The following is a 115343-nucleotide window of genomic DNA, read 5'->3' as shown; positions in this document are numbered from 1 at the left end:
AGGAGGTCCTGGAGGACCTGGTCGACGCGAGCCTGGTGCAGCAGCCGCATCCCGGCCGGTACCGGCTGCACGATCTCGTACGGGCCCACGCCCGGCAGCTCGCCGAGGAGGTGCCCGAGGAGGCCGCGGCGGACCGGGACGCCGTCCTGCGGCTCTACACGGCCGCCGGGCGGCTCGCCGCCGACTGGGGTCCGGACGCGTTCCCCACCGGGCCCGAGGACGCCGGCGACGCTCCGTTCGCCGACTGGCGGGAGGCGTCCGCGTGGCTGGGCGCGACGGGCGGGGAGCTGGTCGACGTGGTGGCCTACGCGGTCGCCGCCGGGGAGTTCGACCACGCCTGCTGGATCGCCGAGGCGCTGGTCGACCACCTGCTCGGCCAGGGCAACCACCACGAGTGCCGGACCGCCCTGGAGCTCGCCCTGTCGTGTGCGGACCGGTCCTCCGACCTGCGGATGCCCGCCTCGCTGCGCAACTGCATGGGGTTCCTGGAGGTGCACAGGGGACGGTTCCGGCAGGCGCACTCCTGGTTCGCCGACGCGCTGCGCCACGGTTCCGGCCACGGCGACCCCCGGGACCGCGTCCGGGCCGTCGCCGGCATGGGGGTCACGGAGTGGACGCTGGGCCGCGTCGAGGAGGGCACCGCCCGGCTGGAGGAGGCGGTGGAGCGGGCGGCCGGGCTCGGCGACGACTGGCTGACCGGGATCGTGACCTGCAACCTGGGCGCGATCCACCACCGGCGGGGGCGGTACGAGGAGGCCCTGGCGCTCTACGCCACCGCCCTCGCGCTCGCCGAGAAGAGCGGCCGGCCCCGTCCGGTCGCCAGCAGTCTGTGCTTCGTCGCCGAGGCCCAGCTGGCCCTGGGCCGGACGGCGGAGGCCGTCGGGCTGCTGCGGCGGGCGGCCGACCTGGCCCGCGCGGCCGAGGACCCGCCGCTGCGGGCGGCGACGCTCTCCCGGCTCGCCGCCGCCGAGCACGCCCTGGGCCGGCTGGGCCCGGCCGTCGACGCCCACCACGAGGCCCTGTCCGCGCTGACCCGGCACACCAGCACGTGGCTGGAGATGCAGGTCCGCGTCCGGCTGGGCGGCACCTACGCGGCCGCGGGCCGGCACGCCGAGGCCCGCCGCGAGTTCGAGGCCGTCCTCGCCCTGCCCGGCGCCGAGAGCCACCCCCACGAGTACGGCCTGGCCCGCGACGGCCTGGCCGGCGACGTGGCCCCGGCCCCGGGGGAGAGTCCCTGACGGGCCCGGGCGCCGGAGAGGGCCGCGCCGGTCAGAGGGCCACGACCGTCGTCTCGGTCGCCTTGAGGCCGGTCCAGACCGGCACCCCGTCCGCCAGGCCGAGTTCGGCGGCGGCCTGCGGGGTGATCTCGGCGACGAGGTCGGGGGCCTCCGTGGAGGTGACCAGGACGCGCAGGCGGCTGCCGCTGGTGGTGATCTCGCGTACGGTGCCGGGCCAGACGTTGCGGGGGCTGCCGACCGGACGCTCGCGGTGCAGGGAGACCGCTTCGGGGGCGACGATCGCGAGGGCCGGGGTGCCGGGCGGCGGGGGTTCGGCGGCGATCAGGGTGCCGCCGCCGTCGAGTGCGAGGCCGTCGGGGGTGGCGGTGCCGGGCCAGGCGTTGCGGCCGAGCATGCGGGCGACCCAGGGGGACCTGGGGTGGCGGGTGACCTCGGCGGGGGTGTCGTCCTGGAGGGCGCGGCCGTCCTGGAGGACGAGGACGCGGTCGGCGAGGGAGACGGCCTCGACCGGGTCGTGGGTGACGATGAGGCAGACGCCGCCGAAGCCGGCGAGGTGGGTGCGCAGGGTGTGCCGGACGTGGGCCCGGGTGGTCTGGTCGAGGGCGGCGAGGGGTTCGTCGAGGACGAGGAGCCGGGGGCGGGCGGCGAGCGCCCGGGCGAGGGCGACGCGCTGGGCCTGGCCGCCGGAGAGCTGTGCCGGTTTGCGGTGGCCGAGGTGGCCGACGCCGAGGCGGTCGAGCCATGCCTGCGCCTCGCGGCGGGCCCCGGCGCGGGGGACGCCCTGGGCGCGCAGGCCGTAGGCGGTGTTGGCGAGGGCGGACAGGTGCGGGAAGAGCGCGCCGTCCTGCGGGACCCACGCGACGTGGCGGCGGTGCGGGGGCAGGGCGGTGACGTCCTCGTCGCCGAGCCGGAGGTCCGCGTGGGCGCGGGGGGTGAGGCCGAGGAGGGCGCGGAGCAGGGTGGTCTTGCCGGCGCCGTTGGGGCCGACGACGGCGATCGTGGTGGTCGGCTCCGCGTCGAGGGTGAGCTCGGTGAAGCCGGTGACGTCGGCGTGCAGGGCCCAACGGCCGGCGGACGGGGCGGCGGGCGGGGCGGCGGGCGGGGCGGCGTCGGCCGGTGGCTCCGCCGTCGCCGAGCCCGCCGTGGCCCGTTCCTTCGTGTCCGGTTCCTCCGTGGGGGCGGGGTGGCGCTTGCGGTCCTGCGGGGTGCCGGTCCAGCGTCCGCGCAGGGCGATGAGGACCGTCATCGCGATGGCGAGGAGCAGCAGGGAGACGGAGGTGGCGGCCTCGGGTTCCTCCTGGAGCAGGAGGTAGACCTGGAGCGGCAGGGTCTGGGTGGTGCCGGGCAGGTTCCCGGCGAAGGTGATCGTGGCGCCGAACTCGCCCAGCGCCCGCGCCCAGGTGAGGGCCGCGCCGGCGAGGATTCCGGGCGCCACCATCGGGAGCGTCACGGTGAGGAAGACGCGGACCGGTGAGGCACCGAGGGACGCCGCGGTCTCCTCGTACCGGGGCCGGAGCCCGCCGAGGGCGCCCTCCAGGCTGATCACCAGGAAGGGCATCGCGACGAAGGTGGCGGCGATCACCGCGCCGGAGGTGTGGAACGGCAGGGTGATGCCGAAGGTGCCCTCCAGCCACGGCCCGAGCAGTCCGCGCCGGCCGAAGGCCAGGAGCAGCGCGACGCCGCCGACGGTCGGCGGCAGCACCATCGGCAGCAGGACGAGCGAGCGGACGAGCGCCTTGCCGGGGAAGGAGACCCGTGCGAGGAGCCAGGCCAGGGGCACCCCGAGGAGCAGCGAGAGGCCGAGCGCCCAGAAGGAGACGAGGAGCGACAGCTTCAGCGCCTCGACGGTCCCCGGTGACGTCAGGTGGCCGGCGAGCTCGCCCCACTCGGTCCGTACGAGGATGCCGACCAGGGGCAGTGCCAGGAAGGCCACGGCCGCCAGCGCGGGCAGCGCGAGGGCGAGGGGCGGCCGGGGGGTCCCGGGACGTCTCCCTGAGACGCGTATGCCTGCTGGTTTCATCATCGGTCCCGGAGAGGTGGGGGCGTGGAGCGGAGGGGCTGTCCGCTCCCCCGGTGCGGGCAGCCCCTCCCGATCGTGGACGATCCCGTACGTTACGGCTTCTGGAAGCCGGCGTCCTGGAGGATCTTCTGTCCCTCGGGCGAGGAGAGCCAGGCGACGAACGCGGCGGCGGCCTCGGCGTTCTTCGAGTCCTTCAGCGTGGCGGCCGGGTACTTCGCGACGGCGTTCTGGTCGTCGGGGATCTCGACGGCGTCGACCTTGTCCTTCGCGCTCTCGGCGTCGGTCTTGTAGACGAGGCCGGCGTCGGCCTCGCCCAGCTCGACCTTGCCGAGCACGGCGCGCACGCTGGGCTCCTGGGAGACCGGCTTCACCGTGATCTCCTGCTTGTCGAGGATCTGCTTGCTGTACTTGCCGGCCGGGACCTCGGGGGCCGCGAGGACGACCTTGAGCTTGGTGTCGGCCAGGTCCTTCAGCTCGTCGACCTTGAAGGGGTTGCCCTCGCCGGTGGCGATGACGAGCCGGTTCCTCGCGATGATCGCGGGGGTGCCCGTGTCGGCCTTCACCTTGTCCATGCTCTTGGTGTCGGCGGTCACCAGGACGTCGGCGGGCGAGCCCTGGGAGACCTGGGCGACGAGCTCCTGCGAGCCGGCGAAGGAGAAGGTCAGCTTCGTGCCCGGGTGGGACTTCTCGTACGCCGCGCCGGCCGTCTTGAACACGTCGGTGAGGGACGCGGCGGCGAGCACGGTGAGGTTCGCCGCGGGGGCGCCGCTCGTGGAGCCGGAGGCCGGGGAGCCGCCGGTGTCCTTCTTCGCGCCGTCGTCGCCGCAGGCCGCGAGCGGGACGAGCAGGGCGGCGGTGAGCACGGCGGCGGCGGTGCGGCGTCCGGCGGGGGTGAGGGACATGGGGATCTGGACTCCTTGGGAACGAACGGAAGGTGCGTGGACGGGCCGGCCGCGCCGACGGCCGAGGTGTCGCGGTGTTGCATGAGGGATGGTCAGGCGCGGTCGATGTGCACGCCGGTCGGCTCCACGCGGGCGGTGGCCCGCGCGCCGACTTCCGGTCCCCGTTCCTCACTGACGCCCGGCGGCCGCGTGGCCCGCCCGGTGCTGTAGGGCTGCATATGCGACACGTTAGGCCTCTGTTGCTCTCATCTGCAACAAAGTGGTGGGACTCTCCATCGCGGATGAGAGGCAGGTCGTAGGAACCGACGAGGAGGGGCGCCCCGTGGTCTCACGTGCCGGACGGGAGGGGCGCGGCGAGCCGGGCGGAGCCGATCCAGATGCCGGTGACGGCACTGACGTAGCGGGCTCCGCAGCGGTCGGACGGGACGACGAGCTGAGGGCCGTCCCCGTCGAGGTCCCGGTCGTCCATCCGGGTCGCGAGGAGGACGGGGGCGTCGCCGAAGTCGGCGTCGATCTCCGCCCACGACAGGAGCGCGTGGTGGCCGTCGCCGCCGTCGACGGCGATCAGGAAGCGGGAGCGCTCCTTGCGGCGGGCGGGGTCGAAGCGGGGGCGTGCCGCGGTGGCGACCTCCCGGAGGAGGGGCCCGGAGAAGGTGTGGTGCTGGGGCCCCGCGGTGGCGCAGTCGAAGACGACCTCGACCCGGTGCTGCTCCCAGTCCCGGCGCAGGTCGGCGACGGTGAGCGTGGCGGGGCGGGCCACGTCCCCCCGGAGCGTGAAGGATCCGGCGGGCACGGACGCGGGCGCGGGTGTGCGCGTCGGTGCGGGTGCGGCGGCGGGTGTCGGGTGGGGCGCGGTGTTCGGTCGGCTCATCGTCGGTCCCCTCGCGGCGGTCGGTACGGCGGCTGCGCGCAGTGATACCCGACCGGTGGAGCGGAGAACCGTGTCTGCCACGTGAATCATCGTGTTCGGCCCGCACATGTGAGCTTCCTACGAGCCTTTCCCTCGTCCTTGCCCGGCTCATCGGACCGCGTTCCGCGTCCGGTCCCGCGCCTGCCGGTCGAGGGCGAGCCAAACGCGGTCGCGGGTCACCGGCAGTTCGGTGAAGCGGATGCCCGTGGCGTCGCGCAGGGCGTTGGCGAAGGCGGGGGCGACCGGGTTGAAGGGGCTCTCGCTCATCGACTTGGCGCCGAGGGGGCCGATGGCGTCGGTCGTCTCGGTGAAGTGGACCTCGGTGCGGGGCACGTCGGCGTACTGGGGAAGCCGGTAGCGGCGGAACGCGGCCGTGGTGACCTCGCCGCGCTCGTCGACGCGGACGGTCTCGAAGAGGGTGGCGCCGAGGGCCTGCGCGACCCCGCCCTCGACCTGGCCCCGGCACTGCATCGGGTTCATGACCTTGCCGGCGTCGGCCGCGTGGACGCTGCGCAGGATGCGGACCTCCCCGGAGTCCGGGTCGACGGCGATCCGGAACCACTGCGCGTTGAAGGCCACCGAGCGCGGCGAGCCGCCCCAGTGCCCGTCCGCCGCGAGCTCCTCCGCCGCCCCGAGCGCGTGCCCCGCCTCGTACAGCTCCTTGAGGGTGACTATGCGGCCGGCGCAGTCGACGGACTCGGCGCCCAGGACGCACAGGTGCCGGGCGGCCCCTGTATGACGGGCGGCGAGGGTGCGGAGGCGTTCGGCGAGGGAGGTGGCGGCGAGGAGGACGGCCTTGCCGGCGACGACGGTGCCGGCGGAGCCGAAGGCGCCGGTGTCGTGGCGGACGACGTCGGTGTCGGACTGGCGGACGGCGAGCCGGTCCTCGGTGGTGTTCAGGGCCCCGGCGGTGATCTGCTGGTGGACGGTGGTGGTGCCGTTGCCGAACTCGGCGGTGCCCACCGCGATGTCGTACGTGCCGTCCTCCAGCAGGGAGACCCGGGCGTCGGCGTAGTGCCCGCCGGGCGGGCCGGTCGCGATCATCGCCATGCCGGTCCCCTGCCCGACGAGCCAGCCCTCGGGTGCCTCCTCGGCGCTGCGGTCCCCGGCGAGGGCGTTCCGCACGACGGAGAGGCACTGGTCGAGGCCGTACGAGGCGATGTGGAGGTCCTCCTCCTCGCCGATCGGGCTGTGCATGCCCTCCCCCGGCCCGATGACGTTCTTCTCCCGGAGGACGAGCGGGTCCATGCCGAGGCGGCGGGCCAGCTCGTCCATGACGGACTCGACGGCGAAGGTGACCTGGCCGAGGCCGTAGCCGCGGAACGCGCCCGCCGGGACGACGTTGGTGTAGACGGAGTACGCGTCGACCTTCTTGTGCGGGGCCCGGTAGACGGCGAAGGACTCGCCGACGCTGTGGAACATGACGGCCGGGCCGTGGTTGCCGTACGCACCGGTGTTGGACACCACCCGCATCTGTACGGCGGTGAGGGTTCCGTCGGCGCGCGCCCCCGCCTTGATGCCGATGGTGAACGGGTGCCGGGTGGTCGCCCCGTAGAACTGCTCGGCCCGGGTGTACTCCAGCTTCACCGGTCGGCGCAGCGTGAGGGCGGCGAGGGTGACGACGTCCTCGGTCAGCATCTCCTGCTTGCCGCCGAAGCCGCCGCCGACCCGGCCCGCCACCACCCGCACCCCGTCCTCCGGCAGGCCGTAGAGCGCGCACAGGGCCCGCCGGGTCAGGAACGGGGTCTGGGTGGAGGAGCGGACGGTGAGCCGCTCGCCCGTGCCGTCCTCCTTCGGCTCGAAGTACGCGACGCAGCCGTGGGTCTCCAGGCTGGCGTGCTGCACCCGCTGGGTGCGGAAGGTCTCCTCGTACACGACGTCCGCCTCCGCGAAGCCGTCCTCGACGCAGCCGATCTCGCCGTGGACCTCGCCCGCGACGTTGTTCTCCACCCGGGCGATGCGCTCCCCCGGCCCCTTGCCCGCGTGGACGACGGGGGCGCCGGGGCGCATGGCCTCCTCCGGGTCGGTGACGTACGGCAGTTCCCCGTACGTGACCTCGATCCGGCGGCAGCCCTCCTCGGCGGCCCGCTCGCTGTCGGCGACGACGGCGGCGACCCGCTGGCCGACGTACCGGACGACGTCGTCCAGGACGCGGGTGTCGTCGGGGTCCTCGGTGGGATGCTCGTGGCGGGCGGAGGAGTAGAGCGTCTTCGGCGCGTCCTCGTGGGTGAGGACGGCGTGCACGCCGGGGACGCGCAGCGCGGCGGCGGTGTCGATCGCGACGATCCGGGCGTGCGGGTGCGGGGAGCGCAGCAGCTTCATGTGCAGCAGGCCGGGGACCTCGACGTCGAAGGTGTAGCGGGCGGTGCCGGTGACGACCCGCGGTCCGGCCGGCGCGGCGACGTTCTGTCCCACCGCCTTTCCCGCGCACGGGCGTTCGGTGTGCTTCACGCCCCGTACGGCGTCCTCGATCGCCCGGTAGCCGGTGCAGCGGCAGATGTTGCCCTTGAAGGCGCGGGGCAGGTCGTCGAGCTTGCCGTCGTCGTGCGGGGTGCCGCGCTCGGCCTCCAGGGCGGCGGTCGTCATGAGGAAGCCGGCCGTGCAGAAGCCGCACTGGTAGCCCTGCGCGTCCAGGAACCTCTGTTGGACGGGGTGGAGTCCGCCCTCCGGGGAGGCGAGCCCCTCCACGGTCGTCACCGCGCGCCCTTCGGCCCGTACGGCCGGGTAGAGGCAGCTGTGCACCGGTTCCCCGTCGACGTGGACGGTGCACGCGCCGCAGTCGCCCGCGTCGCACCCCTTCTTCACCCCGAACCGGCCCCGCTCGCGCAGATAGGTCCGCAGGCACTGGCCGGCGCGCGGCTCGTCGCCGAACGGCCTTCCGTCGACATGGACTTCGAAGCTCATCGGGCGTCCTCCTCCGGTGCGGTCAGCTCGCGGCGGACCTCCTCCGCGAGGCGCAGGCCCATGTGCCGTCGCCATTCGGGCAGTCCGTGGATGTCGTCGAACCAGTCCTCGTCCCGTACGGCGGTGTCGATCGCGGCCCGGAGCTCCTCGCGCGGGGGCGGGAGCGGGAACCAGAACCGGAACGGGCGGGTGGTGGCGGCGGTCACCGTCACCGCCAGCGAGCCGTCCACCGGGTCGAGCGCCCCGACGACCAGCGCCCCGGACCGGCCGAGCCCGTACAGCGAGGCCTGGCGGAAGGCCGTACGGCACCCCAGTGCCCGCCCCGGCAGCGTCACCGAGCGCAGCAGCTCGCCCTCCGCGAGGTCCTTCACGCCCGCGCCCCGGATGAATTCGGCCACCTTCACCTCGCGCGTGGAGCCGTCCTGGGCCAGCAGGAGGCAGCTGCCGTCGAGGGCGGCGGTGAGCGAGATCATCGGTCCGGCCGGGAGGCCGTTGCACAGGTTTCCGCCGACGGTGGCCATGTTCCAGACCTTGAACGAGGCGAGGAAGGCCCGGCAGCACTGCTCGAACAGCGGGGCCGCGGGCGCGTCCAGGAAACGCCGGCCGTAGCGGGACAGTCGGGTGATCGTGCAGGTCGCCGCGACCTCCAGCGAACCGTCCGGGTGGCGCGTGAGCGGCTCCCAGCCCATCCGGCTCAGATCGACCAGCCGCCGCAGGTGCGGCTGGGGCTCGGAGAACAGATAGGTCCCGCCTCCCAGCCAGGCGTCCCCCGGGCGCCAGGGCTCGCGCAGGCGCGCGTCCCTCACGTCCGTGACCGTGTTCAGATCCATCCCGTACCCGCCTTCCGACCGGTGTCCTCCGACCGCTTGCCTCAGGCCAGTGAAGCCCGGCGGGGGCGTGCGGCACGACTGGACGCGCACCCGGAAATCAACGCTCTCCCGGCCCCCGGCCCTGGACGATCGACCAGGAGCCGTTCCCGGCCCGCAGCCGGGCATCTACGATGCATCGACCCGCATTCGCCTCGTGAATGTGAGGGCGGGCCCGTCCCGCGACCGCGCAAGGAGCTCCGTTATGCACGTCGACCACCTCCTCCGACTCGACCGTCTGGACCTCTCCCTCGTCTGGGGCGACGAGGCGCTGCTCGGCCAGGAGATCGCCGGGGTGACCGCGACCGACCTGGAGGACCCGGAGCGCTTCCTCCAGCCGGGCGAGGTCGTGCTGAGCGGGCTCGTGTGGTGGAGCCGGGACGGCGCGCCGGCCAAGACGGACCGCTTCGTGTCGGCCCTGCGCCGCGCGGGGGCCGTCGCGCTGCTCGCGGGCGAGGAGACCCACGGGCACGTGCCGCGCGAACTCGTCGACGCCTGCCGGAGGCACCGCGTCGCCCTCGTCGCCGTGCCGCCGCACACCAGCTTCCGGGCCGTCACCGAAGCCGTCTACCTGCGCCAGTGGGGCGAGCTCAGCCGGCACCCCGCCGACGACCACCGCGCCCTGCCGGAGAACGTCCGCCTGGACCTCGACCGCGCCCTGGAGGGCGGCGCGACGACCGGCGAGCTGCTCGACCGGGCCTTCGCCCACCTCGGCACGCCCGCCTGCCACCTGCTCACCCCCGGCGGCCGGACCGTGGCCCGCACCTCCGCCGCCGCGGGCCTGCCCGCCCGGGAGGCGGCGGAGGCCCTGCGCGGCGGGCGGGGCACGACACTGCGGGTCGAGGCCGAGGGCACGGACTTCGACACCTGGTACCTGCACCTGCCGGAGGAGGGGCGGGTGCCCCCGCGGGTCCTCCAGGAGATATCCGAGCTCCTCGGCCGGCACCGGCGCCGCCGGGACCGGCACCGCGCGGCGCGCGGTGCCGCCTCCACCCGGCTCGTGGAGGCCGTCGGCGCCCTGCGCGTCGACACCGACCACCTGCGGAGCGCGCTGGCCTCCTGCGGCCTGGCGGACCGGGCCGCCTACACGGTGGTCGTCGCGGCCCTGGAGCCGGACGGGAACGCGGGCGCCGACGGCGTCGCCGCGCTCACCGAGGCGCTCGGCCACCTGCCGTCCGCCGCGTTCGCCGTCGCCCGGGGCGCCGGTGACGAGGCGACGGCCGTCCTCGCCCACGAGGGGGACGCGGCGGACGAGGTGGAGGAGGGGCTGCGCGAGGTGTGGCCGCTGATCCGGGACTGCCGGCCGGAGAGCGCCTGGCGGGTCGGCCTGAGCATGCCCGTCACCGCCCCCACGTCGCTGGACACCGCCCTCGCGCAGGCCCGTTACGCCCTCGCGGCGGCCCCCGCCCTGGCCCCGCCGGTCGCCGGGCTCCGGGATCTCGGCGGGCTGGCCCTGCTCCTCGCCGGCGTCCCCGCCGACGTACGGGAGGTCTACCGCACGACGGTCCTCGGCCCCCTCCTCGGCTCCGGGCGGAGGTCGGGCGCCATGCTCCTGGAGACCCTGGAGGCCTTCCTGGCGCACGACTGCTCCTGGACGAGGACCGCCGAGGCGCTCCACATCCACGTCAACACGGTCCACTACCGCGTCGAGCGCATCGAGGCCCTCACCGGCCGGGACCTGTCCCGGCTCGCCGACCGGGTGGACCTGCGCGCCGCGCTCCTCTGCCGCTGACCCGACGCCCGATGCCGATGCCGATGCCCGGACCCGGCACCCGGCACCCGGCACCCGGCCGGGACGATTCCGCGTGGGCGGGGCCGGGGCAGGTCAAGTCAAGTCGATGTGCACGCTGGTCGACTTCACCCGGGCGGTGACCGTGGCCCCGACGTCGAGCCCCAGCTCCTCGACGGCCTCGCGGGTCACCAGGGACACCAGCCGGTGCGGCCCCGACTGCACCTCCACCTGCGCGGCCACGTCGTCGACGCGCACGCCGGTCACGATCCCCACGAAGGAGTTCCGCACCGACGTCGGCACGTCGTCCTCCGGGACGGCGTGCAGCCCGGCCCCCCGCTCCCGGGCGAAGGCGGCCAGGGCCACGCCCTCGATCACCCGCCGGCCGGCCCCGTCGCGCTCCACGGCCAGTCTGCCCCCGTCCGCCCATCGGCGAACGGTCTCCGAACTCACTCCGAGCAGCTGCGCGGCCTGCCCAATGCTGTACGACGGCATCCCCGCACTCTAGGGGGTGTCTTGCGCGTCCCCGGTCCGCCGGACGGACGCGACCGGGGCGTCCCCCCGCGACCGGGGAGAACGACGTGCCGACGGGGTGCTCACGGCGCTCCGCCTCCCGTCGTGCGTCCGGTGTAACGCCCCGTGCGCGGGGGACGTGATCGTCCGGAAACCGGGGCTTCCTACGGTCGGTGGCTGTGGGAGGCCTCCCGTCCGGGAGGGGATGAGGAGGGGTGCCGATGGAGCCGGAGGGCGGGACTTCGCGGACGGTCTGCTCGTACTGCGGGGTCGGCTGCGGCATCGTGCTCGACGTCGCGCGCGACCCGGCGACCGGGCTGCGGCGGATCGTGAAGGCGTCCGGCGACAAGGCGCATCCGGCCAACTCCGGCCGCCTGTGCACGAAGGGGGCCACGAGCGCCGACATGATGGCGGCTCCGGGGCGGATCGGGAAGGCGCTGGTGCGGGCGGAGCGCGGGGGCGAGCCGGTCGAGACGGACGTCGACGCCGCCGTCGCCGGGGTCGCGGGACGGCTGCGCGCGATCCTGGACGAGCACGGGCCCGACGCGCTGTCCTTCTACGTCTCCGGACAGCTGTCCCTGGAGGCGCAGTACCTGGCGAACAAGCTGGCCAAGGGCTTCGTCCGCACCCACCAGATCGAGTCGAACTCGCGGCTGTGCATGGCGTCGGCCGGTTCCGGCTACAAGCTGTCGCTCGGCGCGGACGGGCCGCCCGGCTCGTACCGGGACTTCGACCACGCGGACGTGTTCCTCGTGATCGGCTCCAACATGGCGGACTGCCATCCGATCCTCTTCCTGCGGATGATGGACCGGGTGAAGTCGGCCGGGGCGAAGCTGATCGTCGTCGACCCGCGGCGCAACGCCACCGCCGACAAGGCGGACCTCTTCCTGCCGATCCGGCCGGGCACCGACCTCGCCCTGCTCAACGGGCTGCTGCACCTCCTCGTCGAGAACGGGCACGTCGACGGGGAGTTCGTCGCCGAGTTCACGGAGGGCTGGGAGGACATGCCCGCCTTCCTCGCCGACTACCCGCCCGCGAAGGTCGCCGGGATCACCGGCATCCCCGAGGCCGACATCCGGGAGGCCGCGCGGTGGATCGGCGAGGCCGGCGCTTGGACGAGCTGCTGGACCATGGGGCTCAACCAGTCGACGCACGGCACCTGGAACACCAACGCGCTCGTCAACCTGCACCTGGCCACCGGTGCCGTCTGCCGTCCGGGCGCCGGTCCCTTCTCCCTGACGGGTCAGCCCAACGCCATGGGCGGCCGGGAGATGGGCTACATGGGGCCGGGGCTGCCCGGCCAGCGGTCGGTGCTCGTGGACGCCGACCGCGCCTTCGTCGAGGAGCTGTGGAACCTCCCCGGGGGGACGCTGCGGGCCGAGGCGGGGCGCGGCACGGTGGAGATGTTCGAGCGGATGGCGGCCGGGGACATCAAGGCCTGCTGGATCATCTGCACCAACCCGGTCGCCTCGGTCGCCAACCGCAGGACCGTCATCGACGCCCTGGAGGCCGCCGAACTCGTCGTCACCCAGGACGTGTTCGCCGAGACCGAGACCAACGCGTACGCGGACGTGGTGCTGCCCGCCACGCTGTGGGCGGAGTCCGACGGCGTCATGGTCAACTCCGAGCGGAACCTCACCCTCGTCCGGGGCGTCGTCGACCCGCCCGGCCAGGCCCTCCCCGACTGGGAGCTCATCGCCCGCGTCGCCCGCGCGATGGGCTTCGCCGACGGCTTCACGTACGACTCGGCGGAGGAGGTGTTCGAGGAGCTGAAGCGGGCGTGGAACCCGCAGACCGGCTGGGACCTGCGCGGCGTGACGTACGAGAGGCTGCGCGCCGCCCCCGTCCAGTGGCCGGCCCCGACCGCCGACGGCCCCGACCGCAACCCGGTCCGGTACGTGAACGACGGCGTCAGCCAGACGCTCCTGGAGCGCGCGGACGGCACCCGGCCCCGGCTGGCCTTCCCGACGGCGAGCGGACGTGCCCGGTTCTTCGCGCGGCCCCACCTCCCGGCGGCCGAACTGCCCGACGACGCCTACCCGTTCGTCCTCAACACCGGTCGCCTCCAGCACCAGTGGCACACCCTGACCAAGACCGGCAAGGTGGCCAGGCTCGGGAAGCTGAACCCCGGTCCCTTCGTCGAGATCCACCCCGAGGACGCGGCGGCGCTGGGCGTGGCCGAGGGCGACGGCGTGGAGATCGCCTCGCGGCGCGGGCGCGCCGTCCTGCCCGCCGTGGTCACCGACCGGGTCCTGCCCGGGAACTGCTTCGCCCCGTTCCACTGGAACGACCTGTTCGGCGAGTACCTCGGCATCAACGCCGTCACCAACGACGCCGTCGACCCGATCTCCTTCCAGCCCGAGTTCAAGGTGTGCGCGGTGACCCTCGCGAAGACGGCCGCTCCCGTGCCCGCCGCCCGTGCGGAGCGGGAGCCGGGGACGGCGCCGGAACCGGGGACGGAGCCGGCCGCCGGAGCGGGGCCGGCGGCCGAGACGGGGCCGGCGGCCGAGACGGGGCCGGGGAGAGAGGTCCTGCCCGCGCTCGCCGCCCTGTTCGGCGTCGCGGACCTCGCCCCTCCCCCGTTCACCGAGCCGGAGCGCCACTACCTCGCGGGCCTCCTCTCCGGGCTCGCCGGAGCGCCCGCCGACGGCCGCGTGCCGGTCCTCCCGGCGTCCGCGCCCTTCGCGCCGGAGCGCGGCCGCTGGGTCGACGGGGTCCTGGCTGGAACGTTCTCGCGGACCGGCGCACCGGCGCCGCTCCCGCCCGGCGCGCCGGAGCGGGACGGGCCGCGGGCCGTCCCCCCGCGCCGTCTGCTGCTCCTGTGGGCCTCCCAGACCGGCACGGCCGAGGAGTTCGCCGCCGGCGCCGCCGGCCGGCTGGCCGAGGCCGGGCACGCCCCGGCCCTCCTCCCGATGGAGAGCGCCGACCTCGGCGGGATCGGCCCGGACGCGGACCTGCTGGTGGTGACCAGTACGTTCGGGGACGGCGACGCCCCGGACAACGGGACGGCCTTCTGGCGGACGCTGGCCTCCCCCGGCGCCCCCCGCCTCGACGGCGTCCGCTTCGCCGTCCTGGCCTTCGGCGACTCCGGCTACGCCGACTTCTGCGGCCACGGCCGGCGCGTCGACGAGCGCCTCGCCGAACTGGGCGCCACCCGCCTCCACCCCCGTACCGACTGCGAACCCGACCACGAGGAGAGCTCCGCGGCCTGGCTCGCGGCGCTCCTCCCGCTGCTCGCCGCCCCGGCCCCGGAGTCCGTTCCGGCCCCGGAGTCCGCCCCGGCCCCGGAGCCGGTCCTGGCGCCCGTCCCCGCCGGGCGGGGCCCCGCCTCCGGGGCGGCGCGGCCCGGAGAGTACACGAAGACCTCGCCGTTCCCCACGCTCCTCGTCGGCAACCGGCTCCTGAGCCTGCCCGGCTCGCAGAAGGAGGTGCGGCAGTTCGCCTTCGACACCCGCGACGGCGAGCTCGCGTACGAGGCGGGCGACGCGCTCGGGGTGTGGCCGGTGAACGGCGGCGGCCCGGTCGCCGAGTGGCTCGCGCTCACGGGGCTCGACCCCGACGAGCCGGTCGACGCCGGCGGCGCCGGGCCGCTCCCGCTGGCCGAGGCCCTGCGGACCCGGCTCGACGTCACGCGCGTCACCCCGGACCTGCTGAGGTTCGTGGCCGAGCGGTCCGGGAGCCACGACCTCAGGCGGCTCCTGCGCCCCGGCAACAAGGACGAGCTGGCGAAGTGGGGGTGGGGGCTCCAGCCGGCCGACGTGATCGGCGGCTTCCCCGTCCGTGCCTCCGCCGCCGAGTGGACCGGCGTGCTCAAGCGCCTCCAGCCGCGCCTGTACTCGATCTCCTCCAGCCCGCTGGCCCACCCGGGCGAGGTCCGGCTCACCGTCTCCGTCGTGCGCTACACCAACGACCGGGGCCGGGACCGCACCGGGGTGTGCTCCGCCTACCTCGCCGACCACGCCGACGACGGCCCCGTCCAGGTCTTCGTGCGGCGCTCCCCGCACTTCCGGCCGCCGTCCGACCCCGCCACACCGATGATCATGGTCGGTCCCGGGACGGGCGTGGCCCCCTTCGTCGGCTTCCTGGAGGACCGCCTGGCCCGGGGCCACACCGGCCGCAACTGGCTGTTCTTCGGCGAGCAGCGCGAGGCCACCGACTTCTACTACCACGAGGAGCTGGAGGCCCACCTCGCCTCCGGCCACCTGCACCGGCTCGACACCGCCTTCTCCCGCGACCGGCGCAACAAGGTCTACGTCCAGGACCGCATGCGCGAGCACGGCTCCGTCCTCTGGTCCTGGCTGCGGGACGGAGCCCACTTCCACGTCTGCGGCGACGCCGCCCGCATGGCCCGGGACGTCGACCGGACCCTGCGCGAACTCGTCGCCCGCCACGGCGGGATGGGCGACGAGGAGGCGGCCGCCTACGTCGAGCGGATGGCCGCGGACCGGCGGTACGTCCGCGACGTGTACTGACGCGGGGCGGGGATCAGCCCGCGGTGATCCGCAGGACGCCGGTCACCGTGCCCTGGAGGTAGGCGCCGTCCGGGGCGACGGTGCCGGCCATCTGGAGCGTGTCGTACAGGGATCCGACGCCGACCTGCTTGGAGCGGGTGACGCGGCCGGTCTCCGGGTCGATCTGGACGTAGCGGTAGGGGTCGAGGATTCCCGTTCCCCTGGTTCCGGGGATCAGCGGGTCGCGGACGACGGTGTGCAGGGTGTTCGTGGCGGTGGACAGCTTCGGGACGGCCGCCGAGCGCAGGGCGTTGTCCCAGACCGTGGCGCAGCCGGTGCCGTCGGGGCGGATGTCGACCCGGGTCAGGCCGCCGGCGAAGTCGGCCGAGGAGGGGACGGACGGGCCCGCGCCGTCCGGGAGAGCCGGGTACGGGTAGCCGTAGGTGCCGGCGACGAAGACGCTGTTGCCCGCGCCGACGGGCGAGTTCTCGCTGCCGGGGCCGCCGGAGGCCCGGAGGACGGGGACCGAGCAGATCTCCGCGCCGCCGTCGGTGCGGTACACCTTGAGGCGGACGGTGGTGTCGGCGTTGTCGACGATCGCGACGTAGTCGGTGCCGGTCTTCGGGCCGAGGAAGGTCGGGGTGGAACCGCTGCCCCAGCTCAGCAGGCCGGGCTTGCGGGCCTGGCCCCGGTCGTACGCCTGGCGCCAGGCGATCGCCGGCGTGCCGTCGGCGCCCGCGGTGAGCAGGTAGGTGGCGTGGGTGCTGGTGACGGCGGCGCCCTCGGGGGCGGTGGAGATGCTGTTGGCGACGCGCTCCCCGGCGGGCAGGCGCAGGGTGGAGACCTGTCCGGTCCGGTCGTCGGCGAGGCCGACCACGCCGTTGCCGGTGGCGAACCAGACGCGTCCCCGCCAGTCCGGCGAGAGGCCGGTGACCGCGTCGTCGGCGGGGACGGCGGAGGCGAGGGAGAGGCTCCGGTCGACGGAGAGGCGCCAGGCGCCGGAGGCGTCCTTGCGGTGGGCGACGCGCAGGAGGCTGCGGCTGCCGTCCACGACGACGAGCCGGTCCTCGTTGTCGAGGTAGGCGTAGACGCCGCCGAGGAGCGAGCCCTTGGTGAGTTGGAGGGTGGTGAGGGAGGAGCCGTCGGCCGGGTTCAGCAGGTGGACGGTCGGGACCTGGCCGAAGATCGGGGTGCACAGGACGACCGGGTAGCCGTCGGAGCCGACGAGGACGGTGGGGCAGGCGGAGGCGAGCGCCACCCGCTTCGAGGCCAGGTTCCCCGCGCCGGGGCCCGCCAGCGGGGTGGTGTCCGAGGAGCCGGTGTCCCCGTGCATGGTGGCGGTCCCGTCGGGGCCCGCGTACGGGTTGTGCGGCGGTACGGGGGTGGGGTCGGCCGCGGGCGCGGCTCCGGCGGGGACGGCGGTGGCCGCGAGGGCGAGGGCGGAGACCAGCGCGGCGACCAGGGGCCTGCGGCGGGCGCGGGGGCGCGCGGACGGGAGGGACATGAGGAGGACGGGATCCTTCCGGGACGGCGGTGGGAGGGAGGGGGCGCGCGTGCGTGCGGCCGCGCGGGAAGGCCCGTACGGGCGGGGTGGGGCGTACGGACGGGGCGCGGTGCGTACGGACGGGCGGTGCGTACGGGTGGTGCGGGGCGTACGGGTGATGCGGGGCGTACGGGTGGTGCGGGGCGTACGGGTGGTGCGGGGCGTACGGGTGGTGCGGGGCGTACGGGTGGTGCGGCGGGCACGGCCGAGTGGACCTCACCGGCCCCACCAGCCCCTCGGGCTCCTCGGTCGGGAGCTCCCGGGATCGCCGGGACGACAGGGTGGTGCGCGGTCGGGGTCGAGGTCCGGCGGACGGTGACGCGCGGGGAGCGACGGGCCACGGCCGGAAGGGGCGCCCCGGCGGCGGCCGGGATCGGTGCCACCGGCCGCGAAGAGCGGCGACCGGGGCCGGTGGAGGCGGCCGGGACCGTCACCGGCGGCCGTGGAGGACGGCGGCCGGGGTCAGCGCCCGCTACAGAGGGCGCCGGACGTGCGCGCGAGGTCGACGTGACGTCGTCGCGTGAGGGTCGTCCGGCGGCTCTTCATGTGCATGATCGAAGCAGGTGCCCGTCCGCGGGGTCAAGGCGCACCGGCCACCGTTCCACGGAGTGGGACGGCGCCATGGACGGCTCCAACGCCCTCCCCGTACAAGAGGGTTCGGGTGGGCTCACCGCCTGCCGCCGGAACCCCGCCGGTGCCGTCCGAGCCGCCGCTCCCGGGGGTCGAAGAGGTTCACCGCGAGGGCAGCCGTGACGAGCCCCGCCGCCAGGAGCAGTCCGTGCGGGACGATCCCCCCGACCACGACGGCGGCGAGGGCGAGGCCCATGGCCAGCCAGGCCCGGCCCCGCCGGTACTCGCGGGGGCGCCGGGGGCGGCCTTCGCCCGGGCCGCGGGCGAAGCGGGGGTCGTCGCGCCACAGGACGGCCTCCAGGGCGGCGTTCCTCCCCTCGTCGGAGTCGCCCATGGCGTCCTCCCTCCTCTCGGTGGCCCGGCGGGACGCAGGTCAGGCCAGGACGAAGTAGCGCAGCCAGACGTACACGCCCGCGAGGGCGGTGGTGACGACGTTGGCGGAGGAGGCGATGATCGTGGCGTTGCCGGCGAGGTCCGCGCCCAGGGCGAAGGACCACCAGAGCACGCCGGCCCGTCCGGTCCCGCCGGAGGACTCGACGATCTGGGAGACGATCGGGCTGACCGAGGCGACGAACGGGATGTTGTCGATGACGGCGGAGGGCACCACCGAGCCGAAGAGCAGGGCCATCGAGGTGCCGAACAGCTTCCCCTCGGTGGCCCGGGCCGCCGCCTCCCCGATGTCGGTGACGACCCCGGTCCGCACCATGGCGCCGACCATGACGAAGAGCCCGGCGAAGAACGCCAGCGTCTGCCACTCCACGTCGGCCACCACCTTCTCCGGCCGCAGCCGGGAGACGGCGAGCAGGATCAGCCCGCCGCTGATGGCCACCACGGAGGGCTCCAGGTGCAGGGCGGTGTGCAGGACGAAGCAGACCATCACCAGGCCGATGACGACGCCGCTGATGACGAGGAGCCGCTTGTCGGTGATCGCGTCCCGCTCGCGCATCGCCATGACCCGCTCGGCCCGTTCCGGGTCGTACGAGAACGCCTTCCGGAACATCCAGCGGGCCATCACCGCGAACACCAGGATCAGGAAGGTGGTGATGGGGGCCATGTGGAGCAGGAAGTCGTTGAAGGAGAGGCCGGCCCGCGCGCCGATCATGATGTTGGGCGGGTCGCCGATCAGGGTGGCGGCGCCCCCGATGTTGCAGGCCATGACCTCGGCGATCAGGTACGGCACGACCGGGAGGCCGAGCCTGCCGCAGACCGCGATCGTGACCGGGGCGATCAGGAGGACGGTGGTGACGTTGTCCAGCCACGCCGACAGGACGGCGGTGGTGAGGATCAGGAGCACCATGAGGCGGTACGGGCGCCCCCGCGAGCGTTTCGCGGCCCAGATGGCGACGAACTCGAACACCCCGGTGCGTTTGAGGACGGAGACGATCAGCATCATGCCGAGGAGCAGGAAGAGCACGTTCCAGTCGATGCCCGTGTGCTCGGAGAAGAAGGCGTCCTCCGGGCTGGTCGCCCCGACGAGGAGCATCACGACCGCGCCGCCGAGGGCCGCGGCGACCCGGTGGACCCACTCCGTGGCGATCAGTACGTAGACGGCCGCGAAGACCGCGACGGTCGCCCACGTGGTCACGCTCACGGCGGACCCGCCCGGCGGGGGCGGCGGCCGGGTCCGGGCGGGGTCTCCGGAGCGGCGAGGGGGCTCCGCGGTCTCCGGGGGGTACGTGTCATGGGCGCGGACTCCGTTCGTGCCATGGCCTGGAACGCCGGCGTCACCGGCCGGACCCGCACTCCGTGCGCCCCGCCTCGTGCACCGACCCGGCGACCGGGTCGCCGGGTGCTCCTCCGTCCCACCCTCCCCCGGGGCACCGTCCGCCCGCATCGGGGTCGGCACCCATTTCCGCCCGTCGCACGCCGTTCCGGCCACCGTCGACAGAAGTGTCCGGCATGCCCGTTTCAAGAGCGGTGTTCGCGGCAAGTCGCCCGGCATGATGCAGATCGGGTACACGATGATGACCGAGCAGGCCGGGCCCCGTGAGCTGGTGGGGCACGTGGTCGAGGCGGAACGCGCCGGATTCGACTTCTCCGTGATCTCGGACCACTCCTTCCCGTGGCTGGACTCCCAGGGCCACGCCCCGTACGCGTGGAGCGTCCTGGGGGCGGCGGCGCAGGCGACCTCCCGCATCCCGCTGATGACGTACGTGACCTGCCCGACCTTCCGCTACCACCCGGCGGTCGTGGCGCAGAAGGCGGCGACCGTGCAGCTGCTGTCCGAGGGCCGGTTCCGGCTCGGGCTCGGCTCGGGCGAGATCCTGAACGAGCACGTCGTCGGCGCGGGCTGGCCCTCGGCGGGCGTCCGCCTGGAGATGCTGGACGAGGCCGCCGGGATCATCCGCGACCTGTTCTCCGGCGAGTACGTGACCCACCGGGGGACCCACTTCCAGGTCGAGAACGCCAAGCTGTGGGACGTCCCCGACACTCCCCCGCCCATCGGGATCGCCGTCTCGGGCCCGCACTCGTGCAGGGTCGCCGGACGCCGGGCGGACCTGGTGATCGCCACGGAGCCGAAGGGCGAGCTGCTCGACGCCTTCGACGAGCACGGCGGCGCGGGCAAGCCGCGCGTCGGCCAGGTGCCGGTCTGCTACGACCCCGACCGGGACGCGGCGGTGGCGCGCGCCCACGACCAGTTCCGCTGGTCGCTGGGCGGCTGGGGCGTCAACTCCGAGCTTCCGCTGCCCTCCGGGTTCGCCCAGGCCACCGAGACGGTCCGCCCCGAGGACGTGGCGGAGAACATCCCGTGCGGCGACGACGTCGAGGCGTTCGTGGAGGCCGCCCGTCCGTACGCCGAGGCCGGGTTCACCGAGCTGGCCCTCGTCCAGATCGGCGGCGGGCACCAGGAGCCGTTCATCCGCTGGGCGGAGAAGGAGCTGCTGCCGGCCCTGCGCGACCTCTGACAACGGGCGGGGGCGGGACACCGTCCGTGAGCGAATGGATCTTCTCCGCGAGGGTAGCCGCCGTTCCGAACGAACTGCCCCGTCTCCGACAGGAAGGGCGATCATGCTTCTCTCCTCTCTCTCCTCGGCCGCACCGCCTTCCCTCCTGGCCGCCGAAGGTTCCTCCTCGCTCCTGCTGATCGTGGTCGGCGTGCTGGTGGCCGCCCTGCTGCTCGGCGGGTTCTGGTGGGGCTCCCGGCGGGTGGCCCGGCGGAGGGAGGCCCCCGGCGCGACGCAGCCCCCGGCCGCGGAGGCGCGGCGGGACTCCTGGCAGTCGCCGGAGGACTCCGAGCGGGGACGGGACCGCTGAGGAGCGGGGCCATGAGGATTCCGTCGAGGAGTTCCGCGCGGGCCTCCGCGCCGGCGGGCCGCCCGTCCCGGGCCTTTGCCGCCCCGACCCGGTCGGGAGGCCGATCGCTGTGACCCAGGTGACCCCTCCCCTCGGCGAGGACCTCGCCGCGCCGCTCGGGGACGTACGGGCGGACACGCCGCGCGTCTACCGGCTGCCCGGGGTGTACGCGCCCCAGGGCGACACCGCGCTGCTGCTCGCGCGGCTGGCCCGCGAGGAGCTGCCGCGCGGCGCGCGGTCGCTCGACCTGTGCACCGGGACCGGCGTCGTCGCCGTCGCCTCCGCCCTGCGCGGGACCCGGGCGACCGCCGTGGACATCTCGCGCGCCGCCGTCGCCACGGCCCGGCTCAACGCGCTCCGGCACCGCTGCCGGGTGCGGCTGCTCCGGGGCGACCTGGAGGCGCCGGTGGCGCACGAGCGCTTCGACCTGGTCACGGTGAACCCGCCGTACGTGCCCTGCGAGGACCCGGAGCTGCCCGCGCGCGGCCCCCGGCGCGCCTGGGACGCGGGGACGGACGGGCGGCTGCTCCTCGACCGCGTCTGCGCCCGGGTGCCCGAGCTGCTCACCCCCTCCGGGACCCTGCTCGTCGTCCAGTCGTCGCTCTCCGGCGTCACCGCCACCCTGGACGGGCTGCGCCGGGCCGGGCTGCGCGCCCGGGTGACCGACCGCCGCGCCCAGCCCTACGGGCCGGTCATGTCCGCCCGCGGCGACTGGTTCGCCGCCCGGGGCCTCGTACCGGCGGGGACGCGCGCGGAGGACCTCGTCGTGATCCGCGCGTCCCGCGCGTGACCCTCCGGCCCCTCCCCGCCGCACCGCCCGCGCATGGGCGGGGCCCGGCGGGGCAGCCGCGCAGAAGAAGAACCGAGATACCCGACGGGTGGTGTGCGATGTCCCCTTCCCCTTCCCCGGACGTACGGCCCGAGGCCGTGCCGCCGGCACGGGCGGAGGGTCCCGCGCGGGGCGCGCCGACCCTGGTCCGGCCCCTGGACGACGGGCCGATGCTCGTCGAGGGGCCGGTGGACGTCGTCATGCCCGACGGATCGGTGCGGCACTGCGAGCGGCCGACGGTCGCCCTGTGCATGTGCCGGCGGAGCAGGCGGGCCCCGTTCTGCGACACCAGCCACCGCCACCGGCAGCGGCGCGACCGCCCGGCGGCCGACTCCCCGGAGGACCCGACCCCATGACCACCGCCCCGCAGACCGTCCGTACGGCCTCCGGCGCGCCCGCGGTCCCCGAGGCCCGCGGCGAGGTGTCGCGGGCGGTCCGGCGGCGGCTGCTCGGCGACCCCGGTGCGCTGCCCGACGGCCCGGAGATCGCGCGTTGCGACCCGTACGGCGACGACCTCCAGCTCGCCCTGCACCTCTGCTACGCCCTGCACTACCGGGGTTACGACGGGGTCCCCGAGACCCTCGAATGGGACCCGCACCTGCTCGGGACCCGCGCCCTCCTGGAGCACCGCTTCGAGAGCGCGCTGCGCCACGACTGCCGGCACCACGGGGACGTGGACGAGGAGCTGGGCGCCCTCCTCGTGGAGCCCGCCGAGCCCACCGGCGTCTCCGCGTTCCTCGCCTCGCGGGGAGAGCGGTGGCAGGTGCGGGAGTACGCGGCGCTCCGCTCCGTGTCGCAGCTCCGGGAGGCCGATCCGTACCTCTGGGTGATCCCCCGGCTGCGCGGCCGCGCCAAGGCGGCGATGGTCGCGATCGAGTACGACGAGTTCGGCTGCGGGCGGGCCGAGCGCATGCACGAGCGGCTCTACGCCGAGCTGATGACGGACCTGGGACTCGACCCGGAGTACGGGCGGTACGTGGACGCGGTGGGGGCCGAGACGCTGGCGGCCGTGAACCTGGCGACCCTGCTCGCCCTCCACCGGCGGCTGCGCGGCGCGCTCGTGGGGCACTTCGCCACCGTCGAGGTGACCTCGCCGCCGGCCGCCGCCCGGCTCGTCGCGGCGATGCGGCGGACGGGCGCGGGTCCCGCGGCGGAGCGGTACTACGACGAGCACGTGGAGGCCGACGCCGTCCACGAGCAGCTGGTGCGCCGGGAGGCGGTGGGCGGCCTCCTGGAGGACGAGCCGGACCTCGCGCCCGACGTCGCCCTCGGCGTCGCGGCGACCGTGTTCCTGGAGGACCGGCTCGGCGCCCACGTGCTGGAGTCCTGGACGGACGGCCGGAGCGCGCTCCGCACGCCGCTCGGTCCCGTGGACGGCGTGCGGTAGGGCCCGCGTCCCGCGGTCGTCGCGGGCGTCGCGGCCGTCGCGGGCGTCGCGGGCGGAGCCTCAGGCGCCGGACGCGGGCAGGTCGCGCCGGGGGCCCAGTCCTGGCAGGTCGAGGTGGAGGTCGCGCCCGCGTCCGGACACGGTTCCGCTGTGGACGAGGTCGGCCGGGGCGACCTCCGGGTTCCGCAGTTCCGCAGTTCCGCAGTTCCGCAGTTCCGCGACGAGCATGCGGGCGGCCGTTCTGGAGGACGCGGCGTCCTCCGCGGAGTCGGGGTCGGTGTCGGTGGGCACGAGTCCGAGGTCCACCAGGCGGCGCGGACCACGTCGGCGGCGGCCCGGACGTCCTCCGGAGGCAGGTCGACGACGTGCACGCGCAGCTCGCGGATCCGCTCGGGCTCCGCCGGGTCGGAGACCACGGTGCCGTGGCCGCCCCAGGGCCCCTTCCGGGGAAGGAAGCGGCGCCGGACCTGGCCGGCGACCTCGTGGGGCCCGCCGAGTTCCCAGCCCAGCGCCGAGACGGCGTGCTGGAACTCCGGCAGGCTCCACCCGCCCCACCGCAGCGGGACGACCTCTCGCACCAGCTCGCGGAAGAGGTCGGCGTCGGGCCAACTCCCGCGCGGAATCGTGTGGTCCACCCGGCCGACGGTAACAACCCTCCCCCGGGGCGCGGAAGGGCGGTGCCGCCCTCCTCAGCCGAGGGCCCCGGCCGGGGCCCGGTTCCAGCGCATCCGGGACCACGGCAGGGCCAGGCCGGTCCGGTCGGTCACCTCGCGCGGGGCGAGGTCCTCGATCCGGGCGGCCTCGCGGTGGCGGGCGTGGACGGTGTCGACGTAGCGGTGCCCGGTGTCGGCGGCGACGAAGAGGACCGTACGGCCGGGGGCGCGGTCGCGTTCGTGGCGGGCCGCGAGGTAGCCGGCGCCGGTGGACAGGCCCGCGAAGACGGCGTGCCGCCGCAGCAGGTCGACGCTGCCGGCGAGGGCGGCGTCGAAGGAGATCCAGTGCAGGGTGTCGTACAGCTCGTGGGAGACGTTCCCGAAGGGGATGGAGCTGCCGATGCCGGCGATGATGATCTCGGGGTCGGAGACGTGCGCGGAGCCGAAGGTGACGCTGCCGTACGGCTGGACGCCGACGAGTTCGACGTCGGCGCCGCCTCCGGGGGCCTCGCGCAGGTAGCGGGCGAGGGCGCCCGTGGAGGCGCCCGAGCCGACCCCGCCGACGACGGTGAGCCGCTCCGTGCCGACCGCCTCGCGGATCCGGTCGGCGACGCTCCGGTAGCCGAGGTAGTGGACGTCGTCGTGGTACTGCCGCATCCAGTGGTACTCGGGGTGGGCGGCGAGGATCTCGTGGATCCGCTCCACCCGCCGCTTCTGGTCGAGCTTCAGGTCGTCGCAGGGCTCCATCCGCTCCAGGGTCGCCCCGAGCACCGCGAGCTGGACGGCCAGGGCGTGGTCGACCGTGGTCGAGCCGACGATGTGGCAGCGCATGCCGTAGCGGTGGCAGGCCAGGGCGAGGGCGTACGCGTAGATGCCGCTGGAGCTGTCGAGGAGGGTGTCCCCGGGGCGCACCGCCCGGGTGTCGAGCAGGTGGCGCACGGCGGCGAGGGCGGACACCGCCTTCATCGTCTCAAAGCGCAGACAGACGAGCCGGTCGTCGAGCCGTATGAGGTCCGGTCGGCCGATCGACTCCGCGACGTGCTGGTCCATGCGGGGGCTCCTCGCTGGTCGTGAAGGTCCGGGTGGTGGGGATGCCGTGGGCGTCCAGGGCGCGCAGACAGGCGTCCACGCGGCGGCGGAGGTCCGGGGCGGCGGGGTCGAAGAGGACGCCCGCCACGGCCCCGCTGTGCGCGATCTGCACCCCGACCGCTCCGGTCCGCCGGGCGACGCCGGTCAGGTCGTCGAACTCGGGGTGGCCGAGGGCGCGTTGGCCCCGGCGGGCGCTGGCGGTGGCGACCGCGCCCAGCAGCCGCGCGTCCCCGGTGGCGACCGCCCGGCGCAGCAGCGCCCGCAGCCGCTCCCCGGCCCGTACCTCCGTGTCGTCGGCGTCGGCGGGGTCGCGCACGGGCAGGGACAGGGTGTCCACGGGCGCGCCCCCGCCGAGGGCGCAGCCGACGACCGTCAGCGGGGGCAGGGCGGGGCCGAGGGCCTCCAGGACCCGGCCCTCGCGCTGGGCGAAGAGGACCGGGCGGCCGTCGAGCATCAGCGGGTCGGACGCGGTCTCGGCGCGCACGGCGAGACGGGCGGTGGTGGCGGGGTCGAGCCGCAGTCCGTACGCGTCCGCGACGGCGCGCAGGGTGGCGATGACGTCGCTGGTGGAGCTGCCCATGCCCAGGCCGACCGGGAGGTCGCCGGTGAGCCGCACCTCTCCCCCGCAGGCGGGCCGGCCGGTGCGCCGCGCGCACTCCGCCACCGCGAGGACGGCGGCCCCGGCCGCCTTCGTGCGCCCGGCGGGGACGACGGCGACCGCCTCGGGCGGGGTGCCGGGCCGGGGGACGAACACGGCGCCGCTGCCCGGGCCGGGCAGGGGCAGGGTGACCAGGCCGGCGCACCGGCGTCCGGAGGCGTCGAGGAAGACGCCCTGGAGGATTTCGCCGTGGTGGCAGGGGGCGGATCCGGTGCCGGTGCGGGGGTGGACGGTCTCCGGGTGGGCGGTGTCCCGATGGGCGGTCCTCGGGTGGACCGTCTCCGGGCGGGCGGCCTCCGGGCGGGTCGTGGGGGTCACGCGCCGCCCGCCGTCCGGTAGCGGTACAGGACCGTCTCCTCGGCGCTGAACTGGGAGAAGGGAAACGGTTCCGCGGAGAGGGCGGTGACGCCCGAGCCGAGGAAGGCGCGGGCGACGGCGCTGCCGGACTGCGCGTAGACGACGAGCGGGACGCCCCGGGTGCGACAGCGCTCCAGGATGGTGTCGAACGAGCCGTTGCCGAGGGTCATGCCGGTCGCGACGACGGCCTCCGCGCGGTCGAGGACCTCGTGCATGTCGGTGGTGACGGGGTCGCCCCACTGGGTGGCCTTCAGGTTGAAGTCGCAGGGCAGCGGGGTGCCGCCGCGCTCGCGGATGGCCGCGACCAGGGGGTTGACGACGCCGATGAGGCCGACCTCGGCGCCCGGCGCGATGTCGAGCAGCCCCGCGACGGCCGCGTCGCGGGCCCTCGCCCGGACCTCGGGGGTGCCGGCGGAGAGGACGACGGGCTCGGCGTCGCCCGCCGCGCCGGCCGCGCGGTGGGGACGGGCCTCGGAGAGGTAGGCGTCCAGGGCTGCGGTCCGCAGCGGGCGGGGGGCCTCGCGCAGCAGGGTGTCGAGCGGGGTGCCGGAAGCCTCCCGGCAGATCGCGGGGTCGATGTCGCCCGCCTCGAAGGCGCAGCCGCCGAAGGAGCCGCCGAGGCGGACGAGCACGTACTGGTTGAGATAGGTGGTGTCGCCGCCGGCCAGGCGGGTGCCGTGGTGGATCCAGAAGACGCTGGTCGCGACGGTCTCGGCGGGCGGCGGGCCGTGGACGCCGGCGAGGACCTCCTCGACGAGGGCGTCGACGGTCGGTGCGGAGGTGAGGGGCGTGGTGGGAGCGACGGAAGGGGTTCGTGTCTCGGTCATGGGTTTCCTTCGTGGGAAGAGGGGTGGATTTCTTGCGGGGTGGATTTCTTGCGGGGTGGGCTTCTTACGGGAGGGGCTTCTTACGGGAGGGGTGCGGCGGTCCGGGTGCCGAGCGGGCCCCGGTAGGCGACGACGGGGTGGCCGAGGGCGTCGGTGGTGAGGGCGGCGTCGACCTCGAAGACCTCCGCGAGGCGGTCGGCGGTCAGGACCTCGGCGGGGGTGCCGGAGGCGACCGGGCGCCCGTGGTGCAGGAGCAGCAGCCGGTCGCAGTACCGGGCGGCGAGCGACAGGTCGTGCAGGGCGACCAGGACCGTCCGGCCGGCTCCGGTCAGGAGCTCCATGAGCTCCAGCTGGTGCCGGACGTCGAGGTGGTTGGTGGGCTCGTCGAGCAGCAGTCCGTACGGCTGCTGGGCGAGTGCGCGGGCGATGTGGGCGCGCTGCCGCTCGCCGCCCGACAGGGCCTTCCAGGAGCGGCCGGCGAGCGCGGTGAGCCCGACGCGGTCGAGGGCGGCGGCGACCACCGCGCGGTCGGTGGCGTCCGGGCCGCGCCAGCGGTCCCGGAACGGCGTGCGGCCCAGGCCGACGACGTCGGCGACCCGCAGGTCGCTGTCGGCCGCCGAGTCCTGTTCGACGAAGGCGACGTGACGGGCGATCCGGCGCGCGCTCCAGTCCCGCACGGGCACGCCGTCGTACCGGACCGTGCCGGTGTCGGGGGTCCGCAGACCGGCCAGGCAGCGCAGCAGCGAGGACTTGCCGGAGCCGTTGGGGCCGAGGAGCCCGACGGTCTCGCCCGGCGCGACGTCCACGGTGACGTCGTGGACGACCCGGGTGCCCGCCACCGACCAGCTCAGCGCTTCGGCGGTGATCCTCACAGCTCACCCCGCCTGCGCAGGACGAGGAGGAAGAGCGGCACGCCGAGCAGGGCGGTGATGACGCCGACCGGGACCTCGCGGGGGGCGAAGGCGATCCGGGCGAGCGCGTCGGTCCACACCAGGAACACCGCGCCGGCGAGGGCCGCGTACGGCAGGAGCACCCGGTGCGTGGGGCCGACGAGGAACCGCACCCCGTGGGGGACGATCAGGCCGACGAAGCCGATGGCGCCGACGGTGGCCACGGCCACGGCGGTCAGGACGGCCGTGACGACGAGCAGCAGCAGCCGGGTGTGCCGTACGCCGATGCCGAGGGAGGCGGCGGTGTCCGCGCCGAACGCGAGGCCGTCGAGGGCGTCGGCGCGGAGCCACGCGGCCGCCAGGCCCAGGGGGGTGACGACGGCGCAGACCGCGACGGTGTCCCAGCGGGCGGGCGCCATCGAGCCGAGCAGCCAGTGGGTGACGGCCCGGGTGGTGTCCGCGTCCGCCGAGGCCATCAGGACGAGCGAGGTCAGCGCCGTGAAGAGCTGGCCGACGACGACGCCGGTCAGGACGATGCGGACCGAGTCGAGTCCGGTGCGCCGCAGCAGGAGCAGGAGCAGCCCGAAGGAGAGCAGCGCTCCGGCGAGCGCGCCGCCGGTGGTCCCGAGGGTGCCCGCGCCCACGCCGAGGACGATCACGACGACGGCCCCGGTCGAGGCGCCCGAGGAGACGCCGAGCAGATAGGGGTCGGCGAGCGCGTTGCGGGTGACGGCCTGGAGGACGGTGCCGCAGACGGCGAGGGAGGCGCCGACGAGGGCGGCCATCAGGACGCGCGGCAGCCGCAGGTCCCAGACGAGGGAGTCGATCAGCGGGGGCAACGGCTCGACGTCCAGGCCGAGTCGGGCGCCGAGGGCGCGGCCGGGGCCGGCCCACCCGACGTCGGCGGTGCCGATGCGGACGCCCGCCGCGACCGAGCCGGCGAGGACGGCCGCGGCGAGCAGGAAGAGGAGGAGGACCCGGGCGGGCGGGAGGGACGCGGGAGTCCCGGCCGCCGCCCGTTCCCCGCCCGTGGCCCGTTCCCCGGCCGCCGTCCGTCCGCCGGCCGCCGTCCGTTCCCCGGCCGCCTTCCAGGATCTGGCGGCCGGGAGCAGCAGGTCCGCGGGGGGCGGGGAGACCGTCGGAGGCGCGGGGTCCGGCGGGGCCTTCAGGGTCGTCGGGTCAGCGGGCACGGCCGAGCTTCCTCATGCCGTCCGCGAGGAGACCGAGGGCGTGCACGGAGCGCACCGAGGGGTCCAGTTCGATGCCCGGCACCTCGATGATCCTGCCGTCGCGGACGGCGGGGAGGCGGGAGATCACCGGGTGCCGGGTCATCGTGGCGCGCTTCTCGGCGGCGCCGTCACCGGGGCGGCCGCGCTCGGAGAGGTCGCCGATCACGATGAAGTCCGGGTCGCGCTCGGCGACTTCCTCCCAGGAGACCTCCGGCCAGTCCTCGGCGACGTCGTCGAAGGCGTTCTTCGCGCCGACGATCCGGCTCATCTCGCTGGGCAGACCGCTCCCGCCCGCCACGTACGGCATGCCGTTGAAGACGGAGTAGAGGTAGACCACGGTGGGCCGGTCCTCGGCCCGGGGCGCCTTCGCCCCGGTTCCGGCGGCGCGGGCCACGGCGGCGCGCTGGTCGGCGGCGAGCCGGGCGGCCCGTTCCTCGACGCCGAAGACCCGGCCCAGGGTCTCGTAGTCGGAGAAGAGCAGTTCGAAGGGGGTCCGGCCGGCCGGGTTCCGGTCCGGGCAGTCGACGGCGCTGACGAAGGTGGGCACCTTGAGGGCGTCCAGTTCCTCGCGGGTGCCGGCCCGGTCCCCGGTGTAGAGGTCCGCGGAACCGGCGACGACGAAGTCCGGTGTGGCGGCGCGCAGTTGCTCGCCGGTGGCGATCTTCGGGGCGATGACGGGCACCTGGGCGTAGGCGGCCCCGTACCGCGCGGGGATCTTCGTCTTGAGGTTGGCCGTGCCCGCCATCCGGTCCTGGAGGCCGAGTTCGAGCAGGGTCTCGGTCGAGGTCTGGTCGAGGGCGACGGCCCGGCTCGGAGGCCCGGCGAGGGTGATCGGGCGGCCGCAACTGGTCACGGAGACCGTCCCGGCGGCGGAGGCCCGGCCGGAGGGGGCGGCGCCCTTCCCCGGGCCGTCGACGGCCGCCGAGGAGCAGCCGGCGGTGGCGAGGACGAGGGTGAGGGCGATGCCGAGGCGGGCGGGGTGGCGCATGGGATCTCCGGTCTGGAAGGGCGGGCGTGGTCGTGCACCGGGCAGGAGTGCCGCGTTCGAAGGGTACTGTAATGGAAATCATTTCCATTAACGACCCCCGGGCGGTTCTCCGAGCCGTCCCCCCGTCCCCGAGGAGCCTCCACGCCGTGACCACCACACCCACCCCCGCAGCGGCCAAGTCCCCCGCTCCCCCGCCGCGTTCGGTCCTGCGCGACCTCGCTTTCCTGCGCCTGTGGGCGGGCACCACCGCCTCCGGGCTCGCGACCTGGGCCCTGCCCTTCGTGCTGGGGCTCGCCGTGCTCCACCGCGACCTCGGCGCCGCCGGCCTGGGACTCGTCCTCGCCGCGCGCACCGTCGGCTTCCTCGCCGCCGTCGCCGTCGGGGGCGTCCTCGCGGACCGGCACGCGCGCCGCGCGGTCGTCCTCTGGTCGGCCCTCGCGGCGGCCGCCGCCGCACCCCTCCTCGCCGCCGGACTCGGCCGCTCGCTCGCCCTGATGACCGCTGCCGCCGTGCTCGCGGGCGCCGGACAGGGCGCCTGCCGACCGGCGTTCCAGGCGCTCACCGCCGAGACCGTGGATCCCGGGCGGCGCCAGGAGGCCAACGCGGCCATGACCCTGGCGGTGCGGAGCTCCACCCTCGCCGGGCCCGCCCTGACCGCGCTGCTCGCGGCCGTCCTCGACGTCCGGACGCTGCTGCTCGGCATCGGCCTGCTGTGGCTGGTGGCCGCGCTCGTCCCGGGCGGGGGGCCGGCCGCGGCGCCGGTCGCCGAACCCGGCCGGCGCGCGGGGTTCCGCGCCGAGTTCGCGGAGGGCATACGGGAGGCGCGCCGGCACCCCTGGTTCCCGGCCGGACTCGCCGCCCTCGTCGCGGTCGTCGCCCTCGGCTACTCCGCGACCAGCGTCGCGCTGCCCCTGATCAGCCGGGACCGCTACGGCACGACGTGGGTCCTGGCGGCGGCCATGACGGCGTACACCCTGGGCGCGCTCGGCGGGGCGCTGGTCATCGCCCGGTGGCGGCCGCGCTCCCAGGGCTGGGCGGCCTTCGCCGGCCTGGCCGCGTACGGCTTCGCGCCGCTGAGCCTGATGCTGCCCGTGCACCCGGTCGTGGTCGTCGCCGCGTACGCCGTCGCCGGGATCGGCATCGAGCTGTTCAACGTGCCCTGGTTCACGGCCACCCAGCGGGAGGTGGCCCCGGACAAGCTGGCCCGCGTCTCCTCGCTGGACTTCCTCGTCTCCTACGGCCTCGCGCCGGTCGGACTCGCCCTGATCGCCCCGGCCGTGGGGGCGTTCGGCGTCGCTCCCGTGCTCGCCGTGTGCGCCGCGGCCTGCTTCCTCGTACCGGCCGGCGCGGCGCTGGTGCCCACCGCCCGCCACTTCTCCCGCACGGCTCCGAAGCCGACGGACTGAGCACCCCCGTCGGCGCACGCACCGCGCGACCGGGAGGGGCGGTCGTCCCTCCCGGTCGCGCCCGCCCGTCAGCCGTTCTCGCCGGCCGCCGCCACGGCGTCCTCCGCCGCGGCCCCCTCCGGCCCGGCCTCCGCCGACCCGCTCTCCGCCGTCCCGGTCTCCGGCTCCCAGCGCAGCAGGTCGCCCGGCTGGCAGTCGAGGACCTCGCAGAGGGCGCCGAGGGTGGTGAAGCGCACCGCCTTGGCGCGCCCGTTCTTGAGCACGGCGAGGTTGGCCGGAGTGATGCCCACGCGCTCCGCGAGCTCGCCCGCGGACATCTTGCGCCGGGCCAGCATCACGTCGACGTCCACGACGATCGGCATCAGATCACCTCGGCGAGCTCGGCCCGCATCCGCTTCGCCTCGGCCTCGCGCTCGACGGCCTGGGCGAGCAGCATCCGCAGCACGAGCACGATCAGGGCCACGCCCAGGACCGCCAGGCTCGCCCCGCAGATCAGGAGCACGACGCCCGGGGCGGCGGCCTCGCCGGGCGCCAGGAGGACGGCGAACGCGAACACCAGGGCGGCGCCCGCCGCGAAGGCGCCGGTGACGACGTCCACGTACCGGAAGGCCCCGTGCGAGAACACCGTGCCGCGCCGCACCATCGTCACCAGGCGCCACACGCAGACCAGCACGGTCTGCGCCGTGAGCGCGCCCAGGACCAGGAGCACGAGCACCGGCGTGCGGAGGTGGGCGTACTCCGGCCCGAGCCCCTCCAGGTCGGCGGCCAGGAGCGGCACCATCACCGCCTCCACGAAGACCGAACCCGCGAGCAGCCCCGCCAGGACGGCCCGCAGGGCGAGCACCGTCAACTTCCCCATGACATCCCCTTCGATCGAAAACCGATAACAAGCTATCGATATTCGATAGGTGCGGCAAGGGGGCGGAGGTCAGGGCTCGCGGCGGACGAGCAGGAGGGCGACGTCGTCGGTGCGGTGCGCGGGACTCTTGACGCGCCGGATCAGGGCGTCCGCGAGGGCGTCCAGGTCCCCCGGCCGGGACCGCCCGAGGCGGCCGGACAGCTCCGCGGTGGCCGTGCCGATGTCGACGCCGGGCTCCTCGACGAGCCCGTCGGTGTAGAGGGCGAGGACGGAACCGGGCTCCCAGGCCACCTCCGTGGTGGCGTACTCGACGTCCGGGGCGATCCCGAGGAGGAGGCCCGGCGGCGCCTCCAGGAGGCGGGTCCGGCCGTCGGGCGCGCGCAGGAGCGGCGGCGGATGGCCCGCCGTGGCGAGCCGGAGGCGGTGCCGGGCCAGGTCGAGTTCGACGATCAGGCAGCTGGTGAAGCGGTCCGGTTCCAGGTCGTTCAGGAGCCTGTTCGTCCGGGCGAGGACGTCACCGGGGGACGCCCCGGCCGTCGCGTGCGCGTGGACGGCGGTGCGCACCTGCCCCATGAGGGCGGCGGCGTTCGGGTCGTGGCCCTGGACGTCGCCGATGACGGCGATGACGGTGTCGGGCGCGGCGCGGACGAGGTCGTAGAAGTCGCCGCCGACGTCCATGCCATGACCCGCCGGCAGATAGCGGGCGGCGACCTCGACCCCCGGCAGCGGGACCAGGCGGTGCGGGAGCAGGCTGGTCTGGAGGCTGCGCGCGAGGGAGTGCTTGGCGTCGTAGAGACGGGCCCGGGCGAGGGCCTGGGCGATGAGGCCCGCCAGGGAGGTGAGCAGGGCCCGCTCGGCCGCCGGGAAGGGGCGCGGCAGGGCGTACGAGAGGATCAGGGAGCCCACCGGACGGCCGGAGGCGATCAGCGGCAGGAACGCCCAGGCCGAGCGGTCCCGGTAGCGCGGGGCGCGGGGGTGGGCGCGGTACAGGTCCTCGGGGCTGGTGAAGAAGACGGGGACGCCGGTGGCGAGGACCTGGGCGTCGGCGACCTCCGCCGTCACGGGCGTGCCGTCGTACCGGTCCACGAACTCCTGGCTGTAGCCGCGGTGGCCGATGATGCGCAGCCGCCCCTCGTCCGCGCTCATCAGGACGAGGCCCTGAGGGCCGAAGGCGGGCACGATCTGGTCGGCGACGAGCTCGACGACGTCGTGGACGCCGACCGCCTCCGCCAGGGTCGCCGCCATGTGCATGAGGTGGTACACGGCCCCGGCACCCACCGGCTCGGCGTACCGGGGAGGCGGGGCCGGACTCCTGGAGGTCGCGGAGGTCGCGGACGTCCCCGGGATCATGGATGCCCCCGGGGCGCCGGACGGGGCGGAGACGCCGGACGTCCCGGAGACCCCGGGCGGGGCGTGGGCGCCGGGCGGGGCCGCCGCGCCCGCCCCGGGTTCCCTTCCGGTCCCCTCCCCCTCCCCCTCCCCCTCGCCGGTCGCGGCGGGCCCCGCCACCCGGGTGATGTGGACGCTGACGCCGGTCGCGTCCGGGTACAGCTCGAACAGCAGCCACGTCGCGGGCCGCCGCATGACGGTGAACGACACCGGTCGGCGGGTGATCACCGCCGCGCGGTAGCAGTCCTCGAACACGGGGTCGTTCAGCCAGAGCAGCACCTCCCACGGGCGTCTGCCGAGCAGCGCCGCCGCGCCCGCCTGGACCAGCTCCGCGGCGGCGGTGTTGAGGAAGGTGAGGCGTCCGTCGAGGTCCAGGGCGCAGCAGCCGACCGGCAGCCGTTCGGCGAAGTGGAGGGCGGACCGGGCCAGGACGGGGTCGGCCTCCGGAGGGCGGGCCGGATGCACGACGCGCGGTTCGGAGGGGTAGGACGCCGGTTCCCGTTCGGCCGCCCGGCGCAGCAGCCGGGCCGCCCGGCGGCCGCAGCCGTCGAGCGCCGCGCGCTCGCGGTCGTCGAGGTGGGGCGGGTGCCAGACAGGCCACAGCAGGACGATTCCGCCCCGCACGGCGGTGTCGTCGGCGATCGGGGCGGCGACGAGGAGGAAGTCGTACGGCAGCACGATGCCCAGGCGCGGATAGCGGCGGGCGATCTCCTCCTGGCCCCCCAGCCACACGAGTTCGCGGTCGCGCATGGCGTCGACCACCGGGATCGGCGCGTCGTCCGGAATGCGGACCCAGGGGGCCGCGATCTCCCGGGAGACGCCCGAGACCAGCGCCAGGCGCAGCATGTCCTCCCCCGGCACCCGGAGGTACACGAGGCCGACCGAGGCTCCGGTGTCGCGCATGACGTCGACGAGGACGGCGTCCAACCGTCCCGCGCCGAAGACGTCCTCGGCGTCCGCGCCCGCGGGCTCTCCCATATCCGGACCCTACGACGGGCCCGTCCGGGGCGCTCGACGGGACCGGCCCGCCGGTGGACCGCGCGGGGCGAGCCCCATGGAAGCTCAACTTAGGTTAGGCTCAGCTAAGTCCCGATCGAAGGGTGAGGGGGTGCGGGCACATCCACTTTTCGGGTTCCCCCCGAAGGTCGCGAACGATTCCACGGACGACGACGCGGATGACGAGACGGGCGGCGACACGGTCGGGGACCGCGGACGGCGATCGGCCCGCGCGACGAGCCCCGCCCACGGGGGCCGGGGACGCACGGGGCCGGGCTCCGGCGCGCGGTCCCCGGCCCGCGGGCGCCGCGCGACGTTCGCCGGGACGCACGGCCGGGGGCCCGTACCGGCAACCCCGCGCCCCCACCCTGGAACGGCGTCGTGCCGCCCCCTCCCCGGGGCGGCGTCCCCCACACGCACGGAGAGAGACGGAAGAACATGACCGTAAGGGTCGCGGTGGCCGGTGCGAGCGGCTACGCGGGCGGGGAGATCCTCCGCCTGCTGTCGGCGCATCCCGGTGTGGAGATCGGCGCGGTGACCGCGCACAGCAGCGCGGGCCGCACGCTCGGCTCCGTCCAGCCGCAGCTGGCGGAACTCGCGGACCGGGTCCTCGACGAGACCTCGGCGGCCGCCCTGCGCGGTCACGACGTGGTCTTCCTGGCCCTGCCGCACGGGCAGTCCGCCGCGTACGCGCGGGAGGTGGACCCCGGCACGCTGATCGTGGACTGCGGGGCGGACTTCCGCCTGCGCGACCCGGCGGCCTGGAAACGCTTCTACGGCTCCGAGCACGCCGGGACCTGGCCGTACGGCCTCCCGGAACTTCCCGGCGCCCGCGACGAGTTGAAGGGCGCCACCCGGATCGCCGTGCCCGGCTGCTATCCCACGGCGGTCACGCTCGCGCTGTTCCCCGCGCACGCGGCCCGGCTCGTGGAGCCGGAGGTCGTGGTCGTCGCGGCCAGCGGCACGTCGGGCGCCGGGCGGGCCCTGAGACCGCACCTCCTCGGCGCCGAGGTGATGGGCTCCATGACCCCGTACGGGGTCGGCGGCGGCCACCGGCACACCCCCGAACTCGTCCAGAACCTCTCCCTGGTGGCCGGCGAGCACGTCACCGTCTCCTTCACCCCGACGCTCGCCCCCATGCCCCGGGGCATCCTCGCCACCTGCTCGGCACGGCTCCGCCCCGAAGCGCTCTCGGCGGGCCCCGAAGCGGTGCGGGAGGCGTACGAATCCGCTTACGCCGACGAGCCGTTCGTCCGGCTGCTGCCGCCCGGGCAGTGGCCCACGACCGCCGCCGTCCTCGGGTCCAACACGGTCCAGACGCAGATCGCCGTGGACCCGGACGCCGGCCGGCTGATCTGCGTGAGCGCCATCGACAACCTGACGAAGGGCACCGCGGGTGGCGCGGTGCAGAGCATGAACGTCGCCCTCGGCCTGCCGGAACGGCTGGGCCTGCCCACGAATGGAGTCACTCCGTGAGTGTGACCGCTGCACAGGGATTCCTCGCCTGCGGCATCGCCGCCGGCATCAAGGAGTCCGGTGACCGCGATCTGGCCCTGGTGGTGAACCGGGGGCCGTCGCGCGCCGCCGCCGGCGTCTTCACCTCCAACCGCGTCCAGGCCGCGCCCGTACGCTGGTCCCGGCGCGCCCTGGCCGACGGCCGGATATCGGCCGTCGTCCTCAACTCCGGCGGCGCCAACGCCTGTACGGGACAGGCCGGCGCCGTCGACGCGCGTCTGACGGCCGAGCGGACGGCGGACGCGGTGGGCGTGGACCCGCACGAGGTCGCGGTGTGCTCCACCGGCCTGATCGGCGTGCGGCTGCCGATGGACCGGGTCACCGCGGGCATCGCCGCCGCCGGGCCTCTGCTGTCGCCGGACGGCGGCGAGGACGCGGCCGTCGCGATCAGGACGACGGCTGGACGGTCGGCGGCATGGCCAAGGGCGCCGGCATGCTCGCCCCCGGCCTCGCCACCATGCTCGTCGTCCTCACCACCGACGCCGACGTGGACGCGGACGCCCTCGACACGGCGCTCCGCGCGGCGGTGCGCACCACCTTCGACCGGGTGGACTCCGACGGCTGCATGTCCACCAACGACACCGTCCTGCTGCTCGCCTCGGGCGCCTCCGGGACCGTTCCCTCCCCGGAGGCCTTCGCCGAGGCCGTGCACGCGGTCTGCCTGGACCTGGCCGGACAGCTGGTGGCGGACGCCGAGGGCGCCTCGAAGGAGATCGAGGTGAACGTCGTCGGCGCGGCCTCCGAGGAGGACGCCGTCGAGGTGGGCCGGTCCATCGCCCGCAACAACCTCCTCAAGTGCGCCCTGCACGGCGAGGACCCCAACTGGGGCCGGGTGCTCTCCGCGATCGGCACCACGGCGGCCGTCTTCGACCCGGACCGGCTCGACGTGGCCGTCAACGGCGTCTGGGTGTGCCGGGACGGCGCGGCGGGCGAGTCCCGGGACGAGGTCGACCTGTCGGACCGGCGGATCACCATCACCGCCGACCTGCGCTCCGGGGACGCGTCGGCGGTCCTCTGGACCAACGACCTGACGGCCGAGTACGTCCACGAGAACAGCGCGTACAGCTCATGAGCGGGCCCGGGACGACACGGACGGGAACGCTTCCCCACGCGCGGCCGGACCAGGCATCCGCCGGAAAGGCCACCACGGCCGCCACGGCAGCCGGCACGGTCACCACGGCCGCCACGGCCGCCACGGCAGCCGACACGGTCACCGCCGCCGCCGACCTGCCCTGGGCCGAGGAGCTCCGGGGCCGGACGGTGGTCGTCAAGTTCGGCGGCAACGCCATGGTGGACCCCGCGCTCCACCGGACCTTCGCGCAGGACGTCGTGGAGCTGTGGCACGCGGGCCTGCGGCCGGTCGTCGTGCACGGCGGCGGACCGCAGATCAGCGCCATGCTCGACCGCCTCGACCTGGAGGTCCGCTTCGAGGCGGGCCTGCGGGTGACCACTCCCGAGACCATGGACGTGGTCCGCATGGTGCTGACCGGCCAGGTGCAGCGGGAGCTGGTCGGCGCCCTCAACGCCCACGGCCCCTTCGCCGTGGGCCTGTCGGGCGAGGACGCGCACACCATGACCGCCGTGCGGCGCCCCGCGTGGGTGGACGGCGAACCCGTGGACATCGGCCTCGTCGGCGAGGTCGTGGCCGTGGAGACCGCCGCCGTGCGCGCCCTCCTGGAGGCGGGCCGCATCCCCGTCGTCTCGCCCGTCGCCCGGGGCGAGGACGGGGAGGTCTACAACGTCAACGCCGACCTGGCGGCTTCCGCGCTCGCCGTGGCCCTCGGCGCGGACCGGCTCGTGGTCCTGACCGACGTCGAGGGCCTCTACGCGGACTGGCCCCGCAGCACCGAGATCATCGGCCGGCTGACGGCCGGCGAACTGGACGCGCTGCTCCCGGACCTGGCGAGCGGCATGCTCCCGAAGATGGAGGGCTGCCTGCGGGCGGTCCGCGCGGGCGTCCGCGCGGCCCGGGTCGTCGACGGCCGGGTGCCGCACGCGCTCCTCGGCGGCGTCTTCGCCGCCGACGGGCCGGGCACCACCGTGGTCCCGGACCCCGAGCGGGAGACCGCCCCCGCCCCCGTACCCGCTTCCCCGTCCGAGGAGGACGACGCGTGACCGCCGCCGACAGCACGAGGACCCTCACGGACCGCTGGCGCGCGGTCATGATGGACACGTACGGCACTCCCCCGCTGGCCCTGGTCCGGGGCGAGGGCAGCACCGTCGAGGACGAGTCGGGCCGTACGTACACCGACTTCACCGGCGGGATCGCGGTCAACACCCTGGGCCACGGCCACCCGGCCGTCGTCGAGGCCGTCCGGGAGCAGGTCTCCCGGCTCGGCCACGTGTCGAACCTGTTCGTCGCCGAGCCGCCCGTCGCCCTGGCCGAGGAGCTGCTCCGGCTCTTCGGCCGGCGGGGCGGGGTCTTCTTCGCGAACTCGGGCGCGGAGGCGCTCGAAGCGGCCTTCAAGATCGCCCGCCGGACGGGCCGCCCGCACGTGGTCGCCGCCGAGGGCGGCTTCCACGGGCGCACCATGGGGGCCCTGGCGCTCACCGGCCAGCCTGCGAAGCGCGAGCCCTTCCTGCCGCTGCCCGGGGAGGTCACCCACGTCCCGTTCGGGGACGTCGAGGCGCTGCGCGCGGCCGTCACCGAGGAGACCGCGGCGGTCTTCCTCGAACCGGTCCAGGGCGAGGCCGGGGTCGTCCCCGCGCCCGACGGATATCTGCGGGCCGCGCGGGAGATCACCCGGGCGACCGGCACGCTGCTCGTCCTGGACGAGGTGCAGACCGGCATCGGCCGGACCGGCCACTGGTTCGCCCACCAGGCGGACCGGGACGTGGACCCCGACGTGGTCACCCTCGCCAAGGGCCTGGGCGGCGGGCTCCCGATCGGTGCCGCGGTGGCCTTCGGCCCGGCGGCCGGACTCCTCGGGCCCGGTCAGCACGGCTCCACGTTCGGCGGCAACCCGGTCGCGTGCGCGGCCGGGCTCGCCGTCCTGCGGACCGTCGAGGCCGAGGGGCTGCTCGCCCGGACCGTGCGGTCGGGCGAGCGGCTGCGCCGGGGTATCGAGGAGTTGAAGCACCCCGGCGTCGCCGGGGTGCGGGGCACCGGCCTCCTCCTGGGCGTGGTGCTCACCGAGCCGCGGGCCGCCCCGGTCCAGCGGGCGGCCCAGGACGCCGGCTTCCTGGTCAACGCGGCGGGCCCGGCCACCGTACGGCTCGCTCCCGCGCTGACGGTGACGGAGGAGCAGATCGACGGGCTCGTGGAGGCGCTGCCGGGAATCCTCGACGCCTGAGCGTGCCGAAGGGCGGGTCCGGAGCCGTACAGGCGCTCCGGCCCCGCCCTTCGGCATGCCGTGGCGTCGTCCCCCGCCCCGGGCTGGGGCGTGTGTCGAAAGTCCCGTCTGCCCGGACGCCCCGCCCCGGGGAGACGGGCCGTCCCTCGGCCGAGCGGTACGGGCAGCCCGCCGCCGTGATCACGGAGCGGGCCGCTCGCCGCCACGGCGCTGCTCAGCGGGCATGACTGTTGGGCGGTAAACACCTGAGCGCGGGAAAGCCCGGCCGCCTCCCGAAGCCTCCTTCGGCCATGGCGCGTCTCCCCCTCTTGCGCGAGCCCCGGTCACCCTTCGCGACGGTCGGGCGAGGAGGCCGTCGCATGACGGAATTCCCCTTCCCCACCTGCTGTTTCTCGTCACGCGGACCACGTCGCCGCACTGCCGCGCCCCCTCGCGGCCACATCCGCCGGGAACCGTCACAGCCTTCCCGAAAGGAACCTTCCGGCCGATTTCCGAGCGGAATCGATCAACAAGTGTGTCTGGAAAGACACTTGGTGACACCTCTCACAAGCCGGAGTGCCCGTGTTTACCACCGTAGGCGGGAGGTAGACGGCCCTTCGCAGCGCCGACCGGTCATTACGGGATCAGGTCGATCATTTTCCTGAATGGGGAGAACATGCCGAACGGGATACTCCGGGTGGCCGGTCACGTGCCGTCCCGGGTGGTGGACAACCGCAGGATCAGCGACTGGGCGGGGACCGACGAGGACTGGATCGAGGAGCGCACCGGCATCCGCGAACGCCGCTACGCGGACGGGGAGACGGCGACGTCCGACCTCGCCGCGATCGCGGCGTCCCGGTTACTGGGGGCACCCTACGAACCCCACGACATCGACGCCCTGATCGTCGCGACCACGACCCCCGACCAGCCGCAGCCGGCCACCGCCGTCTTCGTCCAGGAACGGCTCGGCCTCGGCGCCGTGCCCGCCTTCGACCTGAACGCCGTCTGCTCCGGCTTCCTCTACGCCCTGGACGTGGCGGACTCGCTGCTGTGCGCCCACGCCGACTGGCGCAACGTCCTGGTGATCGGGGCCGACACCTACTCGACGATCATGGACCGGACGGACCGCAGGACCGTCAGCCTCTTCGGCGACGGCGCGGGGGCCGTACTGGTGGGACGCGTTCCCGACGGCTACGGCATCCATGCCAGCTCCCTGCTCGCGGACGGGACGACCACCGACCACGTACGGGTCGAGGGCGGCGGCTCGCGGCGGCCGGCCGCCACCCTCCGGGACCCCGGAGCCCACCACTTCCGCATGAACGGACGGGCCGTCAAGGACTGGGCCGTCCAGCACGTGCCCAAGGCCGTGCACCAGGCGCTGGACGAGTCCGGCGTGGGCCTCGGCGACATCGACCGCGCCGTCTTCCACCAGGGCAACCTGCGGCTGGTGGAGACCCTCGCCGACACCCTGGGCATCGACTCCCGCAAGGTCGCGGTCACCGCCGACCGCTACGGCAACACCGCCGCCGCCTCCATCCCGCTCACCCTCAGCGAGAGCCACCGCGCCGCGCCCCTGCACCGGGGCGAGCGCGTCCTGATGGCCTCCGTCGGCGGCGGCATGACGGCCGCCGCGTCCGTCATGACCTGGTACTGAGCACCGTCCGGCCGCACCGCCGCACGCCGGCCCGCGTCGGCCCCCACGTCCACCCCGTACACAGTCAGGAGACACCCATGCTTCCCACCGTCAGCCACGGTGCCGGCGTCCACGTCTACGACACCGAAGGCCGGGAGTACCTCGACGGCTGCTCCGGAGCGATCAACACCAACCTCGGCCACGGACTCCCCGAGATCACCTCCCGCATGCACCGGCAGATCGACGCCATCAGCTTCGCCTACCGGACCCAGTTCACCTCCGAGCCGCTGGAACGGCTCTCCGCGCTGCTGACGGAGCTCGCCCCGGGCACCCTCGGCAACCCGGTGTACTGCAACTCCGGCTCCGAGGCCGTCGAGGCCGCCCTGCGCCTGGTGACCCTGTTCCACTCCCGCGCCCACCGGCCCTTCAAGTGCACCGTGCTGACCGAGGAGCCCAGCTACCACGGGATGACCGCCGGCGCGCTCGGCGCCTCCGGGCACCCGGCGCGCAAGCACGGCCTCACCCCCCTCCTCGCGAACCAGGCCACCGTCGCCAAGGCGCGCCCCCGGCAGGGCGACATGCGCGCGGACGTCGAGCAGTGGGAGCGGGCGATCGAGGAGGTGGGGCCGCAGAACCTGGCCGCGGTGATCGTCGAGCCCGTCGGCGGCGCGTCCTCCGGAGCCGTACCGTGCGACCCGGCCGTCCTCAGGAGGCTGCGGGAACTCGCCGACCAGCACGGCTTCCTGCTGGTCGCCGACGAGGTCATGACCGGCCTCGGCAGGACCGGCACGTGGTTCGGCTGCGACCACGCCGGGATCGTCCCCGACGTGATGGTGCTCGGAAAGGGCGTGACGGCCGGATACGCGCCGCTGTCCGCCGTCCTGGTCCGCGACGAGGTCGCCGCCACCTTCGAACAGCCGCTGGGATCGGTGGTGTTCGGACACACGATGGCCGGCGCGCCGCTCGCCGCCGCCGCGGGCCTGGCGACCGTGGAGTACCTGAAGGAGCACGACGTCCCCGCCCTCGCCGCCCGGTCCGGCCGTCACCTGCGCACCCTCCTGGAGGCCCTCGTCGACCGGCACGCCGTGGTGCGCGACGTCCGCGGCCGCGGCCTGCAGCTCGCCCTCGGTCTGCACTCCACCCCCGGCCGGTCCCCCGGGACCGCCCACGACCTGGTCCTGACGGCACGCGAACACGGCCTGCTGCTGTACCCCGCCGGGGTGAACGCCCTGACGGAGTCCGTGATGGTGGCACCGCCGCTGAACAGCACGGAGGCCGAGCTGGAGGAGCTGGCGGTCCGTCTGGACCACAGCCTGACCGCCCTCACCCCGGCCCCCGCCGTCCAGGCCGACGAACTCGTCGCCGCCCGCTGACCCGCCCCCTCGCACCGAAAGGCAGACCATGCTCCAGCACTTCACCGACCCGGCCCTGCGCACGCGCTACGCGGACCTCGCCGCCGCCACCGTCGCCAAGCGCGCCGACGACTGCAGGACCGAGCGCGTCCTGGACCGGGAGTCCTGGCAGGAGGTGAGCGACGCCGGCATATGGCGGCTGGCCGTGGACCGGGAGTGGGGCGGCGACGGCGGCACCTGGTGGGACTTCACGGCGGCCTTCGAGGGCGTCGCGGCGGGCGGCCGCGACCTGGGCTTCTCCCTGTCCATGGTGGCGCAGGCGGGCCTCATCCGTTCCCTGCTCACCTACGGCAGCGACGACCAGAAGGGCTACTGGCTGCCCCGGCTGCTCTCCGGGGAGGTCGGGGCCACCGCGCTGACGGAGACCACCGGCGGTTCCGACGTGACCCGGATCAGGACGGCCGCCGTCCGCGACGGCGAGGTCTACCGCCTGAACGGGCACAAGGACCACATCACCAATGGCCCCGTCGCCGACGTGGCCCTGGTCCTGGGCCGCGTGCCCGAGCAGGGCGCCCGGGACATCACCCTCTTCATGGTCGACCTCCACGACGAGGGCGTCAGCCAGGGCCCCGTCGAGCGGATGATCGGCAACCACACCAGCCCGACCGGGCCCATCGGCTTCGACAACGTGCGGGTCGACGCCCGGAACCTCGTCGGCGAGATCGGCGGGGGCATCGAGGCGATCTACAACACCATCGCCCTCGACCGGCTGCTGTACGGGGTCCTCGCCGCGGCCTACCTCGACCCCCACCTGGACGAGGTGCTCGCGTACGCGCGCCGCCGCCAGGCCTTCAAGCAGCCGATCGCGGACCACCAGTACGTGCAGGGCCGGATCACCGACGCCAAGTTCGCCATCGAGGCGACCCGGTACGTCTCCTACGGCGCGCTGGACGCCCTGCTCAGCGGCGACCCGCAGGCGTCCCTGCTGTGCTCCACCGCCAAGTACCACGCGGGCGAGACGCTCCGGCTCGGCACCGAGACCGCCCTGCGCGTCTACGGCCACCTCGGCTACATGGACGGCCCCGCCGCGCACGCCCTCCAGGACGCCCTGGGCACCCTCATCGCCGGCGGCACCGCGGAGATGCAGCGCAAGAACGTCTTCAACCAGATGCGGGCCCTCGCCCCGGCCTCCTGACCCCCGCGCCACCCGACCGAAAGGCAGTCATGTCCGACACCACCACGTCACCGCGTCCCGTGCTCGACTCCCTCGTCGGCTCCTCGGCCACCCGCCACCACGTGGTCGGGCCCCGCGACTCCGCCACCGCGTGGGAGAACGACGTGGACGTCCTGGCGACCCCCGTGCTGCTGTGGCTCGGCGAGGTCACCGCCATGGACGTCCTGCGGGACGAGATCGCCGCGCCCTGGATGACCCTGGGCCTGAACCACGACTCCGCGCACGTGGCGCCGACGCCCGTCGGCGAGGAGATCACCGTCACCGCCACGCTGACCGAGGTCGACGGCAAGATCCTCACCTTCGCCGTGGAGGCGCGGGACAGCCGCGCCGTCATCCTCCGCGGCGTGCACGGACGGGCCGTCGTCAACCGCGACTCGTTCGAGAAGAAGCTCGCCGAACGCGCCTGACCCCACCGTCCCGAGGGGCCGCGCCGGACGCGGCCCACCACCCGAGGGGGCCGCGCCCGGCGCGGCCCCCTCGCGCGCCGGAACGCGCGCCAGAACTCGTGCGAAAGGACCTCCCGTGCCCCAACTCGTTCTCGGCAACGTCACGAGCGAGTACATGTTCGCCAGCCCGCTCACCTCGTTCGGGCCCAAGGAAACCCACAAGCAGCACGCCGTCTCCACCCGTACGGCCTGGCTGCTCGAGGACGGCGACGCGATGCTCGCGCACCGGCGGCCGACGCCCGACTTCCGGGACTACCTCGTCTCGTCGCTCGGCCTCGACCCCGCCGCCCTGACCTTCTTCACCCCCGACGGGCCGGACGAGGGCACGTTCCTCGACGCGCGCACCGCCCTGGCCGAACCGCTGGTGGAGCGGCTGCGGGAGACCGTGCGTCCGGACTGGACGCTGACGCCCTACCTGTACGACCGGACCGTCGCCGACCTCGCGGGCCGGCTCGGTCTGCGCGGGACGGACCCCGCGTTCTTCGCCCAGGGCGGCAGCGACTTCTTCAACAGCAAGTCCTTCTTCCGGGCCTGGGCGACCGGCACGGGCGTCCCGGTCGCCCGGGGAGAGGTCTGCCGCAGCCGGGGGGCCACCGCACGGACCGTGCGCGACCTGCTGCACCACACCGGCAGCGTGATAGTGAAACAGGACTTCAGCGCCAGCGGATACGGCAACGTCCTGTTCACCGTCGACGCCGAGGTCCCCTCCATCGGGGCCTCCGCGAAGCACGTCGTCGGCCCGCTCTCCGGGCTCCGCGAGATCGAGGCGGCGCTCGCCGCCTCCTTCCCGGTCGTGGAGGAGGTCCGCGACTTCCCCACGGGCCTGCGCCCGAGCGAGGCCGTCGTCGAGGTCTACCACCCCCACAGCCGGACCCTCTACAGCGAGCTGTTCCTCCCCGACCCGCCCGGAGAGCCCGTCCTCCTGGACCACGGCGACATGCGCATGGAGCCGGTCTGGAACGGCTTCGCCATCCCCCCGGTGGCCCTGGACCCGGCGGCGGAACGGCAGATGCTGGAATCGTCGCTGGCCATGGCGCGGACGATCCGGCAACTCGGCTACCGCGGGTATCTGAACTGCGACTCCATCGTCACTCCCGAGGGCGAGGTCCTGTTCAGCGAGGTGAACGCGCGCGTGGGCGGCTGCACCCACGTGCACGCGGCGGCCCGGCGGCTCCTCGGCGACGACTACCTGGACGGCTACACCCTGCTCACCCGCAACGACCTGCCGGTCCGGGACTTCGCCAAGCTCGCCCTGGCCGTCGAGCGCGACCCCCGGCTGACTCCGGACGGGGAGAGCGGCGCCGTGGTGCTCGTCGACGACAGCCCCTACACGCACACGGTGGAGTACCTGGTCTACGACCGCGGTCCCGAGGCGGCCGAGGAGACGGAGCGCCTGCTGCGGCACGTCGCCTCGACCCTCTGACCGGCCGTCCCCGCACCACGGGGTGAGGACGCCGGCCGGGCCGGTGTCCTCACCCCGCCCCGGCGGCGGTCGTCCGCCGCTTCTGCGTCTCGCGCATCCGCCTGACCTTGGCGATGCTGCCGCAGGCCCGGCCGCTCTCGCCCGCGTACATGCTGCACCAGGTCCGCGTGTTGTTCCGCGACTGGTCGTAGAAGACCCACCGGCAGTCCGGGCAGGCCCTGAGCCTGCGCCAGCGCTCGGCGAGCACCAGCCGGGCCGCCTGGCGCAGGACGGTGTCGACGGGGGCGGCCGGCCCCTCCAGCCGCAGTTCGCCCTCGCCGATGCGCACCGTCTGCGGTCGCCGGGCGAGCCACTCGTCCAGGCGCCGCGTGCCGCGCTCGCTCACGTCGTCCCGCAGGTCGTCACGGAGCCGGAGCAGGTCCGTCAGTTCGTCGGTGCGCGGACGCGGCAGGTGCGGCAGCTCCCGCGCCCAGTCGTCCGGGGACGCGGCGAGGTCCGGGAGGTTCTCCGTCTCCCGCCGCGTGTCGTTGGGGATCACCCAGGTGTTGAGGAAGGACCTCATGTCCTCCACCTGCGGTCCGGCCACCGTCGTTCCCGTCCGATTTCCCATGCGTAAATCATAGCCGGTAAACAAGGTTTGACACCCGGGCGAACGGTTACCGGTAAAAACTATGAGTGGTAACACAGCGCCGGTCGCGCGACCCGCCCCGACCTACCGTGACGTGCTGTGCCGCGAGGGCGGCACCGCCTGGTACGTCGCCATGGGACTGATCCGAACACCTGTCGCCATGGCTCCGCTGGCCCTGGTCTTCCTCGGCCACAGCACGGGATCGTTCTCCGCGGGCGGCGTCCTCGCCGCCTCGCACGCACTCGGCGAGGCCGTCGGGGCCCCCTTCATGGGACGCGGCTTCGACCGGCGCCCCTTCCTGGGGCAGCTCCGCTTCGCCCTGTTCGCCGAAGCGCTCGTCTTCGCCGCCATCGCGCTCCTGGCGGGCCACACCTCCATGATCCTCCTGGTGGCCATGGCCTTCGCCGCCGGAGCGGTGGCCGCGGGCGTCCCCGGCGGCATGCGCGCGCAGTTGTCCGGAACCACGCCGGAGCACCTCCGGCACACCGCGCTCGGGCTGGAGAGCGCGCTGAACCAGGCCGTCTGGGCCGCCGGCCCGGTGCTGGCCTCGCTGGTGTCCACCCAGGCGTCGCCGCGGATCGCGCTCCTCGTCATGGCCGTGGTCTCGGCGGCCCCCCTGGCCTTCGCCGGACGCATCCGGCACGCCGGTCCCGACGCGCGGGAGGACGCCCCCGAGCCCGCGGGAACGCTGAGCGTCGTCAGGATGGCCTGGCCCACCGTCCTGCTCGCCGCGGCCATCATGTTCCTGGTCGGCGCCATGGACGTGGCCCTGCCGGCCCGCCTGGAGTCGACGAACCAGCAGCTGGCGCTGACCGGTGTCATCACGGGGGCGTTCGCCGTGGCGAGCATCGCCGCCGGACTGGTCTACGGGCGGCGCACCTGGCCGGGCTCCCCCGGGACGCAGACCCTCTTCCTGCTGCCGGCCATGACCGCGGCGCTGACGCTGTGCGCCGTCACCGGCCGGCTCTGGGCGTTCTTCGCCGCGTTCCTGCTCGGCGGCCTCTTCTACAGCCCGCTCATGATCATCCGGAACCTGGCCCTGCAGAACCGCCTCCCGCAGAACGTGTGGGCCACGGGCTTCTCCCTCCTGTACGCCGCGGGCGGCCTCGGCTACGGAGCGGCCGCCCTGCTGACGGCCGGCCTCGTCAAGGCCACCACCCCGGTCGTCACCATCGCCGTCTGTACGGCGCTGACCACCGTGATCGGCCTGGTGGCGGGCATCGGAGAGCGTCGGGGAGCCGCACGGGGCGGCACCGCGAAGGAGGACCGCGCGCGGGACGACGCGGCGGTCCGGTAGGAGGGGCGCGGTACGAGGAGCGCGACACCCCTGGGGCCTGTCCGGCGGATCACGGCCGGACAGGCCCCAGGGCGTGTGTCGAAAGTCCCGTCTGCCCGGCGGCGCCCGGCACGCACGCCCTAGCCGCACCGTCTGCCGGGGTAGTCGTCGTACTCGGGGGCCCCCGCCCGGCGCATCCGGCGCACGACCTCCGGGAGGTCGGCGTCGGGCACGTCGGCCGGAATGTTGAACTCCCGGTCGAAGACGAGCACTTCGGCGCCACCGACGTGCCATACGACCCAGCGGGGAGACCGCGCGGGGGGCTGCCACAGGGCCGAGAGCCGGTCCAGGGGGTCGGGGGGCGTGCTCACAGCTTCCTCCCCTCCGTCGCCTCGCGGCCGTCCACGAAGGTCGCCACGACCTCGATGTCCCCGATGCGGGAGGTGTCGACGGCGTACGGGTCGTCGCCGAGCACGACGAGGTCGGCGCGCTTGCCCGGGGTCAGGCTGCCCGCGCTGTCGTCCCACCGGCAGGCGTAGGCGCCGGCGACCGTGTAGGCGCGCAGGGCCTCGTCGACGGTGACCGCCTCGTCCGGGCCGATCGGGCGGCCGGAGAGGGAGGCGCGCTCGACCATGAACTGGACGGCCCGCAGCGGCGATCCGTCGGCGACGGGCCGGTCGGAGCTGCCGACGAGGGGGACGCCGTGGTCGAGGAAGCCGCGTCCCCGGTACATCCAGGGCGCCCGGCGCGGGCCCATGACCGTGGCGTAGTCGTCGCCGAAGCACCGCAGGAAGTTGGGCTGGACGACGGCGCTGAGGCCGAGCCGGGCGAAGCGCGGGAGCTGGTCGGGCCGGATGAGGCCGGCGTGTTCGACGCGGTGGCGGGCGTCGGGGCGGGGGCGCAGTTCCTGGGCCCGTTCCAGGGCGTCCAGGGCGAGGTCGGCGGCGCGGTCCCCGATGGCGTGGACGGCGAGCTGCCAGCCGGCGAGGTGCCCGTCCACGATGAGGGAGGTGAGGTGTTCGGGGTCGGCCTGGAGCCGGCCGGTGCCGTCCGTGCCCTCGTACGGCTCGGTGAGCGCGGCCGTGCGGGCCATCATCCCGCCGTCGGTGTAGATCTTGAGCGCGCCGACGGACAGCCAGTCGTCGCCGAAGCCGGTGCGCAGGCCGAGGTCGAGGCCGCGGGGGATGCCGTCCCGTTCGTGGGCGCCGAGCGGCTTGAGGGTGTCGGCGCCCGGCATGAGCTGGACGCGCAGGGGCAGTCGGCCCCGGTCGCGCAGGAGCTGGTAGGCGCCGAGTTCGGCGGGGCTGTGGCCGAGGAGTCCGCCGCCGATGCCGGCCTCGGCGCAGGCGGTGACGCCCTCGGCGAGGCAGACGCGGCCGGCCTGCTCGATGGCGTCGGCGAGTTCCTCCTGGGCGTACGGGAGGCGGAGCCGGCGCACGGCGCCCATCGCGCTCTCCACCAGGAGGCCGTCGTCGTGGGGGACGTCGGCGGGGAGGAGGTCGAGGACGGCGCTGTTGACGACGCAGGCGTGGCCGGAGGTGTGCATGAGGAAGATCCGGTGGCCCGCGGCGACCCGGTCGAGGTCGGCGGCGGTCAGGTGGCGGCCGAGGGCGCGCTGGTCGTAGTCCCCGACGTGGACCCACGCGCCGGGCGCGTTCCTGCGGGCGACCGCGTCCGCGACGACGGCGAGGGCGTCCTCGATCCGCTCGACGCCGGTGAGGCTCGGCGAGTTCGCCTTCAGGCCCGTCCACGCCAGGTGCACGTGGCTGTCGATGAAGCCGGGCAGCACGGTGGCGCCCTGGAGGTCGACGACCTCGCGCGCGGGCAGACCGCTCACGGCTTCGTCCAGACCGACGATCCGGCCGTGCCAGATGCCCAGGTCGTGGGCGACCGGGTGGTCGGGGTCCATGGTGAGGACGCGCGCGTTGGTGATTCTGGTGCACAGCATCATGGGCGGGTCCGTCCCTAGGGGGTCGTGGCGAGTGCCGTGTCGCCGGTGCCCTCCGCGTCGTGGCGCCGGGGTGCGGCGGGCACCATGAGCGGGGTGCCGGTCTCGGGGTCGTCGATGATCCGGCAGGGCAGGCCGAAGACGTCCTCGACCAGTTCGGCGGTCATGACGGCGGCCGGGTCGCCCTGGGCGGCGATGACGCCGCCGGGGCGCATCACGATGAGGTGGGTGGCGTAGCGGCAGGCCTGGTTGAGGTCGTGCAGGACGGCCACGACGGTGTGTCCCTTGCGGGCGTGGAGCTCGGCGCACAGGTCGAGGACCTCGACCTGGTGGGCGATGTCGAGGAAGGTGGTGGGCTCGTCGAGGAGCAGGACGGAGGTCTGCTGCGCCAGGACCATGGAGAGCCAGACGCGCTGGCGCTGGCCGCCGCTGAGGTCGTCGACGGGCCGGTCGGCGAGGTCGAGGACGCCGGTCTGGCGCATGGCCTCGGTGACGGCCGTCTCGTCCTCGGCGGACCACTGCTTCAGGAGCCGCTGGTGCGGGTAGCGGCCGCGGGCGACGAGGTCGCCGACGGTGATGCCGCCGGGGGCGCTGGAGGACTGCGGGAGCAGGCCGAGGCGGCGGGCGACCTCGCGCGAGCGGTACGAGGAGATGGCCGCGCCGTCGAGGTAGACCTGTCCGGCCCTGGGCGTGAGCATCCGCGCGAGGGCCGAGAGGAGGGTGGACTTGCCGCAGGCGTTGGGGCCGATGATGACCGTGAAGGAGTGGTCGGGGATGTCGACGCTGAGGGAGGTGGCCACCGTCCGGCGGTCGTAGGAGAGCGTGAGGTCCTCGGCGCGCAGCCGGGGTCCGGGGGTGTTCTTCGCGGTCATGCGCGGCTCTTTCGCGACTCGGTGATCAGCAGCCAGATGAGGTAGGTCCCGCCGAGGGCGCCGGTCGCCGTGCCGACGGGGAGGAGGGCGGGCGCGAAGGCCCGCTGGACGACGAGGTCGCTCAGGGTGAGCAGGACGGCGCCCATGAGGGCGGAGGACAGCAGCGCGGGCGCGGGGGATCCGGTGAGCCGGCGCACCACCTGGGGGGCGGCCAGGGCGATGAACCAGATGGGTCCGGTCACGGCGGTGGCGAAGGCGGCGAGGGCGACGCCGATGACGAGGAGGACCGTGCGGGTGCGCCGGACGTCGACGCCGAGCGCGGTGGCGGTGAGGTCGCCCATCTCGACCATGGCGAGGCGGCGGGAGAGGAGGAGGGCCGGGGGCAGCAGGGCGGCGAGGGCGAGGCCGACGGCGTTGGCGTGGGTCCAGGTCCGGTTGCCGAGGCTGCCGATCAGCCACGCCTGGGCCTCCAGGGCCTCCTGGAAGGTGGCCCGGGTGATCAGGTACGAGTTGACGGCGAGGAGCAGGGCGCTGACGCCGACGCCGATGACGACGAGGCGGAAGCCCTGGAGTCCGCGGCCGATCATGAGGAGGTGGACGGCGAGGGCGGTGGCGAGGCCGCCGGCCAGGGCGCCGAGGGCGATCTGGGTCATGCTGCCGTGCAGGACGACGATGACGACGAGGGCGCCCACGGCGGAGCCGTTGGTGAAGCCGATGATGTCGGGGCTGCCGAGGGAGTTGCGGGTGAGGCTCTGCAGGATCGCCCCGCTCACGGCGAGGGCCGCGCCGACGAACACCGCGGTCAGGACGCGGGGCATGCGGAGGGTGTTGACGACGAAGTCGGCGGCCCCGGAGTCGTTGCCGGTGAGGGCGCGGAGGACCTCCCCGACGGTGAGCGGGAAGTCCCCGGTGGTGAGGGTGGTGCCGACGACGAGCACCAGGGCGGCGAGGAGCAGGGCGGTGACGGCGGCGGTGCGGCCCCGGACGCGCAGGGAGACGCCGCGGCCGACGCGGACGACCCGGCCGCTGACGACCCGGGGGCCGACGGCGCCGGGCGCCGGGGCCTTCGCCTCTCGTACGGGGACGCTCACAGCATGACCAGCTTCCGTCGGCGGCAGAGCGCGATGAACAGGGGGGCGCCGATGAAGGCGGTGACGATGCCGACCTGCACCTCGCCGGGGGCGCCGAGGACGCGGCCGAGGACGTCCGACCCGATGAGCAGGACGGGGGCGAGGAGCATCGAGTACGTGAGGACCCAGCGCTGGTCGGGGCCGACGACGAAGCGGGCGATGTGCGGCACCGCCAGGCCCACGAAGCCGATCGGTCCGGCGGCGGCGGTGGCGGCCCCGCACAGCAGCATCACGGCGAGGGCGGCGAGGAGCCGGGTGCGGCCGACGTTCACGCCGAGGGCGCGCCCCACCTGGTCGCCCATGGCGAGGGCGTTGAGGGAGGGGGCGAGGAGGAGCGCGACGACCAGGCCGGTGGCGACGAACGGCAGGACCAGGAGGACGATGTCGTGGTAGCGGCCCGCGAGGGAGCCCACCGTCCAGAAGCGGAACTGGTCGAAGGCCTCCGGGTTGAAGAGCAGCACGCCCCAGTTGAAGGCGTACAGGACGGCGGTGACGGCCGCTCCGGCGACGACGAGCCGGTCGGGGGTGGCGAGCTTGCGGCCGGAGGAGCCCAGGAGGTAGACGCCGACCGAGGCGACGGCGGCCCCGGCGAGGGCGAACCAGACGTAGCCGAGGGGCGAGGCCACGCCCAGGAAGGCGATGGCCACGACGACGCCGGCGGAGGCGCCCAGGTTCACGCCGAGCAGTCCGGGGTCGGCGAGCGGATTGCGCGTCAGGGCCTGCATCAGCGCGCCGGACAGGCCGAGGGCCACTCCGACGAGGAGGCCGAGGAGGGTGCGGGGCACGCGGTAGTCGTGGACGATGACCGAGGCCTCGGACCCGTCGGGGTGCCACAGCAGTTCCCAGGTGGAGGCGAAGGGGATCCCCCGGGTGCCCACCCAGACGCTGAGCAGCGAGACGAGGAGCAGCGCTCCGAGCGTCACGAGGATCCCCACGCCGCGCAGGGCCAGGGTGGCCGGGCGCACGGGGGGCGCGGCGGGCCCGCCGGGGCCGCCGGTCTTCCCTCCGGACGCCGTCTGGATCTCGACGGACAACGGCCACTCCCCCTGACGGCGGTTCGCGCCCCCGCCCGGCCGTGGGCCCAAAGCGGGTGCGCCGCACGTGATCTGACGTGCCGAACAGGTCAACTTAGGTGAGGCTAACCGTATCGCACCGACGGGTCAACGCGCCCTCCTGACCTGCGGTCGCGCACGCGCCCCCGGTGCCCCGCGACGCCCTTCCGGGCCCCCTTGGCAGCACCCCTCATTAAGGTAGCCTTACCTAACCATCTCTCTCTTCGTGGAGGCTCCGCATGCCCGCTGGAGGACCAACGGGAGGCCACGTCCTCCGGAGAGCGCTCGGCGACCAACGCCGCCGGGTCGGCGGGGCGTCGCTCCTCGCCATGGCCCACCAGGCGTGCGAGGCGCTCGTGCCGGTCGTCATCGGCCTGACCATCGACGAGGCGGTGGGAACCGGCTCCTCCGGGGCGCTGCTGCGCTGGCTGCTCGTCCTCGCCGGGCTCTTCCTCGTGCTCTCCACCTGCTACCGGATCTCCGCCCGGTTCGCCGAGGGGGCGGGCGAGAGCGCCGCGCACCGGATCCGGCAGGACCTCGCCGACCGGGTGCTCGACCCGAGGGGCGGCGCCGACACCGGCCGGCTCCCGGGCGCGCTGACCGCCGTCGCGACCGGCGACGCCCGCCGGGTCGGCTCGGTCGCCTCCGCCCTGCCGTACGCGCTGTCCGCGCTCACCGGACTCGCCGTCAGCGCGGTGGCCCTGCTCCGCACCTCCGTCCCCCTCGGCCTGCTCGTCCTCCTCGGCGTGCCGCCCCTGCTGTGGATCGGCCACCTCATCAGCCGGCCGCTGGAGCGGCGCAGCGAGGCGGAGCAGGAGCACGCCGCCCACGCGTCCGGGGTCGCCGCCGACCTGGTGGCGGGGCTGCGCGTCCTGAAGGGCATCGGCGCCGAGCGGGCGGCGGTCGCCCGCTACCGGGAGACCAGCCGGAGTTCGCTGGCCTCGGCGCTGCGGGCGGCGAACAGCCGGGCCTGGCACGACGGCGCCATCCTCGCCCTGACGGGCGTCTTCATCGCGGTGATCGGACTGGTCGGCGCCCATCTGGCGATGCGCGGCACGATCAGCGTGGGCGACCTGGTGGCGGCCGTCGGCCTCGCCCAGTACCTCCTGGGGCCCTTCCAGCTCCTCACCTACGTCAACGGCGAGTTCGCCCAGGCCCGCGCCTCGGCCGACCGGATCGCCGAGGTCCTCGCCTCGCCCCCGGCGGTCGCCGCCGGGACGACTCCGCTCCCCTCCCCCGTCGCCGGACGGCTGCGGCTGCGGGGCCTGACCCACGGCGCGCTGCGCGGCCTCGACCTCGACGTCGCGCCCGGCAGCGTCGTCGGCGTGGTCTCCCGGGACCCGGCCGCCGCGAACGACCTGCTGCTCTGCCTGGGCCGCGAACGGGAGCCCGACGCGGGGACCGTGGAGCTCGACGGCGTCCCGCTGGCCGACCTCGACCCCGCCGACGCCCGCCGGGCGGTCCTGGTCGCCCACCACGACGCCGACCTGTTCGAGGACAGCCTCCTCGCCAACGTACGGGCCGGGGCGGGCGACGGCGCGCCGGACGTCGCTCCCGCGCTCGCCGCCGCCGCGGCGGACGACGTCGCCGAGGCCCTGCCCGACGGCGTGCACACCGTCCTCGCCGAGCGGGGCCGCTCGCTCTCCGGCGGCCAGCGCCAGCGGGTCGCCCTCGCCCGCGCCCTGGCCGCCGACCCGCCGGTCCTGGTCGTCCACGACCCGACCACGGCCGTCGACACGGTCACCGAGGCCCGCATCGCCGTCCGGCTGCGGGAGCTGCGCCGGGGCCGCACCACCCTCCTGGTCACCACCAGCCCGGCCCTGCTCGCCGGGACCGACGTCGTGGTGATGCTCGACGAGGGGGCGGTGGCCGCCGAGGGCAGCCACCCGGAGCTCGTCGCCTCCCACGAGACGTACCGCTCGGCGGTGCTGGCGTGAGCGCCGGCCGCGACGCGACCGCGCCGGACACCGGCGCGAAGGACGAGGACGAAGGACGGACGATGAGCGGATCCGGCACGCCCGGGCGCGCGCCCCTGCCCACCGCGACCGGCGCGCCCGAGCGCGCCCTCCTGCCCACCGCGACCGGCGCGCAGACCCTCGCCGTCGTGCGCGGGCTGCTGCGCCGCCACCGGCCGCTCGCCGTGACCGCGCTGGCCGTCCTGGTCGCCGGCACCGGCATCGGACTGCTGACCGCCCCGCTGCTGGGCCGGATCGTGGACCTGGTCGTGGAGCGCGGCGGGACGGCCGCGCTGACCGTGCCGATGGCGCTGCTCCTCGCGGTGGCCGTGGCCCGGGGCGTGGCCACCGCCGTCGGCAAGTCGCTGGTCGCCCGGCTCGGCGAGACGGTCCTCGCGGACCTGCGGGAGCGGTTCATCGCCCGGGCGCTGCGACTGCCGCTCGAACGGGTCGAGAAGGCCGGCTCGGGCGACCTGACCGCCCGGGTCACGGGCGACGTCACGCTGATCGCGCGGGCGGTCCGGCAGGCCCTGCCCGAGTTCGCGAACGCCTTCCTCACCATCGTCCTGACCCTGGTGGGCCTCGCCGTCCTCGACTGGCGCTTCCTGCTCGCCGTCCTCGTCGCCGTCCCGGTGCACGTCCTCACCGTGCGCTGGTACATCCCGCGCGCCGCGCGGATCTACGCCGAGCACCGGGTGGCGACCGGCGCCCTCCAGCACCAGCTGCTCGACAGCGTCGGGGGCGTGCGCACCGTACGGGCGTTCCGGCTCACCGACCGCCACGCGGACCTGCTGGAGAAGCGGTCGGGGGCGGCCGTGGACCTGGCGGCGAGCGGCATGCGCCTGGTCTCCGGCTTCTTCTCCCGCCTGAACGCCGCCGAGTTCCTCGGCATGGCCTCGATCCTCGTCACCGGCTTCCTGCTGGTCGACGCCGGATCGGTGAGCATCGGCACGGCCACGGCGGCGGCGCTCTACTTCCACGGCCTGTTCAACCCGATCAACGCCGCGCTCTTCCTCATCGACGACGCCCAGTCGGCCGGGGCGAGCCTGGCCCGGCTGGTCGGCGTGTCGAGCCTCCCGGCGGAGCGGGAGCCCGAGGGGCGGCCCGCCGCGCCGGTGGACGGCTCGGTCAAGGTGACGGGGCTCGGCCACTCCTACGTGGACGGGCACCCGGTGCTCCACGAGGTCGACCTCGACGTGCGGTGCGGCGAGCGCGTCGCCCTGGTCGGCGCCAGCGGCGCGGGCAAGACCACGCTCGCCAAGCTGATCGCGGGCGTCCACGAACCGGCGTCCGGCACGATCTCCCTGGGCGGTGTGGACACTCGCGAGCTGGGCCCGGCCGGGGTGCGGCGGGCCGTCACCCTGATCAGCCAGGAGGTCCACGTCTTCTCCGGCCCCCTCGCCGAGGACCTGCGCCTGGCCCGGCCCGGGGCGACGGACGGGGAGCTGCGCGCGGCCCTGGACCACGTCGGCGCCCTGGAGTGGGCCGACGCGCTCCCCGAGGGCCTGGCGACGGTCGTGGGCGAGGGCGGTCACCGGCTCACGGTGACCCAGGCCCAGCACCTGGCCCTGGCCCGGCTCGTCCTCACGGACGCGCCCGTCGCCCTCCTCGACGAGGCGACCGCCGACGCGGGCAGCGCGGGCGCCCGGGTCCTGGAGACCGCCGCCCTGCGCGCCCTGGAGGGCCGTACGGGCCTGATGGTGGCCCACCGGCTCCCGCAGGCCGCCGCCGCGGACCGGATCGTCGTCCTCGACGGGGGCCGGGTCGTCGAGAACGGCACCCACGAGGAGCTGGTCGCGGCGGGCGGGCACTACGCCGAGCTGTGGTCGGCCTGGTCCGACAGCCGCCGCGAGCCGGCCGCCGTGCTCGACTAGGCGGTACGACACGGGGAAGGGCCCCTCCCGTCCGGGAGGGGCCCTTCCCCGTTCCGTCGCGGGGTCAGCCCCGCCCGGCCGCCGGGCCCGCCGGGCGCGGGCCGGTCCAGTGGGTCTCCACGTACTCCACGCGGGCCTGCCCGGTGCCCTCGCCGAAGACGGTGCGCCGGCCGGCCGGAGCCTCCGCGAAGGACGGCCACGGCGCGTGCCGGCCCTCCTCGTCGACCAGGACCGGGAAACGGCCCCGCGGGTCCTCGAACGGGTCGGTGGTCATGCGTCGCCGCTCCTCGTGGACATGGCGGTGAACAGCTCCGAGAGCGGCTGCTCCGGGTCGGCGACCACGGCGCGCAGCAGCCCCTGGAGTTCGTCGGCGAGGCGCCGCGCCTTGGCGGCGCCGAACAGGTCGGTGGCGTGGATGAGGCCGCAGTGGACCGGGCCCCCGCCCAGCGGCTCGTAGAAGCTGAGGGTCAGCCGGGCCCGCGTGGAGCCGGTCGGCACGGCGTCGAGGGAGCCGACGCCGCCCTGCAGGCGGTCCAGGTCCGCCTGTTCGTGGTGGATCACCATGACCTGCGGGCCCTCCGGGGGCAGTCCGGCCGCCCGGGCCACCTCCTCGAAGGGGACCTCCTGGCGGTCGAGGGCGCTCAGGGTGGTCTCCCGGACCCGGGAGAGCAGTTCGGCGAAGGTGGGGTCCCCGGCCGTGTCGGTGCGCAGGACGAGCGTGTTGAAGAAGCAGCCCACCAGGTCCGCGAGCCGGTCGTCGCCGCGTCCCGCGGCCATCGTGCCGAGCGGCAGGTCCGTGCCCGCGCCGTGGGCGGTGAGCAGGGCTGCCAGGGCGGAGTGCAGGACCATGAACATGCTGGTGCCGGTCGCCCGGGCCAGCTCGTCGACGGACGCGTGCAGCTGCTCGTCCAGGACGAAGCCGACGTGGCCCGCGCCGGGCACGGAGGTGTGCGGGGCGTCGGCCGGGAGGTCCAGCGCGGCCGGCGCGTCCTTCAGGACCTGCCGCCAGTAGGCGAGCTGGCCGGCCGCCCTGCTGTCCGGGTCGCCGGGGTCGCCGAGGACCTCGCGGGCCCAGCGGGCGTAGTCCGTGTACGAGACGGGCAGCGGCTCCCAGTCGGGCGCCCGGCCCTCCGTACGGGCCGTGTACGCGGACGTCAGGTCGCGGAAGAGGGGGACGACCGACCATTCGTCGACGGCCAGGTAGTGGAGGGCGAGGAGCAGTGACTGCCGTCCGTCGGGGCCGGTCAGGAGGTGGGCCCGCAGCGGCGCCTCGCGGTCCGGCGCGGGGGCTCCCCCGGCCAGTTCGCGCAGGCGGGCCTCCGGGTCCGCGCTCTCCTCCCGCACCAGCACGGGCGGTGCGGCGTCGGTGAGGCGCAGGACTCCGTCGCGCTCGGCGAAGGCGGTGCGCAGCGGCTCGTGGCGGGCCGCCACGTCGGCGAGCGCGGCCGTCAGGGCCTCCGCGTCCAGGCCGCCGGGCGAGCGGAGCACCAGGGCGTGGTCGAAGACGGGGGTGCGGCGGTACGCGTCCCAGTGGAGGCGCTGGACGGGCGCGGCGAACCGGGGCCCCTCGTGGTGCTCGGCGGGGAGGAGCGCCGGGCGGGCCGCGGCGGCCCCCTTCAGCTTGGCCTCCAGGCCGGCGACCGTCAGGGCGTCGAAGACGTCGCGGATGCTCAGCTCGACCCCGAACTCGGCGCGGACGCGGCCCAGGAGCCGCATCGAGGCCATGGAGTGGCCGCCGAGCGCGAAGAAGTTGTCGTGGACGCCGACCCGGTCGAGGCGGAGGATCTCGCGGAAGAGCCCGGCGAGCCTCTCCTGGGTCTCGTTCGCCGGGCGGGTGTCGCCGGTCATGGCGGCCCAGTCCGGCGCGGGCAGCGCCTTCCGGTCGAGCTTGCCGTTGGGCGTGAGGGGCAGCGGCCCGTCGAGCGGGACGACGAGCGCCGGGACCATGTACTCCGGCAGGACGCCGGCCACGTGGACGCGCAGCTCCTGCGGATCGGGCTCCCCCTCCCCCGCCTCCGGCACGGCGTAGCCGACCAGGCGGACGATGTCGCCGTCGCGGTCGGGCACCACGGCGGCCTGGGCCACCGACGGGTGGGAGGCGAGCGCCGCCTCGATCTCGCCGAGTTCGATGCGGAAGCCGCGCACCTTCACCTGGGTGTCGACGCGGCCGAGGAAGTCGACGTTGCCGTCGGCGCGCCAGCGGGCGCGGTCGCCGGTGCGGTACATGCGGCTGCCGGGCGGGCCGTACGGGTCGGCCACGAACCGCTCCGAGGTCAGCGCGGGCCTGCCGAGGTAGCCGCGCGCGAGGCCGCGTCCGGAGACGTACAGCTCGCCCGCGACGCCGGGCGGGACCGGCCTGAGGTGCTCGTCGAGGACGTAGCAGCGGGTGTTGGGGTCGGGCCGGCCGATGGGGACCCGGCCGGACGGGCGGCCCGGGTGCTCGCGGGCGGGCCACAGGGTGGAGTTGACGGTCGCCTCGGTGAGCCCGTACGCGCAGATCAGGTGGGCGGTGGTGCCGAAGCGCTCGAAGAGGTCCGGCGGCACGGTCTCGGTGCCGACGAGGACGGTCGAGCCCTCGGGCAGGGCGCAGCCGGGCGGCAGGGCGGAGACGAGGGACGGCGGCAGGATCATGTGGGTGATCCGCTGGTCGGCGAGGAAGTCGGTGAGGGCGGGGCCCGCGACCCGGGCCTCGTCGGTGATCAGGACGAGCCGGCCGCCGTGGCAGAGCGCCATGGCCAGTTCGAAGACGAAGACGTCGAAGCCGACGGAGGCGAACTGCAGGACGCGGCTGTCGCGTTCCAGGCCCATCCGGTCGACGGCGGTGGCGACCAGGCTGGCGATCCCCTCGTGGGGGACGACGACGCCCTTGGGGCGGCCGGTGGAGCCGGAGGTGTAGATGACGTACGCGGCCGTGTCCAGGGCGGCCGGTCCGCTCCCGAGGGGGGTGTCCGGCAGGTCGCGCGGGGCGGCGGTCTCCGGCGCGTCGAGCAGCACCATCGGTACGCCCGGCACGTCGGGGATCTTGCCCGCGATCTGCTCGGTGCCGACGACGAGGGCCGCGCGCGAGTCCTCGATCATGTAGGCGAGGCGGTCGGCCGGGTGGACCGGGTCGAGCGGCAGGAACGCGGCGCCCAGCTTCATGGCGGCGAGGACCGTGGCGACCGTGTCGACCGAGCGGGGCACGGCCACGCCCACCACGCTCTCGGGTCCGACGCCCCGGGCGGCCAGGAGGGCGGCGACGCGGTCGGCGCGGGCGTCGAGTTCGGCGTACGTCACGGAACGGGAGCGCTCCACGACGGCGACCGCGTCGGGGCGTTCGGCGCGCCGCCGGGCGAAGAGGGCCGGGAAGGTCTCCTCGTCGACCTCGCGGGCCGTGGCGTTGAACTCCTCCAGGACCAGGTGCCGTTCGGCGCCGTCCAGGATCTCGGCCCGGGAGACGGGCCGTCCGGGGGCGGCGACCAGGGCCGCGACGAGGGTCCGGAGGCGTTCCCCGATCCGCTCGGCGGTCTCCCGGTCGAAGAGCTCCGTGGCGAACTCCAGGCGGCAGCCGAGGGAGCCGGGGCCGCCGTCGGCCGGGGTGTGCTCGGTGAAGGAGAACACCAGGTCGAACTTGGCCGAGCGGATGCGGAAGGGGAGGTACGCGGCGGTCAGGCCGGGCAGTTCGAGGGCGTCGCCGGTGCGGGCGTGGTAGCCGACCATCACCTGGAAGAGGGGGTTGCGGGAGAGCGACCGGGTCGGGTTGAGCTTCTCCACCACCGCCTCGAAGGGCACGTCCGCGTGCGAGAACGCGGCGAGGTCGGTCTCCCTGACCCGGGCGAGGAGCTCGGTGAAGCTCGGGTCGCCGCTCAGGTCGGTGCGGAGCACCAGGGTGTTGACGAAGAAGCCGACGAGGTCGTCCAGGGCCTCGTCGCCGCGGCCCGCGATGGGCGCGCCGAGGGGGATGTCGGTGCCGGCGCCCAGGCGGTGGAGGAGGGCGGCCACGGCGGCGTGCGCCACCATGAACATGCTGGCGCCGGTCTCCCGGGCGAGCCGCCGCAGGCCCTCGTGGACGTCGGCGTCGAAGACGACGTCCAGTTCGGCGCCGGTGAAGGCGGGGCGGGCCGGGCGCGGCCGGTCCGTGGGCAGTTCCAGTTCCTCGGGGGCGCCGTCCAGGGTCGTGCGCCAGTGCTCCAGCTGCCGGGCGGCCCGGCTGTCCGGGTCGGCGGGGTCGCCGAGGAGGCGCTGCTGCCACAGGGCGTAGTCGGCGTACTGGACGGGCAGCGGCTCCCACTCCGGCGCCGTGCCGGCGGTACGGGCCGCGTAGGCGGTGGCGAGGTCGCGGAGGAAGGGGCGGTCGGACCACTCGTCGGTGGTGATGTGGTGGAGCAGCAGGATCGCGGCGTGGTCCTCGGGGCCGAGCTCCACGACCGCGGCGCGCAGCGGGAGTTCGACGGCGAGGTCGAAGGGCCGGTTGACGGCCGCGTCGACCAGGCCGGGCAGTTCGTCCTCGGTGGCGGTGAGCCGCTCGACGGCGGGCCGTGCCTCCCCGGCGGGCAGCACCCGCTGGAACACCCGGCCGTCGCGCTCCGTGAACACGGTGCGCAGGGCCTCGTGCCGGGCCGTGACGTCGGCCAGGGCGGCTTCCCAGGCGTCGGTGTCGAGGGGGCCGCGCAGCCGCAGGACGAGCGGGAAGTTGTAGGCGGCGGAGGTGGACTCGATCTTCTGGACGACCCAGAGGCGCTGCTGGGCGTGGGAGAGCGGCAGTTCGTCGGGGCGCTCGCCCGCGGTGAGGGCGGGCCGGGCGGGGCCCGTGGCGCGGTCGACGCGCTCGATCAGCTCGGCGACCGTGGGCGCCTCGAACAGGTCGCGGATGGCGAGTTCGGCGGCGAGCGCCGTGCGGGCGCGGCTGACGAGGCGGGTGGCGAGGAGCGAGTGCCCGCCGAGGTCGAAGAAGTCGTCGTCGATGCCGACGGCCTCCCCGGGCAGTCCGAGCGCCTGGGCGAAGAGGTCCCGGAGGGTCTCCTCGCGCGGGGTGCGCGGGGCGCGGCCGGTGCCTCCGGCGCGGACGGGGTCGGGGGCGGGCAGGGCGCGGACGTCGAGCTTGCCGTTGACGGTCAGCGGGAGGGTGTCCACGGCGACGAGCGCGGCCGGGACCATGTAGTCGGGCAGGGCGGTCTTGAGGTGGGCGCGGAGCGCCTGCGGGTCGGGCTCCCCGGAGGGGGGCTCCGTCTCCCCCCGCTCCGGGACGTAGTAGCCGACCAGCCGCTTGGTGCCGGTGTCGGTGTTCACGACGACCGCCGCGTGGGCGACGCCGGGGTGTGCGGACAGGGCCGTGGCGATCTCGCCGAGTTCGACGCGGTAGCCGCGGATCTTGACCTGGTCGTCGGTGCGGCCGAGGAAGTCGAGGAGCCCGTCGGGCCGCTGCCGCACGAGGTCGCCGGTGCGGTACATCCGCTCGCCGGGCTCTCCGAAGGGGTCGGCGACGAAGCGTCCGGCGGTGAGGCCGGGGCGGTCGTGGTAGCCGCGGGCCAGGCCGGTGCCCGCGATGTACAGCTCGCCGGGGCAGCCCGGCGGGACCGGGCGGAGCATGGAGTCGAGGACGTGGGCGCGGGTGTTGCGGATGGGCCTGCCGACCGTGGGGGTCGCGCTGTCGGCCGTCGAGCCGCCGAGGGTGTTGATGGTGTACTCGGTCGGCCCGTACAGGTTGTAGCCGTAGCAGCCGTCGGTGTCCCGCAGCCGGTTCCACACCGTGTCGGAGACGGCCTCGCCGCCGAGCAGGACCAGGGCGGGCCGGTGCTTGCCGGCCGCCTCGTCGTGGTCGAGCAGGCCCTCCTCGACGAGGAGCTGGGCGTAGGTGGGCGTCACGTTGACGACGTCGACCCGGTGGCGGTCGCAGTAGGCGACCAGGGCCTCGGCGTCGCGGCGCAGCTCCTCGTCGCAGACGTGGACCTCGTGGCCCTCGACGAGCCAGAGCAGCTCCTCCCAGGACATGTCGAAGGCGAAGGAGACGGTGTGCGCGATGCGCAGGCGCCGTCCGCCGGCCGCGGCGATGGCCGGGGCGAAGATCTCCTCCTGGTGGTTGAGCTGCATGTTCGTCAGGCCCCGGTAGGGGGTGACGACGCCCTTGGGGCGGCCGGTGGAGCCGGAGGTGTAGATGACGTACGCCGGGTGCTCCAGGCGGTCCGGGAGGTCGTGCGCGAACGCGGGCCGTTCGGCGTCGGTGACCTCGCCCGCGTCCAGGGCGTCCAGCTCGGCGGCGACGGCCGGGTCGTCGAGGAGGAGTTCGGGCGCGCCCGCGTCCAGTCCCGCGGCGACGGCCGCGGTGGACACCAGGCAGAGCGGGCCGGTGTCCTCGACCATGAGGCGCAGCCGGTCGGCCGGGTGGTCGAGGTCGAGGGGCAGGTAGGCGGCGCCGGTGCGCAGGACGGCGAAGAGGGCGGCGACCATGTCGAGGGAGCGGGGCAGCGCGAGCGCCACGACCTTCTCGGGTCCGGCGCCCCGGGCGAGCAGCAGCCGGGCGATCCGGTTGACGCGCGCGTCGAGTTCCGCGTAGGTGAGGGAGCTCTCGCCGAAGACCAGGGCGACGTCGTCGGGGGTGCGGGCGGCCTGGGCCGCGAGCATGTCGGCGACGGTCTCGTTCGGCACGGGGTCGCGTCCGGCGGCGAGCCCGGCGGTCAGGGCGGCGCGCTCGGCCGGGAGCAGCAGGTCGACGGCGGCGGTGCGGACGGTGGTGGCGTCCGGTCCGGCGAGGAGGTCCGCGAGCCGTTCCAGGACGGCCGTGAAGCGGCCGAGGACCGTGGCCGCCGCCTCGGCGTCGAACAGGTCGGGGCGGGCCGCCAGGGTGACCCGGAGCCGGGTCTCGGGGGTGACGATCAGGGTCAGCGGGAAGTGGGTGCCGTCGACGTTGGAGACGCCGGTGATGCCGTGCCGCTGCCGGAGCGCGGCGGCCCGGTCCTCGCCGTCGGCGGAGCGCAGCACGAAGAGGGTGTCGAAGAGGCGGCGGTGGCCGGTCTCCCGCTGGAGGGTGCCGAGGCCGACGTACTCGTACGGCATGACGGCGGCCCGCTCGGTCTGGAGGCGGCGCAGCAGGTCGAGCAGCGGTTCTTCGGGGGCGAACGCGGTCCGGGCCGGGACGGTGTTGAGGAACATGCCGATGATGCCGGCGGCGTTCGGCAGGTCCGCCGGGCGTCCGGCGACCGCCGTGCCGAAGGCGACGTCGCGGCGGCCGGTGGCGGCGGAGAGGACCAGGCCCCAGGCGGCGTTGAGGACCGTGTTCAGGGTGAGGCCGTGGCGGCGGGCGGCGGCGCGCAGCCGGTCGCTCGTGCCCCCGGTCAGGACCGCGTCGAAGTCGGCCGGGATGACCGGGCCCGCGTCGCGGCCGGTCGGGGCGACCAGGGTCGGCTCGTCGAAGCCGGCGAGCGCGCCGCGCCAGGCGCCGACGGCCTCGGCGGTGTCCTGCCCGTCCAGCCAGGCGAGGTAGTCGCGGTACGAGCCGGGGGCGGCCCGTCCGGTGGGGTCGCCGCCGTTCTCGTACAGCGTGAACAGCTCCTCCAGGAACAGCCAGGCGGACCAGCCGTCCCACAGGATGAGGTGGTGGGTGACGACGAGCCGGTCGCGGCCTTCGGGGAGGCGGATCAGGCGGAGGCGGCACAGCGGCGGGGCCGACAGGTCGAAGCGCTGCCGGCGGTCGGCCGCGAGGAGTTCCTCCACGCGCGCGTGATGCTCGTCGGCGGGCAGTCCGGACAGGTCGGTCTCGGTCAGCGGGATCTCGGCGCCGTCGACGACGAACTGGACGGGCCGGGGCAGGCCGTCGCTGGTGAATCCGGCGCGCAGGCCCTCGTTGCGGTCGAGGAGCGCCCGGCAGGCGGCGCGCAGCCGGTCGGCGTCGAGGCGGTGGTCGAGGTCCAGGGTCTCCTGCGACAGGTAGACGTCGAGGGCGTCCCCGGCGTCGTAGGTGGCGTGGAAGTACATGCCCTCCTGGAGCGGGGAGAGCGGCCAGACGTCGGCGACGGGGAGTCCCGCCGCGACCTCGGCGACCCGGGCGGTCTCCTCCCCGGTCAGTTCCAGGCCGCCGAGCGGGGCGGCCGGGGCCTGCGGCTCCTGAGGGGCCGCGGCGGCGGTGAGCTGGTCGAGGAGGGCCTGGAGGGCGGGGTCGACCTGGTTCTGTCGCGCGAGGACGGCCCGGAGCGCGGCGGCGGCCTGTCCTGCGTCGGTGGCGGAGACGGTGACGGCGGGGGCCTCGGGGGTTTCCCGGGGCTCGGGGGTTTCCCGGGGCTCGGGCCCTGCCGGTGCCGCCGCCGCGAGCGCGGCGGGCGTGCGGTGCCGGAACACGTCGCGCGGGTTGATCGTCAGTCCCCTCTCACGGGCCCCGGTCGCGACGGCGATCGAGGTGAGGCTGTCGCCGCCGAGCACGAAGAAGTCGTCGTCGGCGCCGATGTCCGGAATGCCGAGGACGGCGGTGAAGACCTCGCACAGGGCGCGTTCGCGGGCGTCGCGGGGCGCGCGTCCGCCGGCCCGGGGGGCGACGGAGGGCGAGGGCAGGGCGTTCTGGTCGAGCTTGCCGCTGGGCGTCAGGGGCAGCGCGTCGAGGACGACGACGGCGCTCGGCACCAGGGGGGCGGGCAGGGCGTCGGCGAGCGCGTCGCGCAGGGCGCCGGCGTCCGGCGCGGGCGCGCCGGGGGCGGGCACCGCGTAGCCGACGAGGGCGCCGTCGCGGACGATCACGGCGGCGCGGGCGACGTCCGGCAGTGCGGCGAGGGCGGTCTCGATCTCGCCGGGTTCGACGCGGTTGCCGCGGATCTTGACCTGCCGGTCGGTGCGGCCGAGGTATTCGACGGCGCCGTCGGCCCGGCGGCGGACCAGGTCGCCGGTGCGGTACATGCGGCTGCCCGGCACCCCGAAGGGGTCGGCGACGAACCGTTCGGCGGTCAGGGCGTGTCGGCCGTGGTAGCCGCGCGCCAGCTGGATCCCGGCGAGGTACAGCTCGCCGGGCACGCCGTCCGGGACGGGCCGCAGGAAGGAGTCGAGCACGTGCAGGCGGGTGTTCCAGACGGGCCGGCCGATCGGGACGGCGGGCTCGTCGGCGCCCTCGTACGGGAAGTGCGTGACGTCGACGGCGGCCTCGGTGGGCCCGTACAGGTTGTGCAGCGGTACGGGTCCCCGGCCGGGTCCGGAGGTCAGTTCCGTCCAGCGGCGGGCGTCGGGGCCGGTGAGCGCCTCGCCGCTGCAGAACGCCCTGCGCAGGGGCGCCGCCCAGTCGGGGCCGGCGGGCGCGGCCTCCAGGGCCTGGACGAAGGCGGCCAGCATCGAGGGGACGAAGTGCAGGGTGGTGATCCGCTCGGCGCGGATCAGTTCGGCCAGGTAGCCGGGGTCGCGGTGGCCGTCGGGGCGGGCGAGGACGACGGCGGCGCCCACGGTCGGGGCCCAGAAGAACTCCCACACGGACACGTCGAAGCTGGCCGGGGTCTTCTGGAGGACCCGGTCGTCGGCGGTCAGCCCGTACTCCCCCTGCATCCAGGCGAGGCGGTTGACGATCGCCCGGTGGGTGACGGCGACGCCCTTGGGGCGGCCGGTGGAGCCGGAGGTGTAGATCAGGTACGCGGGGTGGTCGGGGCCCGCCTGCGCAGGGGGCGCATCGGGGCGGGGCGCGTCGGGGACCTCCTCCTCGCGGTCCACGAGGACGGCGTCGAGGCCCGGGACGCCGGGCAGCCGGCCGGCGGCGCCGGTGGTGGTGACGACCGTGCGCGCGCCGGAGTCGGCGAGCATGAACGCGACCCGGTCGGCGGGGTGGTCGAGGTCGACGGGCAGATGGGCGGCGCCCGCCTTGTGGACGCCGAGGAGGGCGACCATCAGCTCCGCCGAGCGGGGCACCGCGACGGCGACGAACTCCTCGGGGCCCGCGCCCCGGGCCCGCAGCCGCCGGGCGAGGGCCTCGGCGCGGCGGTCGAGTTCCGCGTACGTGAGGGTGGTGCCCTCGTGGACGACGGCGGGCGCGTCGGGGGTCCGGGCGGCCTGGGCGGCGAAGAGGGACGCGAGGGTGGCGTCCGGGTCGGGGAGCGGGTGGTCGGTGGCGTTCAGCGCGGCGAGGCGCTCCGCCTCGCGCTCGGAGAGGAGTCCGACGCGGGCGGTCGGGCGGCCGGGGTCGGTGGCGAAGGCGCGCAGCAGCGTCTCGAAGCGGTGGGCGACGACGGCGACGGTCAGCCGGTCGAGGCGGGCCGGGTCGTGGGTGAAGCGGAGCGACAGGTGTCCGTCGCGGGGCTCGGCGACGAGCGCGAGCGGGTAGTGGACGGCGTCGAGGACCTCGGTGCCGGTGACCAGGGGGGTGGCGGCGGGCGGGCCGGCGGGGTGGTTCTCGAAAACCCCGAGGGTGTCGAAGAGTTCGCCGCCGCCCGCGAGCCGCTGGATGTCGGCGAGGCCGAGGTGCTGGTGGTCGAGGAGCGCCGCGTGGTCGTCCTGGACGCGCCGCAGCAGTGCGGCGAGGGGTTCGTCGGCGCGCAGCCGGACGCGGACGGGGACGGTGTTGATGAAGAGGCCGACGGCCGCGTCCAGTCCCTCGACCTCGGTGGTGCGGCCGGAGACGGTGGTGCCGAAGACGACGTCCCGGGCGCCGGTCAGGCCGCCGAGGAGGAGGGCCCAGGCGCCGTTGAGGACGGTGCTCAGGGTGAGGCCCTCGCGGCGGGCGCGGGCGGTCAGTTCGGCGGTGAGGGCCTCGGGCAGGCGCACGTCGACGCGCTCGGTCCGGGTGCGGGGGGTGTCCGCGCCGTCCCCGGCGGGGGGTCCGGCGAGGGCGGGCAGCCGGGTCGGTTCCTCCAGACCGGTCAGCGCCTCGCGCCAGGCGTCCCGGGCGGCGTCGCGGTCGCGCGTGGCGAGCCAGGCCAGGTAGGGGCGCGGGTCGGCGGGCTCGGGCAGGGTCTCCCCCGCGTACGCGGCGGTCAGTTCGCGCAGCAGGACGGTGACGGACCAGCCGTCGGCGACGATGTGGTGCAGGGTGAGCAGCAGCCGGTGGCGGTGCCCGTCGCGGACCAGGGTGGCGCGCAGCAGGGGCGGTTCGGACGGGTCGAAGCCCCGGGCGCGGTCCTGCCGCAGGATCTCGTCCAGGCCGGTGCGGGCCGTGTCCGCCTCGTACCACGGGAGGGTCGCGCGGTCCGCGAGCCGCTGGACGACCTCGCCGCCGGGCAGCTGCCGGAAGGAGGCGCGCAGCAGCGGGTGGCGGTCCAGGAGGAGCTGGAGGGCGGCGCGCAGCCGGTCCGGGTCGACGGGCTCCGCGAGGTCCAGGAGTTCCTGGACCACGTACAGGTCGTCGGCGTCCTCGTCGTACACCGCGTGGAAGAAGAAGCCCTCCTGGAGCGGTGAGACGGGCAGGGCGTCCTCGTCGAGGGCGACCGCCGGGAGCGGCTCGGGTCCGGTGGCGACCGGGGCGGCGTGCGCGGCGAGGGCGGCGACGGTGCGGAGCCGGAAGACGTCGCGCGGGGTGAGCGCGAGGCCGGCGGCGCGGGCGCGGTTGACCAGCTGGATCGCGACGATGCTGTCGCCGCCCAGCTCGAAGAAGCTGTCGTGGACGCCGGCCGACGGCAGGCCGAGGACCTCGGCGAAGAGCGCGGCGAGCGCGGTCTCGGCGGGGGTGGTGGGCGCGTCGTCGCCGGCCATGGCGGTCCACCGGGGCTCGGGCAGGGCGCGGCGGTCCAGCTTGCCGTTCGGGGTGAGCGGCAGGGGCCCGTCGAGGCGTACGAGGGCGGAGGGGACCATGTGGTCCGGGAGGGTTTCGGCGATCCGGGCGCGGGCCCCGGCGACGGCGGCGTCGGCCGCTTCGGCGTCCGTGCCGGTCCCGGCCACGAGGTAGCCGACGAGGCGCTTGACGCCGCGGTGGTCGTCGCGGACGAGGACGGCGGCCTGGGCGATGCCGGGGCAGGCCATGAAGGCGCTCTCGACCTCGCCGGGTTCGACGCGGTGGCCGCGGATCTTGATCTGGCCGTCGGCGCGGCCGAGGAATTCGAGGTTGCCGTCGGCGCTCCAGCGGACCCGGTCGCCGGTGCGGTACATGCGGGCGCCGGGCCCGTCGGCGTACGGGTCGGCGACGAAGCGCTCCGAGGTGAGTCCGGGCCGGCCCAGGTAGCCGCGGGCGAGGCCGCGCCCGCCGACGTACAGCTCGCCCTCGGCGCCGACGGGGACGGGGCGCAGGGCCGAGTCGAGGACGTAGGCGCGGGTGTTGGGGTCGGGGCGGCCGATGGGGGCGGGGCCGGGCCGGTCGGCGTCGGCGAGCCAGAGCGTGGAGTTGACGGTGGCCTCGGTGAGGCCGTAGGCGACGACGACCCGGACGCGTCCGGCCCAGCGGGCGATGAGTTCGCCGGGTACGGCCTCCGTGCCGACGACGAGGACGGAGCCGTCGGGCAGGTCGCACTCCGGCGGCAGCGCGGAGACGAGGGAGGGCGGCAGGATCATGTGGGTGGCGCGGTGGCGGGCGATGTAGTCCGTGAGGGCCGGTCCGGCGACGCGGCGCTCGGTGGGGACGAGGATCACCCGGCCGCCGACGCACAGCGACATGACGAGGTCCCAGACGGTCACGTCGAAGCCGGCGGAGGCGAACTGCACGATCCGGCTGTCGGCGGTGACGCCGATGCGGTCGGTGGCGGTGGCGATCAGGCTGCCGACGCCGTCGTGGGAGACCACGACGCCCTTGGGGCGGCCGGTGGAGCCCGAGGTGTAGATGACGTACGCGGCCTGGTCGAGCGCCACCGGGACGGCGGGGTCCGCGGGGTCGAGGGCGGCGCGTTCGGCGGCCGTGTCCGGGTCGTCGAGCAGGACGCGGGCGACGCCGGGCGCGTCGGGCAGGGCGGCGGACAGCTCGCGGGTGGTGACGACCGTGCGCGCGCCGGAGTCGTCCAGCATGTGGGCGATGCGGTCCTGGGGGTGCTCGGCGTCCAGGGGGAGGTAGGCGGCGCCGGCCTTCATGACGGCGAGGAGGGCGACCACCAGGTCCGGGGAGCGGGGCAGGGCGACGGCGACGACGTCCTCGGGGCCCGCGCCCCGGGCGGCGAGGAGCCGGGCGAGGCGGTTCGCGGCGGCGTCGAGCCCGGCGTACGTCAGCTCGTGGTCCTCGCAGACGAGGGCGACGGCGTCGGGGGCGAGGCGGACCCGCTCGGCGAAGGCGGCGGGCCAGGTCGTCTCGGGCGCGGGCCGGGGCGAGACGCCGAACTCGCCGAGCAGCCGGGCGCGTTCCTCCCCGGAGGTCAGCTCGATGTGTCCGAGGGGCCGGTCGGGGTCTCCGGCGAGGGCCGCCAGGACGGCGAGGAAGTGGCGCCGGTGGCCGGCGAGGGCCGCCGCGTCGCAGACGTCGGCGTCCGCGTCGAGGTGGACCCGGATGCCGTCGCCGTCGCCGAGGTCTCCGAAGGTGAGGGCGAGGTCGCCGACCGGGCCGAGCCAGTGCGGGACGAACTCGGCCTCGGCGCCGTCGAAGCGGACTCCGTCGGGCTGGGGCAGGACGTTGACGGTGGGGCCGACGAGTTCCCGTACGCCGTCGGTCAGGCCGAGGTCCCTGGCGAGGTCCTCGGCGCGGTAGCGGCTGTGGGCGAGGAGTTCGGAGACGCCGGTGACCACGGCGTCCAGGAGCCGGGCGGCGGTCGTGTCGGGGCGGACGGCGAGGCGCAGCGGCAGGATGTTGGAGACCATGCCGGGGACGTCCCGCGTCGCGGGGTCCCGGCGGGCGGTGACGGGGAGGCCGAGGACGAGGTCCTGTTCGCCGGTGGCGCGGTGCAGATGGGCGGCGACGGCGGCGAGCAGGAGGCGGGACAGCGGCACGCCCGCGTCGTCCGCGCGGGCGCGCAGTCCGGCGACGGTCGCGGGGTCGAGGACGGCGGTGTCGCGGACGCGGCGGCGCATGGGGGCGGCGGCGCGCGGGACGAGGCGGACCGGCTCGGGCCGGCCGGCCATCCGCTCCCGCCAGTAGGCGCGGTCCGCCGCGTGCTGCTCGGAGGAGGCGTACGCGGTGTCGGCGGCGACGAGCCGGGTCAGGGACCAGTCGGGGGCCGGGGCCGCGTCGCCGAGGGTGTGGAGGTCGCCGGCGCGGCGGCTGATCAGGGCGACGCCCGCGCCGTCGACGAGGAGGTGGTGGTAGCGCTGGTACCACCAGATCCGGTCGTCGGCGAGCCGGAGGAGGGCCTGGGCGAACAGCGGGCCTCCGGCCGGGTCGGCGGGGCGGTCGCGGTCGGCCTCCATCCAGCGGTGGGCGGCCTCCTCCGGGTCGGTCTCGTCCCGCAGGTCGACGCGGGTCACGTCGACGGGGAAGCGGGTGGGGATCTGGCGCGGGGCGCCGTCGGCGCCGGTGATCCGGACGTGCAGGCTCTCCGCCTCCTCGACGGCCCGCCGGACGGCGGCCGCGAGGCGGTCGGGGTCGATGTCGCCGCGGAGTCTCAGGACGAACGCGATGTGGTAGGCCGAGCCGTCCGGCTCGATCTGCTGGGCCAGCCAGATTCCGGACTGTCCGCCCGTGAGGGGGAGTCCGTCGGCGGTCGTCCGGTCCGACTCGGCGTCAAACATCGTTCGGGGGTGCCTTTCCCTGATGGTGCGTCGGTGGGGTGGAGCGGGGGCGCGGCCGTCCGGAGCGGCCCGCCGCGGCCCGTGCGCACCCCGCCCGCCCGCCGAACCGGCCGGCGGGCGGCGGGTGGACGGCGGACGGGCGGGCGGACGGCGAGCGGGTCGTACGGGGTCGGCGGTCGTGCGACGGTGGCCGCGTGACGGCCGTCACCGGACGGCGGTCACGTGACGGCGGTTACTTGACGGCCGTCAGGAGCGGCTCGATCTCGTCGATCGCGTAGGGGATGGAGAGGACCGTGTTGAAGGAGAAGGCGGCGCCGACGTCCGGGTCCTGGTAGGGCACGAACAGGTCGCGCTTCTCCTGGTTGACCTTCAGCTTCTTGTAGAGCGGCTCGGCCTTGATGCGGTCGTTGGCCTCGGTGCTGGAGGTGACCCAGACGAGGCGGTCGGCGTCGAGCACGTTCAGCTTCTCGGCGCTGAGCTCGGCGACGTTCCAGCCGGGCTTGGCGAGGGCGTCGATCTCGGGCTTCAGCTCGAAACCGAGCTCGGAGAAGAAGATCGCCTTGGGGTCGGTCTTGGTGAAGGCCGAGTACTTGCCGGCCTCGAAGCTGTCGGCCACGGTCAGGGTCTTGCCCGCCCACTCGGGGTGCTTGTCCCGGACGGCCTTGAAGCGGGCGTCGACGTCGGTGATCAGCTTCTCGGTCTCGGGGCCCTTGCCGAGCGCCTTGCCGATCTGACGGGTCATGACCTGCCAGGGGGCGCCGTAGTCCGGGTGCTCCTCGGGCTGGGCGACGACCTTGGCGATCTTGGAGAGGGTGTCGTACTGCTCCTTCTTCATGCCCGAGTACTGGGCGACGATCAGGTCGGGCTTGAGCGCCGCGATCTTCTCGATGTTGTACTCGTCGCGCTCACCGACGATCTGCGGCGGGGTCGAGCCCCACTTGTCCTTGGTCCACGGCCACTTGCCGTACGGCTTCTCCTTGAACCAGTCCACCGAGCCCACCGGCTTGACGCCCAGGGCGAGCACCGCGTCCTGGTCGGAGAGGCCGAGCGTGACGACCTTCTTCGGCTCGGCGTCGATCGTCGTGCTGCCGTACTTGTGCGCGACGGTCACCGGGAAGGCGCCGGCCGACGACGTGCTCGCGCTCGGCTCGCCCGAGGGCTTGGCCCCCTCGTTCTTCTCCGTGCCGCTCCCACAGGCGGCCAGAGCGAGCGCGGCGACGGCGGCGACGGCCGCGCGGGGGACGTTTCTGACGAACCGCGCCAGAGCGGGGCGTGTACCAGTGGACACGTGTGTTCCTTTCACGGGGACTTCACGGTGCTGCCGCGCGTTTCCGGCGCGAGGCGCGGCCGGCGGTGCGCGGCGGTGTGGGGGGTGGAACCAAGGGGGGCCGCCCGGGGCCCGTGCGACCGGCCGGGCGGGCCGGCGGCTCGCGCGGCCCGGCGGGCCCGGGTCCGTCCGTCGGACGGGGGGCTTGTCCTAGCGGCTCGTGCCGATGCCGCCGGCGACCGGGCGGGCCGGAGCGGAGGAGTCTCCCGGTCCCCGTTCGAGGATCGACTCCAGGATCTCGCCGACCCTGATCGCGGTGTTGGAGAGCAGGGACGACGTGATGCCGTGGGTGTGCTCGGTGCCGCCCTGGAGGTAGATGCCGCAGCGCAGTTCGGGGTCGGTGGCGACGCGGTAGTCGCGCTCGACGCGGACGCGGCCGAGCTCGTCGCGGCGGCAGCGGTCCGCGACGTCGCCGAGGAGGCCGAGGCCGTCGGCCTGCCGGTAGCCGGTGGCGAAGACCACCACGTCGGCGTCGAGGAAGCTGTCCTCGCCGGTGACGAGGTTGGCGACGGTGGCGCGGACGCCGTCCGGGCCCTCCTCGACCCCGGTGAGGCGGGACACGTTGATGAAGCGCAGCCGCTCGGTGCCGAGGACCTTCTCCTGGTACGCCTGCCGGTAGAGGTCGTCGATGAGGTCGATGTCCACCACGGAGTAGTTGGTGTTGCCGTGGTACTCCATCAGCTTGCGCTTGATGTCGTCGGGCGCCGTGTAGTACTCGTCGACCGCCGCGGGGTCGAAGATGCGGTTGGCGAAGCCGCTGTCGTCGGCGGGGCTGTAGCCGTAGCGCGAGAAGACGGCGCAGATCTCCGCGTTCGGGAAGCGGCGGTGGAGGTAGGCGACGTTCTCGGCGGCGCTCTGGCCGGCGCCGACGACGACGAAGCGGGCGGGGTCGGCGCCTTCGAGGCCGTCGACCTTGGCGAGCAGCTCGGAGTTGTGCCAGACGCGGTCGCCGCGCTCGACGCCCTCGGGCATGAGCGGGCGCAGGCCGGTGCCGACGACGAGGTTGCGGGCCCGGTGGACCACGGTCTCGGTGCCGGAACGGGCCGTCACGTCCAGGTACTCGATGACGCCGTCGCGGACGACGGGCTCCACGGAGACGACCTCGTGGCCGTAGGAGACCATGTCGTCGACCTTGGCCGCCGCCCACTCGAAGTAGTCGTGGAACTCGACGCGCAGCGGGAAGAGGTTCTTGTGGTTGACGAAGTCGATCAGCCGCCCCTTGCTCTGCAGGTAGCGCAGGAAGGTGTACTCGCTGCTCGGGTTCCGCAGGGTCACCAGGTCCTTGAGGAAGGAGACCTGCATGGTGGCGTCGTCGATGAGCATGCCGCGGTGCCAGCCGAAGCGGGGCTGCCGCTCGAAGAAGTGGGCGGTGACCGCGTCCTCTCTTCCGACGTTCGCGTTGTGCTCGCTGAGCGCGATCGCCATGGCCACGTTGGACGGCCCGAAGCCGATGCCTATGAGGTCGTGGATCAGCGGTGCGTCGTCAGGAAGAGCCTGAGACATGTCACTCCCATCGTGCGGGACAGCCGCCTGTCAGGCGTGCTGTCAGGCGTGGGGAACGGCGGAGTCCGGGCACGACGGCACCACGGCGCCGCCGACCGAACTTAGGTAAAGCTAACCTGATCTGGTCGCACTGTCGACGGGACGAAACGGACACCGGCCACGCCGGGCCAGCCAACTGGCCAGTAAATTCGCGGCGTTGCATCCTTAGGTTAGCCTTGCTTTACTTGCGAGTGATCCACCGCTCTCCCGAGGAGGAACTTGCCCATGCGGGTCGTCATGTTCGGCTATCAGACCTGGGGCCATCGCACCCTGCAGGCGCTCCTGGACTCCGAGCACGACGTCGTGACGGTGGTGACCCACCCGAAGAGCGAGCACGCCTACGAGAAGATCTGGAGCGACTCCGTCGCCGATCTGGCCGAGGCGCACGGCGTGCCCGTGGTCATCCGCAACCGGCCCGACGACGAGGAGCTGTTCCAGCTCCTCAAGGAGGCCGACCCGGACATCATCGTCGCCAACAACTGGCGCACCTGGATCCCGCCGCGCGTCTACACGCTCCCCCGGCACGGCACGCTGAACGTCCACGACTCGCTCCTCCCCAAGTACGCCGGATTCTCCCCCCTGATCTGGGCCCTCCTCAACGACGAGCCCGAAGTCGGCGTCACCGCCCACCTGATGGACGAGGTGCTCGACGCCGGCGACATCGTCCTCCAGCGGGCGGTCGCGGTCGGGCCGAAGGACACGGCCACCGACCTCTTCCACAAGACCGTCGACCTCATCGCCCCGGTCACCGTCGGCGCGCTCGACCTGATCGCCTCGGGGCGGACGGAGTTCACCCCGCAGGACCGGTCGCTGGCCACCTTCTTCCACAAGCGGGCCGAGGAGGACATCCGGATCGACTGGACCTGGCCGGCCGAGGTGCTGGAGCGCCTGGTCCGCGCCCAGTCCGCGCCGTACCCCAGCGCCTTCACCTTCCACCGGGGCAAGCGCCTCGAAGTGGTCTCCGCCGTCGTCTCCGAGGAGCGCTACGGCGGCACCCCCGGACGGATCTTCTACCGGGAGGGCGAGGGCGTGGTGATCGTCGCCGGCGCCGACGCCCGCACCGGCCGCAACCACGGCCTCGCGATCACCCGCGTCCGGACCGAGGACGGCCGGGAACTGCCCGCCACGGAGTACTTCACCTCCATGGGCGGCTATCTGACCGCCCGTCCCTGACGGCCGGTCACCCGGAACACCGGCCCGCCCCGGACGGTCCCGGGGCGGGCCGGCACATTGAAGTGAAATTAGGTTAGCCTAACCTAACCGCGTTGGTCCGTACGGGAGTCCGGACCGCCGCGCACGGCACGTGGACAGCGAGGAACAGCGATGGAGCAACAGGTCTTCTCCGGCACCGCACACGACCCGGACGGCGCGCGGTTCGCCGTCGTCGGCATATCGAACTTGCCGACCGACTGGGCGCAGGTCCTCAAGGGCCTCGCGGGCGCCGACCTGACGCTCCTCACCGTCCCGCCCGCCACCGGCACCGCCGCCGTCGAGGCCGCGGACCGCCCGGCGGCGGCCGGACCGCCCTCCCTGAGCATGACGCCGCCCAGCGTGCTCGACCTCAACTCGTACCTGATGTACGCGCTCGGCAAGGCGGCGCGGCGCAGGCTCCAGGACCGGCTGACCGCACGGGGATTACGGCTCTGGCACCTCACCGTGCTCGCGCTCCTCTCCGACCTGGGCCCCCAGATGAAGACCGTCCTCGCCGCGCGGCTCGACATGAACGCCAGCGACCTGGTGCGGATCGTCAACGACCTCGTCAAGACCGGGTACGTGGACTGCGCCCGGGACCCGGAGGACCGGCGCCGGATCGTGGTGCGCCTGACCCCCGAGGGCGGCTCCGCCCTGGCCGAACTCGGCGCGGACATCGCCTCGGCGGACGACGAGGTCCTCGCCCCCCTCGACGCGGAGGAGCGCCGCCTCCTCTCCTCGCTGCTGCGCCGGGTGCACACCCATCTGGAGACGGGAGCGAGAACGGCCGCGCGCCCCTGAGACAGGTGCGCGCGGCCGTCCGTACCGGAGAGGGACCTCAGCGGCGGCTGCGGACGAGCAGGTGGAGGAAGTACGGCGTGCCGATGACGGCCGTCATCAGGCCGGCGCCGAGCTGGGCCGGCGCGATCACCGTCCGGCCCACCAGGTCCGCGGCGCAGACGAGCGCCGCGCCCAGGAGCACCGCCACCGGGACCACGCGCACGTGCCGGCGGCCCACCAGGGCGCGGGCGGCGTGCGGGGCGACGAGGCCGACGAAGCCGATCGTGCCGGCGGCGGCTACGGCGGTGGCGCTGAGCAGGACGCTCAGCACCAGGAAGCCCAGGCGCCCGCGGCCGAGGTCGAGCCCGAGGAGCCGGGGGGTGTCCTCGTCGAGCGAGACCAGGTCGAGCTCCGCGCGCCGCAGGACCGCGACCACCAGACCCGCCGTCAGGACCAGGGCGAGGGGCACCGCGTCGGGCAGGGTCCGCCCGTAGGTGGAGCCCGACAGCCAGGTGAGCGCCTTCGTGGCGTTGAACGGGTCCGTGAGGACGATGAGCAGGCTGATCAGGGCGGCGCTCGCGGTGGCCGTGCCGAAGCCGACGAGGACGAGCCGGTTCTGCTGGAACCCGCCGCGCGCGGCGAGGCCGAAGACCAGGACGGAGCTGACGGCGGCGCCCGCGAACGCGGCGCCGGCCATGCTCCACGAACCGGCCAGCGGCACCGTGGTGACGAGGAGGACGGCGCCGAGCGCGGCGCCGTGCGAGACGCCGAGGATGCCGGGCTCCGCGAGCGGGTTGCGGGTCACGGCCTGGACGAGCGTGCCGGCCAGGGCGAGGGCCGCGCCCGCGAGGAGCGCCGAGAGGACCCGGGGCACCCGGGTGTCGAGCACGAAGGAGACGGTCCGGCCCGCCCGGCCCTGGGCCCAGTTCACGACGTCGCCCAGGAGCAGCTTGGAGTCGCCGAGCAGCACGCCCGCGACGACCACGCCGACGACCAGGGCGACGAGCACGCCGGTGGTGACGAGGAAGGCGGTGCGGCTCCTGATGCGCAGCCTGTCGACCGGCGCGGGGCCGGCGGTGTCCTTGACCCGGGTGGCCATGACGATCAGGAAGACGGCGCCGACGAGGCTGGTGACGACGCCGGTCGGCACGGCGACGGCGACGTCCGCGGGGACGACGGCGCGCAGCAGCACGTCCGAGCCGAGGACGAGGGCGGCGCCGGTGAGGCCCGCGACCGGCAGGCCCGCGCGGGAGCGGTGGAGCCGCTGGGCCCGGCGCGCCAGGGCACGGACGAGCGCGGGGGCGCACAGGCCGACGAAGCCGATCGGCCCGGCGAGCGTGACCGCGGCCGCCGAGAGGAGCGCGGCGAGGACGACGGCCGTGACCCGGGTGGAGCGGACGGGGACGCCGAGGCCGCGGGCCGCGTCGTCGCCGAGGGCCAGGGCGTCGACCCGGCGGGCGAGCAGGAGCAGTCCGGCGAGGGCGGCGAGGACGAAGGGCGCCATCTGCAGGACGCCGTCGAAGCCGCTCTGGGCGATGCTCCCCTGGTTCCACTGGTAGAGGCCCTCCGTCTCCCTCGGGAAGAGCAGGAGCAGTCCGTCGGTGACGGCGGTGAGGCCGAGGGTGAGGGCGCTGCCGGCGAGGACGAGCCGGACGGTGCCGGCGCCGAGGCCGGAGAGGCCGAGGACGACGCCGGCCGCGGCCAGGCCGCCGGCGAAGGCGATCCCGGAGGCGGCGAAGAGCGGCAGCGAGAGGCCGGTGACGGCGGCGAGGCCGAGGGCCAGGTAGGAGCCGGCGTTGACCGCGAGGGTGTCCGGCGAGGCGATGACGTTGCGGCTGACGGCCTGGAGGGCGGAGCCCGCCATGCCGAGGGCGGCGCCGACGAGGAGCCCCGCGACCGCCCTGGGCAGCCGGGAGGCGGCGACGACGGACGCGTCGGCGGGGTCGGCCCGGCCGGTGAGGGCCTTCCAGACCTCGGCGGCGCCGACGGCGGCCGTGCCCTGGGTGATGTCGACGAGGGCGAGGCCCGTGACGAGGAGGACCAGTGCGGCCGTCACCGCGGCCGCGCCCCTCCGGGACGCGACCGTCGTCGGACGGGTGGAGGGTGTGGTTGCGGTGACGGCCATGGTGTTACTTCGTCAGCTCCGTGACGACGGAGTCGATGTACTTGTTCATCGACTCCGGCCCGCCGAACATCCAGATGCCGTCGGGCAGGCGGTGGACGTTGCCCTTCTTGACGAACGGCAGGGAGGTCCAGACCTTGTCCTTGGTGAGGACGCCGGTGAAGGGGTTGCTGGTGGGGTCCTCGTCGTTGCCGATGTAGGCGAAGTGGACGTCGCCGATCTTGGTGAGGCCCTCGACGTCGGTGGCGCCGAGGCCGTAGGCCGGGTCGCCCTGGACGGTCCAGGCGTTCTTCAGGCCGAGCTTCTCGTTGACGGCGCCGATGAGCGAGCCGCCGGTGTACGCCCGGAGGGAGACCTGGTTGGCGTTGACGTAGCCGTCGGCGAAGGCGTACTTCGCGCCGGTGAGACCGGCGGCGGCGAGCTTCTTCCTGCCGTCCTCGGCCTTGGCGTCGAAGTCCTTCTTGAGCTGGTCGGCCTTGGCGGTGGTGCCGGTGGCCTGCGCGATGAGGTCGAGGTTCTTCGTCATCCGCCCGATCGGGTCGGCCCCGTCGGCGGACGTGAGCTCCAGGACGGGCGCCACCTTGCGCAGCTGCTTCACGACGGCCGGCTTCAGGTCGCTGGTGGCGACGATGAGGTCGGGCGAGAGGGCCGCGACGGTCTCCACGCTCGGCTCGCCGCGGGTGCCGATGTCCTTGGCGTCGTTCTTCAGCGGGACGGCGGAGTCCCAGGCCTTGTAGCCCTTGACGTCCGCGACGCCGACGGGGTCGACGCCGAGGGAGACGAGGCTCTCGACGACGTTCCACTCGGTGCCGACGACCTTCTTGGCCGGGCCGTCGAGGACGACCTTCGTGCCGGCGGAGTCGGTGAGGGTGATGCGCTCGGCGGTCTTCTCCGCCTTCTTGTCCGCGGCGGGCTCGGTGGTGCCGCAGGCGGTCAGGGCGAGGGCGGCGGCGGCGGCGCCGGCCGCGGTGAGGAGGAGGCGTCTCATGAGGGAGTGGTGAGCCTTTCGCTTCGCGTGTGGTGCCGGCCGATGGCGCGGGTGCGCAGCCGGCCGGTCAGGGGGTCGGTGTCGACTTCGATGCGGATGCCGTACGTGTCGGTCAGCCGCTCCGCCGTCAGGACGTCCTGCGGGGAGCCGTCGGCGACGACCCGTCCGGTGCTGAGGAGCACGACCCGGTCGGCGACGGCGGCCGCCTGGTCGAGGTCGTGCAGGACGGCTCCGACGGCGATGCCGTGGTCGTCCGCCAGGTCGCGGACGAGGTCCAGGAGTTCGACCTGGTAGCGCAGGTCGAGGTAGGTGGTGGGCTCGTCCAGGAGCAGGACGCCGGTCTCCTGGGCGAGGCAGCCCGCGAGCCAGACGCGCTGGAGCTGTCCGCCGGAGAGGTGCTCGGCGCCCCGGTCGGCGAACTCGGCGACGCCGGTCAGGGCGAGGGCGCGGTCCACGGCGGCGCGGCCGTCCGGGTCGGCCTTCCCCCAGCGGCCCCGGTAGGGGTAGCGGCCGAACTCGACCACGTCCCGTACGGTCAGGCCGCCGGGTGTGGGGCGCCCCTGGGTGAGGAGGGCGACGTGGCGCGAGAAGTCGCGGGGGGACAGCGCGAGGCCGTCGGTGTCGCCGTCGATGACGAGCGTGGCGGCCCGGGGCCGCTGGAGCCGCGAGATCGTCCGCAGGAGCGTCGACTTGCCGCTGCCGTTCGGTCCGACGAGGACGGTGACCTCGCCGGGCCGCAGCGTCAGCGCCGCGTCGTGGACGACGTCGACGCCCTCGTAGGCCACGGTGACTCCCGTGGCCGCCAGTTCATGGCCGCGGGTACCGCCGGCCGCGGATCTCTCTTCTCCAGCTCGCACAGCCGTAGGTTAGCCTAACCTAAGTGTTAGGCGAAACGGGGGGTTGCGTCTGCGCGGGCAAGAGGAGAATTCGCCAATCCGTCGGCCATCGGCGCACGGCGGGTAGGGGGGTCGGAGAGGACTTCCCCCTTCCGGACGGAGCGGATCGACCGTGTGCACTGCCGAGGACTATCCCGTACGGTCCGCCGCCCGGGCGCGCACCCCCGCCGGCCTCGACGCGCGGCTCGTGCGGTGCCGGGCCTGCCCGCGCCTGGTGGCGTGGCGGGAGGAGACCGCCCGCGTGGGGCGCGCCGCCTTCCGGGGCCAGGAGTACTGGGGGCGCCCGGTGCCGGGGTTCGGTCCCCCGGACGCCTCCCTGCTGATCAGCGGCCTGGCACCGGCGGCGCACGGCGGGAACCGGACGGGCCGGATGTTCACCGGCGACCGGGCCGGCGACCTGCTGTACGCGACGCTGTACGAACTCGGCCTGGCCTCGCGGGAGACGGTCACGGGCCCCGGCGACGGGCTCGAACTGTACGGGGTCAGGGTCACGGCCCCGGTGCACTGCGCCCCGCCCGACAACCGCCCCACGCCCGGCGAGCGGGACGCCTGCCGCCCCTGGCTGGCCCGCGAGGCGCGGCTGCTGCGCCCGACGCTGCGGTCCGTCGTCGTCCTGGGCGGCTTCGGCTGGCAGGCCGCGCTGCCCGCCCTGGCGGAGGCCGGCTGGCTCGTGCCCCGGCCGCGCCCGAGGTTCGGGCACGGCGTGCGGGCGGTCCTGGCGCCGGCGGCTCCCGGGGACCCGGCGCTCACGGTGTTCGGCAGCTATCACGTGAGCCAGCGCAACGTGTTCACCGGCCGGCTCACGCGGGAGATGCTGCGCGAGGTGCTCGCGGAGGCCGCCCGCGCGGCCGGCCTCCCCGTGGCGGGGTGACCGGACCCCGAGGGCCCGGGCTCAGAGGTCCTGGACGCGCCGGAAGGGACGGTCCGCCTCCAGCTCGAACGCGAGCTCCAGGAGGGTCCGTTCGGCGCCCGGACGCCCCGCGAACATGACCCCGACGGGCAGCCCGTCCTCCGTGGCGCCCACGGGCAGGGAGAGCGACGGCGTGCCCACCACGTTGTCGATCGGCGTGAACGCGACGTACGCGAGGATCCGCTCGATCAGCGTCGGGTACGGGACGTCCGGGGCGAGGTGGCCGAGCCGGGGCGCGGGATGGGCCAGGACGGGAGAGAGGACGAGGTCGAGGCCGCGGAACGCCGCCGCGTACGCCTCCTTCGTGCGCTTCAGCCTCCGCAGGACGCCCGGGGTGCTCCGCCAGTTCTCCAGGTACGTCGCGCGCAGGCCCCGGCTGAGGCCGTCCATGCGGCGGCGGTCGAAGTCGGCGCCGAGGGTGCGGCCGGTGGTGCCGAGGAGGAACGACAGGAAGCCCCAGTAGGTGAGGAAGTCGCCGGTGAAGCGGGGGTCGACGGCGATCTCCACCGGTTCCACGGTGTGGCCGAGCCGTTCGAGCCTCGCCACGGTCTCCGTGACGGCGGCCCGGGTGGCGGCGTCGGAGGTGACGCCGGTCGGCGAGTCGAGGAGGAAGCCGACGCGCAGCCGGCGCTCCGAGGGGCCCTCCACCAGGCCGAGCGGCGGCAGCTTCGGGTTGCGCCAGTGCCGCTCGGCGGCCGCGAGGAAGGCGGCGGAGTCCCGTACGGAGCGGCTGACGACGCCGTCGGAGACGATGTCGAGCGGGAGTTGGCGGCCCTGGGCGCTGGGCACGACCCGGCCCCGGCTCGGCTTGAGCCCGACGAGCCCGCAGCAGGCGGCGGGGATCCGGATGGAGCCGCCGCCGTCGTTGGCGTGCGCGATCGGCACCGCTCCGGCGGCCACGAGCGCCGCGCTGCCGCCCGAGGAGCCGCCCGCCGAACGGCCGGTGTCCCAGGGGTTGCGGACGGGCTCGGCGCCTTCGTACTCCGTGGACGGGCTGAAGCCGAACTCGGGGAGCCTGGTCTTGCCGAGGACGGTGACGCCGCTGCTGAGGAACTGCCGGGTGAAGGCCGCGTGCCGGCGGGCGGGCCCCGGCGTGAAGGCGGCGCTGCCGTGTCCGGTGGGCAGTCCCCGGTAGTCGGTGTTGTCCTTGACGAAGGTCGGCACTCCGGCGAGGAGGCCCGTCCCCGGTCCGGGCGGCGGGTGTTCGGCGTGCGCCTGGACCGCGTGGAGCCGGCCCTCCACGGCCCGTACCCGCTCGGCGGCGTCCCGGGCCGCCTCGGCGGCGCTCACCTCGCCCCGCCGGATCGCCGCGGCGAGCCCCACCGCGTCGTGTTCCCCCAGGGCGTCGTCCCGGAAGGCGTGCACCGTGGTCCGTTCGTCGAAAGTCGTCACCGCTGCCCCAGTCCCCGCGTGTGGTTGGTTGCCGCCATCATCGCGTACCCACGGGTAACAGGCGAGGGCCGGAAGGAATTCGAGTTCTCGTCCACCCGGAAACAGAAATGGTTAGGTTAGGCTAAGCTAACTGAATTTCACGCGCCCGGCCCACGGCCGCCGCGGCAGGGAGGGAAACAGCATGGGACTGCCGGCCATCGATTCCTACGCCATGCCCGACCGGTCGGCCCTCCCCCGCTCCAGCGCCCCCTGGCACATCGACCCGGAGCGCGCCGCCCTGCTCGTCCACGACATGCAGAACCACTTCGTCGGACGCTTCCCGGCCCAGCAGCCGCCCGTCGTGGACCTCGTCGGCAACATCGTGGCCCTGCGCGAACTGGCCGGAGCCCTCGGCCTGCCCGTGGTGTTCAGCGCCGAGCCGACCGTGCGGCGCGGGCTCGCCGCCGACGTCCGGTGGCCGGAGACCGGCGACGGTCCCGGGGACACCGCGATCATCGAGCAGCTCACCCCGCGCCCCGGCGAGCACCTGCTCCCCAACGCCCGGCAGAACGCCTTCCTGCGCAGCCACCTCGGCCGGCTGCTGCGCGAGGAGGGACGCGACCAGCTGATCATCTGCGGGGTCTACGCCCACCTCGGGGTGCTGCTGACCGCCGCCGACGCCTTCATGAACGACATACAGCCCTTCGTCGTCGCCGACGCCGTGGCCGACTACTCCGCCGAGGAGCACGAGATGGCCCTGCGCTGGGCCGCGCGCAGCGGAGTGGTCCGTACGACCGACGACCTGCTGCGCGGCCTGCTGCTCGGCCGGAACCGGCGCGACGCGTGACGCGCCCGGCGCGTCTCCCCCGGGAGACGCGCCGGGCTTCCCGGAGGGTCAGGAGGCGGCGCGCTCCAGGGTCCACAGGCGGTGGTCCCAGCCGACGTCGGCGCGGGCGCGCACGGTGAGGCCCGCGCTCGCGGCGAGCGCCTCGATCTCCCCGGCGTCGCGCACCCCGGAGCCGAAGGCGCACTTGAGGCGCAGGTGGTGCAGGACCGCCTCCATGTCCTCGGGGTCACCGGTCGCGACCTGCTCGACCAGGAGCAGGGTGCCGTCCGCCGCGAGCGAGGCGGCGGCCTCGGAGAGGGTGTGCGCCGCGTCCTCGTCGTCCTGCCACTCCAGCTGACGCGACATCAGCAGGGTGCGCGCACCGGCCGGTACGGTGCCGGAGCCGGCGACCAGGTCGATCCGGGGCAGCAGCTCCTCGTCGATGATCGCCTCGCGCAGCACCCGGAGCACCGAGGGCATGGCGACGATCCGCGCGCGCAGCTCCGGGAACTCCTTGACCAGGGTCTCGACCACGGTCGCGACCCCGTGGCCGGTGGCGGTCAGCTCGCCGACGGCCGACCAGTCGTGGGCGCGCAGCACGCCGGGTGCGATCCAGCGGGCCTCGTCCTCGACGGCGGCGCGGGCGGTGTCGGCGATCCGGGACTCCCGGGCCATCTCCTCGGTCAGGGTGCGCCCGGCGAGGGTGCGGTAGCCGGCCCTTCCGGTGCGGACGGTGTGCAGCAGACCGGAGAGGGAGGCGTCGAACGCGGCCTCGGCGCCCTCCAGGTGGTACTCCTCCGCCGAGTGGTCGTCCTCGACCAGCTCCTCGCTGATCGGCGTGAGGCTGTAGTCGCCCTCGCCGTCGGTGGCGAGCAGCTCGATCCCCACCAGGTAGTCGAGGAGGGCCTTGAGGGTGGCGGGGTGCGCCTCGGCGCGCCGGGCCAGCTCGGCGGCGTTCCGCACGCCCCGGTCGACCAGGTCGAAGACGCCGAGGGTGACGGCGGTCCGGATGGCGTACGGGGGCGCCAGGTCGGTGAGTTCGTGGAGGCGCTCGTGCGCGTCGTCCTCGTCCTCCTCCGTCACCGCGGCGGAGGCGGGCAGTTCCTCGGCCGCGGCGGAGGCGGCGGGCACGGCGGGCACGGTGCGGCGCCAGTAGCCCGTGATGTGCGTCTGCTCGCGCGGCACCTCGCGCTCCGTCGCCAGGTGGCGGCGGATGCCCTTGAGGGCGACGGCCTCGCCCGCGACCCAGGCGAAGACGGTGCCGGGCAGCCAGTCGGCGGCGCGGACGGCCTGCTCCAGGAGGTCGGTGGTGCCGGCCGGGGCGCCGTTCCGGGAGACCCAGACGATCTCGGCGTCGGCCTTGGTGGGCAGCTCCTGGCGGTGGCTGTCCTCGCCGACCTCGACGAAGACGCGGGCCTTGGTGCCCTCGGGCATCTCGGCGAGCCAGCGGCCGATGGCGGGCAGGGCGGTCTCGTCGCCGACGACGAGGATCCAGTCGGCGCCCTCGGGGTGGCTGTGGGACATCTTCGGTCCGGCGATCCAGGCGCTGTCGCCCGGGACGGCGTTCTCGGCCCAGGTGGAGGCGACGCCGCCCTCGTGGCGGACGAAGTCGAAGTCGATCTCGCCCTTCTCGGGGTCGTGGCGGACCGGGGTGTAGTCCTTGGCGACGGGCCGCCCGTCCGACCAGTCGAGGCTGCTCACCTGCTGCCGGGGCAGGACCAGGCGCCCGGTCTCGTCGGCGAAGAAGAACTTCACGTGGTCGTCGAAGCCCTCGGTGCGCAGGGCGGGCAGCTCCAGGCCGTCCTTGACGAAGGCGTCGAGCTGGGGGCCGCCGAGGGTGAGGCGGCGCATCCCGGGGGTGACGTTCTCGGCGCGCAGCACGGTCAGCTCGCGCAGCACGATGGGGAAGGTGACGACCGAGCGGGGGCTGCGGGTGGGCATGGGTACTGCTCCTTCGTACGCGGCGCTGGAAGTGCCTTGCAGGGCCGGGCCGGTGGTCCGGACGGACCGGTGGGCCGGGTGGGCCGGGGGCGCGGTGCGCCGGCCCACCCGGCCCGTGCGGGGGGTGAGGGTGCTCCCTGCCGGGAGCGGGGGTCACTTGCCGGCGACGGCGCCGGCGAGGATCGGCGTCAGCTTCTCGACGATCCAGGGGGCGCTGAGGGCGTCCGGGTAGGCGACGGCGGAGGAGAGGGTGTTCTCCGAGGGGATGACCGCGTAGTGCTTGCCCTTGACGACCTGGAGGGACTGGAACAGCTTGTTGCTCTCCAGCTCCTTGGCGCTGAGCAGGCCGTTGTCACCGAAGGGGTACGTCATGAGGAGGACGTCGGCCTCCAGCTCGTCCAGGTTCTCCAGGCTGACGGCGTTCTTGTCGGCCTTGTAGCTCTTGGCCTTGTCCGTCTTCTCGAAGCCGAGCTGCTCGAAGACGCCCGGGTCCTGGTCGGCGTAGGACATGAAGGTGATCTGCTCGGGGTGGACGACCGCGTAGGTGTACGTCTTGCCCTTGAACTCGGGGTGCGCGGCGGCCGCGTCGGCGGTGGCCTTCTCGTTGGCCGCGATGACCTTCTCGGCCTCGGCGGTCAGGCCGAGCGCCTTGGCGGCGGTCTTCAGGCGCTCCTGCCAGGTGAGGGTGTCGGAGTGCGCCTTGTCGGTGAAGGTGACGACCGGGGCGATCGGCGCGAGCTTGGCGTAGTCGGTGTCCATCGACCAGGTGTTCATGCCGAGGATGACGTCCGGCGCCTCGGCCGCGATGGCCTCGTAGTCGGTGCCGTCGGTGTCGTCGTACTTCTTCAGCTTGCCGGCGCCGAGCTTGGTGAGGGCGCGCTGCTTGTACTCGGGGACGGGGCCGCCGTCCTCGGCGTCCGGGGTGATGACCGGGACGAGGCCGAGGGCGAGGGCGATGTCGGTGTCGCCGTCGGAGACGGTGGCGACCTTGAGCGGCTTCTTCTCGACCTCCGTCTTGCCCCAGGCGTTGGGGAGCGTGACCGGGAAGGCGGCCTCGGCGGCGCCGGTGCTCGCGCCGCCGGACGGCTTCTCGGCGGCCTTGTCGCCCTCGGCGTCCTTGCCGCCGCAGCCGGCGAGCAGGGTGGCGCACGCGACGGCGGCGATCAGGGTACGGGCGGTGGAGCGCCGTGCGAGCGGTCTGGCGAGGCGGTTCATGGTCAGTTCTCCTGCGAGTGGTGACGGCGGCCGAGCGGGAAGATCTGCGGCCTGGCGGTGTAGGGGTGGGGTACGACGACGCACGCGAGGCCGAAGACCTCGGCCACGGTGCGTTCGTCGAGGACCTCTTCGGGCGTGCCCTGCCGGATGACGCGTCCGCCGCGCATGGCGACGATCGTCGAGGCGTACAGGGCAGCCTGGTTGAGGTCGTGGGAGACGAGCACGATGGTCTTGCCCGTCTGTTCGTTGAGGTCGGCGAGGAGGTCCATGACCTCGATCTGGTGCGCGACGTCCAGGTAGGTGGTGGGTTCGTCGAGCAGCAGGGTGGGGGTGTCCTGGGCGAGGGCGAGGGCGATCCACACGCGCTGGCGCTGGCCGCCGGAGAGCTGGTCGACGGGGCGGTCGACTAGTTCGGCGGTGCCGGTGGCCCTGAGGGCCTCGGCGATGATCACGTCCTCGCGCTCGTCGCGGCGCCGGCCGAACTGGCGGTGCGGGTGGCGGCCGCGCCAGACCAGGTCGCCGACGGTGATGCTCTCGGGGGCGACCGGGGACTGCGGCAGGACGCCAAGCCTGCGCGCCACCTCGCGGGTGGGCAGCCGGTGGATGTCGGCGCCTTCGAGGAGGACCGATCCGGCGGCGAGGGGCAGCAGCCGGGCGATGGACTTGAGGAGGGTGGACTTGCCGCAGGCGTTGGGGCCGACGAGCGCGGTGATCCGGCCCTTCTCGATCCGCAGGGACAGGTCCTCGATGACGGGCGTCTTCCCGTACCCGGCGCTGATGCCGCGGGCTTCGAGCTGGTGGGGCGCGGTGGCCTCCGGGCTCTCGGTCTGCGGGGTCACGGTGTGTGTCACGAGGCTCCCTGCCTGCGTCGAAGGATCAGCCAGACGAAGTAGGGGGCGCCGAGCAGCGCGGTGAGGACGCCGGTGGGCACCGGGCTGATCAGGGGTGCGTGCTGGGCGAGGACGTCGGCGCCGATGACGATGACGGCGCCGATGGCCGGGGCGAGGAGGGTGGAGCGTTCGGTGCCCACCAGGCGTACGGCGACGGGGCCGCTGATGAGGGAGACGAAGCCGATGGGGCCGACGACGCTGGTGGCGAGGGCCGCCGCGGCGGCGCCGAGGAGCAGGACGCCGACGCGGGAGGCGGTCACCCGGGTGCCGAGGCCGGAGGCGAAGTCGTCGCCCAGGGTGAGGGTGGCGAGGGGGCGGCCGACGAAGAGGGCGGCGAGCGCGCAGACGCCGAAGCCGACGGCGAGGGTGGTGACGCCGTCCCAGTCGGCGGCGCTCGTGCTGCCGACCGTCCAGCGCATGGCGATGGCGATGCTCTGCTGGTCCGCCACGGTGAAGAGGTAGTTGGTGTAGGCGGTGCAGACCGCGCTGAGGCCGATGCCGACGAGGACCAGGCGGTACGTGTCGACTCCGCCGCGCCAGCTGAGCGCCTGGACGGCGGCGACGAGGACGAAGGAGCCGATGACGGCGGCGACCGGGACGCCGAGGGTGAAGGCGGCGGGCGCGTAGAGCAGCGCGGTCGCGGCTCCGGCGCCGGCTCCGGCGGAGATGCCGACGATGTCGGGGGTGGCGAGCGGGTTGCGGATCAGCCGCTGGTAGAGCGAGCCGGCGAGGCCGAAGAGGGCTCCGGAGAGGAGCGCGGAGAGCGCCCTCGGCATGCGCAGCTGGAAGATCATGTAGTCGGCGAGGCCGTCCCGCAGGCCGAAGGCGGCGGGGAGGACGTCGGCGGGGTCGAGCCGGCCGATGCCGCCGAGGAGGACGGAGGCGGCGGTGAGTGCGAGCAGTGCGACGGTGAGCACGGCGGCGGTCACGGCGGCGCGGCGGTTGCGGGCGCGGCGGTCGGAGCGCAGGTGCGCGACGACGGCGGGCGTGGTCGGGGAGTCCGGCCGGGGGGACCGGGTGTCGAGAGCGGTCATCACATCCGCACCAGGTCGCGGCGGCGGGCCAGCCAGACGAAGAAGGGGGTGCCGACGACGGCCGTCATGAGGCCCACCTGGACCTCGCCGTGGTCGAGGACCAGTCGGCCGGCCGTGTCGGCGCCGGTGAGCAGGACGGCGCCGACGGCCATGGAGACCGGCAGCGACCAGCGGTGGTCCGGTCCGACGAGGAGCCGGGCGCAGTGCGCGGCGACCAGTCCGACGAAGGCGACGGGGCCGACGGCGGCGGTGGCGGCGGCGCAGAGCAGGACGGCGACGGCCGCGGCGGTGAGGCGGGCCCGTTCGACCCGGACGCCGAGGGCGCGGGCCGTCTCGTCGCCGAGGCCGAGGACGTTGAGGGTGCGGCCCAGCGGCAGGGCGAGGAGCAGTCCGACGAGCACGAAGGGCATGACCTGGCTCAGGACCTCGGCGCGGCCGGTGAGCTGGCCGACCGACCAGAAGCGGAGGTGGGCGAAGGCCTCCTTGTCGCGGACGACGAGGAGGGTGATGAGGGAGGACATCACGGCGGCGAGGGCGACGCCGGCGAGGACGAGGCCGACGGCCGAACTTCCGGCGTCGGTGCGGGTGCCGATGAGGTAGACGAGGGTGGCGGCCACGGAGGAGCCGAGGAGGGCGAGCCAGAAGTAGCCGCCGGCGTCGGTGACGCCGAGGAACATGATGCCGAAGACGACGAACATCGAGGCGCCCTGTTCGACGCCGAGGATGCCCGGGTCGGCGAGGGGGTTGGCGGTGAGTGCCTGCATGACCAGACCGGAGGCGCCGAGCGCCGCGCCCACCGCGAGGCCGAGGAAGGTCCGCGGAATGCGTTCGGTCCACAGGACGTGGGTGTTGAACGCCTGGTCGCCGGGGTGGAGAAGGATGCGGACGACTTCCAGGGGCGAGATGTCCCGGGCTCCGAGCCCGATGCCCGCGACGAGGGTCACGAGCACCGCCACGACGGCGAGCACGGCGACGGCCGTGCCCCGGGAGGCCCGGGTGCGGACCTGTGGAACGCCCCGATTCCCTTCCGGTGGCGGGGCTTTCACCACCGACGTGGGCGGTTGTGTCATCTGTTGTCCTTGTTCTCACGGCTCGTACGGCGACTTAGGTTACCCTTGCCTAACCTTCGGGGATACAACCCGGAGGCCGACCGATCACATCGAGGGGCCGGGGTCGGACCGGCTCCGGACCCCGGGGGTGGCCTCCATGGCCGACGGCAGAACGCGGACGACGGACGAGGCGCTCATCACGGCGACCGGGCACCCGACGCACGCGCACGACTTCCACCAGCTCCTGTACGCCCCCCTGGGGCGGATCACCGTCACCACCCCGGACGGCGAGCACGAGCTCACCTCGCCGCTGGCCCTGTGGCTTCCGGCGGGCACCCCGCACAGCGCCCGGTTCGACCCCGAATCCCTGGTCCTGGCCGAGCCGTTCGACCCCGCCGCGCACCGTCTGCCGTTCACCCGGACCACCGCGATCCGCCTCGACGACACCGTCCGCCGGCAGCTGCTCGCCCGGACCCGGGAGGCGGGCGCGGAGGCCGACGACGCGGCGATGTTCGCCGCACTGACCTGCACCCGGACCCGCCGCGACGTCAGGCTGCCGCTGCCCCGCCCGACCAGCGAGGCGGCCCGCGCCGTCGCCGGGACCCTGCTGCGCAGGCCCGACGACCAGCGCACCGCGACGGAGTGGGCCGAGAGCCTCTACGTCAGCTCGACCAGCCTGCGGCGGGCCTTCCGGGCCGAGACCGGGCTGGCCTTCTCCGAGTGGCGGACCCGGGTGCGGCTCAACCACTCGCTCGACCTGCTGGCCCGGGGCCACCAGGTCGGCGCGGTCGCCGTGATGGTCGGATTCACGAGCACGAACGGCTACATACTGGCGTTCCGGCGGCACTTCGGGCGCACTCCAGGGGCCTGGAGCAAGGAGTGCGCGGAGCGTTCCGGGGGGTGAACCGAGCCGGATCGGGGCGGATCGGGGCGGCCCCTCCGTACGGGAGGCGGCCGCCGGGGAGTGACTTGACAGCCACCGCCCCCTAGGTGATTTTAGGTAAGCCTTACCTAAACGCCCGGTTCCCGGGCGCCCCCACCGATCCGAACCGACGGCCCTTCCGCACCCCGCCCCCACCGGGCGGGCGCGCGCGGGGCCGCGCCGGCGCGAGGAGAGACCCATGACCGCGACCAACCCCTTCGAGGACGACGACGCCCGCTACTACGTGCTCGTCAACGCCGAGAACCAGCACTCGCTGTGGCCGGCCTTCGCCGAGGTGCCGGACGGCTGGACCGTGGTGCACGGCGAGGACTCCCGGCAGGGCTGCGCCGCCTACACCGAGGAGCACTGGACGGACCTGCGTCCGGCCAGCCTCGCCGCCCGTTCCTGACGCGGCCCCGCTCCCGGCGCCGCCGCCCCCGGCCGGTTCCCCGGCCGGGGGCGGTCCGGTCGCGTCACCCGAGGGCGCGGACCAGGACACGGGAGCCGCGCGCGGGGTCGAGCGAGGCCCGCCACTCGGGCGGCGCCTCCTCCGCGCCGCCGACGGCGAACCCGTACCGCAGGAACAGCAGTCCGCTGCCGGTGGTCGCCGTGAACACGTGGGCGGCGCCCCGCGCGCCGGCCTCGCCGAGGGCGGCGTCGAGCAGCGCGGAGCCGACGCCCCGTCCCTGATGCCCGGGCGCCACGCAGAAGTTGTAGAGCACGACCGCCACCCGTCCCCGCGCGTCGGTACGGGTGCGGAGCCCCACGCAGCCCGCCAGACCCTCGCGCCCGGCCTCCACGACCAGGAAGTCCGCCGCGTGCCGGTGCAGTTCGGCGGGCGTCCGGTCGCGCAGGGCCCCTTCGCGCACGAACGGCCGGGACAGCCGGTGGACCGCGCCGACGTCCTCGACCCCGGCGGTCCGGACGGCGGCGGCGGGGACCGACGGGAGTTCCGGACAGGGCAGGGCAGTGCTCAACGTCTTCTCGCTCTCTGGTGGCTGACGGCTCGACGGGACGCCGTGACGGCACGGCACCCGTTTGACTCCACGATAATAAGTTAGGTAAGCCTTACCTAATCAAGCTTGATCCATCGGACGGGAAGAAGAGGACCCACCCATGGCCGACACGGCCGGACAGCAGACCTTCGCCCTGGAGCGGCTCGTGCGCGACGTCGCCGACGTGCTCTACGTCGAGACCGAGGAGGTCGACCCGGACGAGAGCCTGCTCGACCAGGGCCTCGACTCGATCCGGCTGATGAGCCTGGTGGAGACGTGGCGCGCCGACGGCGCCGAGGTCGGTTTCGTCGAACTCGCCGAGCGTCCCACCCTCCGCGACTGGGCCGCCCTGCTCGGGCAGACGTCGGGAGCGCCCCGTGCGCGCCAGTGACCTCCTCGTCGACATCGGGCCGCTGCGGACCAGCCGGGACTTCCGGGCGATCTTCATCGCCCGGGTCGTGTCCCTCTTCGGTCTCGGCATGGCCACCGTGGCCCTGTCCAAGCAGGTCTACGACCTGACCGGGTCCACCTTCGGCGTCGCCGTCTCCAGCATGATCATGAGCGTCACCGTCCTGCTGGGCTCCCTCTGGGGCGGCTGGGCGGCCGACCGCATGGACCGGCGGAAGCTGATCCTGTGGGCCCGCGCCTCCGCCGCCCTCGCCTTCGCCGGCCTCGCGGTCAACGCCTTCACCCCCGAACCGCAGTTGTGGGCGGTCTACCTGTGCGTCGCGTGGGACGGACTCGCCACCGGGGTGAGCGTCACCGCCCTGATGGCCGTCGCCCCCACCCTGGTCCGCCCCGACCAGCTGCCCGCCGCCGGCGCCCTGATCTCCCTGACCGGCGAGATCGGCTCGGTCGCCGCCCCGTTCCTCGGCGGCGTGCTGCTCGCCCTGGCCGGCCCCGCACCGGTCTTCGCCTTCACCGCCGTCACCACCGGCGTCACCACCCTGCTGCTGCTCAGGCTCCGTCCGCTGCCGCCGGTCGCGGACGACGACGAGGACGGCGCCGAGGACTCCGGATCGCCGCTCGCGGCCTTCCGGTTCGCGGTGCGCAACCGCGTCGTCGGCGGCCTGCTCGCCCTCGGCGGGATCAACGCGCTGTTCAACATGCCGGTCGTCCTCTTCCCCGAGATGGTCGACAAGCGGTTCGGCGGCGGCGACGTCATGCTCGGCCTGCTCTACACCGCCCCGGCCGTCGGCGCGATCCTCGTCTCCGCCACCAGCGGCTGGATCACCCGCGCCGCCCGCCCCGGACGCCTGCTGCTCACCGCCGCCTTCGTCGGCGGCCTGGCCATCATCGGCTTCGGCCTCAGCGGCGGCGTCGTCGTGGCCTTCGCGACGCTGGCCGTGGGCGGCGCCGCCGGCACGGTGTACGAGATCCTCGAGTACGCCCTCGTCCAGCACAACACCCCGGACCGGCTGCGCGGCCGCATGGTCAGCGTCCTCACCGCCCAGGGCACCACCGGTGACGTCGTCGGCGACGTCGAGGTCGCCCTGGTGGCCAAGTGGTTCAGCCCGGCCGGCGCCGCCGTCGTGAACGGCGTGGTGTGCGCGGCGGCCGCCGTGGTCGTGGCCCTCACCGTCCCCGGGCTGCGCAAGGCGACCCTCCCCCGGGAGGAGCCCGAGGACGACGAGCCGCCCGCCGGGGACCTCGTCGCGGTGACGCCCGCCGGTACGGGCCTCACCACCGGCAAGCCGCTCACCGCCGAGGACCTCCCTCCGGCCGGCGGCTGACACCGACCGGGCGGGGCGCCGCCGGTGCCACCGGCCCGGCACCGGCCGGCGCCCCGCCCCCTCCCTCCTTCTCCCTCCTCCCCTCTCCGTCCCGTCCCGCCGCCGGCCCCGAGCCGCCGCGGGTGACCCCTGGAGCAAGATCCATGACCGAGCGTGCTCTGCGACGCCTCGCCCTGACCGGGGCCCAGACCGGAGTCTGGTACGGCCAGCGGCTCGACCCCGACTCCCCGGTCTACAACGTCGGGCAGTACGTCGCCGTCGACGGCGCGCTCGACCCGGAGCTCTTCGCGGCGGCCCTGCGCCGGGTCGTCGGGGAGTGCGAGGCCCTCACCGTCCGCTTCGAGGAGGACGGGAACGGCCGGCCCTCCCAGGTCCTCGCCGACGCGCCCCCGAGCGGCCCCGTCGTCGAGGTCGTGGACCACCTCGGCGCCCCGGACCCGGAGGCCGCCGCGCTCGCCGCGATGCGCGCCGACATGGCCGCGCCCGCCGACCCGGCCACCGCCCCGCTCTTCGGCTTCGCCCTGCACCGGGTCGCCCCGGACCGCACGCTCTGGTACCAGCGCGTCCACCACATCGCGCTGGACGCCTACGGCTTCTCGCTCCTGTCCCGCCGCACCGCCGAGGTCTACACGGCCCTCGCGCGCGGCGAGGAGCCCGCCCCCTCGCCGTTCGGCCCGCTGTCCGCCGTCGTCGAGGAGGAGGCCGCCTACCGGGACGACGAGCGGTACGCCGCCGACCGCGCGTACTGGCTGGACCGGCTCGCGGACCGGGGCGACCACGAGCCGCTGGCCGGCGCCTCCTTCCCGGCCGCCCCCGACTTCCTGCGCGCCTCGGCCGCGCTCGACGCCGAGGCCACCGCCGGGGTCCTCGCCCTCGCCCGGGCCGCGAAGGCCACCTGGGCGGACGCCGTGACGGCCGCCTTCGCCGCCTTCCTGCACCGCTCGACCGGCGACCGGGACGTCCTGCTCTCGCTGCCCGCGATGGCCCGCCTGGGCTCGGCCTCCCTCGCCGTCCCGGCGATGGTGGTCAACGTGCTGCCGCTGCGGGTCGCGGTCCGCCCGGACCTCCCCCTGGCCGAGCTGGTCGCCGAGGTCGCCGCCGGCGTCCGCGACCTGCGCCGCCACCAGCGCTACCGCGCCGAGGACATCCGCCGCGACCTCGGCCTCGTCGGCCGCGACCGGGGCCCGCTCGGCCCGATGGTCAACGTCAAGGCCTTCGACAACGCCCTCGACTTCGCCGGCGCCCCCGGCACCGTGCACAACGTGGCCGCAGGACCGGTCGACGACCTCACCCTGGCCGTCCGCCACGACACGGCCGCCGGCCGGATCGCCTTCGAACTCGACGCCAACCCGCGCGCCTACGACGCCGAGGGCCTGAACGCCCGCTGCGCCGAGTTCGTCCGCTTCCTCACCGAGGCCGTGACCAGCGGCCCCGACACCCCCGTGGGCCGCCCCGGCCTCCTCGACGGCGCCCTCCTGGAGGCCCTCGCCGGGCAGGCCGCCGCGACCGCCCGCGCGATCGCGCCCGGCACCGTCGTCGAGGCCTTCGCCGCCCGGGTGCGGGAGCACCCCGGGGCCGTCGCGCTCGTCGCGGGCGCCGAGGAGCTCACGTACGCGGAACTCGACGCCCGGGTCGACCGGCTGGCCCGGCTGCTCGCCGCGCGGGGCGTCGGCCCCGAGCGGTTCGTCGGCATCGCCCTGCCGCGCGGCGCCGAGCTCGTCGTGGCCCTGCTCGCCGTGCTCAGGGCCGGCGGCGCCTATCTGCCGCTCGACCTCGAATACCCGGCCGAGCGCCTGGAGTTCATGGTCGAGGACGCGCGCCCGGTGTGCGTCCTCACCACCCTGGCGGCCGCGGCCGACGCCCCCGACGTGCCCGGCACCGAGACCCTCGTCCTGGACTCCCCCGACGCGCTGTCCGCCCTGGCGGACCTGGCCGAAGGGCCCGCCGCGGCCCTTCCGGCCCCGGACGGCGACCACCCGGCGTACGTCATCCACACCTCCGGCTCCACCGGCCGCCCCAAGGGCGTGGTGGTCCCGCACTCCGCGCTCGCCAACTTCCTGCGCATGCAGGCCCACGAGCTGGCCATGGAGCCCGGCGACGGGCTCGTCGCCGTCACCACGGTCTCCTTCGACATCGCCGCCCTGGAGATCCACGTCCCGCTGATCAGCGGCGCGGCGGTCGTCCTCGCGGGCCGCGACACCGTCCGCGACCCGGCGGCGCTCGCCGCCCTGGTCGAGGCCCACCGGCCGGCCGTGATGCAGGCGACGCCGTCGCTGTGGCACGCCCTCCTGGAGGAGGGCGCCCCGCGCGCCCTCGCCCGCACGAAGGTCCTCGTCGGCGGCGAGGCGCTGCCCGCCGCCCTCGCCGAGCGCCTCGTCCGCACGGCGGCCTCCGTCACCAACGTGTACGGGCCGACCGAGGTGACCGTCTGGGCCACCTCCTCCGTCCTCTCCCCCGAGCACACCGGCACCCCGGACATCGGCCTGCCGTTCTGGAACACCCGCGCCCACGTCCTCGACCCGGCGCTCCGCCCGGTCCCGCACGGCCGCCCCGGCGAGCTGTACCTGTCGGGCGACCAGCTGGCGCGCGGCTACCTCGGCCGCCCGGCGCTCACCTCCGAGCGGTTCGTGGCCGACCCGTACGGCCCGGCCGGCTCCCGCATGTACCGCACCGGCGACCTGGTGCGCCGCCGCCCCGACGGCGTCATCGACTTCCTCGGCCGCGCCGACGACCAGGTGAAGGTGCGCGGCTTCCGCATCGAACTCGGCGAGATCGAGACCGCCCTGACGGACCGTCCGGAGGTGGACAGGGCCGTGGTCGTGGTCCGCGAGGACATCCCCGGCTCCCCGCTCCTGGTCGGCTACGTGACCGGCGCGGGCGGCTCCACACCGGATCCGGCCGGGCTGCGCGCGGCGGTCGGCGAGCGCCTTCCCGCGCACATGGTGCCGTCGGCCGTGGTCGTCCTGGACGCCTTCCCGCTCACCGCCAACGGCAAGGTGGACCGGCGTTCGCTGCCCGCGCCCGACCTGGCCGGATCCGCCGCGACCGTCGGCCGGACCCCCCGCGACGCCCGCGAGGAGATCGTCGCCGGGGTGTACGCGGACGTCCTGGAGCTGGCCTCGGCCGGCCCCGACGACGACTTCTTCGACCTCGGCGGCCACTCGCTGCTCGCCGCCCGCGTCGCCGCCCGGCTGCGGACCGCGCTCGGCGCCGACTGCGGCGTACGGGACGTGTTCGAGGCCCGTACGCCCGCCGCCCTGGCCGAGCGGCTCGCCGCCCGCACCGCGACGGGCGCCCGCCCGGCGCTCACCGCCGGGGAGCGGCCCGAGGCCCTCCCGCTGTCCGACGCGCAGCACCGGCTCTGGTTCCTGCACCAGCTGGAGGGCCCCAGCGCCACGTACAACATCCCGTTCGTGGCCCGGTTCGGCACGCTCCTGGACCCCGCCGCCCTGGACGCGGCCCTCGGGGACGTGGTGGCCCGGCACGAGACGCTGCGCACGGTCTTCGCCGAGCGGGACGGCGAGCCGTACCAGCGGATCCTGCCCCCGGCCGACGCCGGGGTGCGGCTGCGCGTGCGGGAGACCGCCGGCGGCGGCGTCGACGCGGCGGTGGAGACGGCCCTCGGCCACCTCTTCGACCTGTCGGCCGAGGCCCCGGTGCGGGTCACCCTGGTCCGCGACACCGAACGCGGCGCGGACGCCCTGGTGGTGCTCCTTCACCACATCGCGAGCGACGAGTGGTCGATGGGGCCGTTCCTGAACGGCCTCGAACGCGCCTACGCGGCCCGACTCCTGGGCGAGGCGCCCGAGTTCGCCCCGCTGCCGGTGCAGTACGCCGACTTCGCGCTCTGGCAGCGCGAGGCCCTGGGCGACCCGGCGGACCCGGAATCCCCCGCCGCCCGGCAGGCCGCGTACTGGCGCGAGGCGCTCGCCGGACTTCCGGCCGAGGCGACCCCGCCCGCCGACCGGCCCCGGCCCGCCGAGCCCGACAACGCGGGCGGCATGGTGCACCGCGAGGTGCCCGCCGCGCTCGCCTCCGGCATCCGCCGCCTGGCCCGCGAGTCCGGCACCAGCGTCTTCATGGTCGTGCACGCGGCCGTCGCCACCCTGCTCCACCGGCTCGGCGCGGGCGACGACATCCCCCTCGGCAGCCCGGTCGCCGGCCGGTCCGACCCGGCCCTGGACGGTCTCGTCGGCTTCTTCGTGAACACGGTGGTGCTGCGCGCCGACCTGTCCGGCGACCCGACGTTCGCCGCCCTCCTGGAGCGGGTGCGCGGCACCGACCTGGCCGCGCTCGACCACGCCGACCTGCCGTTCGACGCGGTGGTGGAGGCGGTCAACCCGGAGCGGTCCCTCACCCGGCACCCCCTCTTCCAGGCCATGGTGTCGCACAGCACCGTCACCCAGGACGTGCGCGCCCTGTTCGGCCTGGACGCGGCCGTGGACCGCACCGACCCGGGCGTCACCAAGTTCGACCTGGACGTCACCTTCTCCGACAGCGCCCACGGCGACGAGCTCGACCTCGAAGTGTTCTACTCGTCCGCCCTGTTCGACCGGGCCACGGCCGACGCGCTCGCCGCCCGCCTCCTGCTCCTCCTGGAGCAGGCCGTCGCGGCCCCCCGGACCCCGGTCTCCGCGTACGAACTGCGCTCCGACGACGAGCGGGCGCTCCTGGAGCGGTGGAACGACACCGCCGCGGCCCACCCGGACACCACGGTCGTGGAGATCCTGGCCGAGCGCGCCCGGCAGACCCCGGACGCGACCGCCCTGGTCTGCGGCGACCTGCGCCTCACCTTCGCCGAGCTCGACGACCGGGTCACCCGGCTCGCGCTGCTGCTCGCCGCGGAGGGCGTCGGCCCGGACGCCGTCGTGGCCCTCGCCGTGCCCCGCTCGGCCGAGTCCGTCGTCGCCGCCTTCGCCGTCCTCAAGGCCGGCGGCGCCTATCTGCCGCTCGACCTGGACCACCCGGCGGAGCGCCTGGCGTACATGCTGGACGACGCCGCGCCCGTCTGCGTCGTCACCACCCGGGCCGTGGACGGCCGGGTCCCGGACGCGAACGGCGCGGCCCGGCTCGTCCTGGACGACCCGGCCGTACGGGACCGGCTGGCCGCCGCCGAGGGCCCGGCGCCCCGCGCGCCACGGCCGGACGACCTGGCGTACGTCATCTACACCTCCGGCTCCACCGGCCGCCCCAAGGGCGTCGGTCTGCACCACGCCGGTCTGACGAACCTGTACCGGGACCACGAGCGGCAGCTCTACCGCCCGGTCGCGGACCGGCTCGGGCGGCGCGTGCGGGCCCTGCACACCGCCTCGTTCTCCTTCGACTCCTCGTGGGAGCAGCTCCTGTGGCTGATCGCGGGCCACGAGCTGCACGTCCTCGACGAGTACGGGCGCCGCGACGCGGACGCCGTCGTCGCCCACGTGCGGGAGGCGCGGATCGACGCGCTCGACGTCACCCCGTCGTACGGCCGCCACCTGCTCGACGCGGGCCTGCTCACCGGCGACCACCGTCCTCCGCTGTTCCTCCTCGGCGGCGAGGCCGTGCCGCCCGCCCTGTGGACGGAGCTGCGCGCGGTCCCCGACGTGGAGACGGTGAACTACTACGGTCCCACCGAGTTCACGGTGGACGCCCTGGTCGCCCGGGTCACCGACTGCGAGACCCCCGTGGTGGGCCGTCCCCTCGACAACACCCGGGCGCACGTCCTGGACGCCCGGCTGCGGCCGGTGCCGCCCGGCGTGCCCGGCGAGCTGTACCTGGCGGGCGTCCAGAACGCCCGCGGCTATCTGGGCCGTTCCGTGCTCACCTCCGAGCGGTTCACGGCCGACCCGTACGGCCCGGCCGGCTCCCGCATGTACCGCACCGGCGACCTGGCGCGCCGCCGCGCCGACGGCCTGATCGAGTTCCTCGGCCGCGCCGACGACCAGGTGAAGATCCGCGGCTTCCGGGTCGAACTCGGCGAGATCGAGGCCGGGCTGACGGCCTGTGAGGACGTGGCCTCGGCCGCCGTCCTGGTCCGCGAGGACGTACCGGGCGTGCCGCGCCTGGTGGCGTACGTGACCGGCGGCGCCGACCCCGACGCGGTGCGCCGCGAGGTGGCCGGGCGCCTGCCCGAGTACATGGTCCCGGCGGCGGTCGTCGCCCTCGACGTCCTGCCGGTGAACGTCAACGGCAAGCTGGACCGCGCCGCCCTGCCCGCGCCCGCCGTGACGGCCGCCGCGCCGTCCCGCGCCCCGCGCGGCGAGACGGAGGAGCGGCTCGCGGAGGCGTTCGCGGAGGTCCTGGGCCTCGCGTCGGTCGGCGCCGAGGACGACTTCTTCGCGCTCGGCGGCCACTCCCTGCTCGCGACGCGCCTGGTGGCCCGGGTGCGGGCGGCGGGCCGCGCCTGCTCGGTGCGGGACGTGTTCGAGGCGCGGACGGTCGCGGCGCTCGCGGCCCGGCTCGCGGAGCGGACCGCCTCCGAGCGGCCCGCCCTGGTCCCCGCCGCACGGCCGGAGCGGCTGCCGCTCTCGTACGCCCAGCGGCGCCTGTGGTTCCAGTACGACATGGACGGCGCGAGCTCCACGTACACCGTTCCGCTGGCCCTGCGGCTGCGGGAGCGGCCCGACTCCGACGCGCTGCGCGCCGCGTTCGGCGACCTGGTGGCGCGGCACGAGGTGCTGCGGACCGTGTTCGCGGAGGCGGACGGCGAGCCGTACCAGCGGATCCTGGCGCCCGGCGAGGCCGAGGTGCCGTTCGCGGTCCGCGAGGTGGCCCCCGACGCGCTCGCGGACGCGGTGGAGGAGGCGGTCGCCGAGCCCCTGGGCCTGGAGTCCGAACTCCCGCTGCGCGTCACGCTGTTCGGCGCGTCCGACGGCGAGCACGAGCACGTGCTCGTCGTGCTGCTGCACCACATCGCGACCGACGAGTGGTCCACCGGCCCGCTCCTGGCCGACCTGGACACCGCCTACACCGCCCGTCTCGCGGGCCGGGCGCCCGAGTTCCCCGAACTCGCCGTCCAGTACGCCGACTACGCCCTCTGGCAGCGCGAACTCCTCGGCGACGCGGCGGACGAATCCTCCCTGGCCTCCCGGCAGTCCGCCTTCTGGCGGGGCGCCCTGGCGGGGCTGCCGGAGGAGCTGGCGCTGCCCACCGACCGGCCCCGGCCGGCCGTCCCGACCCACCGGGGCGACACCGTCACGGCCGAGCTTCCGGCCGGGCTCGTGGCCCGTCTCGACCGGCTGGCGGCGGACTCCGGTTCGACCATGTTCATGGTGGTGCACGCGGCGGTCGCGGCCCTGCTCCACCGGCTCGGCGCCGGGGACGACATCCCCCTCGGCACCCCGGTCGCGGGACGCGGCGACAGCGCCCTCGACGGGCTCGTGGGCTTCTTCGTGAACACGGCCGTCCTGCGCACCGACCTGTCGGGCGACCCGTCCTTCACGGAGCTGCTCGGCCGCGCCCGTACGGCGGGGCTCGCGGTCCTCGACCACGCCGACCTGCCCTTCGACGCCGTCGTGGAGGCGGTCGCGCCGGTCCGCTCGCTCGCCCGCCACCCGCTGTTCCAGACGATGGTGGCGTACGAGGGCGGCGGCCCGGACCTGTCCCGGCTGCTCGGCACGGACGCCGGGGAGTTCCCGGTGCGGGGCGGCGCGGCCAAGTTCGACCTGGAGATCCTGTTCCGGCGCACTCAGGACGCGGGCGGCGCCGGGATGACCTGCGGCGTGCGCTACGCGACCGACCTGTTCGAGCACGCGGGCGCCGAGCGCCTGACGGAGCGGCTCGTCCGCCTCCTGGAGGCCGTGGCGGCCGCGCCCGACGCCCCCGTGTCCTCGGCCGCGCTGATGGACGGGGACGAGCGGCGACGGGTCCTGGAGGAGTGGAACGCGACCGACCGTGTCGTGGACGGTCCGCGCACCCTCGCGGACCTGGTGGCGGCGGGCGCGGCGAAGGCCGAGGGCCCGGCGCTGGTCTTCGAGGGCGAGGAGCTGTCCCGTACCGGGTTCGACGCGCGGGTCAACCGCCTCGCCCGGCTGCTCATCGGCCGGGGCGTGGGACCGGAGTCGGTCGTCGCCGTGGCCCTGCCCCGCTCGTTCGACCTGCTGATAGCGATCCACGCCGTCGTACGAGCCGGTGGCGCCTACCTGCCGCTCGACCTCACCCTGCCCGCCGACCGCCTCACCCACATGACGGACACCGCGCGTCCGGTGTGCGTCCTGACCGACCTCCCGTCGCTCGGCGCGCTGCCGGCCGGCGTGGAGGCCGAGCCCGTGGTCCTGGACGCGCCCGAGGTGCGTGCGGAGCTGGACGGCCTGGCCGACACGGTGGTCACGGACGCGGACCGGTCGGCGCCGCTGCTGCCGCGCCACCCGGCGTACGTCCTCTTCACCTCCGGCTCCACCGGCCGCCCCAAGGGCGTCGTGGTCGAGCACGAGGCCATCGTCAACCGCCTGGCCTGGATGGAGGGCACGTACCGGCTGACCCCGTCCGACCGGGTCCTCCAGAAGACCCCGACGACCTTCGACGTCTCCGTCTGGGAGCTGTTCTGGCCGCTCGCCCAGGGCGTGCCGCTCGTCGTCGCCCGGCCGGACGGCCACAAGGACCCGGAGTACCTCGCGGAGCTGATCCGCGAGCGGCGCGTCAGCGTGCTGCACTTCGTGCCGTCGATGCTCCAGGCCTTCCTGGACTCGGTGGACGTGGCGGACTGCCCGGGCCTGCGCCTGGTCGTGTGCAGCGGCGAGGCCCTGCCCACCGGTCTGGTGAACCGTTTCCACGCCTCCGCCGGGGGCCGCGCGGTCGCCCTGGAGAACCTCTACGGGCCCACCGAGGCCGCCGTGGACGTCACCGCCGCCACCGCCCTCCCGGGCGCCACGACGGCCTCCGCCTCCATCGGCTCCCCCGTCTGGAACACCCGCGTCCACGTCCTCGACGGACGCCTCCGGCCGGTCCCCGTCGGCGTCCCCGGCGAGTTCTACCTCGCGGGCGTCCAGCTCGCCCGCGGCTACCTCTCCCGCCCTGACCTGACGGCGGAACGATTCGTCGCCGACCCGTACGGGCCCGCCGGCTCCCGCATGTACCGCACGGGCGACCTCGTCGTCCGTCACGCGGACGGCCGGATCCAGTACCTGGGCCGCACCGACGACCAGGTCAAGCTGCGCGGCCTGCGCATCGAACTCGGCGAGATCGACGCGGTCGTGGCGTCCGCCCCCGGCGTGGCGCACGCGGTGACGCTGGTCCGCGAGGACCGGCCCGGCGTGCAGCGGCTCGTGGGGTACGTCGTCGGGACCGGCGACGGGCCGGTCCCCGTGGACGCGGTGCGCGCCCACGCGGCCTCCCGCCTGCCGGAGTACATGGTCCCGGGCGTGTTCCTGGAGATCCCGGCCGTTCCCCTCTCCCCCAACGGCAAGCTCGACCGTCGGGCCCTGCCCGTGCCGCCGGACGCCGTCGCCGGGCCCTCGCGGGCGCCGAGGGACGCGCGCGAGGAGATCCTGCTCGGGATCGTCGCGGCCGTGCTCGGTCTGGAGACGGCCGGTGTCGAGGACGACTTCTTCGACCTCGGCGGCCACTCCCTGCTCGCGGCCCGCGCGGCGAGCCGGACGCGGTCCGCGCTGGGCGTGGAGTGCTCGGTGCGGGACGTGTTCGAGGCGCGGACGGTCGCGGCCCTCGCGGCCCGGCTCGCGGAGCGGACCGCCTCCGAGCGGCCCGCCCTCGTCCCCGCCGCACGGCCGGAGCGGCTGCCGCTCTCGTACGCCCAGCGGCGCCTGTGGCTCTTCGACAGCGTGCGGGGTCCGGGGACCGCGTACAACGTGCCCTTCGCGGTCCGTCTCGACGGGCCCGTGGACGCGGCGGCCGTGCGCGCCGCCGTGGAGGACGTGGTGGCGCGGCACGAGGTGCTGCGGACCGTGTTCGCGGAGGCGGACGGCGAGCCGTACCAGCGGATCCTGACGCCCGGCGAGGCGCGGGTGCCGTTCGCGGCGCGCCGCGTCCGCGCCGACGTCCTGGCCGCCGAGGCGGAGGCCGCCTCCCGGTACGTCTTCGACCTGGCCCGGGAGATCCCGGTGCGGGTGACGCTGCTCAGCGCGTCCGACGAGGAGCACGCGCACGTGCTCGTCGTACTCCTGCACCACATCGCGACCGACGAGTGGTCCACCGGACCGCTCCTGGCCGACCTGGACACCGCCTACGCGGCCCGCGCCGCCGGCCGGGCACCGGAGTTCCCCGAACTCCCCGTCCAGTACGCCGACTACGCCCTCTGGCAGCGCGGACTCCTCGGGGACACCGAGGAGTCGGGTTCGACGGCGGCGCGCCAGGCCGCGTACTGGCGGGAGGCGCTCGCCGGGATCCCCGAGGAGCTGGGCCTGTTCACCGAAACGCCGCGCCCGGCCTCGCCGACGCACGGCGGCGACGTGGTCCCCTTCGGCGTCTCCGCCGCGACGGGCGCCGGGCTCGCCCGGATCGCCCGCGACTCCGGCGCCACGATGTTCATGGTGGTGCACGCGGCCGTCGCGGCCCTGCTCCACCGGCTCGGCGCCGGGGACGACGTCCCCCTGGGCGCCCCGGTCTCCGGGCGCGGCGACGAGCAGCTCGACGGGCTCGTGGGCTTCTTCCTGAACACGCTCGTGCTGCGCGCGGACCTGTCGGGCGAGCCGACGTTCGCCGGCCTGGTCGACCGGGTGCGGGACGCCGGGCTCGCGGGCTTCGCCCACGCCGACCTGCCGCTCGAAGCGGTGGCGGAGGCGGTGGGCGCGGCCCGCTCCCAGACCCGCAACCCGCTGTTCCAGGCGATGGTGACGTACCACTCGGTGTCCACCGAGGTGTCCTCGCTCTTCGGGGTCGCGGCCCGTGAACTGCCGGTGGAGATCGGTGGGTCGAAGGTCGACCTGGAGTTCGCGTTCGGCGGCTCCGAGGACGACGGGCGGATCGAGGGCGGTCTGCGCTACGCGACCGACCTCTTCGGACGGCCGGGCGCCGAGCGGCTCGTGGAGCGGCTCGTCCGCCTCCTGGACGCCGTGGCGGCCGACCCGGGCGCCCCGGTCTCCTCCCTGGACCTGACGGACGGGGACGAGCGGCACGCCCTGGAGGGGTGGAACGCGACCGAGCGGGTCGTGGACGGTCCGCGCACCCTCGCGGACCTGGTGGCGGCGGGCGCGGCGAAGGCCGAGGGCCCGGCGCTGGTCTTTGAGGACGAGGAGCTGTCCCGTACCGGGTTCGACGCGCGGGTCAACCGCCTCGCCCGGCTGCTCGTCGGCCGGGGCGTGGGACCGGAGTCGGTCGTCGCCGTGGCCCTGCCCCGCTCGTTCGACCTGCTGATAGCGATCCACGCCGTCGTCCGGGCCGGCGGCGCCTACCTGCCGCTCGACCTCACCCTGCCCGCCGACCGCCTCACCCACATGTGCGAGACGGCCCGGCCCGTCGCCGTCCTCACCGACACGGTCTCGGCGCCGGACCTTCCGGCGGGGCTCGCGGCGGAGCGGATCGTGCTCGACTCGGCCGCCGTGGCGGCGGAGTGGGCGGGCACGGACGCGCACGCGGTGACGGACGCGGACCGGCGGGCGCCGCTGCTGCCGCGCCACCCGGCGTACGTCATCTTCACCTCCGGCTCCACCGGCCGCCCCAAGGGCGTCGTGGTCGAGCACGAGGCGATCGTCAACCGCCTCCAGTGGATGCAGGGCGCGTACGGGCTCACGCCCGTCGACCGGGTCCTCCAGAAGACGCCGACGACGTTCGACGTGTCCGTCTGGGAGCTGTTCTGGCCGCTCGCCCAGGGCGTGCCGCTCGTCGTCGCCCGGCCGGACGGCCACAAGGACCCGGAGTACCTGGCCGAGCTGATCCGCGAACGGCGCGTCAGCGTGCTGCACTTCGTGCCGTCGATGCTGGCCGCGTTCGTCGCGGGGGCGGAGATCGCGGACTGCCCGGGCCTGCGGCTCGTGGTGTGCAGCGGCGAGGCCCTGCCGACGGACCTCGTGGACCGTTTCCACGCCTCCGCCGGGGGCCGCGCGGTCGCCCTGGAGAACCTCTACGGGCCCACCGAGGCAGCGGTGGACGTCACCGCCGCCACCGCCCTCCCGGGCGCCACGACGGCCTCCGCCTCCATCGGCTCCCCCGTCTGGAACACCCGCGTCCACGTCCTGGACCACAGGCTCCGGCCCGTCCCGGTCGGTGTCCCCGGCGAGCTGTACCTCGCGGGCGTCCAGCTCGCCCGCGGCTACCTCGGCCGCCCCGATCTGACCGCCGAGCGGTTCGTGGCCGACCCGTACGGGCCCGCCGGCTCCCGCATGTACCGGACCGGCGACCTGGTCGTCCGCCACGACGACGGGCGGCTCCAGTACCTGGGCCGCACCGACGACCAGGTCAAGCTGCGCGGTCTGCGCATCGAGCTGGGCGAGATCGACGCGGTGCTGTCCGGGGCTCCCGGGGTGTCCCGTGCCGTCTCGGTGGTCCGCGAGGACCGGCCGGGCGTGCGCAGGCTCGTCGCCTACGCCGTCCCGGCGGGCGACGGACCGCTGGACGCGGACGCGCTGCGGGCGCACGCGGCGACGCGCCTCCCGGAGTACATGGTCCCGGCCGTGATCCTGGAGATCCCGTCCGTGCCGCTCTCCCCCAACGGCAAGCTGGACCGGCGGGCCCTGCCCGTGCCGCCGGAGCCCCGCCGTACGACGACGGCGACGACCGCACCGGCCGCGCCGGTGGCCGCCACCGAGACCCCGGCCGAGCTGCTCGCGCGGCTGATGGCCGAGGTCCTCGGGCTGCCCGAGGTCGGCCCGGAGGACAACTTCTTCGAGCTGGGCGGCGACAGCATCGTCTCCATCCGGTACGTCAGCCAGGCCCGCAAGGCCGGGTTCACGGTGACGGCCCGCCAGGTGTTCCAGCACCCGACCCCGGCCGGTCTGGCCGCCGTCGCCGCGCCCGCCGCCCCGGCGGGCAGGGCCCCGGAGCGCCCGGCCGAGCAGGCCACGGGCCCGCTGGTCCTGCCGCCGGTGGCGCACTGGTTCGCGGAGCGCGGCGGCGCCTACCGCCGGTTCTGCCAGGCCCGTCTGGTGCTGCTGCCCGCCGGGGTGCGGCACGCGGACCTGGAGACCGCGCTCCGGGCGGTCCTGGACCGGCACGACGGGCTGCGGCAGGTGCTGACCGTGGCGCGGCCCGGCGTGTGGAGCGCCGAGGTCGCCCCGGCCGGACCGCCGGAGGCCGTCTCGCCGCTGCGCACGGTGGACGCCGCCGGGCTCGACGCCGGGGCCCTGCGGGAGCTGGTCTCCCGCGAGTCGGACCGGGCGGCGGGCGAGCTGGACCCGGAGTCCGGCCGGACCGTGCGGGCCGTGCGCTTCGACGCCGGCCCCGGCGAGCCGGGCAGGCTGCTGCTCGTCGCCCACCACCTGGTGGTGGACGAGGTGTCGTGGCAGATCCTGCTGCCGGACCTGCGGGCCGCGTACGAGGCGGCGGCGGAGGGTCGGACGCCCGCCCTCGACGCCGTGCCGACGGCGCTGCGGACCTGGACGGCGGGGCTGCTCGCCGAGGCGCAGAGCGCCCGGCGGACCGCCGAGCTCGACCGGTGGCTGGCCGAGTCCGCGACCGGCGGGCGGCTCCTGACGGAGCGGGCGCTCGACCCGGCGCGGGACACGGTGGCGACCGCGCGGCGGCTCACCGTGCGGCTCTCCGCCGAGCGCACCGAGCCGCTCCTGACCGCCGTGCCGCAGGCCTTCCACGGCACGGTCAACGACACGCTGCTCACCGCGCTCGCGCTCGCCGTGGGCGACTGGGCGGCCCGGCACGGGAAGCCGGCGGACGGCCTGACCGTGGAGCTGGAGGGCCACGGCCGGGAGCAAGACCTCGTCCCGGGCGCCGACCTGACCCGTACGGTCGGCTGGCTGACCAGCGTGTACCCGCTGCGGCTCACCGCGGACTCCTACGACGCGCGTGCGGTCGTGGGCGGCACGCAGGACGCCGGGGCGGCCCTGAAGGAGATCAAGGAGCGGATCCGCGGGGTCCCGGACGGCGGGATCGGAGCCGGGCTGCTGCGGTACGCCAACGCCGCCACCGCCGGTCTGTTCGACCCGGAGGACCGCCCCGAGATCCTGTGGAACTACCTGGGCCGGCAGACCGCCGCCCGGCAGTCCGTCTGGGGACCGGCCGAGGAGGCCGACGCGCTCGCCGTCGGCCCGGAGCCGGACGCCCCGCTCGCGTACCCCCTCCAGGTGGACGCGGAGGTCGAGCACGGGCCGGACGGTCCCGAGCTGGCCGCCTCCTTCCTGTGGGCGGGCGACGTCCTCTCCCAGGACACGGTCGCGGCGCTCGCGGACGGCTGGACGGCCGCCCTCGACGCGCTCGCGGCCTGGGCGGCGGGCGGGGTCACCGCCGGGCACACCCCGTCCGACCTCGACCTGCTCGACCTCGACCAGAACCAGATCACCATGCTCGAAGAAATGTGGAGGGCCCAGCAGTGACGCAGGCTCGTATCGAGGACATGCTGCCGCTGTCCCCCCTTCAGCAGGGCATGCTGTTCCACTCCGTCTACGACGACGGGGCGGCCGACGTGTACACCGTGCAGGTGTCGGTGGGGCTCTCGGGCCCGGTCGACGCCGACCGCCTGGAGCGGGCGGCCGCGGCGCTGCTGCGCCGGCACCCGAACCTGCGGGCCGGCTTCTGGCACGAGGGGGTGCCGCAGCCGGTGCAGTTCGTGCCGTCGGAGGTCGTCTTCGGCCTGGAGCGGGTCGACCTGACGGAGGGCGGCGCGAAGGGCGCGTCGGGCGCTTCCGGTACTTCCGGTACTTCCGGTACTTCGGGTGCCTCGGGTGCCTCCGGCGTTTCGGGTGTTTCGGGTGCTTCGGGTGCTACGCCCGAGGACCGGCTCGCCGGGCTGCGCCGGGCGGAGCTGGCCCGCCGCTTCCAGCTGCACCGGCCGCCGCTGCTGCGGCTCGTGCTCGCCCGGATGGGCGAGGACGACCACCGCCTGGTGATCACGGTCCACCACATCCTGGTCGACGGCTGGTCGATGCCGCTGCTCGTCGGCGACCTGCTCGCCCTGTACGCGGCGGACGGGGACGCCTCGGGGCTGCCGCCGGTACGCCCGTACCGCGCCTATCTGAAGTGGCTGAAGGAACAGGACGCGCCGGCCGCCGAGGCCGCCTGGCGCGACGCGCTCGCCGGGGTCGAGGAGGCGACGCTGGTCGCGGAGCCCGACCCGGCGCGCACCCCGGTGCGGCCGGGCGTGCGCTCCCTGGAGCTGTCGGAGGAGGCCACCGCCCGGCTGACGGCGGCGGCCCGCCGTCTGGGCACCACGCCGAGCACCCTGATCCAGTGCGCCTGGGGTCTGCTCGTGGGCGGTCTGACGGGCCGTCGCGACGTGCTGTTCGGTCTGACCGTGTCGGGCCGTCCGGACGAGATACCCGGTGTCGAGTCGATGCTCGGCCTGTTCATCACGACCGTGCCGGTGCGGCTCTCGGTCCGCGACGAGGAGACGGTCGAGGGGCTGCTGCGCCGCTTCCGCGACGAGCAGAACTCCCTCCTGGCCCACCACCACCTCGGGCTGCGGCTCATCCGGAAGCAGAGCGACGCGGGCGAGCTGTTCGACACCCTCGTCGTCATCGAGAACTACCCGGTGGACCCGGCGGCGCGCGAGACCGTCGCCGCCGGGGTGCGGGTGACCGGGGTCGAGGCGGAGGACGCCACCCACTACCCGCTGACCCTCGCGGTCTCCCTGGACGAGCGGGCCCTGCTGCGCCTGGAGTACCGCCCGGACGTCTTCGACGACCGTCGCGCGGGCCTGATCGCGGACCGCCTCGCTCACGTCCTGGACCGGATCGCGGAGGAGCCCGGCACGCGGGTCGGGGCGCTGCCCCTGCTGCCCGAGGGCGAGTCGGCGCGGGTGCGCGGGAGCTGGCCGGGGACGGTGCGGGACGTGCCGGCGGGCACGGTCGCGGACGTGTTCGCGGAGCGGGTCGCCCGTACCCCCGGCGAGGTGGCGGTGGTGTGCGGCGGGGAGTCGCTCACCTTCGCGGAGGTCGACGCGCGGGCCGCGCGGCTCGCGTCGCTGCTCGCCGCGCGGGGCGTGGGCCCCGAGTCGGTGGTGGCGCTCGCCGTGCCGCGTTCGGCGGAGACGGTGGTGGCGATCCTCGCCGTCCTGAAGTCCGGCGGCGCGTACCTGCCGCTCGACCTGGACTATCCGGCGGAGCGGCTCGGTCTGATGGTCGACGACGCGCGTCCGGTGTGCGTGGTGACCACCGCGCGCGGTCTGGAGCTGCTGCCGGCGGCCGGTGACGGGCCGGAGCGGCTCGTCCTGGACGCGCCGGAGACGGCCGCCGCCCTGGCCGCGGCCCCGGCGGAGTTCGCCTCCCCGGCCGTCGCGGACGGGCACCCGGCGTACGTCATCTACACGTCCGGCTCCACCGGGCGCCCCAAGGGCGTCGTCCTCACCCACGGCGGTCTGTCCAACCTGTACGCCAACCACGTCGCGGACGTCTTCGGCCCGGTGGTCGAGGCGACCGGCGGCCGGCGCCTGCGCGCCCTGCACACGGCGTCGTTCAGCTTCGACACCTCCTGGGAGCAGCTGTTCTGGCTGGTCGCCGGGCACGAGCTGCACGTCCTGGACGAGACGGGCCGGCGGGACGCCGAGTTCGTCGTGTCGTACGTGCGGGAGCACCGGATCGAGACGATGGACGTCACCCCGACGTACGCGCTCGGCCTGCTCGACCAGGGCCTCCTGGACCCGGCCGCGCACCGTCCGGCGCTGCTGCTGCTCGGCGGCGAGGCGGTGCCGGAGGCGCTGTGGTCGGCGGTGCGGGCGGCGACCGGTGTCATGTCGGTGAACCTGTACGGCCCGACCGAGTACACGGTGGACGCGCTCGCGGCGGACCTGGCGGCCTCGGCCACCCCGGTGGTGGGCCGCCCGATCGGCAACACGCGCGCGTACCTGCTCGACTCGGCGCTGCGGCCGGTGCCCGCCGGGGCGACGGGCGAGCTGTACCTCGCGGGGCACGGCATCGCGCGCGGCTACCTGGGCCGGTTCGCGCTGACGGCCGAGCGGTTCGTGGCCGACCCGTACGGCGCGCCGGGGTCGCGGATGTACCGCACGGGCGACCTGGCGCGGCTGCGCGCGGACGGGGAGCTGGAGTACCTGGGCCGGGCCGACGACCAGGTGAAGATCCGGGGCTTCCGGATCGAGCCGGGCGAGGTCGAGTCCGCGCTCGCGGGGGTCGGCGGCGTCGGCGCGGCGGCCGTGGTGGTGCGCGAGGACACGCCGGGGGTGAAGCGGCTCGTCGGCTACGTGACGGGCACGGCGGACCCGGCGGCGGTCCGCGAGGAGCTGGCCGCGAGCCTGCCGGACCACATGGTTCCGGCGGCGGTCGTGGTCCTGGACGCGCTGCCGTTCACGGTGAACGGCAAGCTGGACCGGGCCGCGCTGCCCGCGCCGGTGTTCGGCGGCTCCGAGGGGTCGCGGGCGCCGAGCGGGGAGCGCGAGGAGGCCTTGTGCCGGGTCTTCACCGACGTCCTGGGGCTCGCCTCCGTGGGCGTGGACGACGACTTCTTCGCCCTGGGCGGCGACAGCATCGTCTCCATCCAGCTGGTGACCCGGGCCCGCAAGGAGGGCCTGGTGCTCTTCCCGCGCGACGTGTTCGAGCGGCGGACGGTCGCGGCGCTCGCGCTCGCGGCCCGGACGCCGGAGGAGAAGGCGGCGGCCACGGCGGCGCCGGACGCGGACGCCCCGCTGGTGGAGCTCGACGAGGCCGGCCGGGCGGTCCTGGAGCAGGTCTTCCCGGGCGCCGGGGAGGTGCTGCCGCTGGCTCCGCTCCAGGAGGGCCTGTACTTCCACGCCCAGTACGACGACCGGGCGCTCGACGTCTACCTGATGCAGAACTTCGTGGAGCTGCGGCACGCCGTGGACACGGCCGCGCTGCGTTCCGCGTTCGACGCGATGCTGCGCCGCCACCCGAACCTGCGCTCGGCGTTCTGGCACGAGGGCCTGCCGGGCCCGGTGCAGGTGGTTCCCGCCGCGTGGGAGCTGCCGTGGGAGGTCCGCGACCTGTCGGGGCTGGACCGGGCCGCGCAGGACGAGGCGCAGCGGGAGTTCTCGCTGGCGGACGCGGCGACCCGGTTCGACCTGGCGGCGCCGCCGCTGATGCGCGTGACGCTGCTGAAGTTCGCCGAGGACCGCTGGATGCTGTGCGTGACGCAGCACCACATCCTCACGGACGGCTGGTCGGAGTCGCTGTTCTTCGAGGAGCTGTTCGCGCTGTACGGGGCGGGCGGGCGCGAGGAGATCCTGCCGCCGGTCACGCCCTACCGGGAGTACCTGCGCTGGCTCGCGGGCACCGACGGGGACGCGGCGCGGGCCGCCTGGCGCGACCACCTGTCGGGCCTGGACCAGGCGACGCTGGTCGCGCCGGCCGACCCGACGCGGCAGCCGGTGACCGCCGAGGTGGTGGACATCGCGCTCGGCGAGGAGGTCAGCGACCGGCTGCGGTCGTTCGCGCGGGGCTCCGGCGTCACCCTGAACACGGTCCTCTCGGCGGCCTGGGCGCTGTCCCTGTCCGGGATGACCGGGCGGGACGACGTGGTGTTCGGCGCGACGGTCTCGGGCCGTCCGGCGGACGTGCCGGGCGTCGACCAGATGATCGGCATGTTCATGAACACGCTGCCGTTCCGGGTGACGCTGCGTCCCTCGGAGACGCTGCGGGACCTGCTCGTGCGGATGCAGGGCGAACACGCCGACCTGCTGCCCCACCACTACCTGGGGCTCGGCCCGATCCAGCGGGGCACGGGGATCGGGCAGCTCTTCGACACGCTGTACGTGTTCCGGAACACGCCGCTCGACGACGCGGCGCGCGAGGAGGCGGTGGAGCGGCATCAGATCGGCTGGACGCACAGCGTCGACGGCACGCACTACCCGCTGACCCTGGCGGTCACGCCGGAGCGCTCGCTCGAACTGAGCCTGGCGTACCGGCCGGACCTGTACGACCGGGAGACCGCCGAGCGGCTCGCGGGCCGGCTGCGGCTGCTCGTGGAGCAGTTCGCGGCGGGCGGGGCGACGCCGGTGGGCCGGCTGCGGACCCTGGAGAGCGCCGAGCGGGCCGCGCTGCTCGCCCTGGGCGACGACACCGGGCACGAGGTGCCGGACGTGCCGCTGGTGGACCTGTTCGCCCGGCAGGCGGCGCGGACCCCGGAGGCCACGGCCCTGGTCTTCGAGGACGAGCGGCTGACCTACGCGGAGCTCGACGAGCGGGCCAACCGGCTCGCCCGGGTGCTGATCGCGCGCGGGGCCGGTCCCGAGCGGACGGTGGCCCTGGGCCTGCCGCGCTCGGCGGACTTCGTGGTCGCGCTGTTCGCGGTCCTGAAGGCGGGGGCGGCGTACCTGCCGCTCGACCTGGACCACCCGGTGGACCGGCTGGCCGCGATGGTCGAGGACGCGGTGCCGGTCTGCCTGGTCACCGTGGACGCCGTACGGGGCCGGGTCCCGGTGGTGGACGGCGTGCCGCCGCTCGCCCTGGACGACCCGGCGACGGTCGCGGAGCTGGCCGGGCTGTCCGGCGGTCCGGTCGCGGAGGAGGAGCTGACCGGGCCGCGCGACGGCCGCCACCCGGCGTACCTGATCTACACCTCGGGCTCGACCGGCCGCCCCAAGGGCGTGGTGGTGCCGGGCTCGGGTCTGGTCAACATGCTGCTCAACCACCGGGAGCGGATCTTCGACCCGGCGGTGAAGCTGGCGGGCGGGCGCCGGATGCGGGTCGCGCACACGGTGTCGTTCGCGTTCGACATGTCGTGGGAGGAGTTCTTCTGGCTGGTCGACGGGCACGAGGTGCACGTGATCGGCGAGGAGCTGCGGCTCGACCCGGCGGCCCTGACGGCGCACTACGACCGGGTCGGCATCGACGTCGTCAACGTCACCCCGTCGTACGGGCAGCAGTTGGTCGACGCGGGCCTGCTCGACGCGGACCGGCACCGTCCGGCGCTCGTCCTGCTCGGCGGCGAGGCCGTACCGGACTCCCTCTGGTCGCTCCTGGAGGAGACCGAGGGCACGATGGGCTACAACCTGTACGGGCCCACCGAGTACACGATCAACGCGCTGGGCGCCGACGTGGAGATGAGCGTCTCGTCCTGCGTGGGCCGGCCGATCTTCAACACCCGGGCCTATGTGCTCGACAGCGCGCTGCGACCGGTGCCGCGCGGGGTGCCGGGCGAGCTGTACCTGGCGGGCGCGGGCCTGGCCCGGGGCTACTTCGCTCGGCCGGCGCTGACGGCGGAGCGGTTCGTGGCCGACCCGTTCGGCGAGCCGGGCACGCCGATGTACCGCACGGGCGACCTGGTGCGCTGGCGCGAGGACGGGCAGATCGACTACCTGGGCCGGGCCGACCACCAGGTGAAGATCCGCGGCTTCCGCGTCGAGCTGGGCGAGATCGAGTCGGCGCTCGCCGCCGCTCCCGGGGTGGCCGCCGCCGCGGTGGTCGTGCACACCGGGGCGAACGGCGTGAAGCGGCTCGTCGCGTACACCGTGCCCGCCTCGGACGCGGTCCGCACCGACCCGGAGGCGGAGGCGGCGGCGCTGCGCGCCCTGCTGTCGGCGACGCTGCCGGAGTTCATGGTGCCGTCGGCGTTCGTCGAACTGGCGGCGCTGCCGCTGACGGTGAACGGCAAGGTGGACCGGGCCGCGCTGCCCGCCCCGGTGTTCGCGGACGCGGGCGGCGGGCGGCCGCCGAAGGACGCCCGCGAGGAGCTGCTCTGCGGGATCTTCGCGGACGTGCTCGGTCTGGAGCGGGTCGGCGTGGAGGACAACTTCTTCGAGCTGGGCGGGCATTCGCTGCTCGCGATGCGGCTCGTGGGGCGCATCCGCGACGAGCTGGGCGTGCCGGTGCAGGTGGGCACGGTGATGTCGGCGCCGACGGTCGCGGACGTGGCGGCCCGGATCGGGTCGGACTCGCGCCGGGACGCGCTGCGGGTGCTGCTGCCGCTGCGCGAACGGGGCACGAAGGCGCCGCTGTTCTGCTTCCACCCGGCGTCCGGGTTCAGTTGGCAGTACACGGGTCTGCTGCGCCACCTGGACGCGGACCGGCCGCTGTACGGCGTGCAGTCGCCGGGTCTGGCCGGGGAGCTGCCGGAGGCGGCCGACGTGGCGGAGCTGGCCGAGCTGTACCTGACGGCGATCCGGGAGGTGCAGCCGGAGGGTCCGTACCACTTCGCGGGCTACTCCTTCGGCGGGACGGTGGCGCACACGCTGGCCTCGATGCTCCAGGAGCGGGGCGAGGAGGTCGCCTTCCTGGCGCTGCTCGACGCCTATCCGCCGGAGCGGGACGACTGGTCGTACCTGGACGCGCCGGACTGGCGCGAGCGCCTGGAGCGGGAGGAGAACGGCTTCCTGCTCTCGGTGGCGGGCCTGGGCGCGGAGGAGTCCGGGCGCGGGGAGCCGACGCGGGAGGAGGCCGTCGCGGCGATCCGGGACAGCCGGGGCCTGCTCGCCGGGTTCGACGAGGAGCTGCTGCGGGCGATCGTGGACACCAACGTGCACTGCGTGCGGCTGCTCTCGCACAGCACGACCCGTCACTTCGACGGCGACGTGCTGTTCTTCACGGCCTCGCGCACGACCGATCCGCAGGACGTGCCGGGCACGGTGTGGCCGGCGTACGTGTCGGGGGCGCTCACCGAGCACGTGCTGGACCGGGGGCACGACGAGCTGATGGCTCCCGAGGCGCTGGCGGAGATCGGTCCGGTCCTGGACGGGGCGCTGCGCGCCGTCGCGGAGGGGCGCCCGGTTCCCGTGCGGGCGGGGGCTGTTCGGCAGGCGCCGGAGCGCGGACGCCTTTGAACGGCCCCCGGGAACCGATGGGCAACCAATGAAACTTAGGCTAGGCTTACCTAAGTACGAGGAGAGATCGTGACGGATATCAACGGACCGGGCAGACCCGGACCGCGCGGGGACGGGCCGGACGGCGCGGTGCCCTTCGGCACGGCGCCGGGCGGCGACACGTCGACCGGCACCGACCCGGTCGGCACCGGGCCGAACGGTACCGGCCCGCGCGGTGAGTTCGCGGGTCGTGTGGCGCTGGTCACCGGCGCCGCCCAGGGCATCGGCGAGGCGGTGGTGCGCGCCCTCTCCGCGCGCGGAGCCACCGTCGCGGCGACCGACCGCTCGGAGCGGGAGCTCAAGCGGAGCGTCGCCCGGCTGTCCGAGGACGCCGGCGCGGACCCGGCCGCCGGGCCCGTCGTCCCGTACCGGCTCGACGTCACCGCGCCGGACGACGTGGCGGAGACCGTGGAGCGCGTCTCGCGCGAACTCGGCCCCGTGGACATCCTGGTGAACGTCGCCGGGGTGCTGCGGACCGGTCCGGCCGTCGAGACGACGGACCGCGACTGGGCGGACGTCTTCGCGGTCAACACGACCGGGGTCTTCCACCTGTCCCGCGCCGTCGTCGCCGGCATGGCCGCCCGGGGCTCCGGCTCCGTGGTGACGGTCGCCTCCAACGCCGCCGGCATACCCCGCGCGGACATGAGCGTGTACGCCGCCTCCAAGGCGGCCGCCGTGGCCTTCACCAAGTGTCTGGGCCTGGAGGTGGCCGCCCGGGGCGTGCGCTGCAACGCCGTCTGTCCCGGTTCCACCGACACGCCGATGCAACGCTCCCTGTGGGAGGGCGAGTCCGTCCCGGACAGCGTCCTCGACGGCGACCTCGCCGCCCACCGCACCGGCATCCCGCTGCGCCGCATCGCCCAGCCGGAGGACGTCGCGGAGGCGGTCGTCTTCCTCGCCTCCGACCGGGCGCGCCACATCACCATGCAGGACCTCTACGTCGACGGCGGCGCCACCCTGCGCTGACGGCCCGCGCGGCGCGGACCCCCGGCCCCCGGGGGCCGCGCCGGCCACCCACCTCACCGAACCAAGGAGCCCACCCGTGTCGACGGTCCCCCAGGTCGCCGCGCACCCGCCCGCGTCCGCCTCCATACCCTCGCCCACCCCCGCGCCCCTGCCGGTCGCCGCGCC

72 protein-coding genes and 1 pseudogene (1 of these 73 running past the window's edge) are annotated in these 115343 nt (G+C 75.1%); 32 read left to right on the top strand and 41 right to left on the bottom strand.

Features of this window, described 5'->3' with window-relative positions; all coding sequences use genetic code 11:
- Window positions 1–1238: the final stretch of an AfsR/SARP family transcriptional regulator gene (locus tag ADL08_RS15045; RefSeq protein ID WP_053643032.1), read on the top strand. 1957 nt of this gene lie to the left of the window's left edge; the window shows 1238 of its 3195 coding nt (coding positions 1958–3195); its start codon lies off the left edge, out of view; it ends in the stop codon at window positions 1236–1238.
- A 31-nt stretch (window positions 1239–1269) separates the two neighbouring features.
- Here the strand turns inward: ADL08_RS15045 and ADL08_RS15040 are convergent, their stop codons facing one another.
- The 6 genes from ADL08_RS15040 to ADL08_RS15020 all read right to left on the bottom strand — a co-directional run bounded on the left by ADL08_RS15040 (window position 1270) and on the right by ADL08_RS15020 (window position 8804).
- A complete protein-coding gene (locus ADL08_RS15040) occupies window positions 1270–3258 on the bottom strand; it encodes an ABC transporter permease (protein ID WP_107092081.1) in 1989 nt (662 codons plus the stop codon).
- Between the two features lie 92 nt (window positions 3259–3350).
- Window positions 3351–4160, bottom strand: coding sequence for a molybdate ABC transporter substrate-binding protein (modA, locus tag ADL08_RS15035; protein WP_053643028.1), 810 nt, complete (start codon window positions 4158–4160; stop codon window positions 3351–3353).
- Between the two features lie 92 nt (window positions 4161–4252).
- Window positions 4253–4378: a hypothetical protein gene (locus ADL08_RS38755; protein ID WP_267889567.1), complete on the bottom strand. Its 126-nt coding sequence runs from the start codon at window positions 4376–4378 to the stop codon at window positions 4253–4255.
- Window positions 4379–4488: 110 nt separating this feature from the next.
- Window positions 4489–5031 (bottom strand): molybdopterin-dependent oxidoreductase, encoded by a 543-nt coding sequence (locus tag ADL08_RS15030; protein WP_078968342.1) that lies wholly within the window; start codon window positions 5029–5031, stop codon window positions 4489–4491.
- Window positions 5032–5178: 147 nt separating this feature from the next.
- A complete protein-coding gene (locus ADL08_RS15025; RefSeq protein ID WP_053643025.1) occupies window positions 5179–7974 on the bottom strand; it encodes a molybdopterin-dependent oxidoreductase in 2796 nt (931 codons plus the stop codon).
- Window positions 7971–8804 (bottom strand): FAD binding domain-containing protein, encoded by an 834-nt coding sequence (locus ADL08_RS15020; RefSeq protein ID WP_053643024.1) that lies wholly within the window; start codon window positions 8802–8804, stop codon window positions 7971–7973. The genes ADL08_RS15025 and ADL08_RS15020 overlap by 4 nt, the downstream gene beginning before the upstream one ends.
- Window positions 8805–9045: 241 nt before the next feature.
- On the opposite strand from ADL08_RS15020, the gene ADL08_RS15015 reads away from it, so the two are divergent.
- Window positions 9046–10572, top strand: coding sequence for a PucR family transcriptional regulator (locus ADL08_RS15015; RefSeq protein ID WP_053643022.1), 1527 nt, complete (start codon window positions 9046–9048; stop codon window positions 10570–10572).
- A gap of 93 nt (window positions 10573–10665) precedes the next feature.
- Here ADL08_RS15015 and ADL08_RS15010 read toward each other — a convergent pair whose 3' ends face one another.
- On the bottom strand, window positions 10666–11064 hold the full coding sequence (locus ADL08_RS15010; protein ID WP_053643021.1) for a TOBE domain-containing protein: 399 nt from the start codon (window positions 11062–11064) through the stop codon (window positions 10666–10668).
- 239 nt (window positions 11065–11303) lie between these two features.
- Here ADL08_RS15010 and ADL08_RS15005 point away from each other — a divergent pair, with 239 nt between their 5' ends.
- The gene (locus ADL08_RS15005; protein ID WP_053643020.1) at window positions 11304–15554 is read left to right on the top strand and encodes a bifunctional nitrate reductase/sulfite reductase flavoprotein subunit alpha; all 4251 of its coding nucleotides are present in this window, start codon (window positions 11304–11306) and stop codon (window positions 15552–15554) included.
- A gap of 13 nt (window positions 15555–15567) precedes the next feature.
- Here ADL08_RS15005 and ADL08_RS15000 read toward each other — a convergent pair whose 3' ends face one another.
- The 4 genes from ADL08_RS15000 to ADL08_RS14990 form a co-directional block, all read right to left on the bottom strand.
- Entirely contained in the window at window positions 15568–17037 is a 1470-nt protein-coding gene (locus tag ADL08_RS15000) for a hypothetical protein (protein ID WP_053643019.1), read from the bottom strand.
- Window positions 17038–17538: 501 nt separating this feature from the next.
- A complete protein-coding gene (locus ADL08_RS39195) occupies window positions 17539–17622 on the bottom strand; it encodes a putative leader peptide (protein ID WP_365540730.1) in 84 nt (27 codons plus the stop codon).
- Between the two features lie 121 nt (window positions 17623–17743).
- Window positions 17744–18040, bottom strand: a complete 297-nt coding sequence (locus tag ADL08_RS14995; protein ID WP_053643018.1) for a DUF3040 domain-containing protein — start codon at window positions 18038–18040, stop codon at window positions 17744–17746.
- A gap of 39 nt (window positions 18041–18079) precedes the next feature.
- Complete coding sequence (locus tag ADL08_RS14990; protein ID WP_053643016.1) at window positions 18080–19297, bottom strand: SLC13 family permease; 1218 nt, start codon at window positions 19295–19297, stop codon at window positions 18080–18082.
- A 349-nt stretch (window positions 19298–19646) separates the two neighbouring features.
- Between ADL08_RS14990 and ADL08_RS14985 the strand changes: the two genes are divergently transcribed.
- The 5 genes from ADL08_RS14985 to ADL08_RS14965 all read left to right on the top strand — a co-directional run bounded on the left by ADL08_RS14985 (window position 19647) and on the right by ADL08_RS14965 (window position 23216).
- Window positions 19647–20612 (top strand): LLM class F420-dependent oxidoreductase, encoded by a 966-nt coding sequence (locus tag ADL08_RS14985; protein WP_053643014.1) that lies wholly within the window; start codon window positions 19647–19649, stop codon window positions 20610–20612.
- 103 nt (window positions 20613–20715) lie between these two features.
- Complete coding sequence (locus ADL08_RS14980) at window positions 20716–20961, top strand: DUF6479 family protein (protein ID WP_053643012.1); 246 nt, start codon at window positions 20716–20718, stop codon at window positions 20959–20961.
- 193 nt (window positions 20962–21154) lie between these two features.
- Window positions 21155–21790: a HemK2/MTQ2 family protein methyltransferase gene (locus ADL08_RS14975; protein WP_053643066.1), complete on the top strand. Its 636-nt coding sequence runs from the start codon at window positions 21155–21157 to the stop codon at window positions 21788–21790.
- Window positions 21791–21888: 98 nt separating this feature from the next.
- Window positions 21889–22185, top strand: coding sequence for a CDGSH iron-sulfur domain-containing protein (locus ADL08_RS39005; RefSeq protein WP_078968341.1), 297 nt, complete (start codon window positions 21889–21891; stop codon window positions 22183–22185).
- Window positions 22182–23216 carry an iron-containing redox enzyme family protein gene (locus ADL08_RS14965; protein ID WP_053643010.1) on the top strand — a complete coding sequence of 345 codons (1035 nt, stop codon included), beginning with the start codon at window positions 22182–22184 and terminating at the stop codon, window positions 23214–23216. The genes ADL08_RS39005 and ADL08_RS14965 overlap by 4 nt, the downstream gene beginning before the upstream one ends.
- Before the next feature lie 60 nt (window positions 23217–23276).
- Here the strand turns inward: ADL08_RS14965 and ADL08_RS14960 are convergent, their stop codons facing one another.
- The 7 genes from ADL08_RS14960 to ADL08_RS14930 all read right to left on the bottom strand — a co-directional run bounded on the left by ADL08_RS14960 (window position 23277) and on the right by ADL08_RS14930 (window position 29907).
- Window positions 23277–23507, bottom strand: coding sequence for a hypothetical protein (locus ADL08_RS14960; protein WP_159043109.1), 231 nt, complete (start codon window positions 23505–23507; stop codon window positions 23277–23279).
- Between the two features lie 398 nt (window positions 23508–23905).
- Window positions 23906–24919: a pyridoxal-phosphate dependent enzyme gene (locus tag ADL08_RS14955; protein WP_053643005.1), complete on the bottom strand. Its 1014-nt coding sequence runs from the start codon at window positions 24917–24919 to the stop codon at window positions 23906–23908.
- Window positions 24840–25934: a GHMP kinase gene (locus ADL08_RS14950; RefSeq protein ID WP_078968340.1), complete on the bottom strand. Its 1095-nt coding sequence runs from the start codon at window positions 25932–25934 to the stop codon at window positions 24840–24842. The genes ADL08_RS14955 and ADL08_RS14950 overlap by 80 nt, the downstream gene beginning before the upstream one ends.
- Complete coding sequence (locus tag ADL08_RS14945) at window positions 25931–26800, bottom strand: Rossmann-like domain-containing protein (RefSeq protein WP_053643003.1); 870 nt, start codon at window positions 26798–26800, stop codon at window positions 25931–25933. The genes ADL08_RS14950 and ADL08_RS14945 overlap by 4 nt, the downstream gene beginning before the upstream one ends.
- Before the next feature lie 80 nt (window positions 26801–26880).
- A complete protein-coding gene (locus tag ADL08_RS14940) occupies window positions 26881–27672 on the bottom strand; it encodes an ABC transporter ATP-binding protein (RefSeq protein WP_053643001.1) in 792 nt (263 codons plus the stop codon).
- Window positions 27669–28880: a FecCD family ABC transporter permease gene (locus ADL08_RS14935; protein WP_078968339.1), complete on the bottom strand. Its 1212-nt coding sequence runs from the start codon at window positions 28878–28880 to the stop codon at window positions 27669–27671. Before ADL08_RS14935 ends, ADL08_RS14940 begins: the two co-directional genes overlap by 4 nt.
- Window positions 28870–29907, bottom strand: a complete 1038-nt coding sequence (locus tag ADL08_RS14930; RefSeq protein ID WP_053642999.1) for an ABC transporter substrate-binding protein — start codon at window positions 29905–29907, stop codon at window positions 28870–28872. Before ADL08_RS14930 ends, ADL08_RS14935 begins: the two co-directional genes overlap by 11 nt.
- Before the next feature lie 146 nt (window positions 29908–30053).
- Between ADL08_RS14930 and ADL08_RS14925 the strand changes: the two genes are divergently transcribed.
- On the top strand, window positions 30054–31313 hold the full coding sequence (locus ADL08_RS14925; RefSeq protein WP_053642997.1) for an MFS transporter: 1260 nt from the start codon (window positions 30054–30056) through the stop codon (window positions 31311–31313).
- A 68-nt stretch (window positions 31314–31381) separates the two neighbouring features.
- Here the strand turns inward: ADL08_RS14925 and ADL08_RS14920 are convergent, their stop codons facing one another.
- From ADL08_RS14920 to ADL08_RS38185, 3 genes are all read right to left on the bottom strand, one after another.
- Window positions 31382–31675, bottom strand: coding sequence for a helix-turn-helix domain-containing protein (locus tag ADL08_RS14920; protein WP_053642995.1), 294 nt, complete (start codon window positions 31673–31675; stop codon window positions 31382–31384).
- A complete protein-coding gene (locus tag ADL08_RS14915; protein ID WP_053642992.1) occupies window positions 31675–32172 on the bottom strand; it encodes a DUF2975 domain-containing protein in 498 nt (165 codons plus the stop codon). The genes ADL08_RS14920 and ADL08_RS14915 overlap by 1 nt, the downstream gene beginning before the upstream one ends.
- A gap of 69 nt (window positions 32173–32241) precedes the next feature.
- Complete coding sequence (locus ADL08_RS38185; RefSeq protein ID WP_053642990.1) at window positions 32242–34539, bottom strand: SpoIIE family protein phosphatase; 2298 nt, start codon at window positions 34537–34539, stop codon at window positions 32242–32244.
- A 456-nt stretch (window positions 34540–34995) separates the two neighbouring features.
- On the opposite strand from ADL08_RS38185, the gene argC reads away from it, so the two are divergent.
- The 9 genes and pseudogenes from argC (at window position 34996) to ADL08_RS14865 (ending at window position 45432) form a co-directional block, all read left to right on the top strand.
- Entirely contained in the window at window positions 34996–36033 is a 1038-nt protein-coding gene (argC, locus tag ADL08_RS14905; protein WP_053642988.1) for an N-acetyl-gamma-glutamyl-phosphate reductase, read from the top strand.
- A pseudogene (gene argJ, locus ADL08_RS14900) lies at window positions 36030–37144 on the top strand (bifunctional glutamate N-acetyltransferase/amino-acid acetyltransferase ArgJ). Before argC ends, argJ begins: the two are co-directional and overlap by 4 nt.
- A 215-nt stretch (window positions 37145–37359) precedes the next feature.
- Window positions 37360–38187 carry an acetylglutamate kinase gene (gene argB, locus ADL08_RS14895; protein WP_234352145.1) on the top strand — a complete coding sequence of 276 codons (828 nt, stop codon included), beginning with the start codon at window positions 37360–37362 and terminating at the stop codon, window positions 38185–38187.
- Between the two features lie 47 nt (window positions 38188–38234).
- A complete protein-coding gene (locus ADL08_RS14890) occupies window positions 38235–39365 on the top strand; it encodes an acetylornithine transaminase (protein WP_234352144.1) in 1131 nt (376 codons plus the stop codon).
- 655 nt (window positions 39366–40020) lie between these two features.
- Window positions 40021–40998 (top strand): 3-oxoacyl-ACP synthase III family protein, encoded by a 978-nt coding sequence (locus tag ADL08_RS14885; protein WP_053642984.1) that lies wholly within the window; start codon window positions 40021–40023, stop codon window positions 40996–40998.
- Between the two features lie 77 nt (window positions 40999–41075).
- Entirely contained in the window at window positions 41076–42350 is a 1275-nt protein-coding gene (locus ADL08_RS14880; protein ID WP_053642982.1) for an aminotransferase class III-fold pyridoxal phosphate-dependent enzyme, read from the top strand.
- Between the two features lie 28 nt (window positions 42351–42378).
- Entirely contained in the window at window positions 42379–43524 is a 1146-nt protein-coding gene (locus ADL08_RS14875) for an acyl-CoA dehydrogenase family protein (protein ID WP_053642978.1), read from the top strand.
- Between the two features lie 29 nt (window positions 43525–43553).
- Window positions 43554–43970, top strand: a complete 417-nt coding sequence (locus ADL08_RS14870) for a thioesterase family protein (protein ID WP_053642976.1) — start codon at window positions 43554–43556, stop codon at window positions 43968–43970.
- Between the two features lie 115 nt (window positions 43971–44085).
- The gene (locus ADL08_RS14865; protein ID WP_053642973.1) at window positions 44086–45432 is read left to right on the top strand and encodes a hypothetical protein; all 1347 of its coding nucleotides are present in this window, start codon (window positions 44086–44088) and stop codon (window positions 45430–45432) included.
- 49 nt (window positions 45433–45481) lie between these two features.
- Here ADL08_RS14865 and ADL08_RS14860 read toward each other — a convergent pair whose 3' ends face one another.
- Window positions 45482–46042: a CGNR zinc finger domain-containing protein gene (locus ADL08_RS14860; RefSeq protein WP_063885289.1), complete on the bottom strand. Its 561-nt coding sequence runs from the start codon at window positions 46040–46042 to the stop codon at window positions 45482–45484.
- 61 nt (window positions 46043–46103) lie between these two features.
- Here ADL08_RS14860 and ADL08_RS14855 point away from each other — a divergent pair, with 61 nt between their 5' ends.
- Window positions 46104–47357 carry an MFS transporter gene (locus ADL08_RS14855; RefSeq protein WP_078968147.1) on the top strand — a complete coding sequence of 418 codons (1254 nt, stop codon included), beginning with the start codon at window positions 46104–46106 and terminating at the stop codon, window positions 47355–47357.
- 119 nt (window positions 47358–47476) lie between these two features.
- Here the strand turns inward: ADL08_RS14855 and ADL08_RS14850 are convergent, their stop codons facing one another.
- From ADL08_RS14850 to ADL08_RS14830, 5 genes are read right to left on the bottom strand one after another with little or no spacing between them, the layout of a single operon-like run.
- On the bottom strand, window positions 47477–47707 hold the full coding sequence (locus tag ADL08_RS14850) for a hypothetical protein (RefSeq protein WP_053642967.1): 231 nt from the start codon (window positions 47705–47707) through the stop codon (window positions 47477–47479).
- On the bottom strand, window positions 47704–49284 hold the full coding sequence (locus ADL08_RS14845) for an amidohydrolase (RefSeq protein WP_053643056.1): 1581 nt from the start codon (window positions 49282–49284) through the stop codon (window positions 47704–47706). Before ADL08_RS14845 ends, ADL08_RS14850 begins: the two co-directional genes overlap by 4 nt.
- 17 nt (window positions 49285–49301) lie before the next feature.
- Window positions 49302–50156 (bottom strand): ABC transporter ATP-binding protein, encoded by an 855-nt coding sequence (locus ADL08_RS14840; protein WP_053642964.1) that lies wholly within the window; start codon window positions 50154–50156, stop codon window positions 49302–49304.
- Entirely contained in the window at window positions 50153–51247 is a 1095-nt protein-coding gene (locus ADL08_RS14835) for a FecCD family ABC transporter permease (RefSeq protein WP_053642962.1), read from the bottom strand. The genes ADL08_RS14840 and ADL08_RS14835 overlap by 4 nt, the downstream gene beginning before the upstream one ends.
- The gene (locus ADL08_RS14830) at window positions 51244–52320 is read right to left on the bottom strand and encodes a FecCD family ABC transporter permease (protein ID WP_420709598.1); all 1077 of its coding nucleotides are present in this window, start codon (window positions 52318–52320) and stop codon (window positions 51244–51246) included. The genes ADL08_RS14835 and ADL08_RS14830 overlap by 4 nt, the downstream gene beginning before the upstream one ends.
- Before the next feature lie 257 nt (window positions 52321–52577).
- Here ADL08_RS14830 and ADL08_RS14825 point away from each other — a divergent pair, with 257 nt between their 5' ends.
- Window positions 52578–54275: an ABC transporter ATP-binding protein gene (locus ADL08_RS14825; RefSeq protein ID WP_078968148.1), complete on the top strand. Its 1698-nt coding sequence runs from the start codon at window positions 52578–52580 to the stop codon at window positions 54273–54275.
- Window positions 54276–54337: 62 nt separating this feature from the next.
- A complete protein-coding gene (locus ADL08_RS14820; RefSeq protein WP_053643052.1) occupies window positions 54338–56167 on the top strand; it encodes an ABC transporter ATP-binding protein in 1830 nt (609 codons plus the stop codon).
- 64 nt (window positions 56168–56231) lie between these two features.
- On the opposite strand, the gene ADL08_RS14815 is transcribed toward ADL08_RS14820, so the two are convergent.
- The 4 genes from ADL08_RS14815 to ADL08_RS14800 all read right to left on the bottom strand — a co-directional run bounded on the left by ADL08_RS14815 (window position 56232) and on the right by ADL08_RS14800 (window position 73508).
- Window positions 56232–56441 (bottom strand): MbtH family protein, encoded by a 210-nt coding sequence (locus ADL08_RS14815; RefSeq protein WP_053642958.1) that lies wholly within the window; start codon window positions 56439–56441, stop codon window positions 56232–56234.
- On the bottom strand, window positions 56438–70678 hold the full coding sequence (locus ADL08_RS14810; RefSeq protein ID WP_053642956.1) for a non-ribosomal peptide synthetase: 14241 nt from the start codon (window positions 70676–70678) through the stop codon (window positions 56438–56440). The genes ADL08_RS14815 and ADL08_RS14810 overlap by 4 nt, the downstream gene beginning before the upstream one ends.
- A gap of 232 nt (window positions 70679–70910) precedes the next feature.
- Window positions 70911–71966: an iron-siderophore ABC transporter substrate-binding protein gene (locus ADL08_RS14805; RefSeq protein WP_053642955.1), complete on the bottom strand. Its 1056-nt coding sequence runs from the start codon at window positions 71964–71966 to the stop codon at window positions 70911–70913.
- Between the two features lie 189 nt (window positions 71967–72155).
- Complete coding sequence (locus tag ADL08_RS14800) at window positions 72156–73508, bottom strand: lysine N(6)-hydroxylase/L-ornithine N(5)-oxygenase family protein (RefSeq protein ID WP_053642952.1); 1353 nt, start codon at window positions 73506–73508, stop codon at window positions 72156–72158.
- A 264-nt stretch (window positions 73509–73772) separates the two neighbouring features.
- Here ADL08_RS14800 and ADL08_RS14795 point away from each other — a divergent pair, with 264 nt between their 5' ends.
- Both ADL08_RS14795 and ADL08_RS14790 read left to right on the top strand, forming a co-directional pair.
- Complete coding sequence (locus ADL08_RS14795) at window positions 73773–74720, top strand: methionyl-tRNA formyltransferase (protein ID WP_053642950.1); 948 nt, start codon at window positions 73773–73775, stop codon at window positions 74718–74720.
- 150 nt (window positions 74721–74870) lie between these two features.
- Window positions 74871–75539 (top strand): MarR family winged helix-turn-helix transcriptional regulator, encoded by a 669-nt coding sequence (locus tag ADL08_RS14790; RefSeq protein ID WP_199837010.1) that lies wholly within the window; start codon window positions 74871–74873, stop codon window positions 75537–75539.
- A gap of 37 nt (window positions 75540–75576) precedes the next feature.
- Here the strand turns inward: ADL08_RS14790 and ADL08_RS14785 are convergent, their stop codons facing one another.
- From ADL08_RS14785 to ADL08_RS14775, 3 genes are read right to left on the bottom strand one after another with little or no spacing between them, the layout of a single operon-like run.
- The gene (locus ADL08_RS14785; RefSeq protein ID WP_053642948.1) at window positions 75577–77643 is read right to left on the bottom strand and encodes an iron ABC transporter permease; all 2067 of its coding nucleotides are present in this window, start codon (window positions 77641–77643) and stop codon (window positions 75577–75579) included.
- A gap of 4 nt (window positions 77644–77647) precedes the next feature.
- Window positions 77648–78628, bottom strand: a complete 981-nt coding sequence (locus tag ADL08_RS14780; protein ID WP_053642946.1) for an iron-siderophore ABC transporter substrate-binding protein — start codon at window positions 78626–78628, stop codon at window positions 77648–77650.
- Window positions 78625–79485 (bottom strand): ABC transporter ATP-binding protein, encoded by an 861-nt coding sequence (locus tag ADL08_RS14775; protein ID WP_053642945.1) that lies wholly within the window; start codon window positions 79483–79485, stop codon window positions 78625–78627. The genes ADL08_RS14780 and ADL08_RS14775 overlap by 4 nt, the downstream gene beginning before the upstream one ends.
- 151 nt (window positions 79486–79636) lie before the next feature.
- Here ADL08_RS14775 and ADL08_RS14770 point away from each other — a divergent pair, with 151 nt between their 5' ends.
- Complete coding sequence (locus tag ADL08_RS14770) at window positions 79637–80395, top strand: uracil-DNA glycosylase (protein WP_053642943.1); 759 nt, start codon at window positions 79637–79639, stop codon at window positions 80393–80395.
- A 21-nt stretch (window positions 80396–80416) separates the two neighbouring features.
- Here the strand turns inward: ADL08_RS14770 and ADL08_RS14765 are convergent, their stop codons facing one another.
- The gene (locus ADL08_RS14765; RefSeq protein WP_053642941.1) at window positions 80417–81826 is read right to left on the bottom strand and encodes an amidase; all 1410 of its coding nucleotides are present in this window, start codon (window positions 81824–81826) and stop codon (window positions 80417–80419) included.
- Between the two features lie 181 nt (window positions 81827–82007).
- Here ADL08_RS14765 and ADL08_RS14760 point away from each other — a divergent pair, with 181 nt between their 5' ends.
- Window positions 82008–82652, top strand: coding sequence for an isochorismatase family protein (locus tag ADL08_RS14760; RefSeq protein WP_053642939.1), 645 nt, complete (start codon window positions 82008–82010; stop codon window positions 82650–82652).
- A 48-nt stretch (window positions 82653–82700) separates the two neighbouring features.
- Here ADL08_RS14760 and ADL08_RS14755 read toward each other — a convergent pair whose 3' ends face one another.
- The 5 genes from ADL08_RS14755 to ADL08_RS14735 all read right to left on the bottom strand — a co-directional run bounded on the left by ADL08_RS14755 (window position 82701) and on the right by ADL08_RS14735 (window position 88781).
- Window positions 82701–84572 carry a siderophore-interacting protein gene (locus ADL08_RS14755; protein ID WP_053642938.1) on the bottom strand — a complete coding sequence of 624 codons (1872 nt, stop codon included), beginning with the start codon at window positions 84570–84572 and terminating at the stop codon, window positions 82701–82703.
- A gap of 153 nt (window positions 84573–84725) precedes the next feature.
- Window positions 84726–85787 carry an ABC transporter substrate-binding protein gene (locus tag ADL08_RS14750; protein WP_053642936.1) on the bottom strand — a complete coding sequence of 354 codons (1062 nt, stop codon included), beginning with the start codon at window positions 85785–85787 and terminating at the stop codon, window positions 84726–84728.
- Window positions 85788–85789: 2 nt separating this feature from the next.
- A complete protein-coding gene (locus ADL08_RS14745; protein WP_234352141.1) occupies window positions 85790–86638 on the bottom strand; it encodes an ABC transporter ATP-binding protein in 849 nt (282 codons plus the stop codon).
- Window positions 86635–87711: a FecCD family ABC transporter permease gene (locus tag ADL08_RS14740; protein ID WP_053642934.1), complete on the bottom strand. Its 1077-nt coding sequence runs from the start codon at window positions 87709–87711 to the stop codon at window positions 86635–86637. Before ADL08_RS14740 ends, ADL08_RS14745 begins: the two co-directional genes overlap by 4 nt.
- Window positions 87711–88781 carry a FecCD family ABC transporter permease gene (locus ADL08_RS14735; RefSeq protein WP_078968149.1) on the bottom strand — a complete coding sequence of 357 codons (1071 nt, stop codon included), beginning with the start codon at window positions 88779–88781 and terminating at the stop codon, window positions 87711–87713. Before ADL08_RS14735 ends, ADL08_RS14740 begins: the two co-directional genes overlap by 1 nt.
- A 136-nt stretch (window positions 88782–88917) precedes the next feature.
- Here ADL08_RS14735 and ADL08_RS14730 point away from each other — a divergent pair, with 136 nt between their 5' ends.
- The gene (locus ADL08_RS14730; RefSeq protein WP_053643047.1) at window positions 88918–89664 is read left to right on the top strand and encodes a helix-turn-helix transcriptional regulator; all 747 of its coding nucleotides are present in this window, start codon (window positions 88918–88920) and stop codon (window positions 89662–89664) included.
- 217 nt (window positions 89665–89881) lie between these two features.
- Window positions 89882–90091, top strand: a complete 210-nt coding sequence (locus tag ADL08_RS14725; protein WP_053642930.1) for an MbtH family protein — start codon at window positions 89882–89884, stop codon at window positions 90089–90091.
- 64 nt (window positions 90092–90155) lie between these two features.
- Here ADL08_RS14725 and ADL08_RS14720 read toward each other — a convergent pair whose 3' ends face one another.
- Window positions 90156–90659 (bottom strand): GNAT family N-acetyltransferase, encoded by a 504-nt coding sequence (locus tag ADL08_RS14720; protein WP_053642928.1) that lies wholly within the window; start codon window positions 90657–90659, stop codon window positions 90156–90158.
- 139 nt (window positions 90660–90798) lie between these two features.
- Here ADL08_RS14720 and ADL08_RS14715 point away from each other — a divergent pair, with 139 nt between their 5' ends.
- From ADL08_RS14715 to ADL08_RS14695, 5 genes are all read left to right on the top strand, one after another.
- Window positions 90799–91068 carry a phosphopantetheine-binding protein gene (locus tag ADL08_RS14715; RefSeq protein ID WP_053642926.1) on the top strand — a complete coding sequence of 90 codons (270 nt, stop codon included), beginning with the start codon at window positions 90799–90801 and terminating at the stop codon, window positions 91066–91068.
- Window positions 91055–92410 carry an enterobactin transporter EntS gene (entS, locus tag ADL08_RS14710; protein WP_078968150.1) on the top strand — a complete coding sequence of 452 codons (1356 nt, stop codon included), beginning with the start codon at window positions 91055–91057 and terminating at the stop codon, window positions 92408–92410. Before ADL08_RS14715 ends, entS begins: the two co-directional genes overlap by 14 nt.
- Before the next feature lie 143 nt (window positions 92411–92553).
- Window positions 92554–106824 (top strand): non-ribosomal peptide synthetase, encoded by a 14271-nt coding sequence (locus ADL08_RS14705; RefSeq protein ID WP_053642924.1) that lies wholly within the window; start codon window positions 92554–92556, stop codon window positions 106822–106824.
- A 20-nt stretch (window positions 106825–106844) separates the two neighbouring features.
- Complete coding sequence (locus tag ADL08_RS14700; RefSeq protein WP_053642922.1) at window positions 106845–114173, top strand: amino acid adenylation domain-containing protein; 7329 nt, start codon at window positions 106845–106847, stop codon at window positions 114171–114173.
- A 69-nt stretch (window positions 114174–114242) separates the two neighbouring features.
- Window positions 114243–115178, top strand: a complete 936-nt coding sequence (locus ADL08_RS14695; protein ID WP_267889566.1) for a 2,3-dihydro-2,3-dihydroxybenzoate dehydrogenase — start codon at window positions 114243–114245, stop codon at window positions 115176–115178.
- Window positions 115179–115343: the final 165 nt, after the last annotated feature.

Origin of the sequence: Streptomyces sp. NRRL F-6492 (assembly GCF_001280125.1) — a bacterium.
Taxonomy (GTDB): domain Bacteria; phylum Actinomycetota; class Actinomycetes; order Streptomycetales; family Streptomycetaceae; genus Streptomyces.
The sequence above is the reverse complement of the archived record's forward strand: the minus strand, read 5'-3'. Positions and strand labels throughout refer to the sequence as shown.

Bases quoted from the DNA above. Each gene is read 5' to 3' on its own strand.
- ADL08_RS15040 (WP_107092081.1), bottom strand. From the start codon at position 3,258: ATGAAACCAGCAGGCATACGCGTCTCAGGGAGACGTCCCGGGACCCCC.
- modA (WP_053643028.1), bottom strand. From the start codon at position 4,160: ATGTCCCTCACCCCCGCCGGACGCCGCACCGCCGCCGCCGTGCTCACC.
- ADL08_RS38755 (WP_267889567.1), bottom strand. From the start codon at position 4,378: ATGCAGCCCTACAGCACCGGGCGGGCCACGCGGCCGCCGGGCGTCAGT.
- ADL08_RS15030 (WP_078968342.1), bottom strand. From the start codon at position 5,031: ATGAGCCGACCGAACACCGCGCCCCACCCGACACCCGCCGCCGCACCC.
- ADL08_RS15025 (WP_053643025.1), bottom strand. From the start codon at position 7,974: ATGAGCTTCGAAGTCCATGTCGACGGAAGGCCGTTCGGCGACGAGCCG.
- ADL08_RS15020 (WP_053643024.1), bottom strand. From the start codon at position 8,804: ATGGATCTGAACACGGTCACGGACGTGAGGGACGCGCGCCTGCGCGAG.
- ADL08_RS15015 (WP_053643022.1), top strand. From the start codon at position 9,046: ATGCACGTCGACCACCTCCTCCGACTCGACCGTCTGGACCTCTCCCTC.
- ADL08_RS15010 (WP_053643021.1), bottom strand. From the start codon at position 11,064: ATGCCGTCGTACAGCATTGGGCAGGCCGCGCAGCTGCTCGGAGTGAGT.
- ADL08_RS15005 (WP_053643020.1), top strand. From the start codon at position 11,304: ATGGAGCCGGAGGGCGGGACTTCGCGGACGGTCTGCTCGTACTGCGGG.
- ADL08_RS15000 (WP_053643019.1), bottom strand. From the start codon at position 17,037: ATGTCCCTCCCGTCCGCGCGCCCCCGCGCCCGCCGCAGGCCCCTGGTC.
- ADL08_RS39195 (WP_365540730.1), bottom strand. From the start codon at position 17,622: ATGAAGAGCCGCCGGACGACCCTCACGCGACGACGTCACGTCGACCTC.
- ADL08_RS14995 (WP_053643018.1), bottom strand. From the start codon at position 18,040: ATGGGCGACTCCGACGAGGGGAGGAACGCCGCCCTGGAGGCCGTCCTG.
- ADL08_RS14985 (WP_053643014.1), top strand. From the start codon at position 19,647: ATGATGCAGATCGGGTACACGATGATGACCGAGCAGGCCGGGCCCCGT.
- ADL08_RS14980 (WP_053643012.1), top strand. From the start codon at position 20,716: ATGCTTCTCTCCTCTCTCTCCTCGGCCGCACCGCCTTCCCTCCTGGCC.
- ADL08_RS39005 (WP_078968341.1), top strand. From the start codon at position 21,889: ATGTCCCCTTCCCCTTCCCCGGACGTACGGCCCGAGGCCGTGCCGCCG.
- ADL08_RS14965 (WP_053643010.1), top strand. From the start codon at position 22,182: ATGACCACCGCCCCGCAGACCGTCCGTACGGCCTCCGGCGCGCCCGCG.
- ADL08_RS14955 (WP_053643005.1), bottom strand. From the start codon at position 24,919: ATGGACCAGCACGTCGCGGAGTCGATCGGCCGACCGGACCTCATACGG.
- ADL08_RS14945 (WP_053643003.1), bottom strand. From the start codon at position 26,800: ATGACCGAGACACGAACCCCTTCCGTCGCTCCCACCACGCCCCTCACC.
- ADL08_RS14930 (WP_053642999.1), bottom strand. From the start codon at position 29,907: ATGCGCCACCCCGCCCGCCTCGGCATCGCCCTCACCCTCGTCCTCGCC.
- ADL08_RS14920 (WP_053642995.1), bottom strand. From the start codon at position 31,675: ATGCCGATCGTCGTGGACGTCGACGTGATGCTGGCCCGGCGCAAGATG.
- ADL08_RS14915 (WP_053642992.1), bottom strand. From the start codon at position 32,172: ATGGGGAAGTTGACGGTGCTCGCCCTGCGGGCCGTCCTGGCGGGGCTG.
- ADL08_RS38185 (WP_053642990.1), bottom strand. From the start codon at position 34,539: ATGGGAGAGCCCGCGGGCGCGGACGCCGAGGACGTCTTCGGCGCGGGA.
- argC (WP_053642988.1), top strand. From the start codon at position 34,996: ATGACCGTAAGGGTCGCGGTGGCCGGTGCGAGCGGCTACGCGGGCGGG.
- argB (WP_234352145.1), top strand. From the start codon at position 37,360: ATGGTGGACCCCGCGCTCCACCGGACCTTCGCGCAGGACGTCGTGGAG.
- ADL08_RS14890 (WP_234352144.1), top strand. From the start codon at position 38,235: ATGATGGACACGTACGGCACTCCCCCGCTGGCCCTGGTCCGGGGCGAG.
- ADL08_RS14885 (WP_053642984.1), top strand. From the start codon at position 40,021: ATGCCGAACGGGATACTCCGGGTGGCCGGTCACGTGCCGTCCCGGGTG.
- ADL08_RS14880 (WP_053642982.1), top strand. From the start codon at position 41,076: ATGCTTCCCACCGTCAGCCACGGTGCCGGCGTCCACGTCTACGACACC.
- ADL08_RS14875 (WP_053642978.1), top strand. From the start codon at position 42,379: ATGCTCCAGCACTTCACCGACCCGGCCCTGCGCACGCGCTACGCGGAC.
- ADL08_RS14870 (WP_053642976.1), top strand. From the start codon at position 43,554: ATGTCCGACACCACCACGTCACCGCGTCCCGTGCTCGACTCCCTCGTC.
- ADL08_RS14860 (WP_063885289.1), bottom strand. From the start codon at position 46,042: ATGGGAAATCGGACGGGAACGACGGTGGCCGGACCGCAGGTGGAGGAC.
- ADL08_RS14855 (WP_078968147.1), top strand. From the start codon at position 46,104: ATGAGTGGTAACACAGCGCCGGTCGCGCGACCCGCCCCGACCTACCGT.
- ADL08_RS14845 (WP_053643056.1), bottom strand. From the start codon at position 49,284: ATGCTGTGCACCAGAATCACCAACGCGCGCGTCCTCACCATGGACCCC.
- ADL08_RS14840 (WP_053642964.1), bottom strand. From the start codon at position 50,156: ATGACCGCGAAGAACACCCCCGGACCCCGGCTGCGCGCCGAGGACCTC.
- ADL08_RS14825 (WP_078968148.1), top strand. From the start codon at position 52,578: ATGCCCGCTGGAGGACCAACGGGAGGCCACGTCCTCCGGAGAGCGCTC.
- ADL08_RS14820 (WP_053643052.1), top strand. From the start codon at position 54,338: ATGAGCGGATCCGGCACGCCCGGGCGCGCGCCCCTGCCCACCGCGACC.
- ADL08_RS14815 (WP_053642958.1), bottom strand. From the start codon at position 56,441: ATGACCACCGACCCGTTCGAGGACCCGCGGGGCCGTTTCCCGGTCCTG.
- ADL08_RS14810 (WP_053642956.1), bottom strand. From the start codon at position 70,678: ATGTTTGACGCCGAGTCGGACCGGACGACCGCCGACGGACTCCCCCTC.
- ADL08_RS14800 (WP_053642952.1), bottom strand. From the start codon at position 73,508: ATGTCTCAGGCTCTTCCTGACGACGCACCGCTGATCCACGACCTCATA.
- ADL08_RS14795 (WP_053642950.1), top strand. From the start codon at position 73,773: ATGCGGGTCGTCATGTTCGGCTATCAGACCTGGGGCCATCGCACCCTG.
- ADL08_RS14790 (WP_199837010.1), top strand. From the start codon at position 74,871: ATGGAGCAACAGGTCTTCTCCGGCACCGCACACGACCCGGACGGCGCG.
- ADL08_RS14785 (WP_053642948.1), bottom strand. From the start codon at position 77,643: ATGGCCGTCACCGCAACCACACCCTCCACCCGTCCGACGACGGTCGCG.
- ADL08_RS14780 (WP_053642946.1), bottom strand. From the start codon at position 78,628: ATGAGACGCCTCCTCCTCACCGCGGCCGGCGCCGCCGCCGCCGCCCTC.
- ADL08_RS14760 (WP_053642939.1), top strand. From the start codon at position 82,008: ATGGGACTGCCGGCCATCGATTCCTACGCCATGCCCGACCGGTCGGCC.
- ADL08_RS14755 (WP_053642938.1), bottom strand. From the start codon at position 84,572: ATGCCCACCCGCAGCCCCCGCTCGGTCGTCACCTTCCCCATCGTGCTG.
- ADL08_RS14750 (WP_053642936.1), bottom strand. From the start codon at position 85,787: ATGAACCGCCTCGCCAGACCGCTCGCACGGCGCTCCACCGCCCGTACC.
- ADL08_RS14740 (WP_053642934.1), bottom strand. From the start codon at position 87,711: ATGACCGCTCTCGACACCCGGTCCCCCCGGCCGGACTCCCCGACCACG.
- ADL08_RS14735 (WP_078968149.1), bottom strand. From the start codon at position 88,781: ATGACACAACCGCCCACGTCGGTGGTGAAAGCCCCGCCACCGGAAGGG.
- ADL08_RS14730 (WP_053643047.1), top strand. From the start codon at position 88,918: ATGGCCGACGGCAGAACGCGGACGACGGACGAGGCGCTCATCACGGCG.
- ADL08_RS14725 (WP_053642930.1), top strand. From the start codon at position 89,882: ATGACCGCGACCAACCCCTTCGAGGACGACGACGCCCGCTACTACGTG.
- ADL08_RS14715 (WP_053642926.1), top strand. From the start codon at position 90,799: ATGGCCGACACGGCCGGACAGCAGACCTTCGCCCTGGAGCGGCTCGTG.
- ADL08_RS14705 (WP_053642924.1), top strand. From the start codon at position 92,554: ATGACCGAGCGTGCTCTGCGACGCCTCGCCCTGACCGGGGCCCAGACC.
- ADL08_RS14700 (WP_053642922.1), top strand. From the start codon at position 106,845: ATGCTGCCGCTGTCCCCCCTTCAGCAGGGCATGCTGTTCCACTCCGTC.